The following is a 113347-nucleotide window of genomic DNA, read 5'->3' as shown; positions in this document are numbered from 1 at the left end:
CCTGATGTGTTTTGAAATTGGGGGCCGGCCGGCGTTTGGCAGCGGTACGAGGAGGCCACTATGTGCCAGCGCCGGCCGGCCGACCCCACGGACCCAGGAGATGCGGCGGACCTGAGCATCATGGGGTATTCTTCGGGTCGAACCGGCGATCTAGCCTCGTGCCGGTTACGTCTAAGGGCTGCACATTTGCGCACCAACTTATGAAAATCAACAGTTTCTTAACCAAGCCTCGCAAATCGCTTGGATTAAGGTAAATTCGTAACCTTGTCGCGTTGACTGGCTAATTGGTGTCCGGGCTATGCCGCCTTGGCGACGACGCGATTGCGGCCGCCGCTCTTGGCCTCGTAGAGCGCGAGGTCGGCGCGTTTCATCAGCGCAGCGACCGTATCCACCCCTTTCAGCACCGACGACACGCCGACGCTGACGGTGACTTCGATCGCTTTGCCCTCGCTGCCAACGGCAAACGGCAGTTGGGCGATTTCGGCGCGAATGCGCTCGGCTACCTTTTCGGCTACCGCGCCGTCCGTGTCCGGCATCACCACCACGAACTCCTCGCCACCGAAGCGGCAGGCCAGGTCGATGCCGCGCACATTCTTGCGCAGCCGCCGCGCGAATTCGCGCAGCACGTCGTCGCCGCCGTCATGGCCATGCGTATCGTTGATGGTCTTGAAGCGGTCCAGATCGGTGATCATCACCGACAGCGGCCGGCGCCGTGCCACGGCGCGGTCGAACAGCGTCTGCAGATGGCTGTCGAGATAGCGGCGGTTGTGCAGGCCGGTCAGGGCATCGGTCACCGCCATCTCGATGGTCTGGGTGACGCTGGCGCGAAGCTGGTCGTTGTAGCGCTTGCGGCGCACCTGCGTGCGCAGCCGCGCGGTCAGCTCCTGCTGGTCGATCGGCCGCATCAGATAGTCGTTGATGCCGAGTTCGAGGCCGCGGATGATGCGCCCCTCCTCGCCCTCGTCCGCCAGAAGGATGATTGGCAGGAAACGGGTGCGATCGAGCGAGCGCAATTGCGAGCAGAGCCTCAGCGGGTCGAAATCGGCGAAGGCCGTCGAAATCATCACGCATTCGTAGGGCAACTCGGCAGCCTGAAAGAAACCGGCATGCGGATCGGTGGCGACGTCGAGATCGGCACTGCCGCGCAGCATCTTCTGGATGCGCTCGAAGGAGGATTTGCGCTCGTCGACCAGCAGCACCTTTGGCACCGCATCGTCGGCCGCGAAGTTGCGGCTCAAAAGCTCCTCGATGCCGATATTGCGCGTCGTCGAGGCACGCAGCCGCAGCTCGTCGGTCAGCGACTTCAGCCTGACCAGGCTCTTGACGCGCGTCATCAGCTGCAGATCGTTGACCGGCTTGGTCAAAAAATCGTCGGCGCCGGCCTCGAGGCCTCGCACCCGGTCCGAAACCTGATCGAGCGCGGTGATCATCACGACCGGGATGTGCGATGTCGCCGGATCACCCTTCAGCCGCCGGCAAACCTCGAACCCGTCCACATCGGGCATCATCACGTCGAGCAGCACGACGTCGACCTTGCCGTTCTCGCAGATCTCGATCGCATCCGGCCCGTTGGTGGCGGTCAGAACCTCGAAATATTCGGCGAGCAGCCGAACCTCCAGCAGCCTGACATTTGCTGGGATGTCGTCGACGACGAGGATCCGCGCGGTCATTTCACAAAGCTCCGGCTCGGCTGGAAAGATACATCAGGCATCGCCCAGGTAGGATTTGATAGTTTCGATGAAACGCGGCACCGAGATCGGCTTGGAAATATATGCCTCGCAGCCGCCCTGGCGAATGCGCTCCTCGTCGCCCTTCATCGCGAAGGCGGTGACGGCGATGACCGGGATGACGTGGAGATCATCGTCCTCCTTCAACCATTTGGTCACCTCGAGGCCGGACACTTCGGGCAGCTGGATGTCCATCAGGATGAGGTCCGGCCTGTGCTGCCGCGCCAGATCCAGCGCTTCCAGGCCGTTGCGTGTACGCACCGTCTCGTAGCCGCTCGCTTCGATCAGGTCGCGAAAGAGCTTCATGTTGAGCTCGTTGTCCTCGACGATCATAACCTTTTTAGGCATCGATTTCCCGTCCCGGCTGGCCTTCCACTCGAAGGGTGCCGTCATGCGCCCCTTGTCGGCACGCACCAAACCTGTTCCCACTATACGGCAATATGATTGACGAAACGGAAACCGGCCGCCGGAAAAGCGTTCGGATTCCAGGTCGGCGAGCTTGCTGCCGGCAACACTTGCCACTACTGGGAAAACAGAACGATTCCGCCCACGAAGGAAAAGTAGCGATGGCAAACGCAGCGTCAATGCGCGAGGAAGCCGAAACCATTGCCGTAAAGGCGTTGGGCTTCGTCGCCGCCGATCCGGAACTTCTGCCCCGCTTCCTGGCGATCACCGGCATCGAGGCCCATTCCATCCGCCGGGCGGCCGGCGAGCCGGGTTTCCTGGCCGGCGTGCTGCAGTTCATCCTCGCCCACGAGCCGACGCTGATGCGTTTTTCGGAGGAAACCGGCACGCCGCCGGCCGCAGTGGGCAAGGCGTTGCGGGCACTGCCGCTCGGCGACGACAATCATGAGCATTCGACATAAGCCACGATGCCGAGACTGCGGGCAGATCGAAGAGCCTTCCGCAGACGATGGGCCACTGCTGGTGCTTTATGGCGTTGCCTCTTCCCCACTGTTGTCCGTCCCAACGGGGTCGGCCGGCTTCAGCATGGCGCCGTTGACCGTCACCGAACCGTCGGCTTTGGTGTTGATCACCCATTCAAGCCGGCCGTCCGGCAGCGTCTTGCCAAACCCTTTGATCGCCAGCGCGCCGGTAAAATACTGCGCGGCCTGCGGGTCCGTCTTCGCCGCCGTCTGCAAGGTCTCCACGATCTTGTCGTAGCCGGTGATGTCGATTGTCACGTCCGCACGCGGCTTCTTGCCGGGGAAGGTCATCTCGCCTTCCATCGCAATCTCGATGTTGCCGTTCTTGATCGTGCTGTGTCCGAGAATGGCCTTTGGCGTCTTGGCCAGGAAATCGGCGGAGATCTGGTTGCCGAAATCTGCCGGCAGCGGTGGATCCTTGCTGAAATCAAGGGTTTCGATGGTTTTCTTCGCCATGCTGTCCAGATCGATGTTGGCGCCGCCGAAGTTGAGGTCGATATCCGTCGGCAGCAACGCAACGCTCCAGCTGGGCAGCACCTGCTGCGGTATTGTCAGGCCGGAAACCTTGAACGCGTAGTTGATCTTGCCTTCCTTGGCGATGCCGTCCATGCCGACAGCGGTATTCAGTTGCGTCGCACCGAACTTGCCGACCGGACTCTCCACCACAAGGTCCTTGAAGCCGTAGGTGCCGTCGATCCGCTCCCACAACGGCAGTGCTGCCGTCAGAAGCGATTTGAACTCCGCCCCATCCGCCTTGAATTTGGCTGCATCATCAGTCGCCACGATGAAAGCAAGCAGGTCGAGCAGCGGCTTTGTCCGCAAACCCTTGCCGGCCGCATCCACAGAAAGTTCAGGCGCTTTTACAGCAGCCGGAAAACTCAACCCACTTTTGGGATCGTTGACTTTGATCGTTTCGGCGAAGTTCGTTATTTTTTCCGTCACCGTGAAATCGACGCCGCCGTTTGCGGATTTGGTCGAAACTATTACGGCAGTGCCAGGACCGACCGTGACATCCGCCTGCTGCTTGGGCTCTCGGGTGGTCATCGTCATGCCAGCCATCGAACCGGTTGCGCTCGCGAAAGCGGCCAGGTCGGGGTCATAAACTCCGGTGAACTTGTTGTCCGACACGGAGAAGTCGATGTGCTGCGCCCCCTCAGGGCCAACGAAATCGATAGACCCCTTCGGGGACACGTCCGCCGAAACGTCCCAGTGTCCATCTTTGCGCGGCTTGACCAAGATGAAGTAAGGCGTGATGTCGAACTTGAAGGCTTGCTGCTTTGCCATCAAATCCGTGACTGGCTTGAAGTCGAATGCGAGCTTGTAGGCTTCGCCGTCGACTGAAATTTTCACGAACCCGATATCGAACAGCTTCTTTCCGATATAGCGCGCCAGATCGTCGGAAAGCTGCTTCGCCCCTTGCCTGTCGACCGCTTGGCCGAAGGCCGGTCCGCTGCAGGCAAGCAGTAAAACAAGTGGCAAAACGCGCTTCATGTCGATCCTCACTTATTCGCGGCCGTCAAACCGTTTCTATCACTGGTAGGGAATTACCATCACAACCGCAAGGCGAGCCGGACGGATCGATGTCGCCCGCGGCATTGCCTAAAGCACCAGCCGCACCAGCGGCCGGCCCGGCTTGCGCTCGACCAATCGCTGGAACCCGGCCTTTTCGAAGACCCGCGACGAGCCGACGAACAGCCCGATCGAGCGCGAATCCTTCGATAGATCGATCGGGCAGGCCTCGATCAGCCGGGCACCATTTTCCCGTGCGAAGTCGATGCCGCCTGTGACCAGGCGGTGCGACAGGCCCCTGCCGCGTGCCTTGGCGCGGATGAAAAAGCAGGAGATCGCCCAGACGCCGGGATCGGTGGCATCGGCGGGGTCGAGCGGCGCCGACCCCCTGCCCTGGTTGTTCCATTCGGGCACGTCGGCGCGCGGGCCGATCTGCATCCAGCCGACTGCCCGGCCGTCCTCGAAGGCCAGCAGGCCGGGCGGCGGCCCGGCCTCGATCCGCGCCTTGATATGATCCTTGTTGCGCTCCCGGTCGCTCGCGCGGCGCGCTGCCGGCGACAGCCGGAAATGTGTGCACCAGCAGCCGTAGCAGGCGCCTTGCTTACCGAAAAGATCTTCGAAATCCGCCCAAAGCTCGGGCACTAGCGGCGCTATGGTCGTATTCATGAGCTCTCTCCCGGCCCACCGCCTTGTCGTGGCGTCCGTCCTGACGTACCATTGCATTTGTTCTCTTTATGTTCGCAGCGATGGCGGCCCCTGTCAACAATCCCGAACACGGTTTTTGCCGCGACTGCCTGAATTTTCAGCGCAGCGAGGCACGCCGTTGCGAGCGCTGCGGCAGTCCGCGGCTTGCGCGCCATCCCGAGCTTTACCGGCTGCGCCTTGCCCATATCGATTGCGACGCGTTCTACGCGGCGGTCGAAAAGCGCGACAACCCGGCATTGAAGGACCGGCCGTTGATCATCGGCGGCGGCAAGCGCGGCGTCGTCTCCACCGCCTGCTATATCGCCCGCATCCATGGCGTGCGCTCGGCAATGCCGATGTTCAAGGCGCTCGAAGCCTGCCCGGACGCGGTGGTCCTCCCGCCGGACATGGAAAAATACGTCCGCGTCGGCCGCGAGGTGCGCGCCATGATGCAGGCGCTGACGCCGCTGGTCGAGCCGCTCTCGATCGATGAGGCCTTCCTCGACCTCGCCGGCACCGAGCGCCTGCATGGCCTGCCGCCTGCGGTGGTGCTGGCGCGCTTCGCTCTCAGCGTCGAAAAGGAGATCGGCATCACCGTTTCGGCAGGCCTGTCCTATTGCAAGTTCCTGGCCAAGGTGGCCTCGGACTTCCGCAAGCCGCGCGGCTTTTCGGTGATCGGCGAGGCCGAGGCTATCGGCTTCCTGGCCGAGCAGCCGGTGACGCTGATCTGGGGCGTCGGCAAGGCCTTTGCCGCCACGCTCGAGCGCGACGGCATCCGCACCATCGGCCAGCTGCAGCGCATGGAACGCGGCGACCTGATGCGCCGCTATGGCGTCATGGGCGACCGGCTCTACCGGCTTTCGCGCGGCGAGGACGACCGCCGCGTCGTTCCCGACCAGGACGCGAAAAGCGTCTCGGCGGAAACCACTTTCGACACCGACATCGCCTCCGTCGAGGAACTGGTTTCGGTGCTGAGGGCGCTGGCGGAGAAAGTCTCGGCCCGGCTGAAAAAATCCGGCATTGCCGGACGCACCGTCGTCCTCAAGCTGAAGACCCAGGATTTCAAGATCCGCACGCGCAATCGCCAGCTCGGCGATCCGACCCGGCTGGCCGACCGCATCTTTCAGACCGGGCTCGAGCTGCTACGCAAGGAAGCGGATGGCACGAAATACCGGCTGCTCGGCATTGGCGTCAGCGATCTCTCCGACAGTGACCGGGCGGACCCGCCCGACCTGGTCGACGTCAAGTCACGCAAGCGCGCCATGGCCGAAGGCGCCATCGACACGCTGCGCGGCAAGTTCGGCCGCAGGGCGGTGGAAACCGGCTATACCTTCGGCAAGGGCCGTGATGCGCACCCGCCCGAACCGATCGAGGAGTGATAGTGCTAAGTGCGCCGCAGATCGATCCGGCTGGTAATCACGCGCTCGCCGGTTTTCGGGTCGACGTCGATAACGGTCAGCCGCATGCCGTCCTCGCCATTCTTCTCGACCGTCATTTGCGCCTTGCGATCGCCATTGACCTCCTTGGCCCAGCGGATGCCGAGATTGATTGCGTTGCCTTTTCGGCTGCCGCTCAATTGCGCCGGCCCGGTGCGCGATCCGACATAGGTGCCGCTGTATTTCGTCCCGCTGGACCTGAGGTCCGCGCTGATGTCGCGCGTCACCAAGATAAGACCGCGGCAGCTGCCGTCGAGCGACAATGAGTTCGACGTCGCGTCGGAATTGAAGTGACAGGAGACATTCACCGTCGGCGCATCGGTGGTGACCTTGACGATGCCCTTGCCGGCGAAATTCCCCTGGAATGAGCGAAGAAAATCCGGATCGTCGGCATGCGCTGCGCCGGCCCCGGCCGTCAGGCAGCCGGCAAGTACAAATCGTGCGAGTGATTTCATCGGACCGCTCCTCGTTGGTATCCAAAACACGGCACGCAAACACTGAGGGACCAACGCTTCCCTCAGCGGCGGGTTCCGGCTTCAACATCACTGTTTGCAACGCTTCACGGCTGGCCCAGTCGAATGCGTCGGCTAGCGGTTGCGATGAAAGCCCCGGCTTGCGACATAGCGCCCATGGCACCCGCACCCTCGATCCCCAAGGCCGCGTTCTGGATGGCGCTGTCGATCGCCTCGTTCCTGGCGATGTCGGTCGCCGGCCGGGCCACGACGGCAGAGCTCAACGTCTTCCAGGTGCTCGAGCTGCGCTCGGTGATCGGCTTTTTCATCCTGCTGCCGCTGGTCATGATGTCAGGCGGTTTTGCGGCGATGCGCACCGGGCGTCCGCTGGCCCATATCGCCCGCAACGTCGTCCACTATACCGGCCAGGCTGCCTGGCTTTACGCCTTGACGCTGATCCCGCTTGCGGTGCTGATCTCGATCGAATTCACCACGCCGATCTGGACCGCCCTGCTGGCGGTCGCTTTCCTCGGCGAAAGGCTCTCCCGGCCACGGCTTGCGGCAATCGTGCTGGGGCTGATCGGCGTGATGATCATCGTGCGCCCGGGCGTCGGTGCGGTCAATCCGGGGCATGTTATCGTGCTGGGAGCCGCAGTCTGCTTCGGCGTCTCGGTGGTTCTCGTCAAGTCGCTGACGCGGACGGACAGCGTCGTGCGCATCATCTTCTGGATGCTGATCATCCAGTCGGTGCTTGGCCTCGTCCCGGCGCTTTACGAATGGCAAAACCCGCCGCTTGAGCTCTGGCCGTGGATCCTGCTCATCGCCTTCACCGGCATGTCGTCGCATTTCTGCATGGCCCGCGCACTTGTCTATGCCGATGCGACGGTCATCTCGCCAATGGACTTTTTGCGCGTGCCGCTGTCGGCGGTGATCGGATGGCTGCTCTATCACGAGCAGATCGACGCCTTCACCGCCGGTGGCGCCCTGCTGATCCTCATGGGAAATCTGCTCAACCTGCAGCGGAGAGCACCGCAACCGGCGGAGATCGCCGCTTCATAAGCGTGCGCTAACTCTTAGACCAGTTCCACCTCGACCACGCCTGGCACCGCCCGCATCGCCGACGCGATCTGAGGCGATACGCGGTAGCGGTTGGGCAACTCGATCTCGACCTCGCCCTCGCCGCCTTCCTTGATGACGATGATGCTCACCTGACTGTCGCCACGCTGGCCAAGCTGCGATTGGATTGTCGATGCCGGTGCGTCATTTCTGACGAAGATGCGCAACGCTTTCTGGATACGGCTTGCCTCTTCCTCCAATGACTGCACGGTCTGGATGCGCAGATTGACGCCTTCAGGCCTGTCCTCGGCCGAAACGGTGATCACCACCGAGCGGCCGGGTTCGAGCAAGTCGCGGTATTGCGCCAGCCCCTCGGAAAACAGCACCGCTTCATACTGGCCCGACGTGTCGGAGAACTGCACGACGCCCATCTTGTTGCCGGTGCGCGTCTTGCGCTCCTGCTTGGTGGTCACCGTGCCGGCGAGCCGGCCGGCGGCAGCACCGCGTTTGACGGCGGCCGAAAACTCGCCCCAGGTCTGCACCCGCATTTTCTGCAGCGCCGCCTTGTATTCGTCGAGCGGATGCGCCGAGAGATAGAACCCGACCACCTGGAATTCACGGTGCAGGCGGTCGGCGGCGAGCCAGGGATCGGTCGCCGGCAAGTTGAGCGCCTGCGACTGTGCGCCCAGCGAGGCGCCAAAGATGTCATGCTGGCCGGTGACGGCATTCTGCTGCGCCAGCGACGCCAGCCCCATCATCCGCTCGACGCCGGCCATCATCGCCGCACGGTCATGACCGAAGCAGTCGAGCGCGCCGGCCATGATCAGGCTTTCGAAGACGCGCTTGCCGACGATCTTCGGATCGACCCTTTCACAGAAATCGGCGAGGCTCTTGAAGGGTTTTTCGCCGCGCGTCGCGACGATGTGCTCGACCGCCGCGTCGCCGACGCCCTTGAGCGCGGCCAGCGAATAGAAGATGCGGTTCTCGCCGACCTCGAAATCCCGGAACGACGTCATGACCGACGGCGCCACCACCTCGATGCAGAGGCGCAGCGCATCCTGGCGGAAATCGGCGAGCTTGTCCGTATTGCCCATGTCGAGCGTCATCGATGCCGCCAGGAATTCGACGGGGTAATGCGCCTTCAGATAGGCGGTCTGGTAGGAGACGACGGCATAGGCGGCGGCATGCGATTTGTTGAAACCGTAGTCGGCAAACTTTGCCAGCAGGTCGAAGATGAAGTCGGCTTGCGGCTTGCCGACGCCGCGCTCGACCGCGCCCGAAACAAAGCGCTCGCGCTGCTTGTCCATCTCGGCGCGGATCTTCTTGCCCATGGCGCGGCGCAGCAGATCGGCTTCGCCCAGCGAATAGCCGGAGAGCTCCTGCGCGATCTGCATCACCTGTTCCTGGTAGACGATGACGCCTTGCGTCTCCTTGACGAGATGGTCGATCTTCGGGTGGATCGACGCCATCTCCTCCTCGCCGTGCTTTCTGGCGTTGTAGGTCGGTATGTTCTCCATCGGCCCCGGCCGGTAGAGCGCGACCAGCGCGATAATGTCCTCGATACAGTCGGGCCGCATGCCGATCAGCGCCTTGCGCATGCCGGCACTTTCCACCTGGAACACGCCGACCACCTCGCCGCGCGACAGCATGGCGTAGGTTTCGGGGTCGTCGAGCGGAATGTGGGCAAGATCGATCTCGATGCCGCGGCGGCGGATCAGCTTGACGGCCCTGTCCAGCATCGTCAGCGTCTTCAGGCCAAGGAAGTCGAATTTCACCAGCCCGGCCTGCTCGACATATTTCATGTTGAACTGCGTGACCGGCATGTCCGAGCGCGGATCGCGGTACATCGGCACCAGCTCCGACAGCGGCCGGTCGCCGATGACGATGCCGGCGGCGTGCGTCGAGGCGTGCCGATAAAGACCTTCCAGTTTCTGCGCCGTATCGAGCAGCGTCTGCACGATCGGCTCACGCTCCGCCTCTTCGGCAAAGCGCGGCTCGTTGGCGATGGCGTCGGCGAGCTTGACCGGATTGGCCGGGTTCGACGGCACCATCTTGCTCAGCTTGTCGACCTGCCCGTAAGGCATCTGCAGCACGCGGCCGACGTCGCGCAGCACCGCGCGCGCCTGCAGCGTGCCGAAGGTGATGATCTGGCCAACCTGGTCGCGGCCGTATTTCTGTTGGACGTAGCGGATGACTTCCTCGCGCCGGTCCTGGCAGAAGTCGATGTCGAAGTCGGGCATCGACACGCGGTCGGGATTGAGGAAGCGCTCGAACAGCAGCGAAAAACGCAGTGGGTCGATGTCGGTGATGGTCGTGGCATAGGCGACCAGCGAGCCGGCGCCCGAACCGCGGCCCGGGCCGACCGGAATCCCTTGTGCCTTGGCCCATTTGATGAAGTCGGCAACGATCAGGAAATAGCCCGGATATTTCATCTTCTCGATGACGCCGAGCTCGAAATCCAGCCTTTCGCGATATTGCTCGACGGTATAGCCGGGCGTCGGCCCGTGCGCCGCCAGCCGCGCCTCTAGCCCTTCATGCGCCTGCCTGGCAAGCTCCTGCGCCTCCGCCTTGACCGCAGCATCGGCGTCGGCGACATCGCGGCCGGCAAAGCGCGGCAGAATCGGATTGCGGGTCTTCGGGTAATACGAGCAGCGCAGCGCGATCTCGACGGTGTTGTCGATTGCTTCCGGCAGGTCGGCGAACAGCCTCGCCATATCGGCCTGGCTTCTCAGGAAGTGGTCGGGCGAAAGGCGGCGGCGATTGTCGGCCGCAACCACGGAACCTTCGGCGATGGCGATCAGGGCGTCATGCGCCTCATAGTCTTCACGAGAGAAGAAAAACGCCTCGTTGGTGGCAACCAGCGGCAGATCGTGGCGGTAGGCGAGATCGACCGACGACTGCTCGATGGCGCGGTCGTAGCCGGACACGCGCTCAAGCTCGACATAGAGCCGGTCGCCGAACAGGCTCTTGAGCGCCGAGAGCCGGGTCTCGGCGAGTTCGCGGCGATCCTGTTTCAAGGCAGTGCCGATCGGACCGCGCGGCCCGCCCGTAAGGCAGATCAGACCGTCGGAATGGCCCTGCAGCATCTCGCTCGTCAGATGCACCGCTTCGCCGGGCGGTGTCTCGAGGTAGACGCGGCTGACCAGCCTGACCAGATTGCCGTAGCCGGCCTCGGTTGCGGCGATCAGGACGACCGGCCGCATCTCCGGTCCTTGCCGCCTGCGGTCGCGCTGGCTGTCGCTCGCCTCGCCGGAAAAGGCGAGGTCGATCTGGCAGCCGATGATCGGCTGGATGCCGTCCTTTACCGCCTTCTGGGCGAATTCCAGCGCGCCGAACAGATTGTTGGTGTCGGTGACGGCGATTGCCGGGCATTCGTCCTGCACCGCATGGCCGACGATCTTGCCGAGCTGCAACGCACCTTCGAGCAGCGAATAGGCCGAATGCACGCGAAGATGAATGAACCGACGCGCCGCCGCCTCCGCCCGCGACGCCTTTGCATAGGCCTCGCGCAGCAAGGGATCGCGTGGAAGTCTCTCATCCGCCATGGTTTTTTTCGCGCCGCCTCACAAGGACTCAGTCGATGAAGATGTATTGTCCGGCACCGGGTAACACGAGTCCAGCGGTAGTGATCAGGCCGAGAACCGATAAAACCGGAGTCCACCGAGATGGCTTGGGGAAAGCTGGCGTTGCCATGCGTTCCCAAGCTGCTTAGCCTATTCCGTGTTGTAAGGTAGCGCGCATGTCACTTTCGCGATTCGTTGAGAAGTGGACCACCCCTGCATATCCCCCTGACTCAGTCTCCGAGGAGGATTTGGGTGCTGCTGAGCAGCAGCTAGGCGTCCACTTTCCCGAAGACTATCGAAAGGCAGTACTTGACGTCGGGTTGCCTCGGCCCACGATCGCGCTTTTAAACGCGATCGTCGAGCGTAAACTGGATCTGCATGATCTTGCTAACTTCTATTCTCCGAAGGAGATAGTCGAGGAAACGCTTGGCTGGCGTGAAATCGGGATGCCTGACCGGCTTGTAGCTATCGCGAGCGATTCGTTAGGAAACAAGTTCTGCTTCAATGCAGACCAGCTTGGCGGTGAAAGCGCCGATATGCGGGCAATTTGGTTCTTCGATCACGACTTTGGAACCGTCGATGAGGTTGCGCCAAGTTTTCATGCCTGGATTGACGCCTTTTGCGAGGTTGAGCCGTGGCACGAGGAGCCGAGCTAAGTCCGCAGCAACCACCACGTCAGTCGAAGCCCGAAAACAAAAACCCACCACTGCGGGCGGGTCGCTGGAGCCAATTAGCACCATAGCCAAATTACTAGCATAGCTGCCGGCACAAAGCAAGAACAAAATACGTTGTGGCGGCAAAAAAGTGCGAATTCCTCACGGCCTCGCCTTGTCCCTCCTCAAGCGAGCATGCCCAACCAATTGCAAGGTCGCGTTCCTTCGCGCCCCCCTCTGTCCTGCCGGACATCTCCCCCTCTAGTGGGGAGATTGGCCATCATCTCGGCTTTCGCCAATTTCCAACGTTGCAGGAGCGAGCGAGGCGCCGAGGCTGCCAATCGCCCCCCTGGAGGGAGAGATGTCCGGCAGGACAGAGGGGGGCGCTGTCCCGCCAACTTCTGACGGGCGTCGAGGGCGGGGGTTTCGGCCTCATGCGAATTCCATGATCACCGCATCGACGGCAAGGCTGTCGCCTGGCCTGGCGTTGAGCTTCGAGACGATGAGATCGCGCTCGGCGCGCAGCACGTTTTCCATCTTCATCGCCTCGACCACGGCCAGCGTCTCGCCGGCCTTGACCTCCTGCCCCTCGGCAACGGCGATCGATACGACGAGGCCGGGCATCGGGCAAAGCAGCATCTTCGAGGTATCCGGCGCCACTTTCTCGGGCATCAGCCGTTCGAGCTCGGCGGTGCGCGGCAGCATGGCGCGCGCCGTCACCGAAATGCATTTCCAGGCAATGCGGAACCCGTTCAGCACCGGCCTGACTTGCGCCGCGACCTTGCGGCCGCCGACCGTGCCGCGCCAGATGAGATCGCCCGGCCGCCAGTCGGATGCCACCGTCAGCGGTTTGCCGCCGTCGATTGTGAGGTCGAGCTCCATCGGAATGGAAATCATGCCTTCGACGATGGCAACCGAAAGATAATCCCGACCGATCTTCACCACCCAATCGCGTTTCAAGGCGCCCGAATGCGGCGCCAGCCGCCCGCCCAGCCGGTCGAGCCGGTCGCGGCGCAGCAGTTCGACCGCGGTTGCGATCGCGGCCAGCACCGCGTTTTCTTCGCTGTTCGGCACAATGGGCGCGAAGCCGTCGGGATATTCCTCGGCGATGAACGCCGTCGATAGCCGCCCTTCCCGCCAGCGCGGATGCTGCATCAGCGCCGCCAGGAACGGTATGTTGTGCTCGATGCCGTCGACGACGAAACTGTCCAGCGCTTCCGACATCGCGTCGATCGCCGCCAGCCGTGTCGGCGCCCAGGTGCACAGCTTGGCGACCATCGGGTCGTAGAACATCGAGATTTCCGAGCCTTCGGTGACGCCGGTATCGTTGCGGATGACGATTTCGCCGAATTTTCCCTCTTCCGGCGGCCGGTATTTCGTCAGCCTGCCGATCGACGGCAGAAAGTTGCGATACGGATCTTCGGCATAGAGGCGGCTTTCCACCGCCCAGCCGTTCAGCTTGACATCGCTCTGCTTGATGGCGAGCTTTTCGCCGGCCGCCACGCGGATCATCTGCTCGACCAGGTCGATGCCGGTGACGAGTTCCGTCACCGGATGTTCGACCTGCAGCCGCGTGTTCATTTCCAGGAAATAGAAGTTTTTGTCGCTGTCGACGATGAACTCGACCGTGCCGGCGCTCTGGTAGTCGACGGCCTTGGCCAGCGCCACCGACTGCTCGCCCATGGCTTTGCGGGTCTTGGCGTCGAGGAACGGCGACGGCGCCTCCTCCACGACCTTCTGGTTGCGGCGCTGGATCGAGCATTCGCGCTCGCCGAGATAGAGCGTGTTGCCATGCGCGTCGGCGAGCACCTGGATTTCGATATGGCGCGGATCGACGATGAATTTTTCGATGAAGACGCGGTCATCGCCGAACGAGCTTTTGGCCTCCGACCGCGCCCGGTCGAAGCCGTCGCGCACCTCTGCCTTGCTCCAGGCGATGCGCATGCCCTTGCCGCCGCCGCCGGCCGAAGCCTTGATCATCACGGGATAGCCGATTTCGCCGGCTATTCTTTCGGCATGGGCGGCGCTTTCGACGACGCCGAGCCAGCCGGGCACCGTCGACACCTTGGCCGCGTTGGCGAACTTCTTCGATTCGATCTTGTCGCCCATCGCCTTGATGGCCTTGGGCTTCGGGCCGATGAAGACGATGCCTTCCTGCTCCACCGCTTCGCAGAAGGATGCCCGCTCGGACAGGAAACCGTAGCCGGGATGCACGGCCTCTGCTCCTGTGGCCTTGCAGGCGGCGATGATCTTTTCCGCGACCAGATAACTTTGCGCGGCCGGTGAAGGCCCGATATGCACCGCCTCGTCGGCCATTTCGACATGCACGGCGTCGCGGTCGGCGTCGGAATAGACCGCAACGGTGGCGATGCCCATCTTGCGCGCCGTCTTGATCGCGCGGCAGGCGATCTCGCCACGGTTGGCGACCAGGATCTTTGTGAACATGCAGGCCTCGTCCCTCGGCTGCCCTTCTTGTACGGGCTTCCCGTTTTATGGGCTTCAGGGGACCGGTCAAGGCAAAGTCGGAGCCTATCCCGCATGCAAATCGGCGGGCGCTGACGAAAATCCGGGGTCAGAACGTCGCTTCGTGCATAGCGCAGAGCTGAATGGTAAGTTAAATCTAACCTGGATTGCAGACTGCCTTGGGAGGATTGCCTGATGAAAACGCGCGCCGCTGTCGCCGTCGCCGCCGGAAAGCCGCTGCAGATCATGGAGGTCGACCTCGAAGGTCCGCGTGATGGCGAGGTGCTGGTCGAGATCAAGGCAACCGGCATCTGCCACACCGACGAGTTCACGCTGTCGGGCGCCGACCCGGAAGGCCTGTTTCCGGCGATCCTCGGCCATGAGGGCGCCGGCATCGTCGTCGACGTCGGCAAGGGCGTCTCCTCGGTCAGGAAGGGCGACCATGTCATCCCGCTCTATACGCCGGAATGCCGGCAGTGCCCGTCCTGCCTGTCGCGCAAGACCAATCTGTGCACCGCCATCCGCGCCACGCAGGGACAGGGCTTGATGCCCGACGGCACCTCGCGCTTCTCGATCGGCAAGGACAAGCTGTTCCACTATATGGGCTGCTCGACCTTCTCCAATTTCACCGTACTGCCCGAGATCGCGGTGGCCAAGGTCAATGCCGACGCCCCGTTCGACAGGATCTGCTACATCGGCTGCGGCGTCACCACCGGCATCGGCGCTGTGATCAACACGGCCAAGGTCGAGCAAGGCGCGACGGCGGTCGTGTTCGGCCTCGGCGGCATCGGCCTCAACGTCATCCAGGGCCTGCGCCTTGCCGGCGCCGACCTGATCATCGGCGTCGACCTGAACAACGACAAGAAGGCCTGGGGCGAGAAATTCGGCATGACGCATTTCGTCAATCCGAAGGAGATCGACGGCGACATCGTCCCGCATCTCGTCAACATGACCAAGCGCGGTGCCGACCAGATCGGCGGCGCCGACTACACATTCGACTGCACCGGCAACACCAAGGTGATGCGCCAGGCGCTGGAAGCCTCGCATCGCGGCTGGGGCAAGTCGGTCATCATCGGCGTCGCCGGCGCCGGCCAGGAGATTTCGACCAGACCCTTCCAATTGGTCACCGGCCGCACCTGGATGGGCACCGCCTTCGGCGGCGCGCGCGGCCGCACCGATGTGCCAAAAATCGTCGACTGGTACATGGACGGCAAGATCCAGATCGATCCGATGATCACCCATACGCTGAAGCTCGAGGACATCAACAAGGGGTTCGACCTCATGCACGAAGGCAAGTCGATCAGGAGCGTGGTAGTTTACTGAGGAGGAGGAGAAAGCCGCCGGCCAATCAGCCAGCGGCCGAAAATGCACATGTTCAACAAGGGAGGAGACAAAAATGCCGGAAAAACTGCATCCGAAAATCGACAATGGACTGCCCAGGGAAAAGGCCGACTTTGCCGGCGGGACGCTGGTCTGCGCCTGCACCAGCAATCCGGTCAAGGTGAAGGTCAAGGGCCAGATCGCCCACAACCATGCCTGCGGCTGCACCAAATGCTGGAAGCCGGAAGGCGCACTGTTCTCGGTCGTGGCGGTGGCCGGTACAACCGACGTGACGGTCACCGAAAACGGCGACAAGCTGAGGATCGTCGATCCGGGCGCGCTGATCCTGCGCCATGCCTGCACCGGCTGCGGCGTCCACATGCACGGCCCGGTCGAGCGCGACCACGCTTTCAAGGGGCTGTCCTTCATCCATCCGGAGCGCTTCCAGGAGGACGGCTGGTCGCCTCCGGGCTTCACCGCCTTCGTCTCGTCGATCATCGAATCCGGTGTCGATCCGAGCCGTATGGACGGCATAAGGTCACAGCTGAAGTCGATCGGGCTCGAGCCTTATGACTGCCTCAATCCTGGCTTGATGGACTATATCGCCACCTGGACGGCAAAGAGATCCGGCGCGTTGCCGGCCTAGTAGCCGCTCGACTATCATCGATCGAGCCGGGCGACGTCGCCCGGCTCTTTCACATTTGGAACAACGATGCCCGCACCCGCTATTCTCGTCGATGCCGATGCCTGCCCAGTGAAGGCCGAGGTCGAAAAGGTCGCCGAGCGGCACGGCATCGTCGTCACCTTCGTCTCCAATGGCGGCTTGCGTCCATCGCGCGATCCGATGATCCGCAATGTCGTCGTCTCCAAGGGTGCGGACGCCGCCGACGACTGGATTGTCGAAAATGCCCGGCCCAACGACATCGTGGTGACCGCCGACATCCCGCTTGCTGCCCGCGCGGTGGCGCTTGGCGCCCATGTACTCGGCCCGACGGGACGCCCGTTTACGCCTGAGACGATCGGCATGGCGGTGGCGATGCGCGACCTCAAGCAGCACCTGCGCGAGACCGGCGAAAGCAAGGGCTACAATTCGAGCTTCGCGCCGCAGGATCGCTCGCGGTTTCTCGGCGAGCTTGACCGCATCTTGCGGCGGGCGCTGAAATCCGCCTCAGCGGACTGAAACCATGACGACCGGTACCCCCACCAGGATGCCCATGCAACGCCACACGCCGTTCGCGCTGTCGGCCTGCATCGGCGTGGCAGCCTTCGCCGCAGCGCTGATCTGGCGTGCGCCGCTTGCCTATTCGATCGGCGCCAATGTGTTCTTTGCCGCCTATCTCTGTCTTGTCGTCGCTCACATGCCGCGGCTTACTGGCAGCTATCTGCGCAAGAATGCAGGCGACACGGACCTGCCGGTGCTGGCCATCTTCGCGGTCACGCTGGTTGTGGTCGCAATTGCCATCATCTCGTTGTTTCAATTGATCAACAGGGAGAAGAGCGCGGATCCCGTCGAGCTTACGGTGGCGTTGTTGTCTATCCCGCCTGGCTGGTTGACCATCCATGCGATGGCGGCACTTCACTACGCACATCTCTATTGGTTGGACGGCGACGCGATGGATGGCGACACCAAAAAGAAAATTCCGGTCGGCGGCCTCGACTTCCCGGGCGGCAAACGGCCGGAAGGCTCGGATTTCCTCTATTTTGCGACAGTGATCGGCATGACGGCGCAAACTGCCGACACCAACATCACAACCTCGCAAATGCGCCGTGTCGTGCTTGTGCATTCGATCCTGTCGTTCTTCTTCAACACGGTGATCGTGGCAGCCGCGGTCAACCTCGCAGTCAGCCTCGGCAGTCCGTAATAAATCCGGGATCGGGTGAAACATCGCTTAAGCTGGCGACGTATTGGGAGGAGAAGAGATCTGACAGGCCGCGGCGAACGTGCGGCCGGAGGGAACAACAGATGGAATCGCTTGCCAGAAACCAAGCCGCCGAAGCAGATACCGCCGCGCCGAGCGATGCGACGCTGATCTATCGGCAGTCGCGCTGGACGCGGCTGACGCATTGGCTGTGGGCGATCGCGCTGTTCTTCATGCTGCTTTCCGGTCTGCAAATATTTAACGCCCGCCCACAGCTCTACATCGGCAAGGAGTCGGGCTTTGGCTACAACAACACCATCTTCGCCATTGGCGCCGAAAACACGGTGACTGGCCCGCGCGGCTACACCGACATCTTCGGCAAGCGCTTCGATACCACCGGCGTGCTCGGCTGGTCGGGTCCGGCCGGCCAGGAGACCTCCCGCGCCTTCCCGTCCTGGGCGACGATCCCTTCCTACTACGATCTCGGCACCGCGCGCGTCGTTCATTTCTTCTTCGCCTGGGTGCTGACCACCACGCTGCTGGTCTGGCTGGTCGCCAGTCTGATCAACGGCCATTTGCGGCGCGATCTTGCCCCGCGCCTCGATGATTTCAGGCGGCTGCCGCGAGACATTGTCGACCATGCCAGGTTCAGGTTCCACCACAGGCGCGAATACAACACCTTGCAGAAGATGGCCTATGGCGGCGTGCTGTTCGTGCTGCTGCCGCTGATGATCATCACCGGCCTGGCCATGTCGCCGAGCATGAACTCGGTGCTGCCATTCCTGAACGACCTGCTCGGCGGCCGGCAGACGGCGCGCACCATTCATTTCACGGTGATGCTGCTGCTCGTCGCCTTCTTCGTCATCCACATCCTGATGATCCTGGCCGCCGGCCCGATCAACGAGCTGCGTTCGATTATCACCGGCTGGTATCGAACCGACCCGCCGGCGAATGGCGACAAAGCACCCGAGAGGAGCGCCTGACATGGCGAAATTCGAGATCAGCCCCAAGCTACAGATAAGCCGAAGAAAGTTCCTGACCTCGGCCAGCCTCGGCCTTTCCGGCATCATGCTTTCGGGCTGCGACGCCTTCGACAGCCAGCTTGGCGTCGGCGACGGCCTGCGCAGCTTCCTCGAAAGCGCCAATGGGCTGACCTGGCGGGCGCAGCGGCTGCTTGCCGGCCGTGACGCGCTGGCGCCGGAGTTCACCGAGGCCGACATTCGCCAGCCGCAGCGGCCGAACGGCGTCACCGCGCCCGACGACGATTTCTACAAGGGCCTGCTCGCCAACGATTTCGCCGACTGGCGGCTGGAGGTTTCCGGCCTCGTCGAAAAACCGCTGTCGCTGAGCCGCGAGCAGCTGATGAACATGCCGAGCCGCACCCAGATCACCCGCCACGACTGCGTCGAGGGCTGGAGCTGCATTGCCAAATGGACCGGCACGCCACTGTCGCTGGTGCTCGACCAGGCGGTGGTCAAGCCGCAGGCGCGCTACGTCATGTTCCACTGCCTCGATACGATCGACCGCAGCCTTGCCGGCGATATCAAATATTACGGCTCGATCGACCTGATCGATGCCCGTCATCCGCAGACGATCCTTGCCTATGGCCTCAACGGCAAGCCGTTGCCGGTCGAAAACGGCGCGCCGCTGCGCGTCCGCGTCGAGCGCCAGCTCGGCTACAAAATGCCGAAATACCTCACCAAGATCGAGCTGGTCGACGGCTTCGCCAATGTCGGCGGCGGCAGAGGCGGCTATTGGGAGGACAATGGCTACGACTGGTACGGCGGCATCTGACCGAAACCTGACTTAAGCCTCATCTAACTGTCGTCGTCGCTGTCGTCGCCGTCGCTGCGCAGGGCCGGATTCAGATCAGGATTGTCGTCAGGGGTAACAAGCTTCCCCAGCCCGTGCGGTCCTTGGTAGTTGCCGTGGGTATCGAAGTTGGGATTGCCCTGATTGTCGAATTGCGGCGTCGGATCGATCGATTGGTCGTAACGGCGCGGGCGCGGCTTCGGATAGTAATTGTCGGAATGATGGCGGTGCGAATTGCCGTTGTCGAGAATGGCGCCTACCACGCCGCCGACGATAATGGCTGCAGCGACGTCGCCAGCAGAGGGATTGCGGTTGGGGCCGGCGACTGCGAATTCGGCCGAGCAACCATTGTCGACCCAGATGCCGCCGCCGTCATAGCCCCAGCTTCTACCATATACGCAACGCGCCTTCGAAAGCCTGGAGGTCAACTGCACGCCACGTCGCGTATCGATCCCGCAATAGGAATAGCGGTAATCGGCGCTGGAGCAGACCATGCGTTTTGCCCCCGCAGCCTGCGCTGCCGCCGGCAGCAACGAAAGCTTCGCCGGGTTGCCCAGGATGCAAACCAGGAACATCATCGAACTGCTAACCGCCATCCGTGCCGACATCGCAACTCTCCATCAGGGTCCGCTATCGACAGAATGGCACCTCTGTGTAAATCTGACAACCGGACGGGCTCAGCGAGGTTATGTTAATGCGCGCTAAGATGATCGCCACAACTATACTTGCCCTTTCTGCCTGGTTGGCTTTGTCGCTGCTGCCAGCCCGGGCGGATGACAGCCTCAAGCGCATCATCGACCAGAAGACACTGACGGTCGGCGTGGCGCTCAACCCGCCATGGATCCTCAAGAAGGCCGACGGGAAGTTCGCCGGCTATGATGTCGACCTGACCAATGCGCTGGCGTCTGATCTCGGCGTCGACCTGAAGCTGGTCGAGGTGCATTGGAACGACCTCAAGACACGACTGCTCAAGGGTGATTTCGACATGATCGCGGCGGGCTACGCCAGCACGCCGGAACGCGCACGCGAGGTGGTGTTCTCCAACCAGACCGGTACCGCCGATATCCGCATGGTTGCGACGATCGCCAGCCTTGGGAAAAGGCCGGGAAAGGCAGTAGCGGCGCCGGGATACAAGATCGCCGTGTTGTCCAATTCCACCGATGAAGCCGCCGCGAAGGAAGCTTTTCCTAAGGCGACCATCCTGTCTTTCGACAATACCTCAGATGTTTTCGCCGCGATCATCGGCGGCGACGCACAGGCGATGGTCGCCACATCGCCAACGCCGCAAATGGCCGCCAGGCTCTATGACGCGAAATTGAAAATGGTGGGCGGTCCGCTGTTGCGGACGCCGGAGGCGTTTGCCATGCGGCCGGACGATGTCCGCCTCATCCAATACGTCAACAACTGGATCGGCGCGCGTACCGCTGACGGCACCATAGGCGGCGTGCGCCGCTACTGGTTCGGCAGCTTCAAATGGATGTCGCGGTTCGACACCGGCGCCAAGCCGGAACCTGCCAAGCAATAGGTTGGCGACCTGTTATGCGACCTTGTCGATCAGCGGCTTGAGCGCCGGGTGGATTTCCGGCGAGGCGTGCTTGATCAGCGTCAGCAACGCACGCTCGTTCTCCTGCAGCGGCCGGTCGCCGATGTGTTCAGCTAGCCATTTCGCCTCGCCGGCATCGACCGTCTCGGCGCGGCGGGCCAGAGCCTCGGCTGCGTTGTTCCTCGATTCCCATTCGGCCTCGACGTCGCCCGGTGAACGATAGGCCTCCATAATGCCGGACAGGCCACCCGACACCATGCGGCTGAAGAAACCGCCGATCTCCGGATCGGCCTGCTCGAAAAAAGCATCCCGGCGCAGCGCCACATCGCGCACCGGCGCTTCGTAGCCGGCCGAACACATGACGAAATTGGCGATCGCCTTGACGAACAGATCGTTCCACGACGGATCATTGTCGCCCGCCACTGTCCGCTCGTTGATCTTGAACAGCACCTCGGCCTCGGCGCGGCTGATGGCGATGTTGCCATCGCCGCCATAGGCGTAAAGGATGCGGCGCAACAGCTCGACCTCAGCCTTGGCTATCGACCCAGGGATAAGCCTGCCGCCGGTCGTCAGCGGCCCCTTGCCATCCACGACCGCATGAGCGACCTGCTCCAGCGCATAGCCGGAAAGCGTGCTCGGCGATGATTTGGCAACTTCCAGCACGTGCACTAGCAGCTCGAGTTCGGTTCGGCTGTCAACCATGCCGTCGCGCGAAATCGCCCGGATCAGCCAGTCGGCATTGTCCTGGGAAACATAGCCGGCCGGCTGTTCCTGGTGGACGATGAAGTCGGTGACGGCCTCGACGAAAAACTCGAGCCATTCCGCGCATTTGTCCCTCGCCGTCGCGTCGAGCGCAAACAGCGCCTCGGCCTCGCCGCGCGTTACCACGCCGTCGCCGAACACTTCGCCGCGCAGCATGACCACGTCTTCCGCCGTGATCCGATTTTTCGAGGTCAGCCCGGCCACTGGCGCGCTCATGATCAATTCGCCCATTTTGTTCCCCGCCCGCCGCCGGCAATTGCCGGCCCTTATCCGGCATATCAGCAAGGTCTTGAGAAACCGGCAAGCGGCGTGGTTAGCGAAGGCTTGCCTGTAAAGAAGGCCCGCAGAAGACTGCCAGTAAAAATGTCGCTGGCAGGTGACAAGGTGTCGTCCACGGGCTATGGATGACGAGTCGAGGGCTCTTAACCGAGTCCTACCTGTTTGCGGGAGAGAGCAGCGAGAGCTGCCGCCGAAGGGGAAATCGCCCGAAATCTCTCAGGCAAAAGAACCGTAGACGGGAAAGACACTCTGGAAAGTCGGGGCTTGCCCCCGCGCCGAAGGTGTAAGCGCTGCCGACAGAGTTACGGGGCGCGAGTCTCTCAGGCTTCAGACAGAGGGGCACGGACTGGTCGCCATTCGCGACCGCTTGCGTGCGACTCTGGAGATGACATGACGGGCGACGACACCAAACACCTTCCCCTCGAAGATCTGCACATGGCAGCCGGTGCGCGCTTCGGCGCCTTCGCCGGCTGGTCGATGCCGCTGACCTATCCGGCCGGCGTGATGAAGGAGCATCTTCACAGCCGCGAGCATGCCGGCCTGTTCGACATCTCGCACATGAAGCTGTTCGAAATCAGCGGCCCGGGCGCAGCAGCGCTTCTGAACCGCGCCTGCCCGTTCGATGCCGGCGCGCTTCAGGTTTCCCAGTCCAAATACACGTTCTTCCTCAATGAGGCCGCCGGAATACTCGACGATCTGATCGTCACCAGGCTCGGCGTCGAGCGCTTCATGATGGTCGCCAATGCCGGCAACGCCGCCGCCGACGAAAAGCATCTGCGTGAACTTGCCGAGGATTTCGACGTGAAGGTGGACGCGCTCGACCGCGTCTTCCTGGCCATCCAGGGCCCCGAGGCATGGGCTGCCCTTTCCCGCGCCGGCATCGAGACCGGTTCGCTGGTGTTCATGCACGGCATCGAGCCGCGCGAAAACTGGTTCATGAGCCGGTCGGGCTATACCGGCGAAGACGGTTTCGAGATCGGCCTGCCGGAAGCGGACGCGCGAACCCTCGTCACCAGGTTGCTCGAGGACGAGCGAGTGATGTGGATCGGCCTTGCCGCCCGCGACAGCCTGCGGCTCGAAGCAGGACTGTGCCTGCACGGGCTGGACGTCACGCCGGAGATCGATCCGGCCAGCGCCGGGCTGATGTGGGCCATCCCCAAGGAGGTTCGCGCCTCTGGCGCGTTCATCGGCGCCGATGCATTGCGCGCCATCCTGGAGCGCGGCCCGGCGCAAAAACGCGTCGGCCTGAAGCCGGACGGCCGCCAGCCGGTGCGCGCCGGTGCTGCCCTTTTCGACGCCGACGGCAACCCTGCCGGCCATGTCACCTCAGGCGGCTTCGGCCCCTCGGCCGGTCATCCGGTGGCAATGGGCTACGTCCGGACGCCGCTTGCCAAGCCCGGCACAAGACTGTTCGCCGATGTCCGCGGGACGAAAATCCCGGTCGACATCCACCCCTTGCCCTTCACGCCCCATCGCTACCGCAAAGGATGATTTCAATGGCAAAGACCTATTTCACCGAAGATCACGAATGGCTTCGCGTCGAGGGCGGCATCGCCACCGTCGGCATCACCGATTACGCGCAGCAGCAGCTCGGTGACCTCGTCTTCGTCGAACTGCCTGAGCCAGGGAAAAAGCTGGCCAAGGGCGATACGGCCGTGGTGGTCGAATCGGTCAAGGCGGCATCGGACGTCTACGCACCGGTCGACGGCGAGATCACCGAAGCCAACACCGCGCTGTCGGCCGATCCTTCGCTCGTCAATTCGGCGGCAACCGGCGACGGCTGGCTGTGGAAGATGAAGCTGGCCAATGAGAGCCAGCTCGACGGCCTCCTCGATGAAGCCGCTTACAAAGCCCATATTGGTTGATAGCAGGACCAGCAAGATGACCGCAGCACCCTACCCCTTCTCGGCTCGCCATATCGGCCCGGGCCTCCAAGACGTCAGAGCCATGCTGGCCACGATCGGCGTTCCCTCGGTCGAGACGCTGATCAGCCAGGCAGTGCCGAAGTCGATCCGGCTCGACCGTCCATTGGCCTTGCCCGCCGCTGCAAGCGAAGCGGAAGCGCTGACCGAGCTCGCGGCGACGATGGCAAAGAACACGGTGCTGAAGAGCTTCATCGGTACCGGCTATCATGGCGTCCACGTGCCGCCGGTGATCCAGCGCAACCTATTCGAGAACCCGGCCTGGTATACGGCTTACACGCCTTACCAAGCCGAGATCAGCCAGGGCCGGCTGGAAATGCTGTTCAACTTCCAGACGCTGGTCACCGAGCTGACCGGCTTGCCGGTGGCGTCGGCCTCGCTGCTCGACGAGGCGACGGCGGTGGCCGAAGCGGTCGGCATTGCGCTGCGCCATCATCGCGACAAGCGCACCGAGGTGGCACTGGCCGGCACGCCGCACCCGCAGACGCTGGACGTCGTTCGCACCCGCGCCGAACCGCTCGGCATCGAGGTCGACGGCGAGGTGATCGACGACAACACCGCCGCCCTGCTGGTCTCCTGGCCCGATACATTCGGCGTCTATGGCAATCACAAGGCAGCGATCGACAAGGCCCGCGCTGCCGGCGCGCTGGTCGTCTTCATTGCCGATCCGTTGGGCCTGACGCTGACCGACGCGCCAGCCAGGCTTGGCGCCGACATCGCCGTCGGCCCGATGCAGCGTTTTGGCGTGCCGATGGGCTTTGGCGGGCCGCACGCCGCCTATTGCGCCGTGTCCGACAGGCTGACGCGGCTGATGCCCGGCCGGCTCGTTGGCCAGTCGACGGACAGCAAGGGCCGTCCCGGATATCGCCTGGCCTTGCAGACACGCGAGCAGCATATCCGCCGCGACAAGGCGACCTCCAACATCTGCACCGCACAGGCGCTGCTCGCCAACATGGCGACGGCCTATGCGATCTGGCATGGCCCTGCCGGGCTGCAGGCGATTGCCGGCCGCGTCCACACGGTGGCCAACCGCCTGGCTGCCGGCCTCAAGGCAGCAGGCGTTTCGGTGCTCGGCGGAAGCCGCTTCGACACGGTGACCGTGGAAGTGAAGGGCAGAGCCGCCGCACTTGCCGCCGCCGCCGAGAAGACCGGCCGGCTGCTGCGTGTCATCGATGCCGACCATGTCGGCATCAGCTTTGACGAGACCTCCACCGAGGCCGATCTGGAGGCGATCGCAGCACTTTTCGGCGCCAAGGCCGGCGTTGCCGCCGGCAGTTCCATGCCAGGAAAACCGCGCGGCAAGGAGTTCCTCACCCAGCCCGTCTTCCGCGAAAACCACTCGGAAACCGACATGATGCGCTTCTTGCGCCGGCTGTCCGACAAGGACCTGGCGCTCGACCGCGCCATGATCCCGCTCGGCTCCTGCACCATGAAGCTCAACGCCGCCGCCGAAATGATGCCGGTAAGCTGGCCCGATGTCGCCAACCTGCATCCCTTTGCCCCGGCGAGCCATTCGGTAGGCTATCGCGCCATGATCGACGAGCTGGAAGGCTGGCTGGCGGAGATCACCGGCTTCGACGCGGTGACCCTGCAGCCCAATGCCGGCAGCCAGGGCGAATATGCAGGGCTGCTCGCCATTCGCGGCTATCATTTGTCGCGTGGCGAAGGCCATCGCACCGTCTGCCTGATCCCGTCCTCGGCGCATGGCACCAATCCGGCAAGTGCGGCCATGGCCGGCATGAGTGTCGTCGTCGTGCGCTGCACCGAGGACGGCAATATCGACATGGAAGACTTGCAGACCAAGGCGGCCGAGCATGCAAAAGACCTCGCGGCGCTGATGTTCACCTATCCTTCGACGCATGGTGTTTTCGAGGAAGGCGCGCGCGACCTCTGTGCGCTCGTCCACAGCCATGGCGGCCAGGTCTATTTCGACGGCGCCAATCTCAACGCTCTGGTCGGCCTCGCCCGTCCCGGCGATATCGGTGCCGATGTCTGCCACATGAACCTGCACAAGACCTTCTGCATTCCACATGGCGGCGGCGGCCCCGGCGTCGGCCCGATCGGCGTCAAGGCGCATCTGAAGCCATACCTGCCCGGCCACGTCACCGAAGGCTCGGCCCATGCCGTGGCGGCGGCACCGTTCGGCAGCGCCTCGATCCTGCCGATCACCTGGATGTATATCCGCATGATGGGCGCTTCCGGCCTGAAGCAGGCGACCGAGACGGCGATCATCTCCGCCAACTACGTGGCGACGCGGCTTGGCGAGCATTTCCCCCTGCTTTACAAGGGGCGCAACGGACGCGTTGCGCATGAATGCATCCTCGACACCCGCGTGCTCAAGGACAGCGCCGGCATCAGCGTCGACGATATCGCCAAGCGGCTGATCGACTATGGCTTCCACGCGCCGACCATGTCGTTCCCGGTGGCCGGCACGCTGATGGTCGAGCCGACCGAATCCGAGCCCAAGCGCGAGCTGGATCGTTTCTGCGAAGCCATGATCGCCATAGCCGGCGAGGCAGCCAAGGTGGCGAAGGGCGAATGGCCCTTGGCCGACAATCCTCTGGTCAATGCGCCACATACCGCCGCCGAGGCGTTGGCCGGCCAGTGGACCCATCCCTATTCGCGCCTGGAAGCGGCCTACCCCGCCGGCGATGCCGATACGGCGGCAAAATACTGGCCACCGGTGTCACGCATCGACAACGTCGCTGGCGACCGCAACCTGGTCTGCTCCTGCCCGCCGCTGTCGGAATATCTGGGTGCGGCGGAGTAGACCATGATCCCGAAGAATGGAATCCGGTTTTCGGACAAGATCATGGTCTAACAAGAAGATAGAAGCCTCAATCAGGCAGAACGCAAGGCCGGCCCGTCGGCCTTGCTCGCCCTGTCCCGGGCGATGACGCGATTTCGCCCGGCGCGCTTTGCCGCATAGAGCGCGGCGTCGGCTTCGGCCAGCACATCATCGAGACCGGTGCCGCTCGTCCCACCAAAGCCGATGCCGCCGCTGACTGTGCTTCGCAACGGACCAAGCTGGGTGGCCACGACTTCCGTACCGAAGGCGACGCTGATCTTGCTCGCAATGTCATAGGCTTTTTCTTCCGTCATCCGCGACATGACGAGCACGAATTCCTCGCCGCCCAGCCGGAAGGCGTCGACGCCGGTTCTGGCGTATTTCCTAATGACGGCGGCAAAGCGGCGCAGGACCTGGTCGCCGACCGGATGACCGAATACGTCGTTCGTCCTTTTGAAATGGTCGAGGTCGAACATGGCGACGGACATAAACGGACCGAAGACCCGCTCGCCGTAGAGTGCCGTTAACGCCCGCCGGTTCATCAGCCCGGTCAATGGATCGGTCATCGTCTCGGCCTTCAATTCGATCTGCGCCTGCAAATGGTGCAGGGAGAGCGTTAATGCGCCAAGCCCGGTCATGCAGGCGACGGCTACGACGGAATTCACCCGCTCGGCCCAATTGTCCGGTGCTACGCCGAGCACCCACTGGCCCTTGACCAGCAGGACCGCGCCGCAAAGTCCGAACGACAGCGCACAGACGCCGCTCAGGAACGATACGACCAGCAATATCCGGCGATCATGACCACCCTCAATCCAGAACATCGCCCCGATAAGCGAGAGTAGCGCCGTTACCGTCGCGTAGGTGACAATGAAGCCGACACCATCAAACCCGAGATACGTCGCGCCCGCGCAAACAGCCATCGCAGCCAAGGTCGGCAAGATGGCGCGCCTATAGTCGCGCATGCTGAGATATTGCATGGCCGACAGGCAGATAATCAGGAAGCCGAGGCTGAGAAGAGCAAGCACGATCTGGCAAAGCCAGGGGCTTGGATCTCTTGTGTAATGCCAAAACAAGACCACATGGGCGACGAGCACGAGAATGCCGCACGCCACCGTCAGCACAAAGCGTGCCTGTGGCGCGGTGAACCAGATCGCAAACATGGTGATGCTGAGGCACGTGCCCGACAGCGCCGCTGCGAGCAGGAGCGAACTGTAATCCAACATGCTTAAGCGACAGCCTCTTGAGGGTTTCGCTGCATTCTAGGTCAGCGACAGTCCGCGGATATCGTTTTTCAGCCAATCTTGCGGCGTAACCTTCGGACAAGGTTTACAAAGCGTCGATGCTCCAAGCTTCGACCCCATTTCCGCCGCTTGGTTGTCGAATGGTTTTGCAGTAAGAGGCTCTATCCTCGAACGTAACAGGAACCTCCGTCGCCTGCCCGCAAAAAGCGTGGCAGTATCGGGTGGTGATTCGCAGCATCGGAATCCAGGACCGGCATGGACGACAATAACGATCTTTTCGGCAATTTGGGCAAGCAGCCGCAACCGGCTCGCGCCGCGCGCCCGGCCGACCCGCTGGTGCAGGCGGCGAAGCGGCCGGCGCCCCGCGATGCCAGCGAGAGCTATAGTGCCGCCGATATCGAGGTGCTGGAGGGGCTGGAGCCGGTGCGCCGCCGCCCGGGCATGTACATTGGCGGCACCGACGACAAGGCGATGCACCATCTGTTCGCCGAGGTCATCGACAATTCGATGGACGAGGCGGTCGCCGGCCATGCTACCTTCATCGATGTCGAGCTTTCCGCCGACGGATACCTGTCTGTAACCGACAACGGCCGCGGCATTCCGGTCGATCCGCACCCGAAATTCAAGAAGCCGGCGCTCGAACTCATCATGACCACGCTGCATTCAGGCGGCAAGTTCGACAGCAAGGTCTACGAGACCTCGGGAGGCCTGCACGGTGTCGGCGTTTCCGTGGTCAACGCGCTGTCCGACCATCTCGAGGTCGAGGTTGCGATTGGGCGCAAGCTCTATCGCCAGCGCTTCTCGCGAGGCGTTCCGGTGACCGGCCTGGAGCAGCTCGGCGAGGTGCACAACCGGCGCGGCACGAAGATCCGCTTCCATCCAGACGAGCAGATTTTCGGCAAGGGTGCTGCGTTCGAGCCGGCGCGGCTCTACCGCATGGCGCGGTCAAAAGCCTATCTGTTCGGCGGTGTCGAAATCCGCTGGACCTGCGATCCCTCGCTGGTCAAGGAAAAGGACACGACGCCGGCCAAGGCAGAATTCCATTTTCCGGGCGGCCTCAAGGACTATCTGAAAGCCTCGCTCGGCGACGAATTCCAGGTGACCCGTGAAATGTTCGCCGGCAAGAGCGAGAAGCAGGGCGGTCACGGCTCGCTCGAATGGGCGGTGACCTGGTTCGGCGGCGACGGTTTTATAAATTCCTATTGCAACACCATTCCGACAGCTGAAGGCGGCACGCACGAGGCCGGCTTCCGCAACGTTCTGACGCGCGGCTTGCGCGCTTATGCCGATCTGGTCGGCAACAAGCGCGCTTCGATCGTCACATCCGAGGATGTGATGATCTCGGCGGCGGGCATGCTGTCGGTGTTCATCCGCGAACCGGAATTCGTCGGCCAGACCAAGGACAGGCTGGCGACGATCGAGGCGATCCGCATCGTCGAAAGCGCCATCCGCGACCCGTTCGACCATTGGCTGGCCGACAATCCGCAGGAAGCTTCGAAACTGCTCGAATGGGTGATCGCGCGTGCCGACGAGCGGGTGCGCCGCCGCCAGGAAAAGGAAGTGTCGCGCAAGAGCGCCGTGCGCAGGCTGCGCCTGCCCGGCAAGCTCGCCGATTGCACGCAGAATGCAGCGGCCGGCGCCGAGCTGTTCATCGTCGAGGGCGATTCGGCTGGCGGTTCGGCAAAGCAGGCGCGCGACCGCGCCAGCCAGGCGGTGCTGCCGCTCCGCGGCAAGATCCTCAACGTCGCCAGCGCCGGTAACGACAAGCTGGCCGGCAACCAGCAGATATCCGACCTGATCCAGGCCTTGGGCTGCGGTACGCGCTCGAGATACCGCGACGAGGACCTGCGTTACGACCGGGTCATCATCATGACCGACGCCGACGTCGATGGCGCCCATATCGCTTCGCTGCTGATCACCTTCTTCTACCAGGAGATGCCGAGCCTGGTCCGCGGCGGCCATCTCTATCTGGCGGTGCCGCCGCTCTACTCGATCCGGCAAGGCGGCAAGGTCGCCTATGCCCGCGACGATGCGCACAAAGACGAACTTCTGCGCACCGAATTCACCGGGCGCGGCAAAGTCGAAATCGGCCGCTTCAAGGGGCTGGGCGAAATGATGGCTGCCCAGCTCAAAGAAACCACCATGGACCCGAGAAAGCGCACGCTGCTCAGGGTGGACGTCATCGACGCCGAGGCGGCGACCAAGGATGCGGTCGACGCGTTGATGGGCACCAAGCCCGAGGCCCGCTTCCGCTTCATCCAGGAACGCGCGGAATTCGCCGCGACGGAAGTGCTGGATATCTGAGCGTCTTCTGCTAGGCGAGCCGCGGACGGCGGCTGTCACTGTGCGCGAGACTTTTCCGGATTTTTCGCGAAGGATGAGGCCTGGAACGGTTCAGCGTTTCACGGAAACGCCGAACCGCTCAGTTTTTTATTTTGACGCAAGTCGGAAAACCGTTTCACGCTTTTCCTGGAATTGCTTTAAGCAGCCGCGATCGCCAGCGCGTGCCCGCGTGCGTTCGCGCGCAGCGCATCGAGATGGATCGATTTGACCAGCCTGGCGAGATCGCCTTCGGCGGACTGTCCGCCCAATTCCTTCAGCATCAGCCAGCTGACTTCCTGGACGCCGGCGAGGCGTTTGCCATTGGCGACCTCACGCCAGACCTTCAGCGCGCGCAGGATGATGGCGTGGGTGGCGGCGGCAAGCCCGGCGCTGCGGAACAGTGCCTGCAACGCTATGTCATGCCCGCTGGCCAGCAGCGTCCTCACCCGTTGCTCGGGCTGCTGGCTGAGCGCGACCAGCGCCGAACCAAAGAAGTCGACCTTGCCGTGCGCGATGGTGCGGATGACGAAGCTTGCGGTCAGGTCGCCGCGCAGGCGCAGATGTTCGACAAGTGCGGTATGTTCCTCCGCCCGCGTGCCTTCGATCAGTGTCACCGAAGCCTTGACGCAAGCATCGCGCGTGATGCGCTCGGCCCTGGCGGCGCCCATCAGCGCCAGCACCAATGGCGACCCCTTGAGCATCTCCCCTAGCTTGACCAGCAGCATATGCCGGCAGTCGGCGGGCAGCCGGATGTCGGCGATCAGCGCCTCGCGCACCAGAGGCAGATGGCCGTGACGCTCGGCCATGCGGCGAAAGCTGACGGATGCGATGTCGGCGCCGCTATTGGCGAGCAGCGTGGTGCAGGCTTCCGGCTCACCGACCTCGGCGATCGCTGCCGCAACCGACATCGAGACGCGCGGCCGGTCGGCGATCACCTTCTGCGTCGCTTTCTGGCCGCCGGCAACCCGATCAATCAGGTCGGAATCGGTAAGCAGCGGCGAGCGCGCCAGTACCAAAGCGGCCACCTCGGGCTGGTCCGAAGCCAGCGCGCTGACGATCTGCGGCGGCGCATGATGGCTCATGGAAAGCGCGTCGGCGATCGCCAGCCGCACCTTCGACGATGCGTCATCGAGCAGCAACGTCAGCGCCGCCTCGGCAGCGCAGCGGTCCTCGAAAGGCAGGTCCGAGTCGACATAGGCGCGAGCCAGCGCGCTTGCCGCCGCAGCACGCTCCGACACCTTTGCCGTGTGGATCCATTTCAGGAAATGCGAAACGACCATGTCGCCTGCTTACGCCCTTTGCCAGAACGCTTCTGGCGCCTGTCGAGACCGTAGGCACAAATGGTTTACGAACGGTTCACCATGTTCGTTAACTGGCTTGCGAGCCCGGTATGCAACGCCTATCAACCCTTAAGCAGTGGAGGAGACAGACCATGGCCGGCCTTTACCTTGAGGAGTTCGTTGTCGGCCATGTGTTCAAGCACACGCTGCGCAAGACCGTGACCGAAAGCGACAACATGCTGTTTTCGGTGATGACGCTGAACCCGCAACCGCTGCACATCGATTTCGACTTCGCCGCCAAGAGCGAATGGGGCAAGCCCCTGGTCAATTCGCTGTTCACGCTTGGCCTGATGATCGGCATCTCGGTCAACGACATCACCGTCGGCACCACCATCGCTAATCTCGGCATGAAGGAGACGGTGTTTCCGCACCCCGTCTTCCATGGCGACACGATTCGCGTCGAGACCACGGTGGTTTCGGTGCGCGATTCCAGGTCGAAACAGGACCGCGGTATCGTCGAGTTCGAGCACCGCGCTTATAACCAGAACGACGTGCTGGTTGCCAGATGCACGAGGCAAGCCATGATGATGAAAAAGGCATAGCCGATGCGTTCCCTGCTCTTCGTTCCCGGCGATTCGGAAAAGAAGCTGGAGAAGGGCTTTGGCGCGGGCGCCGACATGGTCATCGTCGATCTCGAGGACTCGATTGCCTCGCAAAACAAGGGGCTGGCGCGCGACACAGCGGCGCGTTTCCTCGCCGGGCACAGGCACCGAACCAACTCCGCGATCTATGTGCGCGTCAATGACCTTTCGACCGGACTGACCGACGACGATCTGGCGGCGCTCGTGCCAGTGAAGCCCGACGGCATCATGCTGCCTAAGTCGAACAGCGGACTGGATGTCCAGCATCTCTCGGCCAAGCTCAGGGTGCACGAAGCTGAAAGCGGCCTGCCGGACGGCGCGATAAAGATCCTGCCGATCATCACAGAAACGGCCGCCGGCGTTCTGGCCGCCGTGACCTACGCCAAGGCAAGCGCGCGGCTTGTCGGCGTCACCTGGGGCGCGGAAGATCTGTCGGCGGCAATCGGCGCGCGCTCGACGCGCGACGCGAATGGCCGCTACACGGATGTATTCCGCTTCGCCCGCACCATGACCCTGCTTGCGGCGAATGCCGCGGAAGTCGCGGCGATCGACACCGTCTTTCCGGATTTTCGCGACATGGCCGGCTTCGAGGCCGAATGCGCCGAGGCCGAGAGCGACGGCTTCACCGGCAAGATGGCGATCCATCCGGCGCAGGTGCCGGTCATCAACGCCGCCTTCACGCCTTCGGCGCAAGCGGTGAAAAATTCGCTGGCGATCGTCGAGGCATTCAAGGCGGCGGGAAACCCCGGCGTCGTCGGCATCGACGGCAAGATGTACGACCGGCCGCATCTCAAGCTCGCCGAGCGGCTCCTGGCGCGAGCCAGGGCAGCGGGGCTTGACGCTTAGGGTCTGGTTCCGGGTCGAAAATTATCCCACCCACGGCCCCGAATAGTCGGCGTAGAGCTTTGCCGGATCGGGCCGTGGCCGCTCCGGCGCTGGCCCCTGATAGGAGCCGATATGGACAAAACCGACGACCCGCTCATGCGGCGCCAGACCGAGGATCGCCCTGCCCTCTGGCACGTCGGAATACCAGTTGCTGATCATGTTGGTACCGTAGCCCAGCGCATTGGCGGCAAGCAGCAGGTTCATCGCAGCCATGCCGCCGGACAAGAACATCTCCCATTGCGGGATCTTTGGATTTTCCCTGGGGATCGAGATCACGCCGATGACCAGAGGCGCCCGCGAAAAGCGTGCCAATTCCTGGTTGCGGCGGCCTTCCGGCAACGGCCCTTCGCGCTGTTCGGCAAGTGCTGCCAACTCCTTGCCGATCTCGACGCGAGCCTCGCCGCGATAGAGGATGAAACGCCAGGGCTCCAGCCGGCCATGATCCGGCACCCGCGAGGCGGCGGCGATCATGGTCGCGATCTCCGCATCGCCCGGTGCCGGCTCTTTCAAATCCGGGATCGGCGCGGAATTTCGGGTCAGCAGAAAATCGATGATCGGCGACGCCATGGGCGCAAGTCTCCTGGAATTTGAGCTGAAGCGCGCCATCGGGATATCGGGCGGCTCGGGGCATTGGCGCGACGCGCCGGACAAAGAGCCCTCTAGCAGGAAGCCGACCGGACTCTTAAGCCTTGAAATTGCCACCGCATTGGGCTTCAACGCAAGGCATGTTTGAGGGGACATTGCGTCTTTTCCTGATATGGCTCGCTGCCGCACTGTTGATGGTGCCGGTTTCGCTTGCCGCCGCCCAGAATGTAGACGGCCTCAGTGATCTGAAACTTCCCGGAATTTCGGGCTATGCGCCTCCGAAAAGCGAGACATCGCTGGCATTGGGCAGCAGCGGGGCGATCACGCTGTCGGCGCAATTGACCGACAAGGGTGCCGACATCACGCGCGGCATCGTCTGGCGCGTCTTCAAGCCCGAATCGGCCAGCGACGGCAAGCTGCCGATGGTCGCCTCCGCTCATGGCGGCACCGCCGTATTCCAGCTCGAGCCGGGTTCCTATCTGGTCCATGCCTCCTACGGGCGGGCCGGCGCCACCAAGCGCATCACCGTCGGCAAGGAAGCCAAGCGTGAGAGCCTCGTGCTCGATGCCGGCGGCCTCAAGCTTGATGCCGTGCTGTCGGGAGGGGTGCGCATACCGCCGAAGAAGCTGCGCTTCTCGATTTATGAGAGCCACGCCGCGGCCGACGGCGATCGCGCGCTGATCATACCCGATGTCGAGCCGAACAGCGTCGTGCGGCTCAATGCCGGCACCTACCACGTTGTTTCGACCTATGGCGCTGTGAACGCGGTCATCCGCTCCGACATCCGCGTCGAGGCCGGCAAGCTGACCGAAGCGACGGTCGAGCATCGTGCCGCCGAGATGACCATGAAGCTGGTGCGCGAGCCGGGCGGCGAGGCGATCGCCGACACCTCCTGGTCGCTGCTGAACGAGTCCGGCGACCCGATCAAGGAGACCGTCGGCGCCTTTGCCTCGATGGTGCTGGCCGAGGGCGACTACACCATCATCGCCAAAAACCGCGACCGCATCTACCAGAAGGATTTTACGGTGGTGGCCGGACACAATCAGGACATCGAAGTCCTGGCAACCGAAGCTTCGGCCATCGATTCCGAGGAAGGCGCCGACTAAGCCGCGCCCCCTCTAGGCTGCTTTGCGCATGCGTCGCGCCAGCAACGGCACGCGGCCAGTCGTCTCGGCCGGCGCCAGATCGAAGACGCCGCGCTGAAGGCGGTCGAGCAAGGCCTTGCGGTCTCGCAGCGGCTCCAGTTCGTCCCACCCCAGCACGTCGCCGACGCGCACGTCGATCGATTTGCCGGAGAGCCGCGCAAATTCACGGATGAGCAGCGATGTGCGCAGTGTCAGCGAGGCCTTGCCGACGAATTTCGCCACACGCCCGTCGCGTTCGGCCATGTTCATCGGTCCGCTGACCAGATGGAACAGCCGGCCGTTCTGGCCCGAAAAATGCAATGGGATGACCGACGCCTTTGCGTCCTGAACGAGACGGGCCGGAAACACCTTCCACGGCAGATCGCGTGCCCGGCCAAACCCCTTCGGCGCGGTGGCGACACCTCCCGCCGGAAAGACGACGATGGTGACGCCCTCCTTGAGCAGCCGCACCGCTTCATGGCGGACCGCCATGTTGTTCTTCAGCGCGTCCTTGGTCTCGGAAAAGTCGATCGGCAGCGAATAGGGCTCCATCTCGCGGATCTTGAGCAGATCCCTGTGGATCATGACGCGGAACGGTCGGCCGAGCTGCTCCGCCAGCGACAGCACGGCAATACCGTCGCCGATGCCGAACGGATGGTTGGCAACAATCACCAGCGGCGTGTCGGGCAGGTTTGCCGGCGGCCATTGACCGGCGGTCCGCACCCGGACGTCGATCAGCTCCAGCATGCGGCTGAACACGCGCTCTCCGTTCGGCACCACTTGCCGGCGCCAGAAATCATAGAGTGCGGCGAAGCGATCACGTCCCGACAGGCCTTCGACCGAGTGGATGAACCAGCGCGTCAGCGCCGGCTGATGCGGACCGGCATAGGAGAGCTCGGGAAACGGTCTTTCGCGCATCTTCAGCTTGAGCATGGGGCTCGCTACACAATTGGCGTGACAAGCATATGAAAATGGCGGTGGAGCGATCCACCGCCATTTCGTTGCTGATTGGCCGGCTCAGGCCGCGCGGCGCTTGCGGTCGGGTGTCACCGCCTCGTCGGAAAGCAGTTTCACGGCGGCCGCGAGGCCAAGCGATTCCTGGTCGCGCGACCCGAGACGGCGGACATTGACCGTTTCTTCCTCAGCCTCGCGCTTGCCGCAAACGACGATGACCGGCACCTTGGCAAGGCTGTGCTCGCGGACCTTGTAGTTGATCTTCTCGTTGCGCAGGTCGGTTTCGGCGATCAGCCCGGCCGCCTTCAGCTGCGCAACGACTTTTCGCGCGTAATCGTCGGCATCGGAAGTGATCGTCGCCACCACCACCTGCAGCGGCGCGAACCAGAGCGGGAAATGGCCGGAATAATTCTCGATCAGGATGCCGAGAAAACGCTCCATCGAACCGCAGATGGCGCGATGCACCATCACCGGCTGCTTCTTTTCCGAATCGGAGCCGATGTAGAAGGCGCCGAACCGTTCCGGCAGGTTGAAGTCGACCTGCGTGGTGCCGCATTGCCAGTCGCGGCCGATGGCGTCCTTCAGCACATATTCGAACTTCGGCCCGTAGAACGTGCCCTCGCCCGGATTTACGCCCGTCTTGATCCGGTTGCCCGACCGCGCCGCGATCTTGTCGAGCACGTCCTGCAGCACGCCCTCGGCGTGATCCCACATCGCGTCGGTGCCGACCCGTTTTTCGGGGCGGGTCGCCAGCTTGACCGTGATTTCGTCGAAGCCGAAATCGGCATAGGTCGACAGGATCAGGTCGTTGATCTTGATGCACTCGTCGGCGAGCTGTTCCTCGGTGCAGAAGATGTGGGCATCGTCCTGGGTAAAGCCGCGCACCCGCATCAGCCCGTGCAGTGCGCCGGACGGCTCATAGCGATGCACATTGCCGAATTCCGCAAGTTTTACCGGCAGATCGCGGTAGGACTTCAGCCCGTGTTTGAAGATTTGGACGTGGCCGGGGCAGTTCATCGGCTTCAGCGCAAACACCCGGTCGTCGTCGGTGTCGTCGCCGGCGACCGTCACCTTGAACATGTTGTCCCGGTACCAGCCCCAGTGGCCTGAGGTCTCCCACAGGCTCTTGTCGAGCACCTGCGGCGCGTTGACCTCCTGGTAGCCCTGCTCGTCCAGGCGGCGGCGCATGTAATTGACCAGGTTCTGGAACATCCTCCAGCCCTTGGCGTGCCAGAACACGACCCCGGGGCCCTCCTCCTGGAAATGGAACAGGTCCATCTCACGGCCGAGCTTCCTGTGGTCGCGCTTCTCGGCTTCCTCCAGCATCGTCTGATAGGCTTCGAGCTGCGCCTGGTCGGCCCAGGCCGTGCCGTAGATGCGCGTCAGCATCGGGTTGTTGCTATCGCCGCGCCAATAGGCGCCGGCGACCTTCATCAGCTTGAAGGCGTTGCCGATCTGGCCGGTCGAGGCCATGTGCGGACCGCGGCAAAGGTCGAACCAGTCGCCCTGCGCATAGATCTTGAGATCCTGATCCTCGGCGATGGCGTCGATCAGCTCGAGCTTGTAGCGCTCGCCCTTGTCGGCAAAGATCCTTTTCGCCTTTTCACGCGACCACACCTCTTTGGTGAACGGCTTGTTGCGCGCAATGATCTCGCGCATCTTCTTCTCGATCACCGGGAAATCGTCGGGCGTGAACGGCTCGTTGCGGGCGAAGTCGTAGTAGAATCCGTTCTCGATCACCGGCCCGATGGTCACCTGCGTTCCCGGCCAAAGTTCCTGCACGGCTTCGGCCAGCACGTGCGCGGCATCATGGCGGATGAGCTCCAGCGCACGCGGATCCTCGCGGGTGATGATTTCGAGCTTGCCTGATTTGCCGATCGGGTCGGAAAGGTCGCGCAACGTGCCGTCGATGCTGTAGGCAACGGCCTTCTTGGCCAGCGACTTCGAGATCGATTCCGCCAGGCCGGCGCCGGTCATCGCCGCGTCGTAGTCGCGGACGGAGCCATCGGGAAATGTCAGGGAAACGGAATTCAGCATTAAATTCTCCTATCCAGTCCCGCAAACGAGCGCGGGTGGTAAAATGCACGTCGCCCAAAACTGCGTAGCGATTTTGGGGTTGCGACTTACATCAAGTAAGAGCCGGATGCGTCCGGCGGCGAGCGGTCTTTTATGGGCAGTTTTCGGCGCCGTAAAGCCGGATTTAGGTCACCCGAGGAGATTCGACAGCTCTTTCAGGAACATCGCCCGCGTCTTGAGCCCCTTCGGCGTGTCGGAACGTTTCGTATCGACTACGAGGCAGGCAAAGACGATCTTGCGAGCATGCTTCTGCGCCCAGCCAACAAACCAGCCAAGCGAGCGCTTGTCGGCATCGTCGCCAAGCCTGGTCGTCCCGGTCTTGCCCTGCACCGTCCAGCCGCCCGCCCGGAAGGTCGGGACAATCGCATTGGTCATCGCATGGGCCTTGTCCGAGACCGGCAGATTCCGCGCCAGCAGCTTGCGCAGGAAATCGACCTGCTCGACCGGCGATATCTCGAGCGAAGAATTCACCCAGGAATGGGTGAGGCCGTCATTCTTGCCGGAATTGCCGGAGACGTCGGTGTTGCCATAGTCCAATCTGGACACATAGCCGGCAAACTGTTTGCTGCCGAGCCGGCGCGTGATCTCGCGTGAGAACCAAAGGACCGAATCCCTTTCCCAGATCGTCGGGTCGACGGTCTTGCGGTCCCGTTTCGGCGCGTTGAACTCCGCTTTGTACTCCCAATTCGGTGTATGCTCGTCGCCCAGGATTCCGGCGTCATAGCCGATCAGCGCCAGCGGAATCTTGAATGTCGAGGCGGGGCTGACGCGCTGATCGCAAACCCCTTGCCGGTACAGCGTCTCGCCGCTCGCGGCGTCGACGATCAGCGTGCATTCGACGTCCCCGAGAGGCGCCGATTGCGCACGGATCGGAAAGCCCAACAGCCACGCCAGGACATAGAGAACCACGGCGAAAACGAAGGGAAGACGATCTATCCGGCGCATTTGGCAATCTCTCCTGAAGGGTATCAGGAGCGGCTTAGCGAGGCGTCTTGTCTCGATTTTGTCTTAAATGCGCTATGTCCGCGCAAGCTGCGGTTAACCCTACCAGATCGTAAACAGCGGTGCGGTTGTGTAACGAACAGTTGCGGTCAACTGTCTAGGTCGCCACGTTTTTTCCCGATCCGCCAGTACCGCCACGGCGCAAACCAGACATAGCGCTCAGCCAGGGTTTCGGGCACGCGGTCGATGCCATGCGTCCCTAACGGCCCGCAGCGCAGCACGCGAAAGAATCCCATCCAGCCGCCGGCCCATAGTCCATGCCGGGCGATCGCTTCGTGCGCGTATTCGGAACAGGTCGGCAGATGCCGGCAGGAATTGCCCACAAAGCCGGACAGCGTCAGCTGGTAGAGCCGGACGAGCGACGTGCCGAAGACGCGGCCCGGCGTCTTGCGCCACGGGCCGGGCCAGTTGCGTCCTTGTCGAATCGGCCTGGCGCCGTGCGCATGCCGATGTTGGCCGACCACCACAGTCTCCGCGTCGCGTTTCCCTTCAGGATAGATGTGCGCATCGGGCCGGGAACGCAATGCCGTTCCGGCAATCCCGTCACTGCCTCGAACGGCGAACCGGGTACCGGTCGGGCGTCGGCTTCCGACATGCGGCGACGCTGGTCGGCGGCCTCCCCTCGCACCAGTCGCCATGCGGTTTCTCGTCATGCCATTGAAATGTCGCGATCCGCACGACATCGCTCAGGATGTTGAGAAACTGGATCATGGCAGCACTCCTTTGAGCACCGATTAGAGCGCCGCTGGCCTTGCTCTTCAAACGAGTATAACGTCGACGTCAGATAACTCTGAGTTATGCGAATGAAGCGCGGACGCCTCCCCCTGACGGCTCTTAGAAGCTTCGAAGCAGCCGGTCGTCACCTGAGCTTCAGCCGTGCGGCCGAGGAGCTTTATGTTTCGCAGGCGGCGATCAGCCGCCAGATCCGCGAGCTCGAAACATTCCTGCGCCAACCTTTGTTCTTCCGCCATCATCGCCGCGTCGAATTGACCGACACCGGCCGGCGGCTGCTCGACCAGTTGGTCAGAAGTTTCGGGGGCATCGACAGGCTGCTTTCGGAATTGACGGCGGCCCCGAAGCAGTCCGTGGTCCGTGTCAGCGTCGAGCCGTCGCTTGCATCCGTATGGCTGGTGCCGCGGCTCAACCGATTTCGCCAGTTGCGACCCGATATCGACGTTTCCCTTGAGGTCGACCCGAGGTTGATAGAGTTCCGCAGCGATCAGCCTGAACTTGCTCTACGCTTCAGTGCACACGCCACTTCATGGCCACGCAGCGAAGCCGAACAGCTTGCCTCGGTCGTCGATTCACCGGTTCTGTCGCCGGCGCTTCTTGCGTCCGGGCCAGCTCTGGAAAAACCGATCGACCTTGGTCGCTATACATTGCTGCACGAAGAAAACCGTCAGGCTTGGACGCGCTGGTTCGAAGCGGCCGGCGTGACCCCTGAAGCCGTGCCTGCGCGTGGACCGATGCTGGCGGATGCCTCGCTTTCGAAACAGGCAGCCTTGCTTGGACATGGTGTCGCACTGGGCGATCTTTTGCAGATCGGCGAAGAACTTGCGTCCGGCGCGCTGGTCAAGCCTTTCGACATCGACGTTGCGTCCGGCGCCTATTGGCTGGTGGCCAGAAGACTGAATGACCTTTCCGAGCCTGCCAGGGCTTTTGCCGACTGGGTCCGGGCGGAATTCGCCGAAAGCCGGCGTTTTCTTGCCGAGGTTTAGGCCGCCTGTTCCGCCCGCTTCTTCTCGATCTGGCCGATCGCATCGACCACCGCGTCGAAGGTCAGCATGGTCGAGGCGTGGCGCGCCTTGTAGTCGCGCACCGGTTCCAGGTATTTCAGGTCGGCGAAGCGGCCTTCGGGCGGCGGGCCATTTTCCTTCAGCATTTTTAGCATCGTCTCGCGCACGCTGCGCAGTTCTTCCGCGCTGGCGCCGACGACATGCTGCGCCATGATCGAAGACGACGCCTGGCCAAGCGCACAGGCCTTCACGTCATGCGCGAAATCGCTGACGACGCCGTCATCCATCTTCAGATCGACGGTCACTGTCGAGCCGCACAGCTTGGAATGTGCTCGTGCGGTTGCGTCGGGCCGGTCGAGCCGACCGATCCGTGCGATATTTCCGGCAAAACCCAGAATTTTCGCATTGTAGACATCGTCGATCATATTTTTCCAATCCGTCGCCGCCCAGCGAACAGCGATTGCCGCTCTGGCGTCTTCCTTTCGCTCGGCACGAACATATATAATGGTCGTAGTCGGGTATCGACAAGGCGACCGCAAGTCTCGTCCTGCCCAAATCTGTTCACGCCACTTACGGGCTGGAAACCGGGCGAGTTTCTAACACCCGAAAGGTCGTGGTCCGTTCAACTCGTTCCTCCTGAGAGAGGAACTACGGGAGACGCCTTTATGGACGCCGTTATCAAGAAACTCATGCCGCAGTCGGCCTATATGGAAAAGCCGGTCACCGACCGGCCGAGTGAGGCCGAAGTCGAAGCCGCGGTGCGCACCTTGTTGCGCTGGACCGGCGACAATCCTGAGCGCGAGGGCCTGATCGACACGCCGAAGCGCGTCACCAAGGCGTTCCGCGAAATGTTCAACGGCTACGATATGTGCCCGGCCGAGGAGCTTGGCCGCACCTTCGAGGAAGTCGCCGGCTATGACGACCTCGTCATAGTCAAGGACATCACGTTCCACTCGCATTGCGAGCATCACATGGTGCCGATCATCGGCAAGGCGCATGTCGGCTATCTGCCTGACGGCAAGGTTGTCGGCCTGTCCAAGATCGCGCGCGTCGTCGACATCTTTGCCCACCGCCTGCAGACCCAGGAAGCGATGACTGCGCAGATTGCCGGCGTCATCCAGGACGTGCTCAATCCGCGCGGCGTCGCCGTCATGCTCGAGGCCGAGCATATGTGCATGGCCATGCGCGGCATCCGCAAACAGGGCTCCACCACGCTGACCTCGACCTTCACCGGCGTCTTCAAGGATACACCTGAAGAGCAGGTCCGCTTCGTCACCATGGTGCGCGGCGGCGGAACTGATCAGACCCGCGCCGCCCTCGCTAAATAGGGACCGGCGAATGTCGGCATTGGAATTCCCGAAAGCTCCATCTGACAAGAAGGCACTCGAGGAAGGCACCGTCCTTTCACCGCGCTTCGATGCCGGCGGCCTCGTCACTGTCGTCGTCACCGATGCCGAAAACGGCATGCTGCTGATGGTCGCGCATATGAATGCCGAGGCGCTGGCGCTGACACTCGAGACCGGCATCGCGCACTACTGGTCGCGTTCGCGCAACGCGCTGTGGAAGAAGGGCGAAACCTCGGGCAATGTCCAGCAGGTCGTCGAGATGCTCACAGATTGTGACCAGGACGCGATATGGTTGCGCGTCAAAGTGCTGGGTCACGAAGCAACTTGTCACACCGGCCGACGTTCATGCTTTTATCGGACGGTGGGGCTGAGCGATGGCAAAGGGACGCTTGCCAACGACGGCAGCAAGCCGCTGTTCGATGCGGAAAAAACGTATCGAAAGCCCAAAACACCATCAGTATGAACCATTCGCAGCACTTCAGCCACGTATATTCATGATTTCGATACGGCCCGCCTGTAGGATGACCGTGGGACAAGGGAGATTGTGATGCTCGACTGGGCGTCATTGCGCAACAGACCTGACGTTCGGGAGGCCAATGGCCTCTCCTCGGCCGCAGGCGCATCCGAAACCAAATCTCCAGGTAAAACAGGGATCTCGCTGGCATTGGGCGGCGGCTGTGCGCGCGGCTGGGCGCATATCGGCGTGCTGCGGGCGCTTGACGAAGCCGGCATCGAAGTGTCGATGATCGCCGGCACCTCGATCGGCGCGCTGGTCGGCGGCTGCTATGTTGCCGGCAAACTTGACGAGCTGGAAGAATTCGCGCGCAGCCTGACCAGGCGGCGCATTTTTGGCCTTCTCGACCTCAATCTACGCGGCAGCGGCCTGTTCGGTGGCATGAAGCTCGATGCACGGCTGCGCGAGCACATAGCCGGCATCCGCTTCGAGGACCTGCCAAAACCGTTCGTCTGCGTCGCTGCCGAAATCCGCACCGGCCATGAAATCTGGCTGTCGAGCGGCTCGTTGAGTACCGCCATGCGCGCCTCCTACGCGCTGCCCGGCGTGTTCGAGCCGGTCGCCTGCAACGGGCGCGTGCTGGTCGACGGCGCACTGGTCAATCCGGTGCCGGTCTCGGTCTGCCGTGCCTACGAGCAGCCGCTCGTGGTTGCAGTGAACCTTCACTACGATCTGTTCGGCCGCGCCGCAGTGATCAAGCACAGCGCAGGCGAGCTGATCGTCGAGAGAGACGCGCCAAGGGGTGGCCACGCCGATCCCGAACGTCAGTCGCGCGAGACGCGGCTCGGCATCACCGGCGTCATGGTCGAAGCCTTCAACATCATCCAGGACCGCATTTCGCGCGCCAGGCTGGCCGGCGACCCGCCGGACATGTCGCTGCAGCCGAAGCTCAGCCATATCGGCCTGACCGAATTCCACCGCGCCGACGAAGCGATCCGTATCGGCTACCAGGCAACGATGGCGCAAATCGGCGAACTGACCCGGCTGCAGACCGTCCTCGCTTAGGCCGAGCGGTCAGCGAACTCTCAGGCAAGCGCCGCGTCGACGATACGAAACTGCACCGTGCGGTTGCCGTTCCAGTGATTGCCCGACAATGAGCCGGCGACGTGCACCGGTTTGCCCCTGTTCTTGAACAGGAATTCGCCAAGCGCAGTATCGACGGCGCGAAAGGCGATCGCCTGGATGCGGCCGCCGCTTTCCGACTGCAGGTCGGCGCGGATATGGTTGGTGCCGACCGCCCGCGCATCAACCAGCCGGTGACGCGGCAGCGCGAACACCGGCGCGACATGCCCGGCGCCGAACGGCCCTGCCCGCTCAAGCGCATCGAGCAGCGCAAGCGTCGCGCCCTCGGCGGCAAGCGCGCCGTCGATCGCCAGGCTCTCCTCGCCTTGCAGCCGGAACACATCCACCGCAGCGCGCTCTTCGAAAAAAGCCCGGAGCGCGCCGAGCTTCGCCCGCTCGACGGTGATGCCTGCCGCCATTCCGTGGCCGCCGCCCTTGACGATCAGCCCGGCATCGGCAGCCTCGCGCACCAGCCGGCCGAGGTCGAAGCCCGACACCGAACGGCCTGACCCCGTACCGACGCCATTGGCGTTGAAGGCGATGGCAAAAGCCGGCCGTCTTGCATGGTCCTTGAGCCGCGAGGCAAGCAGGCCGACAATGCCCGGATGCCAGTTGCTGCTGGCTGTGACCACGATGGCCGGACCATTGCCGCCGGCAAGCTCGGCGTCGGCCTCTGAGCGCGCCGCGGCCAGCATCTCCTGCTCCATCGACTGCCGCTCCTGGTTGAGCCGGTCGAGCGTCTCGGCGATGGTGCGGGCCTCGACCGGGTCGTCGGTTGCAAGCAGGCGGCTGCCAAGTGCTGCGTCGCCGATGCGCCCGCCGGCGTTGATGCGCGGACCGATCAGAAAGGCCAGATGGAAAGTGCTGATCGGCTCGCCGATACGCGAGACCCGCGCCAGTGCCGCCAGCCCTTCGTTCCTCTGCTGCCGCGCCACCTGTAGCCCCTTGACCACGAAGGCCCGGTTGATGCCGGTGAGCGGCACCACGTCGCAGACGGTGCCCAGCGCCACCAGGTCGAGCAGGCCAAGCAGGTCGGGCGCTGCGGCATCCGGCAGCCGGCTGCGCAGGATCTTCGCCGTCTGTACCAGGCATAGGAAGACGACGCCGGCGGCGCAAAGATGGCCTTGCCCGGAAAGATCGTCCTCGCGATTAGGATTGACGACCGCAGCCGCCGCCGGCAACGGCCCGCCGACCTGATGGTGATCGAGCACCACGACGTCGGCGCCGGCGGCCTTCGCCGCGTCGATGGAAGCAGCACTGTTGGTGCCGCAATCGACGGTGACGATCAGCGTCGCGCCGCGCGAGACGAGTTCGCGCATCGCTTCCGGATTGGGGCCGTAACCCTCGAAGATGCGGTCCGGTATGTAGATCTCCGACGGCACCGAGAAATGTGCGAAAAAGCGCTTGAGCAGCGCCGATGAGGCGGCGCCGTCGACATCGTAGTCGCCAAAGATCGCCACCTTTTCCCTTGCCGTCACCGCCTGGGCGATGCGAGAGGCCGCCTTGTCCATGTCGGTCAGCGATGCCGGGTCGGGCAGCAGGTTGCGGATGGTCGGATCCAGGAACCGCTCGGTCTGCTCGGCAGTGACGCCGCGCCCGGCCAGCACGCGTGCCACGATGTCGGGCACGCCATAACCTTGCGCGATGGCGAGCGCAGCCATGTCCTGACGCTCGGTCAGTCGGTGTTCCCAGGAAACGCCGGTGGCCGACTGCCTGACATCTAGGAAAAAGCGTCTTTCCCCCGTCACGTGACGCGCCGTCTGCAATTTGTCATTGCGCACAATATGCAACGGCTAACTGAGTCGAAATCAAAACTTTTCCAGATCCTGGTGCCTGGCCTTGATTTCGCGCACGGTTCGCGACGACGAGCGCAGCACGATCGTGTGCGTGGTGATGAAATTGCGGCCGAACTTGACGCCGGCCAGCATATTGCCGTCGGTGACGCCGGTCGCGGCAAACAGCACGTCGCCGCGTGCCATGTCTTGCGTGTGGTAGATCCGTTTCGGGTTGGAGATCCCCATCTTCGCCGCGCGCGCCAGCTTTTCCGGCGTGTCAAGGATCAGCCTGCCCTGCATCTGGCCGCCGGTGCAGCGCAAGGCCGCCGCCGCCAGCACGCCCTCCGGCGCACCGCCGGTGCCGAGATAGATGTCGATGCCGGTTTCGTCCGGGTCGGTGGTGTGGATGACGCCGGCGACATCACCGTCGCCGATCAGCCGGATCGCGGCGCCTGTCGCCCGCACGGCTTCGATCAAGGCGCCATGGCGCGGCCGGTCGAGGATACAGGCGGTGATCTCTGCCACCGGAACGCCCTTGGCCCTGGCCAGGCTGGCAATATTTTCGGCCGGCGAGGCATCGATGTCGATGATGCCATCGGCATAGCCCGGGCCGATGGCGATCTTGTCCATATAGACGTCCGGCGCGAACAGAAGGCTGCCTTTTTCGGCAATGGCGATGACGGCCAACGCATTGGGCAGGTTCTTGGCGCAGATCGTCGTGCCTTCGAGCGGATCGAGCGCGATGTCGACAGCCGGGCCTTTGCCTGTACCGACCTCCTCGCCGATATAGAGCATCGGCGCCTCGTCGCGCTCGCCCTCGCCGATCACCACCGTGCCGTTGATGGCGAGACGATTAAGCTCCTGGCGCATGGCGTCGACCGCGACCTGATCGGCGGCTTTCTCGTCGCCGCGTCCGCGCAATCTGGCGGCCGCGACCGCGGCGCGTTCGGTGACGCGCACCAATTCCATGGTCAGTATCCGGTCGAGGCCGGCGACAATGTTCTGGGCCACATTCATCGATGGATAATCCTCGTTGGCACTTTGTTTCTATGCATGTCGTTGTCCCAAAACCGCCGCACACTTTTGGGCGACATGCATTAGCCTCCCGCCAGAGACGCGCTTCTTGTGTCAAAGCCTCGTGACAACAGCAAGACCTGCGCTGGACCTTTTTGAAAGCGCAGCAATATCAATCGATTAAAGGCAAAACTTGAGACTGCTATCCGGCCCGCTCGATGCGGATGACTTGCGGCTTGTCGGTCAGAAGGCTGTCCCTGGTGATGCCGTCGACGGCCTTGCGCACCGCCGCCTCGGTCGTCTCGTGGGTGACCAGGATGACTGTCTTCTGTGCCTCGGTTTCCGGCCCTGCGGCATGTTGCACGATCGATTCCAGCGAAATGTCGTTGTCGGCCATGCGTTTGGCGATCGCGGCGAAAACGCCGAGGCGGTCGTGCACGGTCAGCCGGATGAAATAACCGCCGGCATGGCTGCGCATCTGCGCCTTTTTGTAGGGCTTCAATTCCTTCGCCGGCCGGCCGAAGACCGGGCCATGCTGGAAGCCAGGCCGGCTCTTGGCAATGTCGGCAATGTCGCCGATCACCGCCGAAGCGGTGGCGTTGCCGCCGGCACCGGGGCCGGAAAGCAGCAATTCGCCGAGGATGTCGGTTTCGATCGCGACCGCATTGGTGACACCGTGCACCTGCGCGATGACCGAGGCCGTCGGCACCATGGTCGGGTGAACGCGCTGCTCGATACCGCTTTCGGTGCGTTGGGCGACGCCAAGCAGCTTGATCCGGTAGCCGAGATCGCCGGCCGCGCGGATATCGGCCTGGCTGATGTTGGAGATGCCCTCCATGTAGATGTCATTGGCCGCAATCCTCGTGCCGAAGGCAAGGCTGGTCAGGATCGACAGCTTGTGCGCGGTGTCGTGGCCCTCGATGTCGAAGGTCGGGTCGGCTTCGGCATAGCCCAGCCGCTGGGCGTCCTTCAGGCAGGCATCAAAGGACAGGCCCTCGGCTTCCATGCGCGTCAAAATATAATTGCAGGTGCCGTTGAGGATGCCGAAGACGCGGGTCACCGAATTGCCGGCCATCGCCTCGCGCATCGTCTTGATGACCGGAATGCCGCCGGCCACCGCCGCTTCGTAGTTGAGCAGCACGCCCCTCTTTTCCGCGATCTCGGCCAGTGACACGCCGTGCTTGGCAAGCAGTGCCTTGTTGGCGGTGACGACATGGCGGCCGGCCTCGAGCGCCGCCTTCACCGAGGATCGTGCCGCGCCCTCGTCGCCGCCGATCAGTTCGACGAATACATCGATCTCGGCGGTCTGGGCCATCTTGACGGCGTCGTCGAACCACAGTGCTGTGCCAAAATCAACGCCGCGGTCGCGTTTGGGATCGCGGGCCGAGACCGCTGACACGACGATCTCGCGGCCGCACTGCCGCGTCAGTTCCGCCGCCTTGTCGCGCAGCACGCGAGCCACCGACGCACCGACGGTGCCGAGGCCGGCAATTCCAACACGCAACGCTTCAGCCATGTCCGGCGACGCCCCATTCGGTCGATTGATGTGTAGAAAACTCAGCGATGCGCGGCGAGCGGTACGACGTTATTCGGCTGCTTGGCGCTGGATGCGAGGAAGCGCTTGATGTTGCGCGCTGCCTGACGGATCCGGTGCTCGTTTTCGACCAGCGCGATGCGCACGTGATCGTCGCCATGCTCGCCGAAGCCGACGCCCGGCGCCACCGCGACGTCGGCGTGCTCGATCAGGAGCTTGGAGAATTCGAGCGAGCCGAGGTGCTTGAACGGCTCCGGGATCGGCGCCCAGGCGAACATCGACGCCGCCGGTGCGGGAATGGTCCAGCCGGCACGGCTGAAGGCGTCGACCATGACATCGCGGCGTTTGCGGTAGACGTCGCGCACTTCGGCGATATCGGCTCCGTCGCCGTTGAGTGCATGCGCGGCCGCCACCTGGATCGGCGTGAAGGCGCCGTAGTCGAGATAGGATTTCACCCGCGTCAGCGCCGAGATCAGCCTTTCATTGCCGACGGCAAAACCCATGCGCCAGCCCGGCATCGAAAAGGTCTTCGACATCGAGGTGAACTCGACTGCGACGTCGATGGCGCCCGGCACCTGCAGCACCGAAGGCGGCGGATTGCCGTCGAAATAGATCTCGGAATAGGCAAGGTCCGACAGGATGATGATGTCGTTCTTCCGGGCGAAAGCCACCACCTCCTTGTAGAAATCGAGCGAGGCGACCAGTGCCGTCGGGTTGGACGGATAATTGAGAATCAGCGCCAGCGGCTTCGGGATCGAATGGCGGATGCCGCGCTCCAGTGCCGGGATGAAACCGTCGTCCGGTTCGGCCTGCAGCGAGCGGATGACGCCGCCCGACATGATGAAGCCGAAGGCGTGGATCGGATAGGTCGGATTGGGGCACAGGATCACATCGCCGGGGGCGGTGATCGCCTGCGCCATATTGGCAAAACCCTCCTTCGAGCCGAGCGTCGCCACCACCTGGCTGTCCGGGTCGAGCTTCACGCCGAAACGGCGGGCATAATAATTGGCTTGGGCACGGCGCAGGCCCGGAATGCCGCGCGACGACGAATAGCGGTGCGTGCGCGGATCACGCACTACCTCGCAGAGTTTGTCGACGATGGCCTTGGGCGTCGGCAGGTCCGGATTGCCCATGCCAAGGTCGATGATGTCGGCGCCACGCGAGCGGGCACTGGCCTTCAGCCGGTTGACCTGTTCGAAGACATAGGGCGGAAGCCGGCGGACCTTGTGAAATTCTTCCATGGCAGTTCCAGACAGTGAGGTTGCGGTCGCGCGTATAAGCTTATTTGCAATTAGGGTCGAGAGCGGGGTCGCATTTGCCTTCGATCTGCTTCAGCGCCTCGGCGCCGTGTTTTTTTGCCAGCTGGTCCAGCGCAGCCTGGTCCGCGACCTTGACGCCGCCGCCCTTCGCGGCCTGGCCCTGCTCCTCGGCCTTCAGCTGGGCGAGCTTGGCGTTCTTTTCCTCGTCGGTGAATTGCTCGGCCGCCACCTGCGGCGGGATGTTCAGGTTCGGGTAGGAACCGGTGTCCTTCGCCCCGACAAGGCCGGTGGCGGGCGCTGCACCTTCTATGTTGCTGCTCGTGCAACCGGCCATCGCCAGCAGGACGAGCGCCATGCGGCAAAAACGACCAGTGCCGGAAAAAACGTTCGTGCCAATATTAATCGTCATATTGTTTTCCTGGCGGCCGGGTTAGAGCACGTTGGACCCTGTCCGATATCCCATGGTAATATGTCAACAAAACGCTTCGGGAGGAACCCCGCGAACCATGTCCAAAACACCCGATTCGGGCAAAGCGGAAGATGACCAACCTTCGACCGTCGAGCAATATCTGGTTAAGGACCCGGAAGGCTTCGCTCTGAACATGGCCCGCATGATCGAGCAGGCCGGCAAGGCCGCCTCGGCATGGGCCGAGCCGCGGGAAAAGGGCGAGGTGCGCGATCATGTCGCCGAGCCGGTCGTCGACATGGTGAAGACGTTCTCCAAACTCACCGAATACTGGCTCTCCGACCCGCAGCGCGCGCTGGAGGCACAGACACGATTGTTTTCCGGCTATATGGCCGTCTGGGCCAATGCCGTTCAGCGCATCGGCGCCGGTGCCGAGGAGACCGAGGATGCGGTCAAGCCCGAGCGCGGCGACAAGCGTTTCCAGGACCCGGAATGGGGCCGCAACGCCTTTTTCGATTTCCTCAAACAAGCCTATCTCGTCACCTCGCGCTGGGCGGCCGAACTGGTCGAGCACGCCGACGGTCTGGACGAGCACACCCGCCACAAGGCCAGCTTTTATGTCAGGCAGGTGTCCAACGCCATCTCGCCGTCGAATTTCATCCTGACCAATCCGGAATTGTTTCGCGAGACCGTCGCCTCGAACGGCGAAAATCTGGTGCGCGGCATGAAGATGCTGGCCGAGGACATTGCCGCAGGCAAGGGCGACCTGAAGCTGCGGCAGGCCGATTACTCACCCTTCGAGATCGGCAAGAATCTCGCCACCACCCCCGGCAAGGTGGTCGGCCGCAGCGACGTCGCTGAAATCCTGCAATACGAGCCGGCGACCGACACCGTGCTCAAGCGGCCGCTGCTGATCTGCCCGCCATGGATCAACAAATACTACATCCTCGACCTCAACCCGCAAAAATCCTTCATCCGCTGGGCGGTCGAGCAAGGCCACACGGTCTTCGTCATCTCCTGGATCAATCCGGACGAGCGGCACGGCACCAAGAGCTGGGAGGCCTATATCAGGGAGGGCCTGCAATACGGCCTCGACACGATTGAAAAGGCCACCGGCGAAAAGGACGTCAATGCCATCGGCTATTGCGTCGGCGGCACGCTGTTGGCGGCAGCGCTGGCCTTGATGGCGCAGGAAGGCGACCACCGCATCAAATCGGCGACCTTCTTCACCACGCAGGTCGATTTCACCTATGCCGGCGACTTGAAAGTGTTCGTCGATGAGGAGCAAGTCGCGGCCGTTGAAAAGGCAATGAGCGAAAAAGGCTATCTCGACGGCACGAGGATGGCGACCGCCTTCAACATGCTGCGCTCGGGCGACCTGATCTGGCCCTATGTCGTCAACAATTACATGCGCGGCAAGGATCCCCTGCCCTTCGACCTGCTCTACTGGAACGCCGATTCGACCCGCATGGGCGCTGCCAACCATTCCTTCTATTTGCGCAATTGCTATCTTGAGAACAGGCTTTCGCAAGGCATGATGGAGTTGGCGGGCCGCACGGTTTCGCTGAAGGACGTCACCATCCCGGTCTACAACCTCGCCTCGAAGGAGGATCACATCGCGCCGGCGCTGTCGGTGTTCCTCGGCTCGAAATATTTCGGCGGCAAGGTCGACTACGTCGTGGCCGGCTCCGGCCACATCGCCGGCGTCGTCAATCCGCCGGCGGCGCAGAAATACCACTACTGGACCGGCGGCAAGCCGGCTGGCGACTTCGACCAGTGGTTCGCCGGGGCCACTGACCATCCCGGCTCCTGGTGGCCGCACTGGCAGCGCTGGATCGAAGCCAGGGACAATACCCGCGTACTGGCCCGCAAACCGGGCGAGCATATGCAAGTTCTAGGCGAAGCCCCCGGCACCTATGTCAAGGTGCGTGTGTAACCATCTGTAATGTGTGGTGAGTTGACGCGCCGCCAAAAGCGGGCGAAATGGTGTCGTCAACCCTGAGCAGCCTTGATTCATCCTCTAGCCGCCAAATTACTTTGAGGCTTGCAGATTTGACACAGGTCTCGTTTCCGGTTCGGGGAACAAGGGTCATTCGACGAGACGTTTCGACGCCGCGCCAATGACGAACCGGTCGGATATCGAGGGGGAATTTTGTTTTGAGATCAGCAGGATCGCGCCTCGCGAAGGGAGAAAGCCGCGCCATTGTGGGGGCGCTTTTCTCGGTGCTTCTGGCGTCCTGCACCTCTGCCGGCGACCCGACCATGTCGGTCGGCATGCCAGGCTATAATGCCTCGGCCACCGAAATCAGCACGGCCGCCGGTGCGCCCCAGGCCAGCACGGCCGCCTCATCGTCGCAGATGACAACCGCACAAATGACGATGAATGCAGAGGGCGACGCCAACCTTCCCGAGCAGGTCGCCTATGTGCCAATGGCTAAGCCAGGGGCCAAGTCCGATGCCGGCTTCCCGATCGCCGTTCCCACGTCGGCCGAGACGATCGCGGGACATTCGCCGCAAGCGCTGCAACCAAACGCCGAGGCGGCTGAACAGGCCAACGCTGTTGCGCAGAACAGTGCCGCCGCCGATGCCGGCGCATCGAAGCCCGATGCCAAGGCCGCCGCGCCGGCGATGAACAACCCGGTCTATGTGACCGCCGGCGAGATGCCGCAGCCACAGGCCTATGCACCGAAGAAAAACTTCCTGGCCTCGCTGTTCAGCGCTACGCCTGCTTCGGCGGCATCGCCGGCCAACAGCAGATCGGGCGGGCAGCCAGCGGTCTTGCAGGCCAAGGCGACGCCCGCGGCAAAGCCCACCGTCACCCTGGCCTCGGCCAACCCGGCTGAAAAGCCGGTGCAGTTGGCATCGGCCGGCGATACTAGCCACTTCACGGCCGATGCGCTGCCCGGCGTGCGCCAGACGGCACTGTTCGAGATCAAGCGCAAATCCGGCCTCGACGATGAGAGCGACGTCGACCTCAACGAGGACGAAGGTTCGGGTGGCGCCTACCAGGTCGCCTCCGCCGCCGGCCTCGCCCGGCTGGCACCCAACGGTCTCCTGAAACAGAACGAAAGCGTCGATGTCGCCTGCTTGAAGCCGTCGCTGGTTCGCGTGCTGAAGACGATCGAAGGCCACTACGGCCGCAAGATGACGGTTACCTCCGGCTATCGCGATCCGGCCCGCAATCGTCGCGCCAACGGTGCCAAGAACTCGCTGCACATGTACTGCGCCGCCGCCGACATCCAGGTTCCCGGCGTCTCAAAATGGGAACTGGCGAGCTATATCCGCACCATGCCGGGCCGCGGCGGCGTCGGCACCTACTGCCACACCGAATCCGTCCACGTCGATGTCGGACCGGAGCGCGACTGGAACTGGCGCTGCCGCAGGCGCGGCTAGGGCGAGGTTCTTCCGCCACTGAAGGCCCTTCGGCGGCGTTGCATCATGCCGCAAAAACCAGCTTGGCTGTCGGAAAGACGCGGTTTGGAGCCAAAGGAAAAAAGTTGTCGCAGCCGGCAGCAGACGGGTTGCCGGTTTGTCGCGACGCAACTATAAGCGCTCACATCTGAGCGCGCCCATCGTCTAGCGGTCAGGACACCGCCCTTTCACGGCGGTAACAGGGGTTCGATTCCCCTTGGGCGTACCAGAGACCTCAAGTACTTAGCACATGCCATCGCTAACGCGCTGCGTAACCTTGCCGGACCACCACTCTGATGAGGATGTCGGCAAAGGCTGCCAGACAAATTGAAGATTATGTCGACGGCTCCCTACGCCCGCAGTCCCCTCGCCTCGCCGCCGCGCTTGCGCGGAACCATCATGTCCCTGGCCAGCAGGCCGCTCACCCGGCAAAAGGCCATGAAGGCCCGCCATGCGTCTTCGGTCTCGACGATGTCCACCGTGGCGCCGAAACAGGCGTTGAACGCGGCCTGGTAGGTTGGCCCCTTCCGGCGGACCGGCCACGTTTGCAGGAAATCGAGCGCCTGCTCGACACTGTAGATTTCCTCGACCGGCTGGCCGGGCACAGGCGCGATCCGCACCGGCACCTCGAATTGCAGTCTGTCCATTCGATCTCTCCCGAACCGACGCCCCCGCCGCAACGCCGTTCGTCGCAAAAAGTTGCCGTGACGGCTAATGCTTGGGCCGACTTCTCGCCTGGAAATGTGTCGTCACTGCGGTAGCCAAATGAACCCGGCGGAAGCACGGGCCGCTGCAGGCAAGGAGAATGCCCCTGGGCGTGAATATCGCCGGTCTTCGGCCTCCGTAGGCAGTTCGTCCTTGAACCTTGCGCTTTCCAGTGCCAAATCTGGGGGAATTTCTCTCGCGGGGCTCAGCCAGGCCTCGCATCCCTGCAAGACGGATAAAAATGGTCACCTATCTCGACGCCGCCACGGCACCGCTCAGAAACACCGGCCAGATCCGTCTTTACGACGAGGAAGGCTTTATCGGCATGCGCAAGGCTTGCGATCTCACCGCGCGTTGCCTCGACGAACTGGTGCCGATGGTGGCGCCCGGCGTCACCACTGAGGCGATCGATCGTTTCGTTTTCGAATTTGGCATGGACCATGGCGCGCTTCCGGCGACGCTCAACTACCGCGGCTACACGAAATCATCCTGCACCTCGATCAACCACGTCGTCTGTCACGGCATACCCGATAACAAGCCGTTGAAGGACGGCGACATCGTCAACATCGACGTCACCTATATCCTCGACGGCTGGCATGGCGACTCCTCGCGCATGTATCCAGTGGGCACGATCAAGCGTGCCGCGGAGCGGCTGCTCGAAGTCACGTATGAGTGCCTGATGCGCGGCATCGCGGCAATCAAGCCGGGCGCCCGCACCGGCGCCATCGGCGCCGCCATCCAGACCTACGCCGAAGCCGAGCGTTGCTCGGTGGTGCGCGATTTCTGCGGCCATGGGGTCGGCCGGCTGTTTCACGACGCGCCGAATATCCTGCATTACGGCAGCGCCAGCGAAGGCGTCGAGATGCGGCCGGGCATGATCTTCACCGTCGAGCCGATGATCAATCTCGGCCGGCCGCATGTGAAAGTGCTGTCGGACGGCTGGACCGCGGTGACGCGCGATCGTTCGCTGTCGGCGCAGTACGAGCACACGATCGGCGTCACCGAAACCGGCTGCGAGATCTTCACGCTATCGCCAAAAAACCTCGACCGCCCCGGCCTGCGGGCCTAGTGTCTGGCAGATCGGGCGTTACCTTGCCCGGCAAATGCTGGGTGGGGCAGCCATGAACGGTGACGACGACGAGCGGGCCTTCTTTCCCGAAAGGCCGGTGCGATCGCCCGCGAAGGCGGTGGCCGCCGACAAGCCGCATTATCTCGGCCATCGCGACCGCCTGCGCGAACGCTTTGCTGCCGGCCCCAACACCCTCCCCGACTACGAACTGCTCGAGCTTCTATTGTTTCGGCTGATCCCGCGCGCCGACACCAAGCCGGTCGCCAAGGCATTGCTGGCACGCTTCGGTACATTGGCCGAGGTCCTCGGCGCGCCCGTCGAGCGCCTGCAGGAGGTGAAGGGCATCGGCCCGGCGGTGGCGCTCGACCTGAAGGTGGTTGCTGCAACGGCGCAGCGCATGGCGCGCGGCGAGATCGCCGGCCGCGAGCTTTTGTCAACCTGGACGCAGGTTCTCGAATACTGCCGGTCGGTCATGGCCTTCGAGGAGCGGGAGCAGTTCCGCATCCTGTTCCTCGACAAGAAGAACGCACTGATCGCCGACGAGGTGCAGCAGGTCGGCACCGTTGACCACACGCCGGTCTATCCGCGCGAGGTGGTCAGGCGCGCCTTGGAGCTCTCGGCGACGGCGATTATTCTGGCTCACAATCATCCATCGGGCGATCCGACGCCGTCGCGCGCCGACATCGAGATGACCAAGCTGATCATCGAGACGGCCAAACCGCTTGGCATTGCCGTTCACGATCACATCATCATCGGCAGGAAAGGCCACTCCAGCATGAAGGGCCTGCTGCTTATTTGAGGCTTATTGTTACCGGCCTGGCCTGCCACGCGCATATTGATGCGACGCTCAACGCCGATCGCGCCGGTAAATGCGGGGACTGGCGCTCAGCTGGCTGTGCGCAGCCGCCGGGATCGAACAAAGGCCTTTAGTCCGTCGGAATCGAGCGCGTAGCCGAAGGCATAACCCTGCAACATGTCGCAGCCCAGGCCTTTGAGTATCCGTGCGTGCTGCATCGTCTCGACACCTTCCGCCACGACCTCGATACCCAAGGACTTGCCGATGTCAATGATTGACGAGACAACCTGCCTTCTTTGCGGCGATTTGGCGATTGGGGTGACCAGCTGCCGATCTATCTTTAGCCGGCGAGGCTGCAACTTGAGCAAACTGACTATCGAAGCGTAACCAGTACCAAAATCGTCTATTTCGATGTCAATCCCGAGTTCTTTTATCTGCTCGATATTCCAGGTGACAAGGTCGTCGTTCTCGTCCAGGAAAATTGACTCAACAAGCTCGAATGAAACTGTCCCTTTTTCGATATTTTGTTCTCGCAAGCTCTTGATGAGCTCCTCATCTTGAAGGCGTCGCGCCGAAACATTGACCGATACCCGCGGAATGTGGAGTCCCGCAGCGGACCATTCTTTGAAGTCCAAAAGCGACTGCTTCAATATGGCTTGGTCGATGATCGAGACCACATTCAGTTCTTCCGCAATTCTCAGGAAGACATCGGGCGCCAAAATACCCTTTTCTGGATGTCTCCACCTCGCCAGCGCCTCAACCCCCACGATTTCGAGCGTCTTTGCGTCAAATTGGGGCTGGTAGAAGGGGATGAACTCGTTGCGCTCAAGGCCGCCGAGAATTTCGTCGGCAATCCGCTTTGTATCGACGATTTCGCTTTGCATCGCGTCGGTGAAGAATTCGTATCGATTGCGCCCACGCCTCTTTGCTCGGTAAAGCGCGATATCGGCGTTTACCAGCAGGTGTTTGGCTTCGATATTTTTTCCGTTGTCGACTGCGATTCCCACGCTGACACCAAAACGGCATCGATGGCCCTGGTAGTAGACCGGTTCGCGCATCTGGCTGATGACGCGGTCAGCGAGCAGCGCCAGTTGCTTGGTATCGTCGCGCACCACGCACAGAACGATGAATTCGTCTCCCCCGATGCGGGCGACGAATCCCTCGTCGCCGACCTTCGATCTGAGGACTGTTGACGCGTGAACCAACATTGCGTCACCGGCGGCGTGGCCCAGCGTATCATTGATGTGCTTGAACCGATCCAGATCGATGTGAAGCAGTGCCGCATGCCCGCCTGAGCGCCTGGCGTTTGCCGCGTAATCTTCCAGTACCTGGTCGAGGTAACGCCGGTTGGGCAAGCCGGTCAACGAGTCATGAAGCGCGATGTGCTCTATGCGCGCTTTGGCCGACTCGAGTTCTGCATTTTTCGACTCGGACAGCTGTTTTGCTCGAACCAGATCCTGGTTCAGCAGGACATCGGCTGTAACGTCCCATTCCGCGCCTATCATTTTTGGAGTGTTGTTTGCGACCCGGTAAACGATCGCCTTGGACCGGACATGACGGACCTCGCCATCCGGACGCACAATCCGGTACTCCGACAAATAGGGTCGTCCGCTGGCCACCGCGCTGTCGAAATCTGCGTTGGCGGTAGCCAAATCATCTGGGTGGATTGCACCCGCCCAGTCTATGTAGCCCCGGTGCTCCCCGGTTGATTTGCCATATATTTCATTTACGCGATCATCCCACGTAAGCTCGTTGGTCGCGAGATCGTGTTCCCAAACCCCAATAGCCGAGGCTTCCAGAGCGAGTTCCAGGCGTCGTGACAATCGACGCAATTCCGCATAATTGCGCTGTCTTTCGCCGATCAGGCGACCTGTGACCAGGAAGGGGAACACAACCAAGGCCCCGGCCGTCGCCATGATCGCGCGCAACAACCATGCGTTACTTGGCGTCGAAGGCCAGCCATTTTTGGGAATGGCCGCGATCTGCCACGAACCGGACGGGAGCAAAACGTCGGCCGTCACCGGATCGCTTTTGCCGATCCGCTCATTGCCGTAGAATTGGTCTCCATTTTGGCCGAGAGCGTCCCTGCCGATCAGCGCTATGTCAATCCCGAGATCGTCGTCAAGCAGCCCGCTCGCCCGATAGAGACGCTGCACGTCGACAACGGCGGAAATGATGCCCCAGAACCTTTCCGTATTGCCCGCGCTCCGCACGAAAACCGGAAAGCGACCGATAAAGCCTTGTCCTCCCTGCTTCAGATCGACGGGACCGGCAAGCACCAGCTTGCGTTCGTCTCGCGCCCTTAGCGCAGCCGCACGCTGCCGCTCGTTCTTGCGGTAATCGAGGCCCATCGCCTGCTCGTTACCCTCCATCGGGTACATCAGGGAAACGACCAGATCGGGCGCCCCGGCAATATTGTTCAATTGCGAGTTCGCGCCAAACAGATTACTCGCCAGCGAAGCGAAGCGTTGCTGTCCCATATAGGGCTCGGTTACGACCGCAGCGACCAGTCCATGCACGAGTTGAAGGTTTCCGTTGATATTGCCTTCGAGCTTGGCGCGGATGAGGTTGACCTTGGTCAGCACGTCCGCACGGACGGCCTGGTCCGAGACGATCTTGTTCTGGTGCTCCGCGAACGCTGCGCTGATAAGGATGACGACAAACGCGATCGCCGCCGGAATATTTGCCGACGAAAAGACGGCCTCCTTGATGCCGCCGAACCTAGCGCGGAAAAAAGCCAATAGGCGATTCCTCAATTGCCATTTCAGGTTCTCGGGTCGACCCGATGAGGAATATTAGCGTTCAATGTTTAATTTGACCTTCACACTCCTGAAAAATTTCGGATTTTCCGATGGCTGACGCCGGCTGTTATGTCGACATCGACACCACCGCCCGCGCGATGTTGAAGGCAGGCTGCATGAAGCGGACCAACATGAAACGAGATCAGCCTTGCTCGGAAGACCGCAGACACGAGCGCCATTGCACACCTCGATGCTCCGACCCGAGTACGTCAAGAGCGTTGACCTTGGGCTAGTGGCCCTCGATCGACTTGTGAGACACAAGATATGGTATCTTGCCGACGCTCCGCTTCGTCGCGCCAATGGAATAGGCCATCGGTATCTTGGGAGAGTTCTCTGGCAGGCCGTACATATCCTTGCCGGCCCGCACTGCAAATGAAAAGTGCTGCCACGAAACCGTGTCATGCTCATTGAGAAAATCGAGCGTCAGACCAGCTGAAATCAGCGCGTTCACCACGTCACTGATCGGGTGGATCCACTCATAATAGCGAGGATGCTTCAAGATGCGGTCATCGCCGGTGTAGGTCAGTTCCTCGTTCCAGGCGAGCGGCCGAGCTATCGGCGTTCGCCAGTCGTGCTTCAACTCCAGAGCCGCGGCCTTTCGATTGCACTGAAACATCAATGGATGGCCCTCTGCCATGTAGAGCCGGCCGCCGGGTCGCAGGAGATCGGCAACCACCCGCGCCCAACGGAACACGTCGTCCAGCCAGTTTACCGAACCCCAGGTAACGTAAGCGATGTCAAAGGTCCGGCCCAGGGCTTCGACCGCCTCGAACAGTGGCGCTTCCACGAAACGCACGTCGGTGCCTGCCTTCGCAGCGAAATCCCGCGCCGCCGCGATCGCCGCGGGTGAAAAGTCGAGGCCGGTCACGCTGCCCGCACCAAGATTCTTCAAGCTGATTGTGTCAAGGCCGATGTGACACTGCAGGTGGACGATATCCTTGCCGGCAATATCGCCGACCTCGCGCGTTTCCAGCTCATAGAGATTGGATCCGCCTGCCAGCACATTCTCGATGTGGTAGCTGCCCGTTGTGTCGGTCGAGTGCAGTTCGGCCCGATCATCCCAATTAAGGCGGTTCGCACCCAGAAACGGTTCCAAATTCCCCCCAACCCTGACTGACGCATGGTAAACAAGTCGTTAAGATACCTTTGCAGCGAAAGTATCGCGCGTCAATCCGGACCGGTCGCCTCTCAAACAAGCTTCGGCGGCAATCAAGACGAGCAAGAGCGTCTCGTCTTCAAGAACTGCGATCCACGACCAATGTTTTCACCGGATCGAGAAAAGAATGAGCCTGTCCGCGCCGCTGGCACGTCGCCGCTGACCATGTCCACTGCGGCTTTGGATCGCTCGATCACCATCAAGTGATCCAGGCGTGCCGGTGCCGAATGGAACATAAAGCCCGGAATTCAGTTAGATAGCCGGATTTGGCTGGAGTACCGCCAGATGCGGAACTCCGGCCGGGCAAGGGCACTGCCGTAACACGGAGTGAGCGGCTTCGGGCGCATCTCGCCGGACTCAGGCACCACCTTGCCGAACTCGGGAGCCATAAACGCTCCCTATGGAGGATGCCATGAACCAGTGGACAAACGCCAGGCTCTGTGACGTAGCCAACCTGTTCCTTGGGGCAATTCTGTTCTTCTCTCCCTGGATCTTCGCCTTTGCGGCAGGCCCGCAGACGCAGAACGCCCTCGGCAGCGGAATCTTGATTGTCGTGCTTTCGATTGCCGCTCTCGCGGCATTTGCCGTCTGGGAAGAGTGGGTGAACCTGGTCGTCGGACTGTGGGTTCTCGTATCGCCCTGGGTGCTTGGATTCCAGGCGACCACGGCGATGACCGTGCATGTCGTGATCGGCATTCTGGTTGCCGTCCTGGCCGCGATCGAGCTCTGGATGATGTACCAGAACCCGCCGACCCAGTCCGCCGCCTAACAGGCGCAGCCAGCCAGCGCCCTTTTGGGCCTGACGGATCGATGGTTCGTCTGCCGGCCTCTCGGCAACAGCCGCCCAGAGGCCGGATGCCAGTTTGTTTGGACGAGATCTGAGAAGGATTGCGCATTATGGTCGGTGACAATCCGCGTTCGACGGCCAGGATTGCGGGACATCCCATTCATCCGATGCTCGTGCCGTTTCCGATCGCCTGCTTCGTCGGCACCTTGCTGACGGATCTGGCCTATTGGCGAACAGCGGAAATGATGTGGGCGGACTTCTCTGCTTGGCTGGTTACCGTCGGCGTGATCATGGGCTGCCTTGCAGCGATCGTGGGGTTGATCGATTTTCTGGCTAATCCGCTGATAAGGGCACAGCCCCCTGCCTGGCCGCACGTGCTCGGTAATCTGCTGGCGCTGGTGTTGTCCGTGATCAACATGCTCGTGCACACCCGCGATGCATGGACCTCCATCGTTCCCACCGGCTTGATCCTCTCGGCGGTTGTCGTGCTCATCCTCATCTTCACTGGTTGGCTGGGCTGGTCCATGGTGTACCGGCATCACGTCGGAGTGGCGGATTGATGCGCGTAGCAAGCTCCATCAGACAGGCCGGGCGCATCGCGGCGTCCATCCTTACTTGCACTGCGGCGATCACTCTTGCAGCGTGCAGCGGCAACGACCCGGATCCCAGCAGTCAGATAGGGCCGAATCCAAACCTGCCGGAGCCGATCCAATATTTCTTCCCGCCCATGCATCTCGCTTCCGTGGTAGGATGGAAGAACGACGAAAAGCCGACAGTCGCGCAGGGGCTGCAGATCCAGGCTTTTGCCAACGGCTTGCAGCATCCGCGCTCACTTTATGTGCTGCCCAATGGCGACGTCCTGGTGGTCGAGTCCAAGGCGCCGGGCGGCGAACCGATCAAACGGCCCAAGGATTTGGTGATGGGCTGGATCGAATCGTGGGTCACTTCGGGCGGCGACAGCGGCCCAAGCAACCGCATCACCTTGCTGCGCGACGCCGATGGCGATGGCAAGCCCGAGCTGACCAGCGTCTTCCTCGACCACCTGAGCTCGCCCTTCGGCGTGGCGCTGGTGGGAAGCGATCTCTACGTTGCCAACACTGATTCCATTGTTCGCTATCCCTACACCACCGGCGACACCAAGATCACCGCGCCCGGAACGCCGCTCACCGCCCTGCCCGGCGGCCCGATCGACCACCATTGGACGAAGAGCCTGGTGGCAAGCCCGGACGGCTCGCTGCTCTATGTCGGCATCGGCTCGAACAGCAACGTGGCCGAGAACGGCATCGAGGCGGAGAAGGACCGCGCCGCGATCTGGCAGGTGGACAGGGCTACCGGCAGGTCGCGCATTTTCGCCAGCGGTTTGCGCAATCCGAATGGCCTGAGCTGGGAGCCGCAGACCGGGGCGCTCTGGGCCGTGATCAATGAGCGCGACGAGCTCGGCCCCAATCTCGTGCCGGATTATCTGACGTCGGTAAAGGACGGCGGCTTCTACGGGTGGCCATACAGCTATTACGGCCAGCATCTCGATCCCCGAGTCATGCCCCAGCGTCCGGACCTGGTCGCGAAAGCGATCGTTCCGGATTATGCGCTGAGCTCCCACGTCGCCCCTCTGGGATTGGCCTTCTACACGGCAACCAGCCTCCCCCAGGCGTATCGCGCCGGCGCCTTCGTTGGCGAGCACGGGAGCTGGAACCGCACGCGCTTCAATGGCTACAAGGTGGTGTTCGTACCATTCAGCCGCGGCCATCCGAGTGGCGCCGCACAGGACGTGGTGACTGACTTCTTGGACAAGGACAACAAGGCGCGCGGCCGGCCTGTCGGCCTGGCCGTCGACAAAACCGGGGCCCTGCTCATCGCCGACGACGTCGGCAACACAGTTTGGCGGGTGACATCTGCCGGCCAATAAAGGGGCTCCACTCCCTTCGTCGAGCTGTCGGTCGAGCAGGGGATCGAACCCTGCGCGCGACGATCCCCGACGATCGCCGTTCCGGGCACATTCGGCATGCTCGCCATTGCCGTTTACTCGACGCTGACGATGTTTGCCGCGCGCTACCGCTGATCACCGCCGAACCGAAGGACCGCCAGCACCGAGAAATGGTATTTTTGCCCTTCCCACCGCCGGCTCTAGAATTTTCATCGCAAATCAAGTTATGATGCACTTGGTATTTCCCGGGACGGCTTTGCGCCGCTTGGAATACCGGGAGGAACCGGGACATGGCCGTTGCGCTTGTACTCGTTCTGATCGTCGTGGGCTCGGTGTTGTTCCACTTCCTGAGCCCATGGTGGTGGACGCCGATTGCCTCGAACTGGGACTATATCGACAACACCATCATCATAACTTTCTGGATCACCGGCGTCGTCTTCGCCGCCGTGGTTCTTTTCATGGCCTATTGCGTCTTCCGCTTCCGTCATCGGGAAGGCAATCAGGCGGCATATGAACCTGAGAACAGGCGGCTCGAATCCTGGCTGACGGTCGTCACTGCCGTCGGTGTCACGGCTTTGCTGGTTCCCGGCCTGTTCGTCTGGAGCCGCTTCGTCAACGTCCCAAGCGACGCAACCGAGGTCGAAGTCGTCGGCCAGCAATGGCAATGGAGTTTCCGCCTGCCCGGCAAGGACGGCAAGCTCGGCACATCCGACACTCGCGACGTCAACGCTGAAAATCCGCTCGGCGTCATCGCCGCTGATGCCAACGGCCAGGACGACGTCGTGGTCGAAGCGGCCGACCTGCATCTGCCGGTTGGCAAACCGGTCAAGATGCTGCTCCGCTCGATCGATGTGCTGCACGATTTCTACGTGCCGGAATTCCGCGCCAAGATGGACATGATCCCGGGCTCAGTCACCTATTTCTGGTTCACTCCGACCAAGACCGGAACCTTCCAGGTCCTGTGTGCCGAACTCTGCGGCCAAGGGCATCCGATGATGCATGGCGTGGTCATGGTCGATACGCAGGAAGATTATCTGGCGTGGCTTGGCCAGCAGCAGACTTTTGCGCAGCTGTCCGCGCCCCAACAGATGGGCTCGGCAGAGTAGACGCCGGAACGACGGCGCGCCGTCGGCATTGAAAAGATTGCGGCAGGCCCGAACTGTCGGGCATGGCCGAAAAGGGCACGGAGGTGTTCCTATGGTCGATATCACACCTGCAGATGCGGTACCGCCGGCCGAAGTCGCGGAAATGGAACTTTACCATCCGCACAGCTGGTGGACGAAATACGTTTTCTCGCAGGATGCCAAGGTCATCGCCATCCAGTATTCGGCGACCGCGACGGCGATCGGCATGGTGGCGCTGGTGTTGTCCTGGCTGATGCGGCTGCAGCTCGGCTTCCCCGGCACGTTCGACTTCATCACCCCGGAAGCCTACTACCAGTTCATCACCATGCACGGCATGATCATGGTGATCTACCTGCTCACCGCACTCTTCCTGGGCGGCTTCGGCAACTATCTGATCCCGCTGATGGTTGGCGCTCGCGACATGGTCTTTCCCTATGTCAACATGCTGAGCTACTGGATCTATCTCCTGGCCGTGCTGGTCCTCGTGTCGAGCTTCTTTGCCCCCGGCGGACCGACAGGTGCCGGCTGGACGCTCTATCCGCCGCAGGCGATCATGACCGGTACGCCAGGCGGCCAGGACTGGGGCATCATCCTGATGCTCGTCTCGCTGATCCTGTTCATCATCGGCTTCACCATGGGCGGCTTGAACTATGTCGTGACGGTGCTACAGGGCCGCACGCGCGGCATGACACTGATGCGCCTTCCGCTCACCGTCTGGGGTATTTTCACCGCCACCGTCATGGCGCTGCTCGCCTTCCCGGCACTGTTCGTCGCCTGCGTGATGATGCTGCTCGACCGGGCGCTCGGCACCAGCTTCTTCATGCCGGCGATCGTCGAGATGGGCGAACAATTGCAGCATGGCGGCGGCAGCCCGATCCTGTTCCAGCATCTGTTCTGGTTCTTCGGCCACCCTGAGGTCTACATCGTGGCGCTTCCGGCCTTCGGCATCGTCTCCGACCTGATCAGCACCCATGCGCGCAAGAACATCTTCGGCTACCGCATGATGGTCTGGGCCATCGTCGGCATTGGCGCACTGAGCTTCGTGGTCTGGGCGCACCACATGTATGTCAGCGGCATGCATCCCTATTTCGGCTTTTTCTTCGCCACCACGACATTGATCATCGCGGTTCCGACAGCCATCAAGGTCTACAACTGGGTGCTGACGCTGTGGCGTGGCGACATCCACCTCACCATACCGATGCTTTTTGCCCTGGCCTTCATCGTCACCTTCGTCAATGGCGGGTTGACTGGGCTATTCCTCGGCAATGTCGTCGTCGACGTTCCGCTGTCGGACACGATGTTCGTCGTCGCCCATTTCCATATGGTCATGGGGGTCGCCCCGATCATCGTAATCTTCGGCGCGATCTATCACTGGTATCCGAAGGTCACCGGTCGGATGCTGAACGAGACGCTGGGCCGGTTCCATTTCTGGGTCACCTTCCTTGGCGCCTATCTGATCTTCTTTCCCATGCACTATCTCGGCTTGATGGGCGTGCCGCGGCGCTACAACGAATTGACCGATATGACGGTGATGACGGAATCGGCCCACCACCTCAACTCGTTTATCAGCATCATGGCTTTTATCGTCGGTTTTGCCCAGATCGTGTTTCTGTTCAATCTCATCTGGAGCATCCGCCATGGCCGTGAGGCTGGTGGCAATCCGTGGCGGGCAACGACGCTCGAGTGGCAGACGGCCGAAACACCGCCGGGCCATGGCAATTTCGGCAAGGATCTGCCGATCGTCTATCGCTGGGCCTATGACTACAGCGTACCGGGCGCCAAGGAGGACTTCATACCGCAAAACGTTCCGGGCTCCTTCGGACCTTCCAGGGAGCCGGCATGAGCGTCATTCTGGTTTTCCTGCTCGTGATCGCCGGCATTGCTGGGTGGTGGCTCTCGCATCAGCGGCTAATGACGAGGCCGTGGCTCGAGCAAGGTTTGGTCGGGGATTTTGTCGCCCTGGACCGATCGGCGCTTCCGACCGCAAAGATCGGTCTCGGCGTCTTCCTTGCCGTCGTCGGCTGCCTGTTCGCGCTGTTCACCAGTGCTTACTTCATGCGCATGGCGCTGTCGGATTGGCAGCCGCTGCCCATCCCGCCTCTGCTCTGGCTTAATACCGGCGTACTGGTCTTGAGCAGCATTGCCATGCAGTGCGCTTCGCTCGCGGCGCGCAAGGGTCAAGTGGACATGGTCAGGCTCGGCCTCGCCACCGCTGGACTCACGGCGCTCGCCTTCCTGGTTGGACAGCTTATGGCATGGCGGGAACTGAGCGCGGATGGCTATTTTCTGGCGTCCAATCCGGCCAACAGCTTCTTCTACCTGCTAACGGGAATGCATGGGCTGCATATCCTGGGAGGGCTGGTCGGCCTGGGCAGAACGACCGTCGGTGCCTGGAACGGTGCGCGGCCGCAGCGGCTTCGCCTGAGCGTCGAGCTGTGCGCCATGTACTGGCATTTCCTGCTTTTCGTCTGGCTCGCCATCTTCGCTCTTCTGGCCGGCTGGGCTTCGACTTTAATCGACATTTGCCGAGGGTTGCTGACCTAGGAGGAACGGGCGGATGGCTGAGACGACACTGACCCACATCGGCCGAACGGGGCCGCGGCCCGCAGGCTGGCAAGGCATCGCCGCCGACTGGTCCTCGGATCAGCGGGCGTTCAAAAACGTGTCTTGGGGCAAGGCCATGATGTGGATCTTCCTGCTCAGCGACACGTTCATCTTCGGCTGCTTCCTGCTCTCCTACATGACCGACCGTATCTCCACACGCGTGCCGTGGCCCAATCCGAGCGAGGTCTTTGCCCTGCGCATCGGCGGCTCCGACATTCCATTGATCCTTATCGCCATCATGACCTTCGTCCTGATCTCGAGCAGCGGAACGATGGCCATGGCGGTGAATTTCGGCTACCGCCGCGACCGCCGCAAGACGGCAGTCCTGATGCTTTTGACCGCGGCACTCGGCGCGACCTTCGTCGGCATGCAAGCCTTCGAATGGACCAAGCTGATCACCGAGGGCGTGCGGCCTTGGGGCAATCCGTGGGGCGCTGCACAGTTCGGCGCATCCTTTTTCATGATCACCGGCTTCCACGGCACACATGTGTCGATCGGGGTGATTTTCCTGATCATCGTGGCGCGAAAGGTCTGGCGCGGGGACTACGACGTCGGACGGCCCGGCTTCTTCACCAGCCGGAGGGGCCGCTACGAAAACGTCGAAATCATGGGGCTCTACTGGCATTTCGTCGACCTGGTCTGGGTGTTCATTTTCGCATTTTTCTATCTTTGGTGAGAGGCAGGACATGGCTGAAGCAACCGCAAATGGCCTTGGACAACACACGCTCGACAGCGCCCGTACGCATGATGCGACGGCGACCAGCGTTACCCCTACGGAGGTTCATCAGGAGCACCCGATCAAGCTCTACCTGGTGGTCTGGGCGTGGCTGTTCATCCTCAGCACCTGCTCCTATCTGGTCGACTATTTCGGGCTCCACGGCTATCTCAGATGGTCGCTGATCCTGATCTTCATGATCCTCAAGGCAGGGCTGATCGTCGCCATCTTCATGCACATGGCCTGGGAACGGCTGGCGCTGACATATGCAATCATCCTGCCGCCGGTGCTGGTGCTGGTATTCGTGACGCTGATGGTCTTCGAAGCGGACTACACCCTTCTCACCCGAATGGCGTTTTTCGGGGCCGGGCCCTGACATGCAATTCGGATCCAGGCCGTCCTGTTCTGGAGCCTTCGCCTTGAAACAATCTACGGCTGGACCATTTCTGTTGGTATCGGAAACGACAGGCGATGCCGGCGTTTCCACATGCGTCGCGAACACCAGCAAGGGGCGCCCAAGATGACCATCGCAAACAGACTGAAGGACTTCATCGATAAGAAAGGCATTTCCTACGACACCGTCGAGCATCACCGCACGGCGACAAGCAGACAATCCGCCATTGCGGCACATGTGCCTGGCAGCATAATGGCCAAATCGGTGGTCGTTCACCACGACCGTGGCTACGCGCTGGCCGTGGTTCCAAGCACGCACAGGATAGAACTCGCGACATTGCAGGATGTTATGGACAAGCCTCTTGGACTTGCCTCCGAAGACGAGGTGGTCTCGTTGTTCGGCGATTGCGATGTCGGCGCTGTGCCGCCGATCGGCGCTGCCTATGATGTGCCGGTGGTCCTCGATGAAAGCCTCGGCGACGCTCCCGAAATCTATTTCGAGGGCGGTGACCATAGGACGCTGGTGCATGTGAGCGGCAAGGATTTCCGCGACCTGACAAAAGACGCGCGCCAGGCCCGTTTCAGCCACCCGGCCTATTGAAAGCTCTGCCCCACCCTCCCCGCACCGGCGCTCGGTGCGGAGGACAGGTTTTTCAGCTCACGGTCTGGTAGCCGGCGGCGATTCGACAACTTTCCGATAGACATGCCAGGTGGCATGACCAAGGATCGGCAGCACGACCGCCAACCCGGCGAACACTGGCAGCGAGCCGATGATCAAGGCGACGGCGACAATAAGGCCCCACACTGCCATCACGATCGGGTTGGCCAGGACAACGCGCACCGAGGTGTGGATGGCTTCGTAGGCGCCGACATCGCGGTCGAGCAACAACGGGAATGCGACGACCGTGGTGCACAACACAACCGCGGCGAACACAAAGCCGATGGCGTGACCCAGGATGATGAGTGTCCAGCCGCGTCCCGTGGCGAATATATCACTGATGAAGCTGGACAGCGATTGCGGCGGCGCCGGGCCGAACACGGTCTGGTAAAATATCTGGGCCGTCAAAAGCCAGGCGATGAATATCGCAAGCAGCATGATGCCGACCGCCGCAATAGCCGGCAGCGCCGGAGAACTTCTGACCTCAAAGGCGTGCCTCCACGAGGCATCGAGCCCGGCTTCCCGTCGCCGGCTGATCTCATAGAGGCCGATCGCCGCGAACGGACCAATTAGCGCAAAGCCGGACACAAGCGGAAACAACAATGGCAGCGTGTTGTTGCCTGATGTCCAGACGGCAAGCACGACCCCCGCAAGCGGGTAGATCAGGCAGAGAAAAACGATGTGCGACGGCTTGACCATGAAATCATCGACGCCACGCCTGAGCGCATCAAAAAGATCGGAGACACCGATTTTTCGAATTCTGGTGTGTTCCAGCGTCTCGTTGGCGCCTGCTATCACGTGAAAACTTGCCATGACCATTCCTCCAGACCGGGTCCGGTAAGGTCGCGTTTTACGGTGCTGCCGTTCTGCGTGATTGGCCACGCAAACCGCGACCTGCACCATGATCAATATACTCTCATGCGGGGGACTTGTCGCGCTTTGTACGAAGGCCCCCGGGGGGTAAGAGGTCCCGGGTAGCCCGACTAGCTCTGGACACCTTTCTTCGATATGCTCTTCTAGACGAAGGTGAAGGTCATGGATGGAAGGACAGTTCTCATACTCGGCCTTGGCATCGTTATTCTGCTGTTGCTGGGATTTTGTGCTCTGCCAACGTGATGTTTTTAGCCGGGCTCAATAGCCGGCTGACGCGACCACTCGCATTACAATGGTGTCGGCAAGCAGCGCCGCGAAGATCGCGAAAAGATAGACAATCGAATACGCAAACAACGCCTTTGCCGGCTTCATCTCCTTGTCGGCGACGAGGACCTTCCAGGCGTGCCAAATGAACCCTGCGCCCAACGCTGCTGAAGCAGTGCCGTAGTATCCGCTGGCGAAGCCGAAGGCCCAAGGAAGCACGCCGATTGGCGCCAAGACCAGCGAATAGGCGAAGATTTGTTTTCTGGTCGAGTGCTGGCCGGCCACATTCGGCATCATCGGGATGCCCGCCGCGGCATAGTCGCCGACCTTGAAAAGGGCCAGCGCCCAGAAATGAGGCGGCGTCCAGAGGAAAATGATCAGAAACAGAATGACACTTTCGATGCCGATTGCGCCGGTTGCAGCCGCCCACCCGATCACCGGAGGAAGGGCGCCTGCCGCGCCGCCTATGACGATATTCTGTGGCGTCGAGCGTTTCAGCCACATCGTGTAGATAACGACATAGAAAAAGATGGTGAACGCCAACAGCGATGCGGCAAGCCATCCCACCAGCACGCCGAGCGTCATGACCGACAGTGCGGAAAGCACCAAGCCGAAGCCGAGAGCTTCGCCAGGCGTGACGCGGCCTGACGGAATTGGTCGCTTGGACGTGCGAGACATCAAGGCGTCTATGTCTGCGTCGTACCACATATTGAGCGCGCCGGCCGCCCCTGCTCCAACCGCAATTGCGCCGATGGCGATTACGGCGATAACTGGATTCATTACGCCGGGCGCCATCATCAGGCCGACGAACGCAGTAAACACGGCAAGCGCCATGACCCGTGGTTTCAAAAGCGCAAGGAAATCACCCGCCGTCGCCTCCGAGAGGCGGATGCCGGTATCCTTGAGACGGCTTTCTTCAGTCGACATTCAGACGACCACCGATGGGAACGGCAGCCTAGCCGGCCAATGTCTTTTTTGCAACAAGCCGCCCTCCCCACCGACACTGCCGGCAGATTGCGGCCGAGGCTATGCCTCGACCTGTTTGCGATACCAAGATCCGGCGGAAGAGCCGCGTTATTTGGAGAATTGCTTCAGATAGGCAATGACATTGACGATGTCCTCGTCTTTCTTGAGGCCGGGAAACGCCATCTTCGTTCCTTTGACCATCGCCTTGGGATCGCGAAGGTAGCTCGTCAGCGTGGCCTCATCCCATTTGACGCCGGACTTGCCGGCCTCGGTCATCGCCTTGGAATAGCTGAACCCCGGATGCGTGCCGGCCGTTCGGCCGATGACGCCGTTCAACGACGGACCGACCTTGTTCTGATCCTTGTCCGCGACGTGGCAGACCTTGCATTTGGCGAAGACCTTCTCACCCGCCGCGGCATCCTGAGCCCACGAGGGGCCGGCGATGACGGTCGCGACCGACATGATGATAAAAAACACAATGGCACGCATGGCATTTCCTCCCTGATCGCCAATTTGCCCTGGCTGACCTGCACAGGCCGACATCTAGTCCGCTGGCATGCGCTCTTGAATGGCAGAACGGATATCCACTGCCTGGAGTTGCGGCACCTACATACCACGGAACCCGGCCGGCAGGTAGAGTTCGGCCATGCAAAGGTTTCATGCGGACAATCTGCTCAAGGCAATTTGGTGTTGCAGGTGGTGGCGATCCGGCCGACCGCCTCTTCAACTCCGGCGAGGTCAAACTCGGCTTTGCCGCGCCCCGACAGCAGCCCGAACCGCCAGGACAGCAGCAGCCGGTCCGCGGAAATCAGTCGCCTGATGCCGTCGGCACCGTCGCGCACCAGCATCCTGCTGCGCGGGCCGACCGACCAGCTTTCGTTGAGCTTGCCGGATTGGTCGACAGTCACCGACATGGCGATGGTTCGGCTGGCGGAAACAGTATCGCTCAGCTGCAGCCATTCGCTCCAACGCGGTTCGCCGGCGGTCCGGCAGGCAATCGTCAATACCGGGCTGTAGCTCAATGCGCCGCCGCCGGTGATGAGCTTGTTGGTAGCGTAAAGCGAGGCGGTGACAAGACCGTCGCTGGTCTTGTCGAACCGCCAGTTGTCGAGAACCGTGTCAGCCTGGGCGATGCCGTAGACCGACGCAAGCAGGAACGCCGCCGCGACCACGCTTCCGATACCGAAGAACTGTCTCAACGATGCCTCCAACAACCGCTGCGATCCGCAACCCAGCGCAGATAATCATCAAAGCTTCGTATCGCCACCTCGACCGCCAGATGCGTGAAATCCGTTGCGCCTGCGCCACAACGAAAAAGGCCGCCTCGAGAAGGCGGCCTTTTGGAATTCAGCAGGGACGTTATTCAGCGTCCTTGGCGGCCTTTTTCTTCGGCGCAGCCTTCTTCTTGGGCTCTTCAGCGTCGTCGTCGGCCTTCTTGGTGTCGGCTTTTTTCGCAGCCGCCTTCTTCGCCGGCTTGGCCTTGGTCGTCTCCGTATCCTCGTCGTCGGCCAGCAGCTCTTCCTTGCTGACCTTGACGTCGGTGACCGAGATCTGGCCAAGCAGATGGTCGACCACCTTCTCTTCGAACATCGGCGCGCGCAACGTATTCAGCGCTTCGGGATTGTTGCGATAGAATTCGAAGGCCTCCTGCTGCTGGTTGGCCGGATAGCGACGCACCTGCTCGAACAGGCCGCGCTGCAATTCCTCGTCCGTCACCGTGACGCCCGCCTTCTCGCCGATTTCGGCGAGAACCAGGCCGAGACGCACGCGGCGCTCGGCAAGCCGCATATATTCGGCACGCGCTTCCTCTTCCGTCGTCTCTTCGTCGGCAAAGGTGCGCCCGGCGGCTTCGAGATCGCGGTTGACCTGGTTCCAGATGTTGTTGAACTCGGCCTCGACGAGCTTGGACGGCGCCTCGAACGAGTAGGCGGCGTCGAGCTGGTCGAGCAACTGGCGCTTGACCTTCTGGCGCGTCATCGAGCCGAACTGATTTTCGATCTGACCGCGCACCACCTCGCGCAGGCGCTCCAGCGACTCCAGGCCGAGGTTTTTGGCCATCTCGTCGTTGATCTCAAGTTCGCCGGGCTTCGACACTTCCTTGACGGTCACGTCGAAAGTGGCTTCCTTGCCGGCCAGATGCGCCGCCTGGTAGTTTTCCGGGAAGGTAACCGTGACCTGCTTCTCGTCGCCGGCCTTGCTGCCGACCAGCTGGTCCTCGAAGCCAGGGATGAATTCCTTCGAGCCGAGCACCAGCGGCTGATCGGTGCCGGCGCCGCCGCCGAAGGCTTCGCCGTCGATCTTGCCGACATAATCGAGGGTCACGCGGTCGCCCTCGGCGGCCTTGCCGGTCTTCGGCTCATAAGTGCGCGCCGACTCGGCGACACGCTTGACCTGTTCATCGATCTCCTCATCAGGCACTTCGAATACCTGACGCGTCACCTTGATGTCGGAGAAATCCTTGATCTCGATCGGCGGAATGACCTCGTAGTTCAGGCGGAACTCGAAATCTGCGCCACCAGCCAGGATCTTCTCGGCTTCCTTCTCGTCCTCGGTCATGATCACTTCGGGCTGCATGGCAGCCTTTTCGCCGCGCCCGGTGATGATCGAACGGGTCGAGTCGTTGAGGATCTCGTTGACCACTTCGGCCATGAACGATTTGCCATAGACTTTGCGCAGATGCTGCACCGGCACCTTGCCGGGGCGGAAGCCGTTGATGCGGACCTTGTTCCTGGCGTCGGAAAGCCGCGCCATCAGCTTGGCTTCCATGTCACCGGCCGGCACGGTGATCTTGATCTCGCGCTTGAGACCGGAGTTGAGCGTTTCGGTGACCTGCATCATAAAACCTTTGTTTCCACCAATGAGGCCGTCAAACGGCCCCTGCCGTTCACAGCCTGCCGGTATGATCTTGCCGGGAATGGCTTTTGGTGCGGGACTTGGCGATTTGTCCGCCCAACGCGGCACAAATCCTCCAGAAATACGCTCCAAAATGTGAATAAGTCTTTGTTTTTCCTACTTCTTATCACATTCTGCAGAAGCGGATCGTCGCGTCCCGTCACATTCGACACGCCTTTTGTCACAGGCGACGCTGATTTTCAACCATCTTTGCATTCCGGCCAATGATGCCGATGTGGGCTCTGACATTGACAGAATGATGGCTACATGGGATTGGCCGGGCAATGCGGATGTGGCGGAATTGGTAGACGCCCTGGATTTAGGTTCCAGTGCCGAAAGGCGTGGGGGTTCGAGTCCCTTCATCCGCACCACCCTTCGCTCTTCGAGCTTCGGGTGGCAGGCCGCTCGAAGCTCGTTAGACGAAGGAGTGCCCTCCGAAGCCTTGGCGGAGGAGGACAGGCGCCACTATGGCGCACCATTTCGATCCCCCGAGCGCCGACACCTAGATTCTTCCACGCTTCAATAGAGCGGCTCCTCGAACAGCGTCTTGTCGCCGTCCACCAGCGCCTTGATCTGCGCCGTGCCGTTGGCCGCGATCGCGACGCGGATGCCGAACGGCCGCACCCGCATGTCGTTCTGGATCGCCATCCCCTCGCCTTCCGGCAAATAGAAGCGCTCGATGCCGTAATCCGGCGCGATCGTCGTGGCTGCGCTGAGATCCGAGCCCTCGGAGACGTGTCCGACGATATCGGCTTCACCGGATGCTGCCGGCACCGGCGCTTGCCCGAACCAAGCCGCGGTCGGACCCCAATAGCCGTCGGCGCCCGGCTTCAGCCTGACCACGATCGGCGTGTCGTCACTCGCCAGCTTGCCGGCTGGAATGTTGCCGATCAGCTTCACCGGTATGCGCGAAATCTCGTAGCCAAGCGAAATATAGTCACCGCGCAGGAGATCGCGCGGATCGATCGGCTCAACCCTGAGCAGTACGTGCTTGCCGTCGCGCAGGATCGCCGCGCGTCCGGCGATGATCCAGCTCAGGAAGCCGATCTGGACAAGCGCCAGGACCAGCGCCGAGATGATCAGTCTTTTGCCGGTCATCATGCTGCCGCTCCTGTCATGTCCGGGGCGTTCATGCGCTTTTCTATGCGGATGATAATGAAAGCAAGAACGGCGAGAAGCACCGCCGCCGCAAGAAAGAAGCCTGCCGTGTCGAGCATTGATTGCAGCATCACCACATAGATGATGGCGAGTTCGAAGGCGAAGCCCGCATAGGCAACCCAGCGCAGTCCCCGGCTCTCCCGGCCGCCCAGCACGATCGCCGCGACGATGCCGGCCAGCGCAACAGCCGAGGCAATGGCGAAGCCGCTGCTGTAGCTGCTTTCATCCGCCAGTTCGAACTGGATCATCGCCAGGCCGGTGAGAAAGCCGATCAGCGCGTGCAGGGGCAGCCTGCCACCCAGTTGCAAGATCCTGTCGACCGGCCCGGCAGCAAAGATCGCGGCGATAAAAAGCAGCACCGACGCGACAACGAGCGGAATGGCGACTTGCAGCGTGTCGTACCGCGTCACCAGGAGCACGAGATAGAACAGCACCGACAGGATGATCAGGTGGCGCGCGGCCTGGCTGCGCGTCCAGAACGAAACGGCAAACAGCACCAGCGCCATGACGACGAAGAGATGCGGGAATTCCGCGCGATACTCGAAGCCTTTCAGGAACAGCCAGGCATCGGCGATGCCGACGGCAGCGACGGTCAGCGGGTTCGAGCGCAGTGCCACCGCCGCCAGCGCCGTGCCGGCGCCCCAGGTGACCACGGCGGAGGCCTCGTCGCCCGACAAGTGGTACATCTGGCCGATCAGCGCGATCGATCCGCCGAACGCTGCTGCCGCGACGATCCACAGCGCTTCGCCGATCGCCGCATGGTCACGCATTTTCAGCACCGCGCCGCCGACATAGCCGGCAAGGATAACGGCAAAGAGTGCCGCCACCCGCACCAGCCTCGGAATGACTTCCCAGTTGGCGGCGATGAAGATCAGGATAGCCGCGCCGAACAACAGCGCCGCCATCATCGCCAGGATCGAGCCGAAGCTCAGCGATTTGCGTTCGTTGGCCTCGACGTCGCGCGTCAGCACGTCGGCTGTCGGCGCGTCGATCAGGCCGGCCTGCTGCCATCGTGCGATATCCAACCTGACCCGTGACGAATAGCTCGCCATGCCCCTCCCCCTTTGTTTAGCCCTTTTAGCTCGTCCGCCCAAGCGTTTGACCTAACGGCATTTTCCGATCTGGGCAGAAAGCTGGACGCGCGTTAATGCTGCAATGCACAATTTGCATTGCTGCCATGCACCAATAGCGCTTTTAAATCGATATGACCCCTCTTATCTTCACGGTGCACACAAAGACGGAATGATCCGAAAGAAAGACGAAACGAGAATACCATGAACCTGATCCGCAACTATCGCAACTGGCGCCGCTACCGGGACACCGTTTCTGAGCTGAGCCGCCTGAGCACCCGTGAACTGACCGACCTCGGCATCAGCCGCGGCGACATCCACTACGTCGCCCGCAAGGCGGTCTAATCCTTTCGGACCGCAAATGGTCCGAACCAGTTTTGAAAGAGAACGACAATGAACCTGATCCGCAACTATCGTAACTGGCGCGTCTACCGCGAGACGGTTACCGAGCTGGGTCGCCTGTCAAACCGCCAGCTCAATGATCTCGGCATCGTCCGCGACGAGATCAAGATGGTCGCTCGCAGGGCGATCTAACCAGCAGAATTTCGCCAGGGTCGACCTCCTCCCCGACCCTGACGGATACGGTCAGCCTTCACCTCCTCCCGAGGGTTGACCACAAAAACGGCGCCCGCCGGACCTCCTCCCCCGGCGGGCGTTGTTTCTAAGAAGGGTTTCGCGCCCTTTCAAATGGCGAAAGGAATTTCGTCAAAGCCGACCTCCTCCCCGGCGATGACGAATACGGTCGATCTTCACCTCCTCCCGAGGATCGGCCAACAAAACGACACCCGCCGGACCTCCTCCCCCGGCGGGTGTTGTTGTTTTCAGGCTCGAAACGCCCCGGGAGCCGTTTTTGGTGGGACGTCCCCGTCGTCAGTCCAGCGCGCCGCTCTTCAGCACGCCTCGCTTCTTCCACTGGCTCAGCGGAAAAATATCCGGCGCGCCGCCCATCGGCGCATACCAGGAATCCACCACCCATTCTGTACCGCCGCGGTCGCTGATCACCGCCGTCCAATGCGGATAGCGCCCGTCGACAAACAGGCCTCGCGAGGCCTTGTCCTCGACCTTATGAAACCTGAGCAGTTTTCGCTCGGCAAGATAGACCAGCAACGCATGCGTATTGGTCGATTCGTCGACACAATCCATCTGGCCCCTGACGCGCGATGCACCGAATTTCGACTGCGGCTGGTCGCGGACGCCGATGGCCTGGAAAATGCGCTGTTCGAAATAGCGGACGGCCTTCGAAATAGCGGAGCGCTCGGCCTGGGGCGAACCCGCGCCCGCACGCAGGATAGAGCGGAAACGCGCACCGTCACTGGGGCCAAGCGCCAGCGTCGTGCGATAGTTGCAACCGTAACCATGGCATATGGGGATCCGCTTGGAAGCCGTCGCGGCCAGTTCGCCGGCCGCTGCTGATCCGCCCACGGCGATCACGACTGTCAGAAATGTCGCTCTGGCAAAGACCCCGAGACTCCCACCCATTCGCAATAGTAGACGATTGCAGCTCGTGGCGGCAACAGCGCGGCTGATTCGTGTAATTGCAATCGCCGCGCCAAGGGATTATTTCGGCGCTCATGAACACAAATCCCATTCACGTCATCGGTGGCGGTCTCGCCGGCTCCGAAGCTGCTTGGCAGGCGGCCGAAGCCGGCATTCCGGTTATCCTGCATGAAATGCGTCCCGTCCGCGGCACCGATGCGCACAAGACCGACGGGCTGGCCGAGCTCGTCTGTTCCAATTCCTTCCGCTCCGACGATGCGCAAGCCAATGCCGTCGGCCTGCTGCATGCCGAAATGCGGCTCGCCGGTTCGCTGATCATGAGCGCCGGCGACGCGCACCAGGTGCCGGCCGGCGGTGCGCTGGCCGTCGACCGCGACGGATTTTCCGAAGCGGTCACCAGAAAGCTCGAAGCGCACCCACTCATCACCATCCGGCGCGAGGAAGTGCCTGGCCTGCCGCCGGCGGACTGGGACCAGGCGATCGTCGCCACCGGCCCGCTGACCGCCCCTTCGCTCGCCCAGTCGATCGCGGAAGCAACCGGCGCCGACGCGCTCGCCTTCTTCGACGCCATCGCGCCGATCGTCCATTTCGACACGATCGACATGGATATCTGCTGGTTCCAGTCGCGCTACGACAAGGTCGGCCCCGGCGGCACCGGCAAGGATTACATCAACTGCCCGATGGACAAGGAGCAGTACCTTGCCTTCGTGCAGGCGCTGGTCGACGGCCAGAAAACCGAATTCAAGCAATGGGAAGGCACGCCCTATTTCGACGGCTGCCTGCCGATCGAGGTGATGGCCGAGCGTGGCATCGAGACATTGCGTTACGGGCCGATGAAGCCGATGGGGCTGACCAATGCACACAATCCGTCTGTAAAGGCCTATGCCGTCGTCCAGCTTCGCCAGGACAACGCACTGGGCACGCTCTACAACATGGTCGGCTTCCAGACCAAGCTGAAGCACGCCGAGCAGGTGCGCATTTTCCGCACCATTCCTGGGCTGGAAAACGCCGAATTCGCCCGCCTCGGCGGCCTGCACCGCAACACCTACATCAATTCGCCGACGCTGCTCGACGCTTCGCTGCAGTTGAAGTCGCGGCCCGGCCTGCGTTTTGCCGGCCAGATCACCGGCTGTGAGGGCTATGTCGAGAGTGCCGCCATCGGCCTGCTCGCCGGGCGTTTCGCCGCCGCCGAAAGGCTTGGCCATGCGCCGTCGCTGCCGCCGTTGACCACCGCTTTCGGCGCGCTGCTCAACCACATCACCGGCGGCCATATTGTCTCCGACGACGAGCCGGGAAAGCGCTCTTTCCAGCCGATGAACGTCAATTTCGGCCTGTTCCCGCCCGTGGACGCGCCAAAGATCGAAGGCAAGCGGCTGCGCGGCAAGGACAAGACGGTCGCCAAGCGGCACGCGGTGACATCGCGCGCGCTGGCCGATTGCCGCGAATGGCTGGGGCTGCCCGCGAGAGCCGAAGCTGCGGAATAGTTCCGATGTCCGTTCTTGCGCGTTGCGCGGCGCGGAAGTAGGATACTATCCTACTTCCTTTGTCGCGAGGCCAAATCCCATGGAATCCGCCGAGAAACTGTCCGTCACCGTAACGCCCGCCATGGCCCGTATGATCCGCGAAAAGGTCGAGGACGGCTCCTACGGATCGGCGAGCGAGGTCATCCGCGCGGCACTTCGCGCCTTCCAGCGCGAAGAGGAAGAACATGCCGAGCGCATGGCCTCGATCAGGGCGCGCGTGAAGGCTTCGATTGAGGACACAAGGCCTGACGTTCCGCTGGACCAGGCAATCACGAGAGTGAAGAGCAGGATTTCGGAGTTGGCGAAGGGGAAAGATGATCCAGCGTCTCGCCGTAGTTCTTAGCGAAGGCTCGATCACGGATTTGGCATCGATTGCCGGCTATATCGTCAACCGCGGTGCGAGCGAAGCGGCTGCGAACAATTTCGTCGACAGGATCAAGCTGCGTTGCGAAAACATCGGCAATTCACCGCGTGGCGGCCGGCCGCGCGACGACATTGCGCCAGGATTGCGAACGGTGCCGTTCGAGCACTCCGCTCTTATCGCCTATGTTGTCAGCGACGATCTCATTCGCATCGTCAACATCTTCTATGGCGGTCGCGATTATGAAACGCTGATGTGCGATGGCGGATCGAGCGAACCATCCTAACGGACGCTGGTTCAAGGTACCGAGGTTGCGCCAGCAGCCTTCACACAGCCGGCCAGCCTTGCGTCGCGCGCCGAAACAAGAGCCAATGCCGTCGCAGGCCTGAGAGCCGGGCCACATCGTTGAGGGGCAAGCGTCGAGTCTCCATCTTGCCGAGATAGGCGCCCGTCAGCGCCAGCGGCAGAAACGCCGGACGCAGTGAAACCGGCAGGGCGGACGCCCCCTGCTCGAAAGCGGAAAGATGCTCGCGTGCCAGCGCGATCATCGCGGCAACGGCGCGTTCCGCGCCCGGCCCGCCGTCACCTGTAACGAACTCTTGCGGCGACGATCCCGCCGCAGCCAGAATGTCGGCCGGGACGAAGCACTGTCCCCGCTTGCGATGCAGCGGCAGCAGAAGCAGGAGACCGGTCATCGCCTGCGCACAACCTGCCCTGCCGGCAAGTTCGGCAAAGCGCGGTGCTTCGACCGGATCGAGCACCATCGCCGCGAGTTGGATGAGCGCGGCGGCAGTCTCGCCGCAATAGCCTTCGAGATCGGTGCGCGACGGCATCGGGTCGTCGTAGAGATCGAAGACGCGCGCTTCGAGCATATTGTCGAAGGCCGCCTTCGGCAGACGGTGGGCGGAAATCGTCGCCTTCAATGCGTCCGCCACGGGATGGCCGACCTCAGCCCCATCCTCTTCGGCTGTGATGATATCGCGCCACCATTGCAGCCGGACTTCGCCCGGCAGTGCTTCGTGGATGCGGTCACGTATGCCGGCGATTTCGGCGTTGAAGGCGTAGAGAGAAAACAGCGCGTCGCGCTTGTCCTCGGGCGCATAGAGCGCGCTGAGATAGCGGTCATGATCGGCGGCGCGCACCGTCTCCATGACGACTTTGGTGTTTTCGGCCACGTCAGTCGACGGCGATGAGTGCTGCGGCCACGGCGCGGTCTTCAGCCAGCAGCACGTTATAGGTCCGCACCGCCGCCCCGGTCGACATCGGATCGGCGGAAATGCCGGCATCCTTCAGCGCGGCACGCAGCGCGGCAGGCAATGGCCTCAGATCCTTGCCGCTGCCGACCAGCAGGATCTCGACCTTGTCGGCCTCGTTGAACAGCTTGGCGAAATCCGCTGCCGTCAGCGCCAGCGGATCGGCCGGCTCCCAGCCATAGATGCCAGAAGGCAGGCACAGCAGCGAGCCGCGATGCGACATGTCGGCAAAGCGGAAGCCGCCATTGCCATAAGCCTCGATCGGCGCGCGGCCGGGGAAATGCGCCTCGCGGATGACGATGCCCTTGGCCACTTTGCGGCAAGCCGTCAGGTGGCTATGGCTTTGCCGCCGCCCACCGGCTTTTCCTCATCGGATGCTGTGGCCTGCGGCCGCAGCTTGAACAAGATAAGCAGTGGCGCGGCGATAAAGATCGACGAATAGGTGCCGAACACGACGCCGAACAGCATGGCCATGGTGAACGAGCGGATCACCTCGCCGCCGAACAGCACCAGCGCCAGCAGCGCCAGGATCGTCGTCACCGAGGTCAGCGTCGTCCTCGACAGCGTCTCGTTGATGGCGTTGTTCAGCAATTGCGGCAGCGGCATTCGCTTGTATTTTCGCAGATCCTCGCGAACACGGTCATAGACGACGATCGTATCGTTGAGCGAATAACCGATGATGGTGAGGATCGCCGCCAGCGACGACTGGTTGAATTCCAGGCCGGTAATGACGAAGAAGCCGATCGTCATGACCACGTCATGCACGGTCGCAACGATGGCGCCGACCGCGAACTGCCATTCGAAGCGGAACCAGACATAGATCAGGATGCCGAGCAGCGCGACAAGCATGGCGATGGTGCCTTGCTTGGCAAGCTCGCCCGAGACCGTCGGCCCCACCACTTCGACGCGGCGGAAATCGTACTGGTCTTGCAGTTCGCCGCGCACCTTGTCGATGACGGTCTGCTCGGCATTCTCGCCGCCCTCCTGCGTACCGACGCGGATCAGCACGTCGTTCGGCTCGCCGAACTGCTGAACCTGCACCTCACCGATATTGAGTTCCGTCAGCCTGCCGCGGATGTCGGCCAGATCGGCATTGCCGGTCTTGGACTGCACCTCGATCAGCGAGCCGCCCTTGAAATCGATGCCGTAATTGATGTCGATGGTCATGAACCCGACGACCGACAGGACTGAAAGCACGCTGGACAGCGTGAACGTCCAGCGGCGGATGCCCATAAACGGAATTTTCGTTCCGGGCGGAACGAAAGTCACAGGCGCCCGCGGCAACTCCTTCGGACGGGCCCGGCGAAGCCAGATCGACACCAGCAGGCGGGTGAAGGTGAAGGCGGTGAAGACCGTGGTCAGGATGCCGATGGCATAGGTGACGGCAAAGCCCTTCACCGGCCCGGTGCCGAGATAGAACAGCACCACGGTCGCGATCAGCGAGGTGACGTTGGAATCGACGATTGTGGCCAGCGCCTTGCTGAAACCGGTATCGATCGCCTGGATGACCGAGCGGCCGGCACGTCGCTCCTCGCGGATGCGTTCATAGATCAGCACGTTGGAATCGACCGCCATGCCGATGGTCAGCACGATACCGGCGATACCGGGCAAGGTCAGCGTCGCTCCAAGCAGCGACAGCAGCCCGACGATCATCGCCACATGCACCGCCAGTGCGATGTTGGCGAGGAAGCCGAAGAAGCCGTAGGCGACGAACATGAACGCCACAACCAGGATCGAACCGATGATGCCGGCGACTTTGCCGGCATGAATGGAATCCTGTCCGAGGCCAGGGCCCACCGTGCGCTCCTCGATCACCGTCAGCGTCGCCGGCAAGGCGCCGGCGCGCAGCAGCACGGCGAGGTCGTTGGCGCTCTCAGCGGTGAAATTCCCCGATATCTGGCCGGTGCCGCCAGGGATCGGTTCGCGGATCTGCGGTGCCGAAATCACCTGATTGTCGAGGATGATGGCAAACAGCTTGCCGACGTTCTGTGATGTCGCTTGGCCGAACCGCTGCGCCCCTTTCGAATCGAAGCGAAACGAAACAACCGGCTCGTTGTTCTGGGAGTTGAACGTCGCCTGGGCATCGACGAGGTTTTCACCCGAAACGATGACGCGGTTCTCGATCAGATACGGAACCGGCGGGTCGTCCTGCGAATACAGCACCGAGGATCCCGGCGGCGGACGGCCGTTCAGCGCGTCCTGCACCGGCATCGATTGGTCGACCATCTGGAAGGTCAGCTTGGCGGTCTGGCCAAGAATTTCCTTCAGCCGTTGCGGGTCTTGGAGACCCGGCACCTGCACCAGGATGCGGTCGTCACCTTGCCGCTGCACGATCGGCTCGGTCGTGCCGAGTTCATTGACGCGGCGGCCGACGACCTCGATCGACTGCGTCAGCGCTGCCGAAGTACGATATTTGATGCCCGCATCGGTGACGGTGAACTTGAGCAGGCCGGGCTCGGAATCATCCAGCGTCATCTCCTGGATCGAGCCGCCGCTGAACAAGCCGGCCGCCACCGGATCGGTCAACGTCTTCAACGCCTTCTTGGCAGCCTCGATCTGTGCGGGATCGGTGATGCGGACCTGCACCGTGCGGCCCGTTCCGGCAAGGCCGGTATAGCCGATCTTGGCATCGCGCAGCAGCGTCCTGATTTCGTCGCGCGTCGTCTCCAGCCGATCTTTGATCAGATCGTTCGGATCCATCCTGAGCAGGATATGCGAGCCGCCCTGCAGGTCGAGGCCAAGCGTCATCTGCCGCTTCGGCACCCAGTCGGGCAGCTTGGCCAGCGTGCTGGCGGAAAAAAGGTTGGGCGCAGCGAGGACCACTGTGGCGGCCACGGCCAGCCAGATCAGGATCATCTTGAAGCGCGAAAAATAAAGCATATGGCGTCGTCCGTCAGGGCGTACTGGCGGATCGTTCCGCCGACAATTCGGTTATTTCTTGGCGTTCTGGTTCGCCACCGGCTCGCCCTTGACGCGCACGTCGGCAAGCGTCGAGCGCAGCGCCGTCACCTTGGTGCCGCCGCCAAGGTCGATCTCGAGCTCGTTGTCGTCGATCACCTTGGTAACCTTGCCGACCAAGCCGCCGCCGGTGACGACGGTGTCGCCGCGGCGAACCGCCGCCAGCATCTCGCCGCGCTTCTTCAGCTGCGTGCGCTGCGGCCGGATGATCAGAAAATACATGATCACGAAAATCAGAGCAAACGGCACGATCTGGATAAACATTGCGGACGAGTCCCCGCCGATGCCTTGGGCGTATGCCGGTGTCACGAACATCGAGGTACTCCTGAACTTTGAAAAACAGCCGCAAAGCGGCCCCGCCAAATTTGGCCGGAATATAGTCGGTAACGTTGCCAATGCAACTGCGCGGCCGGGCAAATCGGCTGCTTTTCCGGCCTGGTGAGCCGTGTTAGAGGGTGATCACGAAAAGCGATGCTCTGTTTTCGCAAAAGATCATGCCCGAACAAATGCTTGGGACGAGTTTCGAAACCCCTGAAATCAGGTAGGTTACCCTCCCGCGCCGTCCTGAACGCGAAACAAAACGCGAAACAAAAAGACAAGAGATGACCGACAGCCCTATCGATATCCTGCACCAGAAGCTCGACCGCCTGATCGAGGCGGTCGCCCGCCTAGCCCCGCCGCCGGTGCCGCAAACCGACCTCGGCGAGGCCGATTGCTTCGTCTGGCAGGCCGATCCCGGCTATCTGGAACCGGTGCGCAAGGTCAACCGCGTCGATATCGGCCTGATCCGCGGCGTCGACCGCGTCCGCGACATATTGGTCGACAACACCGAGCGCTTCGCCTCCGGCTACGCTGCCAACAACGTGCTGTTATGGGGCGCGCGCGGCATGGGCAAATCGTCGCTGGTCAAGGCGGTACACGCCTCGGTCAACGCTTCGGCGAAGCCCGACGTGCCGCTCAAGCTTATCGAGATCCACCGCGAAGACATCGACACGCTGCCGAAGCTGATGGGCCTGCTGAAGGCAGCGCCGTTTCGCTTCATCTTGTTTTGCGACGACCTGTCATTCGACCATGACGACACATCCTACAAATCGCTGAAGGCAGCACTTGAAGGCGGCGTCGAAGGCCGCCCGGCCAATGTCATTTTCTATGCCACCTCGAACCGGCGGCATCTGTTGCCGCGCGACATGATCGACAATGAGCGCTCGACCGCGATCAACCCGTCGGAAGCGGTCGAGGAGAAGGTTTCGCTGTCGGACCGCTTCGGCCTGTGGCTTGGCTTCCACAAATGTTCGCAGGACGAATATCTCGACATGATCGATGGCTATGTCCGCCATCATGATCTCGCCATCGATCCCGAGACGCTGCGCGCCGAGGCGCTGGAATGGGCGACGACGCGCGGCAGCCGTTCGGGCCGCGTCGCCTGGCAGTTCACCCAGGATCTGGCAGGCCGGCTCGGAAAATCGCTCAAGGACTAGACCATGATCCCGAACCGAAGGTCAGCGTAGCAAAAAAGGAGCCCGGTTTCGGACTCGATCATGGTCCAGAAAAGCAACAGAAGAAGCCCGCACCTTGCGGAGCGGACTTCTTCGGCGGGCTGAAGGTCAGGCGGCCCGCAAGTCGCTTTTTCCCTATTCGAGATAGCCTGACGGATCGACCGGCGCCGAGTTCTTGCGCACTTCGAAATGCAGTTTCGGCGAGTCGGTGGTGCCGCTCATGCCGGACAGGGCGATTTCCTGGCCGCGCTTGACCTTTTGGCCGCGCTGCACCTCGATCGAGCTGGCATGGCCGTAGACGGTGACCAGACCGTTTTCGTGACGCACCAGCACTGTATTGCCGAATTCCTTGAGGCCATCGCCGGCATAGATGACGACGCCATTTTCGGCTGCCTTGACCGGCGTCCCCTCAGGCACGGCGATGTCGACGCCGTCCTTGCCGCCGCCGAAGCTTGAAATCACGCGGCCGCGCACCGGCCAGCGCATCTTGCCGATGCCGGTTGCATCCGGCGCCACCGCATCGTCGTCCTCGGCCTGCTGGATGACTTTCGCATCCTTCTTTGGCGGCGTGTAGGAGGCGAGCGTCTGCGTCGGCGTTGTCTTGGCCGGTGGCTGAGTGGTGGCCGTCGTCACCGGATCGACCTTTGCCGGCTTCGCGCCGGCGACAACAGCGGTTCCGCCGGCCGGCACTTTCAGGGTCTGGCCGATCTTGAGCAGCCCGTCCTGCATGCCGTTCGCCTGTTTCAGCGCAACGACGCCGACGCCGGTCTTTCTGGCGATGGCGGACAGCGTATCACCTTGCTGTACCGTGTAAGTGCCGCCGGCACCGGCCGGCTTGGCCATCGCCGAGGCTGTTTTGAGCGCAGTCTTTCCATCCTTCGGCTGGCTTGCGGCGGCCGAGGCATCCACCTGCGCGGCAGACTTGCCTTCCCTGAGCTTCGGCTGCTGCGGCAGCACGGCCACCTTCTCCGGCGCGTCGGCCGGCTGGTCGTGCCTGGTGCCGTTCGTGGGCTTGGCGTCGGCGACTTTCGGCGCGGCGCCGTTGCTCGAGTAAGCATAGGCCGGGATGACGAGCTTCTGGCCGGTCTTCAGCCCTTTGGTCGCGCTCAGCCCGTTGACTTTCATGATGGCATCGGCCGGCACGCCGTAGCGCCGCGACAGGCCGGAAATGGTCTCGCCATCCTTGACGACGATCTCGGTTGCATGCGGTGCGCCGGCGGCCGTCGCCATGCGCGGCGCGTCGGGCTCGGCGTTCTTGAACGGCCTTGCCGCCGGAGCAACGGTGCCGGTTGCCGTCCTGTCGACACGAGGAGCGGCAGGCGCCAGGGCCGGCGCGGCAGCGGTACGCACCGGGCGGGCGGCAGGGGCCAGGGCGGGAGCCGGCGGCGGCAGTTGCTGTGCCGTAACCGGTTCGAGGCTTGAGCGGCTGACCGACTGGGTGTGGCTGCCGTCGATCGGGGCGGCCGCAACATCGCCCGGATAGGGCTGGGCAGCATCCTGCTTGTCGATGATGGCGCGCTGGTTGTTGGTCGAGGCGGTGAACACGTCGTCGACGCTGTTGAACCGCGCCACCTGGGAACTACACCCCGTCGCAGCGCCTGCGATCATGAGGACGGCGCAGCCACGCGCCAGATTGCGTCCGTTTGCCTTCAAAACACTGAATTGCATCGCACTAACCCGCACAGACCCGGTACAACTGAGCCTGATTAAAGCGCGTTAATGTTACCGGTCGGTTAAACCTGTAGAATCAGACGCAAATTTTCTTAAAAATGTTTCGAGGATCGAGCGCTGGGTGTGTTGAGATTCAGGTCAGGCCGAGCCGAAAATGGTGGATTCCGAGAACCGGAGCGGAGCGTACATTTGGGTACGTGAGCACCGGAAGCGGAGGAAGCCGCAATTTGCAGGCCGGCCTCACCTGAATATCGACACACCCTAGATGACCGCCGCGACACTGCGCAGGATCGGCTGCAGACGCACCAGGCCGATATCCTCGCGTTCGAAGCGGCTGCCGACCTTGGTCAGCTTGGCCAGCACCTGCTCGCCCTCGTCGGGTCCGATGGGCGCAATGACGATGCCACCGCTCGACAATTGGTCGAGCAGGAAACGCGGCAGGCTGTCGAAGGCCGCCCAGGCGACGATGCGGTCGAACGGCGCTTCGTTGGCCAGCCCGTTGGAACCGTCCGCCTGGCGCACGATGACGTTGCCGATGGCGAGTGCCTCGAGACGCTGCCGGGCCTGTTCGGCCAGCGTCTTGTAACGGTCGATGGTGACGATCCGCGCGGCAAGCCGCGACATCACCGCCGCCGTGTAGCCGGACCCGGTGCCGATCTCGAGCACGCGGTTGCCCGGTTCGATGGCAAGTGCCGCGATCACCGCCGCCTGCAGGTCGGCGCCTTCGATGGCCTCGCCGCATTCGATTGGCAGCATACGGTCGGACCAGGCAATCGAGTGGAAATGCGGAGACAGGAAGCCGCGCCGCGGCGTCGCCTCGAAGGCGGCGATCAGCGCCTTCGGCACCGTGCCCCTGCCGCGCAGGCGAAGCAGGAAGGCAGCGAAACCTTCGCGTTCGTCGAACGTTGCAGCGTGATTCAAGTTCATGCGAGCGCCTTGGCCAGTTGATCGCGGATTTCATGCGCGGTGAGATCGAGCTGCAGCGGCGTCACCGACACCAGCCGATTGCGCAAGGCATGGAGGTCGCTGCCTTGCTTGCCCTCGACCGGCTCGCGGCCGAAGCGCAGCCAGTAGTAAGGCAGGCCGCGCCCGTCGCGCCGCTCGTCGACCCACAGGCTGTGGACCAGCTTGCCCTGCGAAGTGACCACAGTTCCGGCGATCTCTTCCGGCGCACAATTCGGAAAATTGACGTTGAGCAGCACGCCGTCCGGCAACGGCATGGCGACGAGCTTTTGGAGCAGCGCCGGCGCCAGCGCCTCGGTTGTCTCATAGGGAACGACGCGATCCTCGCCGACATAGAAATAGGCCTGGCTGATGGCGATCGATCGCACGCCGAGCAGCGCGCCTTCCATGGCACCGGCGACCGTGCCCGAATAGGTGACGTCGTCGGCGATGTTGGCGCCGGAATTGACGCCGGACAGGATCAGGTCAGGCGCTTCGGGCAGGATCTTTTTCACGCCCATGATGACGCAGTCGGTCGGCGTGCCGCGCACCGCAAAGTGCTTTTCGCCGATTTTCCTGAGGCGAAGCGGCTCCGAGATCGACAGCGAATGCGCATAGCCGGACTGGTCCTGTTCCGGCGCCACCACCCAGACGTCGTCCGAGAGCGTGCGGGCGATGCGTTCGAGCGATGCAAGGCCCTCGGCATGGATGCCGTCGTCGTTGGTCAGAAGGACGCGCATTATTTCGATTCGATCTTTTCCAGACCGCCCATGTAAGGCCGAAGCGCTTCAGGAATGGTTACGCTGCCGTCTTCATTCTGGTAATTTTCGATGAGGGCAATGAGAGCGCGGCCGACGGCGGTGCCCGAACCGTTCAGCGTGTGGACGAAGCGATTGCCCTTGCCGTCCTTGTCCTTGTAGCGGGCGTCCATGCGCCGCGCCTGGAAATCGCCGCATACCGAGCACGACGAGATCTCGCGATAGGCATTCTGGCCGGGCAGCCAGACCTCGATATCGTAGGTCTTGCGCGCGCCAAAGCCCATGTCGCCGGTGCACAGCGTCATGGTGCGGAACGGCAGGCCGAGCCGCTTCAGCACCTCCTCGGCGCATTGCGTCATGCGCTCGTGCTCGGCGACTGACGAGTCCTGATCGGTTATCGACACCAGCTCGACCTTGTAGAACTGGTGCTGCCGCAGCATGCCGCGCGTGTCGCGCCCGGCCGAGCCCGCCTCCGAGCGGAAGCAAGGCGTCAGCGCGGTATAGCGCAGCGGAAGTTTTTCGTGCGGCGTGATCTCATCGCGAACGAGATTGGTGAGCGGCACTTCGGCGGTTGGGATTAGGCCAAGCCTGCCGTCCCCAGGCCGAACGAAGAATAAATCCTCCTCGAATTTCGGCAGCTGCCCAGTCCCGAAAAGCGCCTCGTCGCGCACCATCAGCGGCGGCTGGATCTCCACATAGCCGTGCTCGGTCGTATGCAGGTCGAGCATGAACTGGCCGAGTGCGCGCTCCATCCGCGCCAGTCCGCCTTTCAGCACCGTGAAGCGCGAGCCGGAAAGCTTGGCCGCACGCTCGAAATCCATCATGCCGAGCGCTTCGCCGATCTCGAAATGCTCCTTCACCCAGTTCGGCCGCGTCGGCACCTCACCGACGACGCGCTTGACGACATTGTCGCGCTCGTCCTTGCCGACCGGCACATCGTCGAACGGCACGTTGGGCAGCACCGCCAATGCGTCGTTCAGCGCCTTGTCGAGCTCGCGTTCGCGCGCCTCGCCGTTCTGGATGAAGGCCTTGATCTCGCCGACCTCAGCCTTCAGCCGTTCGGCAAGGGCGGCATCGCCCGAGCGCATGGCATTGCCGATCTCCTTCGATGCGGCGTTGCGGCGTTCCTGCCTGGTCTGCAGCTCGGTCAGATGCTCGCGCCGCGCCTCATCCGCGGCGATCAGATCGTCGACCGTGGACTGCGCCTCCCCGGCCGACCACGAGCGCTTCTGAAGCGCCTCGACAAGGGTCTTCGGGTTGTCGCGAATCCATTTGATGTCAAGCATGGTCTGTTCGTCCTCGGCGCAGCGGTTTCGGGACAACGAAATGCCCAAAACAAAGACCAGAGGGCGTAAACCGCATCCCTGATCGATGCAAGATATGAAGCCTGGCGTTTCTTCACGCCCCCCTCTGTCCTGCCGGACATCTCCCCCACGAGTGGGGAGATTGGCCGTCATAGCGGCTTTCGCCAATCTCCGGCGCTGAAAAAGCAAGCCGTCGCCCAAGCTGCCGATCTCCCCCCAAGTGGGGGAGATGTCCGGCAGGACAGAGGGGGGGCGCTGTCCCGCCGACCTCAGGTAGGCAGCACTCGCAACATTTGGTCGAAAGGAACCTGAAACAAAAACCCGCCTCAGAGGGCGGGTCGTCGGCGCCGAATCAGCACTATACCCAGATTAGTAGCATAGCTGCCGGCACAAAGCAAGAACAAAGTTGCTGCGGCCGGAAGAAAGATGCCAGCCGGTAACCCCACCTACGTCGACGACGCGTCCGCCGGCTTTTCGGCCACCTCTTCCGTGGCGTCCTGCTTTTCGCGGGCGACACGGTCGCGCTCCTTGCTGCGCTCGATCAAGCGAGCCGACCAGATCGAGACCTCGTAGAGCAGGATCGTCGGAATTGCGAGGCCGATCTGGCTCATCGGGTCGGGCGGCGTCAGCACCGCCGCCACGACGAAGGCGATGACGATCGCCCATTTGCGCTTCTCGGCCAACCCTTGCGACGACAGCATGCCGACCCGCGTCATCAGGCTTGTCACCACCGGCAACTGGAACACCAGGCCGAAGGAGAAGATCAGCGTCATGATCAGGCTGAGATATTCGGACACTTTCGGCAGCAGCGAAATCTGCACCTGGTCGTTGGTGCCGGTCTGCTGCATGGCGAGGAAGAACCACATCACCATCGGCGTAAAGAAGAAATAGACCAGCGACGCGCCCATCAGAAACAGGATCGGCGAGGCGATCAGGAACGGCAGGAAGGCATTGCGCTCGTTCTTGTAGAGGCCGGGCGCGATGAATTTGTAGATCTGCGTGGCGATCAACGGAAAAGCGATGACCATACCGCCGAACATGGCGAGCTTGACCTGGGTAAAGAAGAACTCCTGCGGCGCCGTATAGATCAGCTCGACCTTGTGCGGATCGAGCCCGGCCCATTGGGTCGCCCATCTGAACGGGATCACCAACAGGTTGAACAGCTTCTTGGCGAAGAAGAAGCACACAAGAAAAGCAACGAAAAAACCGCCGATCGACCACATCAGCCGCCGGCGCAACTCGATCAGGTGCTCCATCAGCGGAGCCGACGATTTTTCGATCTCGTCCTTTTCCGTGTCCGAAGTGCTCACTTGGCGGCTCCCGCCGTTTTCGTGGCGGCCGGCTTCTTCGTTGCTGCCGCAGGCTTCTTCGCTGCTGCCGCCGGCTTCTTCGCTGCTGATGACTGCGCTTTCGGCTCAGCTTTTGTGGCGACCTTTGGCGCAGCGGCCTTTGCCGGCTTGGCCGGCACGGCAGCCGCGGCTTTCGCGGGCGCCGGCTTCTTCTTTGCCGCCGGCGCTTTTTGCGGCACGGCCGCTGCAGTCGTTTGCGCCTCTACTGCCGGCGCCACGACGGACTCGTCCGTCATCGCCGGAAAGATCGGCGTGGCCGGCGTCGGCTCCGGCGGGCTGACGCCCGGCATCGTCGTCGCGCCGTTCTTCAGCGGCTCGGCTGCCTGCTCTGTCGAGGCGGCCTCGACCGCCGGCTTGGGTTTCATCACGGCATCGACGCCGGAACGGACGTCGGCGGCGGCCTGCTCGAATGGATTGAGCTGCTTCCTAATCTCGGCTGCCGGATTGAGGCTTCTTAGCGAATCGACCGACTTCTTGACGTCGTCGAGTTCGGCTTCCTTCAGTGCGTCGTTGAACTGCCGCTGGAAATCCGACGCCATGGCGCGCAGCTTCGCCGTTGTGCGGCCGAAGGTGCGCAGCATGTTGGGCAAATCCTTGGGCCCGACGACCACGATCATGACGATCGCGATCACCAGCATCTCGGTCCAGCCGACTTCGAACATGGCTATACGTTCCGACTCAAGTTTCAGGCCGACTCAAGTTTTGGCCAACCAAAGTTTTGGGCTCAGCTTTTGCTGGCCTTTTCCTTCGGTACCGACACGGTCTCGTCGGAACGGTGTTCGACGGTGCGCTTGTCCTCGGCAGTCTCGTCGTCGGCCATGCCCTTCTTGAAGCTCTTGATGCCCTTGGCCATGTCGCCCATCAGCTCGGGGATCTTGCCGCGGCCGAAGACCAGCAGCACGATCACCAGAACGATCATCCAGTGCCAAATCGAAAATGAACCCATAGCAAATCTCTCTCGAACGGTTTCCCAGACGCTGATCTATGCGCTTTCGGGTTCGGATTCAAACAGAACTGCGACAGAGTTCATGAATGAGTGGCCGAAGTCACGCACTTTCGGCACGGCGGCCCGCTACCAATCGGCGCAGTTCCATCCTGGCTGTGGCTTAAAGATGGCGCTCGGCTCAATCGTCCGTGACGCGCGGCGTCAAAAGGCCGAGTTCCTCGAGGTCGATGTCGGTCAGCGGATCCTCGTCGTCGGTGAGCGCATCGGGGTCGGCCGGCGGCAGCGGCACCGAGAAATTCGACGGCATGCGGCCGGACAGCAATCCTGCACCCTTCAATTCCTCCATGCCGGGGAGATCGCGGATCTCCTCCAGTGCGAAATGGTCGAGAAAAATGTCCGTCGTGCCGTAGGTGACGGGACGGCCGGGCGTGCGGCGCCGGCCGCGCATTCTCACCCATTCCGTCTCCATCAGCGTGTCGAGCGTCCCCTTTGACGTCTCGACGCCGCGGATGTCCTCGATCTCGGCGCGCGTCACCGGCTGGTGGTAGGCGATGATCGCCAGCACTTCGAGGGCAGCGCGGGACAGCTTGCGCTGCTGCACCGTGTCGCGGCTCATCAGGAAGGCGAGGTCGCCGGCGGTGCGGAAGGCCCAGGCATCGCCGACGCGCACCAGATTGACGCCGCGCCGCGCATAGATCTGCTGCAGTTCGGCCATCGCCGCGGCAATGTTGATGCCGTCGGGCAGCCGCGAAGTGAGCTGTTTTTCGCTGACCGGCTCGGCGCTGGCGAATACGATCGCCTCGGCCATCCGTACGGCCTCCGCCATATGCAGCCGCTCGCCGGGATTCTGCGACAAATTCTGCCCCTGGTTTTGTGCCGGGTTCTCGGCAACCGCGCCTTGCTCGGCGTCGTCCTCGACCTTGAACGGAATGACCGAAGCGTTGGCGCGTTCGCTCATGGTGTCACCTCGACTATCTTGATGGCTTGAGCGCGGCCGCGCAGATAAAGCGGCGCGAACACCTGGTCCTGCCGCATCTCCATCTTGCCTTCGCGCACCAGTTCCAGCGTTGCGGCAAACGAGCTGGCGACAGCGGTGCGCCGCTCTTCCGGGCCGGCCAGATATTCGACCAGGAAACTGTCGAGCGCCGTCCAGTCGCGCAGCGACCCGATCAGCCTGATCAGCACGTCACGCGCATCCTTGAGCGACCACACGCCGCGCCTGGCGATCGTCACATTGGTGACCGCCTGCTTTTGGCGCTGCTGGGCATAGGCGGTCAACAAATCGTAGAGCGAGGCCGAATAGGCATTTCGCTTCTCGACGATGACCATTTCCGGCATGCCGCGCGCAAACACGTCGCGTCCGAGCCGGTTGCGGTTGACCAGCCGTGCCGCCGCGTCGCGCATCGCCTCCAGCCGCTTCAGCCGGAACTGCAGCACTGCCGCCAGTTCCTCGCCGCTTTCGCCTTCGTCGCCGGGCTGCTTGGGGATCAGGAGCTTCGACTTGAGGAAGGCCAGCCATGCCGCCATCACCAGATAGTCGGCGGCAAGCTCCAGCCGCAGCGCCCTCACCTTCTCGACGAAGGCCAGATATTGCTCGGCCAGCGCCAGGATCGAGATGCGCGACAGGTCGACCTTCTGGTTGCGGGCAAGATGCAGCAGAAGATCGAGCGGACCCTCGAAACCGGCCACGTCGACGACCAAAGCGGGATCGCCGGTCAGCCGGGAATCATCGTTCTCGGCCCACAGACGGTCCATCGGTGCGGCCTTGCCGGCCTTCAGGTCCAATGTTTCCGCCACTTCGCTTCCTTTGATGCTAGGCCACCGCGTCGAAATAACTGGCAAATTCGGCCCGAATCTCGGTCTCGTCCGCTACGTCACAGTTCCTGATATAGGTCAGCGCCCGCTCCGCGCGCTCAAACGACTTGCCTTCAAGTCCGGTCGTTCGCGATGCAATGCCGGCCATCTCCTCAAACACGCCGTTGCAGTGAAGGACCAGATCGCAGCCCGCCGCAAGGATAGCGGCCGCCTTTGACGGGAAATCCCCAGAAAGTGCCTTCATCGAGGTGTCGTCGCTCATCAACAGGCCGTCGAAGCCGATTTCGCCGCGGATGATCTTTTCGATGACCTTGCCGGATGTCGTGGCCGGGTTCTTCGGGTCGATCGCGCTATAGACGACATGCGCCGTCATCGCCATCGGCAAATGGTTGAGCTCCCTGAACGGGGCAAAATCATGCCGCTGCAGGTCGCCGATCGAGGCGTCGACGGTCGGCAGTTCGAAATGCGTGTCGGCGAAGGCCCTTCCATGGCCGGGAATATGCTTCATCACCGGCAGCACGCCGCCCGCCATCAGGCCTTCCGCCGCGGCGCGACCCAATTCGATGACGGCGCGCGGCTCCTTGCCATAGGCGCGTGCGCCGATGACGTCGCTGGCGCCCTCGATCGGCACGTCGAGCACCGGCAGGCAATCCGCCGTGATGCCGTAGCGCAGCAGATCGAAGGCATGCAGCCGCGCCATCAGCCAGGCGGCACGGGTGCCGGCGTCATGGTCGTCGCGCCATAAGGCGCCGAGTGCGCCGGCAGCCGGATAGTTCGGCGCCAGCGGCGGCCGCAGGCGCTGCACACGGCCGCCCTCCTGGTCGATGAACACCGGCGCGTCCGCACGCCCGACGCAGTCGCGCATAGCGGCGACCAGATCGCGGATCTGCTCGGTCTCGCCGATATTGCGCGCAAACAGGATGAAACCCCACGGGCATTCGTTGCGGTAGAAACGGATCTCGTCGCGGGTCAGTGATTTCCCGGCGCAGCCGAGGATCATGGATTTTGATTCGGTCATGCGGAACAGTTTAGAGCTTCGCGCCGACAAAGGGAATCGCCCGCAATTGCCTCCAGGGATTTCCGTTCACGCAAAAAAGCCGGCGCGAGCGCCGGCTTTTCGAGAGGTTTTTGGTGCCGCTAGTGGGACACGAAGCAATTGCCGCCGGCAGCCTTGTAGCTGGTGCACAGTTTGATCGCCTCGTTGCGCGACTGCGCTGGAACGCGGACGCGGTAGAAGGTGCCCTTGCCGGCAATTTCGGCCTTGACGATGTTGGCGGTGCGGCCGGAAAGCACGCTGCCGTAGCGGCGCTGCAGATCCTGATAAGTCGACTGGGCGCTTTCGACTGTCGGCTGCGAAGCGATCTGTATCGACCACGAACCAGCGCCGGCCGCGGCCGGATCGATGGAAGCAACCTGATCGGGCTTGACTTCGCCGACTACGTCGACCGGCTGGTCGGACGGACGCTGCGGCGCCACTGGGACCGTGGCCGGGGTGTTGGCGGACTGCTTGCTGGCTGAGGGCTGGGCCTTGGCTTCGGCCTTGGTGTCGGGCTTGGGCGCCGGCTGCAGCTTGGTGGTTTCGGCCTGATCGCCACTCGCCTGATCGCCACTCGGCTGGTCACCAATCTTCTGATCGCCAATCTTCGGATCACTTGTCATCTGCTCGATCAGGGGCACGGTGCCAGTCTGCGCGGCGGCGTCGGCCTGGGCCGACGGAGCCACGTGCTGCGGCGCCGGATCTGCCGGCTCGGCAGCAGCCATCTGCGGGGCGGCAGGCGCCGGATCCTCGCGCGCCACCAGCGAGCCGTCAGGTTTCACGACCATGGTCCGTACCTTGCGCGGCGCAACGGCGACGATCTCGGGGTTGGCACCCTTCTCGGCCTCCTGCAGAACCTGCGCGATGCGATCCTCGGACTTGGGCGCCGGTGCGGCGGCAGTTTCGGTACCGCCAGCGGCATTGGCGCCAAGCGCATCGGTGTCAGGCGCGTTGGTATCAGGCGCGTTGATACCAGAGGCGTTGGTGTCGGACGCCACTGTGCCGGGCGCGTCGAGATCGTCCGCGGCGTCGGGGTCATTGGGCGAAAGATCGACGACGCGGCTCTCCGGTTCGTTGGCTTTCAGGTCCACAGGCTCTTCGGTGTTGGTGACCAGCTTCTGCTGAACGGGCTCGGCGGGCTTGGCGCCCTTGACCACAGCGTCATAGACCTTGTTGTCCTGGTTCGGCACGACGGCGCCGCCTGGATTTTCCGGCTTGATCTTGATCGGCCTGTTGTCGGCCTTGACGATAACCGGCGCATCGCCGTCGCTCTTGCCGCCGAGGGTCAACGCAAAGGCGCCAAGGCCTCCGGCGATCGCCACCGCGCCGACTATCGCTCCTATCAGCAGCCCGCGCCTGCGCGGCCGCCTTTCGGCCTCGCGTTCGGCGAGGCCCGGGACCGACATCTCGTCGTCCAGTTCGGGATCGTAGTCGAGCTCATCGAAGGTGAAATCGTCGGCTTGCGAAACCGGCTGGCCACCGGGCAATGGGCCCAGATCGAAACCGTCCGCTGCATCGGCATAGGAAGCGGCCGCCGCGCTGACGGGGGCTTCCGCAGGCTTGGCGCCATAGGCGCGCGTCTCGCCACGATCTTGCTTATAACCAGACGCAAAGCCCGCATCGTATTCATCGTCATAGCCAGCACTGCGCACCGGGGCAGGCGCTATATCCGTGGCATTCATTTCGGTGAGAAGGCTGGCAAAATCGGCATCAAGATCGTCGTAGGCGGGCGCCACCGGCTCGTCATCGTCGAAGTTGAGCGCCGGAATGTCGAGATCGTCCGCCAGCGCCACGACGCGCTCGGGCACGTCGACCGTCTCGACATCGGGCATCTCGTCATACGCGGAAGGCTGTTGATGCGAGGTTGGTGCAGCTTCCGTGTAGGCGGGCCGATCTTCATAGGACGGCCTCTCTTCACGGGATGCCTGGCCTTCATAGGACGGCGCCTCTTCGACCGGTGCGGCCCGATAGGACGGCGCCGCAGCCGGCTGCGGCGGTGGTGCCGGACGCGCCGAAGCCACCGGCTGGCCTGCAAAAGCGGGCTGAGGCTGTGCGACCGGCGTCACGCGGCTCCACGAGCGGGCCGGCTCGGGCGGCGTGGCGCGTGTCGTCAGCCAGTTCAGCGCATCGAGCGGATCTTCTTCGGAAGCAGCTGCGGCACTCTTGTCGGCCGAGTCATGATCCAGGCCGATATTCCTGGCGAAATCGGCATCGAGCGCATCATTGTCCAAATCATCCGCAGGTCCGGCAGCGGCTTCAACACCGAAATCCTCGCCTTCAAGCTCATCGAAGAGGACACTGCCAAGATCGGCATCATCGGCGGCACTGGACTGCTGCGGCTCAGCGGGCTCGTGCTCGTCGAGTTCCCAATCCAGCTCGTCGACAGGATGCACCGGTTCGTTGGTGACGTCTTCAGCCGCCACCATGGGCTGTTCAGCAGCCACTGCTGGCTCCTGAATTGCGGGCGCCACGGGCTGCTGAGCAGCAGCCATCACAGGCTTCTGGGCAGGCTGCTGGCTTGTCTGAGGTTCGTTGGCCGCTTGTGCCGGCCGTGTGCTCATTGCACCCAGCAGCGCGTTCAACTCGTCTTCCAGGCTGCGTTCCTCAGCCACTGGGGCTGTCGGGACGACAGCGGCCGGCGCCACTGGTTCGGCCGCAACCTGCGCCACGGGCTCTTCGACGTCCTCCGCAAGCGCATCGTCGAGGCTCAGATCGAAATGGTCGTCGAACGCCGCTTCAGCAGCCGTGCCGGAAAGCTCGACGGCCTCTGGTTCTTCGATTTCGGCAGGCTCGTTCGGGCGAACGTCTAAGTCCATGTCGACGTCGGCCATGGCATCATCGAAATGGCCGGCAAAATTCTCATCGTCCGAAACCGCCTCAACCGGCGATGCCGGGGCGGCGACGGTTTCCGCCGGCTCATGCTCGTCGACCATCAGCTCGTCTTCGAGCGAGCTTGCAACGGCATCGTCGAACTCGTCATCGAACGCAGGCTCGGCGGCTTGCGCCGCGGGTTCAACGGCGACGGCCTGCTCCATCGGCTCATGCTCTTCGAGCATCAGCTCGTCTTCGAGCGAGTTGGCCACGGCGTTGTCGAACTCATTGTCGAAGGCAGGCTCGTCGTCGAAGGCGGGCTCGTCGACCGGCGCGTATGCATCGGCTGCGGCCCTAGGTCCGTCCTCGCCCGTCGCCCCGATCTTGCCCGTCACATCGTCGTCGAGCCGAAAATCCTGGTCGACAGGGCCGGCAAGTTCGTCGTCACTCGACAAGTCGTCCTCGAACGGCGACACGTCTTCGAGCGAGCCGGCGACGGCGTTATCGAACTCGTCGTCGAACTCCGGCTCGACAGCGGGAGCGAACGACCTTTCGGGGCCGGAGGCAATTTCGTCGGCGGCAACAGGAGCGGCCGCAACAGGAGCAGCATCATCCACCGCACTGTCGTCGAACGCGAAATCCTGTTCGAACGAGGCGGCAAGCGCGTCCTCCATCCCATCCGTGGTAGCCGGTTCGGATGCCGGCTCGCGAAGCTCGACAGGGGAAGCATTGTCATTGGCGTCGGCGCCGAACTCGCCCATCAACTCCTTCTCGAGATCGATGTCGAAATCGGCCTCGCCCTCCGGCGGCCCGGCGGCAGCGGCTTTCGGCTGGGCCGGCGTTTGCGGTTTGACCGGTTGGCGCGGGTCGAACCCCATGATCCTGGTCAGTTCCGCGAACGGATCATCGTTGGCGATGTCGTTGTGGTCGGCTGCTCTCAGCTGGGTTCTGTCTGCCATTATTGTTCCCGAACTCGCACTCATTCGGACGCCATGGACGTCGCGTAGGGTTGGCCCTTACCAGCGCAATGTGGGCAAAAGGTGACAGGTTTTTTACTCAAACCTAACGCATTTCGGTGGGCGCATTGGCTCCGATCAGCGTCAGGCCGGACGTCAAAACGTCCGAAACAGCCTGCACCAGCCCTAGTCTGGCATGCGTCAATTGTCGGTCGTTAACCTTAACAAAACGTAAGTCAGGATTATCGGTGCCGCGGTTCCAGTGTCCGTGGAAGCTGGAAGCGAGTTCGTAGAGGTAGAATGCCAGCCGGTGGGGCTCAAGCGCGAGCGCCGCGGCTTCGATCAGCCGCGGATATTCGGCAAGCTTTCTGATCAGGCCGATCTCACCCTCGTCGGTCAGCAAAGCCACTTCGGCGGCCAGCTGGTTGCGGTCGAACATGGCCTCGCCCAATTGCTCGCTTGCCTGCCGGAACACCGAATGGCAGCGCGCCGAGGCATACTGCACGTAGAACACGGGATTGTCCTTCGACTGCTCGGTCACCTTGGCGAAGTCGAAATCGAGCGGCGCGTCGTTCTTGCGGTAGAGCATCATGAAGCGGATCGGGTCGCGGCCGACCTCCTCGACCACTTCACGCAAGGTCACGAACTCGCCCGACCGCTTCGACATGCGCACCGGCTCACCGGCGCGAAACAGCCTCACCAGCTGGCAAAGCAGCACGGTAAGCTTGACCTCGTCGCCGGCAATCGCCCGGGCAAGCGCTTCCAGCCGTTTCACATAGCCGCCATGATCGGCGCCAAGCACATAGATCAGGTCAACGAAGCCGCGATTGACCTTGTCCTTGAGGTAAGCGACATCGGCAGCGAAATAGGTGAAGGTACCGTCCGACTTGACCAGCGCCCGGTCCATGTCGTCGCCGACCGCGGTCGAGCGGAACAGCGTCTGCTCGCGGTCCTCCCACTCGTCCGGCTTCTCGCCCTTGGGCGGCGGCAGCTTGCCCTTGTAGATGTGGCCCTTCAGCGTCAGGTCGCTGATCGCCGAGCGGATCTTCTTCGCATTGTTGGCATGCAGCGTCCGCTCGGAAAAGAAGACGTCGTGATGCACGTTGAGCAGCGCCAGATCCTCGCGGATCATCGCCATCATCGCGTCGATCGTCCTGTCCTTGACGATGGCAAGTGCCTCCTCGTCCGGCATCTGCAGTAGGGAGCGGCCGAATTCGCTGGCCAACGCCTGACCAACGGGGATCAGATAGTCGCCTGGATAAAGCCCGGCCGGAATCTCGCCGATCTCATCGCCAAGCGCCTCGCGGTAGCGCAGGATGACCGAGCGTCCGAGCACGTCGATCTGCGAACCGGCATCGTTGATGACATATTCCTTGGTCACGTCGTAACCGGCGAAGGCCATCAGGTTGGCGAGCGCGTCGCCGACCACGGCACCCCGGCAATGGCCGACATGCATCGGCCCGGTCGGGTTGGCCGAGACATACTCGACATTGGTTTTCTTGCCGCCGCCGACTGTCGAGCGGCCGTAATTGCGGCCCTCGCCGAGCAGCGCCGTCAGATGTGCCTGCCAGAAGTCGTCCTTGAGCTTGAGATTGACGAAGCCCGGGCCGGCGATCTCGGCGGCCGCGATATCCTCGTCGGCGCGCAGCGCCTCGGCCAGCCTTTCGGCCAGCGCGCGCGGGTTCTGGCCGGTCGGCTTGGCCAACACCATGGCAGCGTTGGTGGCGAGATCGCCATGGCTGGCATCGCGCGGCGGCTCGACGGCGATGCGCGACAGATCCGGCGGCACGCCATCCTTGTCTTTCAAATCAAGCGCTTCGACGGCCTTTATGATTCGCGCGTTGAAATCGGCGAAGATGTTCATTGCTATGGCTCTGACGGTTTTGCAGGGATCCGGCTCGTTGGCCGGCAAAATCGCGCCCGCCCTAGCTCAAATCCGGCGTATGGTCAAACAAACGCCTGTGTTCCTTGAGTGCATAAGTGTCCGTCATGCCAGCCAGGAAATCGGCAACACTGCGCGCCTTGACGCGATCCTCCGCCCGATCGAGCCCTTCGCGCCAGCCATCCGGCATGGCGCGCGGATCGGCGAAATAGACGTCGAACAGGTCCCTGACGATCTGGTCGGCGTCGGCGCGCACCCGCATGACCTCCGCGTGCCGATAGAGATGCTTGTAGAGAAAGGCCTTCAGCTCCTTTTCCGATACGGCCGTCTCGGCGGAGAAGCTCACCATCGTCTCGCCGGCCGCCCTTACCGCCTCGGCGCTGTCGGGCTTGATGCGCGCCAGATTGGCCGTCGTCGAGACGATCACGTCCTCGACCATGATAGTGATCTGCCGGCGCATCAGCTCGTGGCCGGTGCGTACGTCATCGAGCGCCGGATAGCGCTCACGCACCCCCTTGAGGATCGACCCCGGCAGCGAGAGGTCCTCCAGCATGTCCAGCGTCAGCAGCCCTGCCCTCAGCCCGTCGTCGATGTCATGGGTGTTGTAGGCGATGTCGTCGGCAATCGCCGCGCACTGCGCCTCGATACCGGCGAAGCGGTCGAGCTCGAGGTCGTGCAGTTCGGAATAGTCGCGGATCGCCTGCGGCACCGGCCCCTTCAGCCCTTTGCCCTTGGCATCGGTCAGTGGGCCATTGTGCTTGACCAGCCCCTCCAGCGTTTCCCAGGTGAGGTTCAGCCCATCGAACTCGGCATAGCGCCGCTCCAGCCGCGTCACCACGCGCAGCGATTGCGCATTGTGGTCGAAGCCGCCCCAGGCGGCCATCTTCTCGTTCAGCGCGTCCTCGCCGGTATGGCCGAAGGGTGTGTGGCCGAAGTCGTGCACCAGGGCCACCGCCTCGGCCAGGTCCTCGTCGCCGCGCAGTGCCCGCGCCAGAGCGCGTGCAATTTGCGCCACCTCGATCGAATGCGTCAGCCTTGTGCGGTAATGGTCGCCTTCGTGTGCGACGAACACTTGCGTCTTGTGCTTCAGCCGGCGGAACGCCGTCGAATGGATGATGCGGTCGCGGTCGCGCTGGAACGGCGTGCGCGTCGGGCTTTCCACCTCGTCGAACAGCCGGCCGCGCGACTTCGCCGGGTCGCTGGCATAGGCCGCGCGCGGCCGATAGCCGAATCCGATGTCGCCCAACTCGTTGGTCATAGCGTATGCCGCAGTTGACTTGCCCCGTCGCGCTTCATACCTATCATACGAAACCGAAAGCAAGGTGACGCCCATGGGCGCTGATGCCAAGACCGCCATGAAAGTCGAGATGACCGACGCCGCCGCCAAGCGGATCGCCAAGATCGTGGCGAGCGAAGCCGGCAAGACGGCCCTGCGCGTCTCGGTCGAGGGCGGCGGCTGTTCCGGCTTCTCCTACAAGTTCGATCTGGTCGATAGGCGCAATGATGACGACGTCGCCATCGAGAAGGACGGCGCAACCGTGCTGATCGACGACCTGTCGCTGGTCTATATGGGCGGCTCGGTGATCGATTTTGTCGACGATCTGATGGGCCAGTCGTTCCAGATCAGGAACCCCAATGCGGTCGCCTCCTGCGGCTGCGGCACCAGCTTCTCGATCTAGAAATGCCCGACATCGGCGCGGTCCGTCAGATCGCGCTTTCCGCCGGACGCGACCTCGACGCAACGCTGGCCTTCTGGCGCGAGGTGCTCGGCATGAGTCTGCATGCGCGTTTCGATCCTCCAGGCATCGCCTTCATCATGGCAGGTGACGTGCGCCTGCTTTTCACCGACGGCCTGCCGGCCGGCACCGTCTATCTCGACATATCGGACCTCGAAGAGTTCCACGCTTCGGCAAGGGCCGCCGGTGTTCCCTTCACCGCGCCGCCGGCGCTCGTCCATCGCGACACCGAAGGCCTGTTCGGCCAGGCGGGGGAAAGCGAGTGGATGGCCTTCCTAAAGGACCCGGCAGGCAATACGATCGGCCTTGTCGAACGTCACCCGCCGGATCGCTAGTCTCCGGACCACCAGCCTATCGAGGACGTCATGAAAATCGTCACCTGGAACATCAACGGCGTCCGCGCCCGCATCGGCAATTTGACCCATTGGCTGACGGAAAGCGCGCCCGACATCGCCTGCCTGCAGGAGATCAAGACGGTCGACGAGCAATTTCCTCGCGCCGAGATCGAGGCGCTCGGCTACAATGTCGAGACCTACGGCCAAAAAGGCTTCAACGGCGTCGCCATCCTGTCGAAGCTGCGTTTCGACGAGGTCAATCGCGGCTTGCCGGGCGACGATGCCGACGAGCAGGCGCGTTTCATCGAAGGCGTGTTCTCGACCGACAAGGGCGCCTTGCGGGTTGCCTCTATCTATCTGCCGAACGGCAACCCAATCGACGACGAGAAGAAGTTCTCCTACAAGCTTTCCTGGATGACGCGGCTGGAGCGCTGGGCCGAGGAGCGGCTTGCACTGGAAGAGCCGCTGGTCCTGGCCGGCGACTACAATGTCATTCCTGAGCCGGCCGATGCGAAATATCCGGAAAACTGGCTAAGCGACGCGCTGTTCCAGCCCGCAACGCGGCAGGCGTTCCGGCGGCTGAAGAATCTCGGCTTCACCGAAGCCGTGCGTGCCGTCACCGACGCCCCCGACGTCTTTACGTTCTGGGACTATCAGGCCGGCGCCTGGCAGAAGAACAACGGCATCCGCATCGACCACCTGCTTCTGTCGCCCGAAGCCGCCAATTGGTTTTCCTCGGCTTCGATCGAAAAACAGGTGCGCGCCTGGGAAAAACCCTCCGACCATGTGCCGGTGGCGATCGATCTGGCGCTGCGGCCGGCCTGATCGGAGCTGCTGTCCGGCGGCACATTGAGAAGTTGACCTCTTATCGCCACAAATCGCGCGCTTGATGAGAAATCATCATGGTGGCTGGGGTTCCCATGACTATCCGACTTGCACTTTGCACGTGTGCCGCGGCGCTCGCTTTTGGCGCGATGCCGGCCGTTGCCGCTCCGCTATGCCTTGCCAATGGCAAATCGTTCCAGATCGGTCAAATGGCCTGCCTGACACTTGCCGGACAAAGCCACCTCGCCCGCTGCGAGATGGTGCTCAACAACACGTCCTGGACAAAGCAGCGGGACGGCTGCCCGGAGAACACACTGGCCCCGCATCTGCAAGGCACGCCGATATCAACACCGGCGCCCGGCGGCGTGCCGGCGAAACCGACCGAGAACTGATTTAAATCGACCAATCCCGCCGGCCTACTGGTCGCCGCCACCCTTGGTCAGGATGTCGTCGGCCAGCGAAATCGCGGTGCGACGGTCGGCTTCGCCGGCGGCGGCAAACGCTTCTTCCTGCATGCCGCGGATCCATGGCTGGTCGGCGGGTGAGGCTCGTTCGAGTGCCGCGGTCATCATCGCCAGCCCGCGGACGATCTTGCCGCTTTGGAAAAGCAGGTTGCCGAGCGTCGCCTGCGCGCCCGCATGGCCCTTTTCGGCCGCCAGCTGGAACCAGCGTCCGGCCTGCTTGACGCTGGCCTTGACGCCGCCCTCGCCCTTGAGGAACATCTGGCCCATCTCGAACTGGGCGTTCGGATTGCGGTAGTTGGCGGCGGCACGCATGTAATATTCCTGGGCCGCCACCTCGTTCTCCTCGACGGGGCTGCCGGGAATGCCTTTCCTCAGATAGTCGCCAAGCGCCACCAGCGCGTCCGAAACATAGCTTTCCTCGGGCGAACCGGGCTCGACGTCCTGGTCGACGATCTCGCTGAAGAACTTGAATGCCGCGTAGTCGTCTCGCGCCACGCCATCGCCTTCGGCATACATGCGCGCAAGCTTCCAGGTGGCGCCGATCTGGCCGTTCTCGGCGGCATATTTGTAGGCTTCCGCGGCCTGCTCCTTATGGCCGTTCTTGTAAGCGGAAAAGCCGAACTGGAACACCGCCCACGGGCTCGACTGCGGCTTCACGCCGGTCTTGTCGTCGAACACCTTGTCGTCGAAGGCCATGGCCTGGCCGACGGCGCCTAAGGTCGCGCCAAACGTGGCGAGCGCAACCAGTGCCGAAAGGACAGACGACCTCAACAACTCAGATGTCCGCATAGCAGTGTGTTTCTTTGGCACCGCCCGGATGGGTGACCGCGCCGTCGCGGGCAGATCCGACCGTCTGTGCGTATTTCCAGATCGCGCCCGACTGATAGTCGGTCGTGCGCGCCTTCCATGCTTTTGCCCTCGCCGCCAGTTCGGCTTTGGACAATGCAACCTCGATCGTGCCGTTCACCGCATCGATCGAGATCAAGTCGCCGTCTTTCAGAAGCCCGATCGGGCCACCGACGGCCGCTTCCGGCCCGACATGGCCGATGCAGAAACCGCGCGTCGCGCCAGAAAAACGCCCGTCGGTGATGAGCGCCACCTTGCCGCCCATGCCCTGGCCGTAGAGAGCCGCCGTCGTCGACAGCATTTCGCGCATGCCCGGGCCGCCGCGCGGACCCTCGTAACGGATGACGAGAACCTCGCCTTCGCTATAGTTACGGCGCGTAACCGCCTCGAAACATTCCTCTTCCGAATCGAAGCAGCGCGCCGGACCCGAGAATTTGAGTTCCGCCATGCCTGCGACCTTCACGATCGCGCCTTCGGGGGCAAGGTTACCCTTCAAGCCCACGACCCCGCCGGTCTGGGTAATCGGCTTGTTGGCGGGACGGACCACATCCTGGCTGTCATTCCAGGAAACATGTTCCATATTTTCGGCCAAAGTGCGGCCGGTCACCGTCAGGCAATCGCCATGAAGATAGCCATGGTCGAGCAGCGTCTTCATCAAGAGCGGAATGCCGCCGGCCTCGAACATGTCCTTGGCGACGTATTTGCCGCCCGGCTTGAGGTCGGCGATGTAGGGTGTCTTTTCGAATATCCTGGCCACGTCGAAAAGGTCGAACTTTATCCCGGCTTCGTGCGCGATCGCCGGCAGATGCAGCGCCGCGTTGGTCGAGCCGCCGGTGGCCGAGACCACGGTCGCGGCATTTTCCAACGCTTTCATAGTAACGATGCCGCGAGGGCGGATGTTCCTTGCGATCAACTCCATGATCTTTTCGCCGGAAGCGAAATTGAAGCGGTCGCGCATCTCGTAGGGTGCCGGCGCGCCGCAGGAATAGGGCAGCGCCAGGCCGATCGCCTCAGCGACGGTGGCCATGGTGTTGGCGGTGAACTGGGCGCCGCAGGAGCCGGCCGACGGACACGCGGCTTGCTCGATTTCTAGCAGTTCGGCGTCGCCGATGGTGCCGACCGAATGCTGGCCGACCGCCTCGAATACGTCCTGCACGGTGATCTGCCGGCCACGGTAGCTGCCGGGCAGGATCGAGCCGCCATAGATGAAGATCGACGGCACGTTGAGGCGCACCATAGCCATCATCATGCCGGGCAGCGACTTGTCGCAACCGGCCAGGCCGACCAGCGCATCGTAGCAATGGCCGCGCATGGTAAGCTCGACTGAATCGGCGATGACCTCGCGTGACACCAGCGACGACTTCATGCCCTGGTGGCCCATGGCGATGCCGTCGGTGACGGTGATGGTGCAGAATTCGCGCGGCGTGCCTTTGGCGGCCGCCACGCCCTTCTTGACCACTTGCGCCTGGCGCATCAGTGAGATGTTGCAAGGTGCGGCCTCGTTCCAGCAGCTGGCGACACCAACCAGCGGCTGCGCGATCTCGGCCGCCGACAGCCCCATCGCATAGAGGTAGGAGCGATGCGGCGCCCGCTCGGGACCAACGGTCACGTGACGGCTTGGCAGCTTGGCCTTGGAGATCGCTCTGGCGTCCATACTCGTCCTTGCCGCGGGCGGTGCGGCCTGTCTCTTCGCCTAGCCTTTTGGCGCGTGTCCCGAGACAAGTTCGAGGTGCGCCGGGTTTATGGCGGGAAATGGGCAATGTTCCCAGGCGGCCGGGTGGCGCGAGGGTTGTTCAGAAACTGTTGCCGAAACGTCACAATTATCGGAGCGAACATCATGGGGGCAATTGTTGCGCTGGCCGAATGACGGATGACGCACCGACGAAACGACCGGGCAGTGCCCGGCCGTTTTGTCGTTTAAAAATTTGTAGTTAGAACTTGATCTTGACGGAAGCCGAACCGGCGAGAAGCAGGTCGTTGCCGTAGGTATAGGTGACGGCATTTGCCACGTCGCCGACACCGCTGAAAGTCGATGACCCGCTCGTCAGCACACCGATCGAGCCGCCGAGCCTGACCTCGACCTGGTCGTTCGGCGAATAGGAGACGCCGCTGGCCACGGCCCAGGTATCCGACTGATAGCCGGAGGTCGTCGAGGTGCCGCGATCCCAGGTCAGCGAAACCACGCCCGACAATTGGTCGGTGAACTTGTGACCGATACCGCCCGTGATCGTCCAGCCGTCGCGATAAAGCAGGTCGAATGAAACGGGCGAGGGAGCACCGGTTACCGGACTGCGCACGCCATTGATGGCAATGACGCCAAGCTTGCTCCACTCCTGCCAGCGGATGGAACCAAAGGCCAGCCAGCCAGGAGCTATACCGCTCTGCAGCTTGAATTCCAGAGCCTGAGGTATCTCGGCCGACGCCGAGACTGGGTACACGCCGGTAGAGCCAGGAACCAGATCCGCTGGAAAGGCGCCCCTGAAGCCGGTCGTGTCGACCGTTCCCGACAGCCCGTCATATTTATAGCTGGAAGAGTACATCAGGCTGGCGCGCAGAGCGATCTCGGGGATCTCATAGGCTGCGCCCGCACGCCAACCCCATGCCTCGTCGGACAGCTTGAAGACGCCGAGGCCGGTATTGCCGAAGGCGAGCAGTGTCTGGCGGGACAGAAACGCGTCGACCTGCTGGTAGGAGACACCGCCAATGAATCGTATGGCGCCCTTGCCGACGTTCACCTTGTAAGAGCAGGTGAGACCGAAATCGTCTGTGTCGACGGAGTATTTGACCGCTGTCGGCGAATAGGCGTTGTTCATGCCGAAATTTGCGTCCGCACCATACGGTCTGGTATAGGTGGCAAGACAGTCTACGGGCTCAAAGATGTTGGCCTTGATGCCGACATGCGGCACCGCATAGTCGCCACCAACATCCACCGCCGACGTCGACAGCCCCGAGCCGTCCAGACGCTGCACATTTTTGAGCGTGCGTTGGGGCGAAACATAGGTGACGCCTGCATCGAACGAATATGGCGCCGCGTCGAACAGCTGGTCGATGTTGACGCCGCCCCGGTCAAAGCCTCCGGAGTGCGCCGTCCCGACCAAAGCCAGCGAAAAGGCCGCTGCGCCCAGCAGCGCTTTCAGACGCGAATAACACATGAATCTCCTCCCCGAATGTCATTCCATCAAGCTAGAACCAATTCAGGTTAATGGCGCAACAACGAATTCGCCGTGCGTACATGTACACCCTGGCCGAACGCATTTCCGACAAGGTGTCGGCCTTCTCGACAAGGCGGGAAAATGGCTGGCTCGGTACAAATCAATGAGAAAAATCGGGAAAATCGCCTAAATCACGACAAAACTGGGCATTTCGCGTGCGCAGCCACCCATTGTTACATTATGGCAACAATGGGGCAAAAACATTCAGTTTGCCTCAAGATTTACGCTGCGGAATGCCTGTTTTCGTGGCAGGAAGCCCATCTGGAAAGCAGATTCGTGACCCGGCGAATCTGCTCGATCAGCCGGCCCAATTTGCTCTATCAGCCGGCCCAATTTGTTCGATCAGCCGGCATCGCGCACCCGCGTCAATGCCACCGAAAGCTTCTCTTGCGCCTCGCGATATTCGGCGAGTTTTTCGCGCTCGGCCTCCACCACCTCGTCCGGTGCGTTGGCGACGAATTTCTCGTTGGACAGCTTCTTGTAAAGCCGCGCAATTTCCTCGGTCACCTTGGCAAGTTCCTTCTGCAGGCGCGCTGCCTCGGCTGTAACGTCGATCAGGCTGCCGAGCGGCAGGCAGATGGTCGCCTCGTTGACGACGATCTGGGCGGAGCCCTTGGGCGCCGCATCGACCAGCGAGATGTCGCCGACCCGCGCCAGCCGCTTGATGGCCGATGCCTGGCGCTCAAGCCTTTGGTGGGTCGTTTCATTGGCACCGATCACCATCAGGGGCGCGATCGCTGCCGGCGGCACGTTCATTTCCGAACGCACCGAGCGGATGCCGGAGACGAGATCGACCAGCCAGTTGATATCGGCGGCGGCCTCCTCGTCCTCGAAGTCGGGCGACGGCCAAGCCGCATGACAAAGCAGCGACGGCCGTTGCCTGCCTTCGCCGGCGGTTTCGGCCCACAGTTCCTCGGTCATGAACGGCATCATCGGATGCAGCAGCTTGTAGATCTCGTCCAGCACGAAGGCGACGCATGCCCTGCTCTCGGCCTTGGCGGCCTCGTCGGTGCCCATGAACACCGGCTTCAGCAGTTCCAGGTACCAGTCGCAGAACTGGTTCCAGACGAACCGGTAGGCAGCACCCGCCGCCTCGTTGAAGCGGTACGAGGTGATGCCGTCGGTTATGTCGCGCGCGGCTCGCGTCAGCTCCGTCAGGATCCAGCGGTTGACCGCCAGCTTGGCGTCCTGCAGCCAGAAATCGTCGTCGCGCGCCACTTCGTTCATCTCGGCGAAGCGCGTCGCGTTCCACAGCTTGGTGCCGAAATTGCGATAGCCGGCAATGCGGGCCGGATCGAGCTTAACGTCGCGCCCTTGCGCTGCCATCACCGTCAAGGTGAAGCGCAGCGCATCGGCGCCATATTCGTCGATGAGGTCGAGCGGATCGATGACGTTGCCTTTCGACTTCGACATCTTCTGTCCATTCTTGTCGCGAACCAGCGCATGCACATAAACGGTATGAAACGGCTCCTGGTCCATGAAATGCAGGCCCATCATCATCATGCGGGCGACCCAGAAGAAGATGATGTCGAAACCGGTGACCAGCACGTCGGTCGGGTAATAGGTCTCCAGCTCCGGCGTCTGGTCCGGCCAGCCGAGCGTCGAGAACGGCCACAGCGCCGACGAGAACCATGTGTCGAGCACGTCCTCGTCGCGGGTCAGGATCTCGCCAGGCTGGAAATTCTCGAGTTTGTCCTCGACCCAGGCCTTCCACGGCCCTTCCAGCGCCAGATAATATTCGACGGCGGCACCGAGCGCTTCTTCCTCGGTCTTTTCGACAAAGACATGCCCGTCCGGCCCGTACCAGGCAGGGATCTGGTGGCCCCACCAGAGCTGGCGCGAAATGCACCAGGGCTGGATGTTCTCCATCCAGTCGAAATAGGTCTTTTCCCAGTTTTTGGGCACGAAATTGGTGCGGCCCTCGCGCACCGAGGCGATCGCCGGCTTGGCCAGTTCCGCCGCATTGACATACCACTGGTCGGTCAGAAACGGCTCGATCGGCACGCCGCCGCGGTCGCCGTGCGGCACCGCATGGCGATGCGGCTCGACCTTTTCGAGAAAGCCGCCCGCCTCCATCAGCTCGACGATCTTCTTGCGCGCATCGAAACGGTCCAGGCCATCGAGGCCGTCCCAGACGGCCTGGCGCTCCGGCGTCACTTCCAGTCCGGCCAGAAAGTCCTCATTGTCCTTGAGGCTCACCGCCGCATTGACGGTGAGGATGTTGACCGCCGGCAGCCGGTGGCGCTTGCCGACCTCGAAATCGTTGAAGTCATGCGCCGGTGTGATCTTGACCGCACCGCTGCCTTTTTCGGGATCGGAATACTCGTCCGCCACCACCGGGATCTTGCGGCCGACGATCGGCAGGATGAGGTTCTTGCCGACGAGATGCCGGAAACGCTCGTCGTCGGGGTGGACTGCGACAGCCGTATCGCCCAGCATCGTCTCGGGGCGGGTCGTCGCAACGGTGATGAAGGTCTTCGGATTTTCCGGATCGAAGGTCATGCCTTCGATCGGATAGCGGAAGTGCCAGAGGTTGCCGTTGACCTCCTGCTGCTCGACCTCGAGATCCGAGATGGCGGTCAACAGCTTCGGGTCCCAGTTCACAAGGCGCTTGTCCTTGTAGATCAGCCCTTCCTTGTAGAGCGTCACGAACACTTCGAGCACTGCCTTCGACAGGCCCTCGTCCATGGTGAAGCGCTCGCGGCTCCAGTCGGCCGAGGCCCCGAGCCGCTTCAGCTGGTTGAGGATGGCGCCACCGGACTCGGCCTTCCACTCCCACACCTTGTCGATGAACTCATCGCGCGTCAGGTCGCGGCGATGGATCTGCTTTTCCATCAGCTGGCGCTCGACCACCATCTGCGTGGCGATGCCGGCATGATCCATGCCCGGCTGCCACAAGACGTTCTTGCCGCGCATGCGCTCGAAGCGCACCAGAATGTCCTGCAGCGTGTTGTTGAGCGCATGGCCCATATGCAGCGAGCCGGTGACGTTCGGCGGCGGGATGACGATGGTGAAGGCTTCAGCCCCCTCCTCGGCGCCGGCACCGGCCCGAAACGCGTCGGCCTCTTCCCATATCCTGGCAATCTTCGGCTCGACGGCTTTGGCGTCGTAGGTCTTTTCGAGCATGGGAAAACGGTCCGCGCTGTCCGGAATTTGTGGTCCGGTGTAAATCGGAAGGTTGTTGCCAAGTCAACCGCAAGGGCGGCATGGCCAAATAGATAGCGCTGGGATGGTTAGGTGCAACTCGCGGAAGTGATCGTTGCAAGGCAAATCGCTTCAGGTTGCACTGCCCCTCATTGCCCTGCCTTGCAGCATTGGTGGTTGGCGAAAGCCAAAGCGTCATCCGATCTCCCTTCTTGCGGGGGAGATGTCCGGCAGGACAGAGGGGGGTGGGAAGGATCGCCACCTTCGACGTCTGTCTTCCCCAATCTCGGAAATTCAATTGCCTGCAGGCGTAGCTGCGATCGTTGAGAGGCCGGAGGGACAGCACCCCCCTCTGCCCTGCCGGGCATCTCCCCCGCAACGGGGAAGATTGGATGCTTCGCCGATGGCGCCTGTCGGCAGGGCGGATGAGGGGCAGCGGCGATTTCGACACCGGAGGGGTGGCGTCCAAACTCAATAAAGACGCCGCCTGGAGACAGCCTTTGGTCCTGGTTTCTGAACTTACTGCGCGCCGCGCGCGACGCGCTCGATTTCCTCGCGCACCAGCCGCTCGACCAGCGTCGGCAGGTTGTTGTCTAGCCAGTCCTGCAGCATCGGCCGCAGCATCTCCTCGGCCATCTCGTCGAAGGTCTTCTTGCTGCGGCTGGCAAATGCGTCTGAAAGCTCGCCGAAGGCGGCGGCAACCTGCCGCCCCGTATGTTCCGAAAGGATCGCCGGCCGAGAGTACGGCGCCTCGCTGGCCGCCGAACTCGCCAATCCCATTTTCGAAGGTCCCGGGCCGATTTTCGAAGGTTCCAGGCCGCTTTCCGAAGACTGCGGCCCATTTTCAGAAGGCTCCGGCGCAGGTCCAGCAGTCGCCTCGTCTTCGAAAACCTCGGCTTTTGGCCCGGCGTCCGGCGTCCGGGGTGGCTCGGCCCGGTCCGGCTTGGCCATCGCGTCGCCGACCGCTGCGATCTCGCGCCGCCAATCGGCAATGATGGTGTCCGTCGTCTCGGCAGCCTTGGCCGTCGCAGGCCGATCCGGCTTTGCGGGCGGTTCGGGAGCGGTGTTCACCTCAGCCAGAGTGACCGGCGCTTTTGCCGGGCCGGGACGCACTTCCGTATACGCATTGACGGGCGCGGATGATGGCTGCACCTCGGCCCGCGTGGCCGGCTTGGCGATCTCCAGTCCGCCGCGCAGTTCGGAACGGAACGCATCGCCCTCCGCTGCCCGTCCGGCTGCCGGCGCCGGTTGCAGATCCTGGCGCAGCTCGTCCGCGTCGCCCGGCTGCTTGCGGCCGGTATCGCTGTCCTCGATGATCCTTCTGATGGAAGCCAGTATCTCTTCCATGGAAGGTTCGCGCTGTACGCTGCTTGCCGTCGCCATCGTCACATCCGCCGCCCTTGTGACTCGTTCTCAGATTTCCTGTCCGGCAATGCCGGATTCGAATCATGGCGACAGCGTAACCGACGGAACGCCCTGCGAGAATCCCCAATCTGGCGACATCTCGGATTTCAACAGATTAGGGTCGGGAGTGGAAGCCCGCGCGTCGTTCGAGCGCGGGCTGAAACCACGGCCTGGCGATCAGCGGCCGTCCGGCGTGCGCAGGCCGATCCACTTGTCTTTGACGGCGTTGTAATGCTCTTCCGGCCTGTACTTCGTCACATTGAGCGCAAGGCGGTCTGCCGACAAATGGCCAACCGCAGAGAGGATGGCATAGCTTGCCACCACCACGTCGCGTTCGGCACTGGCAAGATTGATCTTGGCAGTGATGACGGTCGCCTGCGCATTGAGAACGTCGAGCGTGGTACGCTGGCCGACATTGCGCTCCTCGATGACGCCGTTCAAGGCAAGCTGCGCGGCGGCGACCACCTGCCGGTTGGCCGTGACGCTTTGCTGCGCGGCGGTATATTGCGTCCATGCCGATGTCACGGCCTGGCGCACCTGGTCGCGACTCACGTCGACTTCGATCCGCGCCTGGCTGAGCGATTCCTTGTTCTGGCGCACGGTCGCCGAGGTCCGTCCGCCGGAATAGATCGGCACGGTCAGTGTCGCGCCGATGTTCGCCGACGTCCTTGTACCATCCTGCGATGCCCCAAGGACGCCCGGAACCGTGTTGCGATAGTCGCCGGAAACGCCGGCGCTAGCCGAAAGCTGCGGCAGCAGCGCGCCTTCGGCCGATTTAACCGAAAACGCCGCCGCGTCGACCAGATGCTCGGTGGCGAGGATGGCCGGATGTTCGGCCGATGCGATCGCAATCGCTGCATCGAGACTCGACGGCAACAGCTTTGACAGCGGCGAAGCCGGCCTGAGCCTGCCCGGCTCGTCGCCGACGATCTGGCGATAGGTCGCAGCACTTGCCAGCGCTGTCGCGCGGGCGGCGCTCAACTGCGCCACCGCGGAGGCGCGCGAAGCATCGGCTTGCGCGACGTCGGTGCGCGTGCCTTCGCCGACCTCGAAGCGCGAACGCGCCGCACGCGCCTGCTCGGTCAGGAATTGCAGATTCTGTTCGGTCAGCACCGCGATCTGGCGGTCGCGGATGACGTCCATATAGGCACTTGCCGCGTTGAACAGGGTGTTTTCTTCGGTGTTGCGCAGGCTCTCGACCGAGGCGCTGACCCGCGCTTCAGCGGCCGCGACATTGTTCCTGGTCTGAAAGCCGTCGAACAGGGTTTGATTGATCTGGACGCCAAAGTTGCCGGTAGTTATGCGTGCGGTTCGACTGGTACCATTGACGTGGGTGCTGGTGTAGTCGATGTCCGCGGAACCGGTGATGGTCGGGCGCCAGCCGGACTTGGCGATTGCAACGCCCTCGTCGGTGACGCGGACGCCGGCGCGTGTCGAATTGAGCGAGGAATTGTTTTGGTAGGCCTTTGAAAGGGCCCCGATGATCGTTTCGGCCGAGGCGACCATTGGAGAAAGCGCGGTCGCCGAAACGAGGACAGCGGTAAAAAGCAACTTGCGTACAGACGGCACGTTATATTCCCTCATTCGTTTTGCACGGGAACTGCGCCACGCTGGCTTCTCCTCTGATCAGCCGGCGCCGCGTTTTTTATCGTTCCCCCGCTGAAAGCCCCCAAGAAACACCCGGTTATGCAGATCAGCAACGATTGTTCAAACGCAAGCGATCATGACAACGCCTTCGCTGCAAGGCAAAATCACTCAGAATTCGAAGGCGGGAATGCGTTCAAATCCAGGTAGTGGCTTAATTGCCGCATTAAATGCGCGTCTTCCCGTTACAACCCCTCCAGTCTTAAAAAAAAGCCGGGCTACGCCCGAATTGCCCTGCCCCTCCACGGCGACGAGTCGGCCGCCTTCGGCAAGCTGGTCGAACAGCGCCGCCGGCACCTCCCC

The 113347-nt window shown here is 62.5% G+C and carries 104 protein-coding genes, 2 tRNA genes, 1 pseudogene and 1 riboswitch; of the genes and pseudogenes, 49 read left to right on the top strand and 58 right to left on the bottom strand.

Features of this window, described 5'->3' with window-relative positions:
• Positions 1 to 296 precede the first annotated feature (296 nt).
• Together NKH05_RS05405 and NKH05_RS05400 are read right to left on the bottom strand one after the other, a co-directional pair.
• Positions 297 to 1670 carry a PleD family two-component system response regulator gene (locus NKH05_RS05405; RefSeq protein ID WP_353025116.1) on the bottom strand — a complete coding sequence of 458 codons (1374 nt, stop codon included), beginning with the start codon at positions 1668 to 1670 and terminating at the stop codon, positions 297 to 299.
• A gap of 33 nt (positions 1671 to 1703) precedes the next feature.
• On the bottom strand, positions 1704 to 2120 hold the full coding sequence (locus NKH05_RS05400) for a response regulator (protein ID WP_348625950.1): 417 nt from the start codon (positions 2118 to 2120) through the stop codon (positions 1704 to 1706).
• Positions 2121 to 2293: 173 nt separating this feature from the next.
• On the opposite strand from NKH05_RS05400, the gene NKH05_RS05395 reads away from it, so the two are divergent.
• Positions 2294 to 2593: a DUF3572 domain-containing protein gene (locus tag NKH05_RS05395; RefSeq protein ID WP_023720115.1), complete on the top strand. Its 300-nt coding sequence runs from the start codon at positions 2294 to 2296 to the stop codon at positions 2591 to 2593.
• Between the two features lie 66 nt (positions 2594 to 2659).
• On the opposite strand, the gene NKH05_RS05390 is transcribed toward NKH05_RS05395, so the two are convergent.
• Both NKH05_RS05390 and NKH05_RS05385 read right to left on the bottom strand, forming a co-directional pair.
• Positions 2660 to 4144, bottom strand: coding sequence for a hypothetical protein (locus tag NKH05_RS05390; RefSeq protein ID WP_353025114.1), 1485 nt, complete (start codon positions 4142 to 4144; stop codon positions 2660 to 2662).
• A 108-nt stretch (positions 4145 to 4252) separates the two neighbouring features.
• The gene (locus tag NKH05_RS05385; protein ID WP_352855391.1) at positions 4253 to 4828 is read right to left on the bottom strand and encodes a GNAT family N-acetyltransferase; all 576 of its coding nucleotides are present in this window, start codon (positions 4826 to 4828) and stop codon (positions 4253 to 4255) included.
• A 68-nt stretch (positions 4829 to 4896) separates the two neighbouring features.
• On the opposite strand from NKH05_RS05385, the gene NKH05_RS05380 reads away from it, so the two are divergent.
• Positions 4897 to 6225 carry a DNA polymerase IV gene (locus NKH05_RS05380; protein WP_353025112.1) on the top strand — a complete coding sequence of 443 codons (1329 nt, stop codon included), beginning with the start codon at positions 4897 to 4899 and terminating at the stop codon, positions 6223 to 6225.
• A gap of 5 nt (positions 6226 to 6230) precedes the next feature.
• Here NKH05_RS05380 and NKH05_RS05375 read toward each other — a convergent pair whose 3' ends face one another.
• Positions 6231 to 6737: a hypothetical protein gene (locus NKH05_RS05375; RefSeq protein WP_352495357.1), complete on the bottom strand. Its 507-nt coding sequence runs from the start codon at positions 6735 to 6737 to the stop codon at positions 6231 to 6233.
• 174 nt (positions 6738 to 6911) lie between these two features.
• On the opposite strand from NKH05_RS05375, the gene NKH05_RS05370 reads away from it, so the two are divergent.
• On the top strand, positions 6912 to 7793 hold the full coding sequence (locus tag NKH05_RS05370; protein WP_353025111.1) for a DMT family transporter: 882 nt from the start codon (positions 6912 to 6914) through the stop codon (positions 7791 to 7793).
• 14 nt (positions 7794 to 7807) lie between these two features.
• On the opposite strand, the gene dnaE is transcribed toward NKH05_RS05370, so the two are convergent.
• Positions 7808 to 11335, bottom strand: coding sequence for a DNA polymerase III subunit alpha (dnaE, locus tag NKH05_RS05365; RefSeq protein WP_352855394.1), 3528 nt, complete (start codon positions 11333 to 11335; stop codon positions 7808 to 7810).
• A 194-nt stretch (positions 11336 to 11529) separates the two neighbouring features.
• Between dnaE and NKH05_RS05360 the strand changes: the two genes are divergently transcribed.
• Positions 11530 to 12009 carry an SMI1/KNR4 family protein gene (locus NKH05_RS05360; RefSeq protein ID WP_352855395.1) on the top strand — a complete coding sequence of 160 codons (480 nt, stop codon included), beginning with the start codon at positions 11530 to 11532 and terminating at the stop codon, positions 12007 to 12009.
• Positions 12010 to 12438: 429 nt separating this feature from the next.
• Here NKH05_RS05360 and NKH05_RS05355 read toward each other — a convergent pair whose 3' ends face one another.
• Positions 12439 to 14451 (bottom strand): acetyl-CoA carboxylase biotin carboxylase subunit, encoded by a 2013-nt coding sequence (locus NKH05_RS05355; protein WP_353025109.1) that lies wholly within the window; start codon positions 14449 to 14451, stop codon positions 12439 to 12441.
• Positions 14452 to 14664: 213 nt separating this feature from the next.
• Here NKH05_RS05355 and NKH05_RS05350 point away from each other — a divergent pair, with 213 nt between their 5' ends.
• The 6 genes from NKH05_RS05350 (at position 14665) to NKH05_RS05325 (ending at position 19442) form a co-directional block, all read left to right on the top strand.
• Entirely contained in the window at positions 14665 to 15792 is a 1128-nt protein-coding gene (locus tag NKH05_RS05350) for an S-(hydroxymethyl)glutathione dehydrogenase/class III alcohol dehydrogenase (protein WP_352855397.1), read from the top strand.
• Positions 15793 to 15865: 73 nt separating this feature from the next.
• A complete protein-coding gene (gfa, locus tag NKH05_RS05345) occupies positions 15866 to 16435 on the top strand; it encodes an S-(hydroxymethyl)glutathione synthase (protein WP_352482184.1) in 570 nt (189 codons plus the stop codon).
• Between the two features lie 66 nt (positions 16436 to 16501).
• The gene (locus tag NKH05_RS05340) at positions 16502 to 16969 is read left to right on the top strand and encodes a YaiI/YqxD family protein (protein ID WP_352482183.1); all 468 of its coding nucleotides are present in this window, start codon (positions 16502 to 16504) and stop codon (positions 16967 to 16969) included.
• Between the two features lie 4 nt (positions 16970 to 16973).
• Positions 16974 to 17651 carry a DUF1345 domain-containing protein gene (locus tag NKH05_RS05335; RefSeq protein WP_353025107.1) on the top strand — a complete coding sequence of 226 codons (678 nt, stop codon included), beginning with the start codon at positions 16974 to 16976 and terminating at the stop codon, positions 17649 to 17651.
• 101 nt (positions 17652 to 17752) lie between these two features.
• Positions 17753 to 18631 (top strand): cytochrome b/b6 domain-containing protein, encoded by an 879-nt coding sequence (locus tag NKH05_RS05330; protein ID WP_353025105.1) that lies wholly within the window; start codon positions 17753 to 17755, stop codon positions 18629 to 18631.
• A 1-nt stretch (position 18632) separates the two neighbouring features.
• Entirely contained in the window at positions 18633 to 19442 is an 810-nt protein-coding gene (locus NKH05_RS05325) for a molybdopterin-binding protein (protein ID WP_353025103.1), read from the top strand.
• 23 nt (positions 19443 to 19465) lie between these two features.
• Here the strand turns inward: NKH05_RS05325 and NKH05_RS05320 are convergent, their stop codons facing one another.
• On the bottom strand, positions 19466 to 20068 hold the full coding sequence (locus NKH05_RS05320; RefSeq protein WP_352495364.1) for a DUF3011 domain-containing protein: 603 nt from the start codon (positions 20066 to 20068) through the stop codon (positions 19466 to 19468).
• A 98-nt stretch (positions 20069 to 20166) separates the two neighbouring features.
• On the opposite strand from NKH05_RS05320, the gene NKH05_RS05315 reads away from it, so the two are divergent.
• Positions 20167 to 20985, top strand: coding sequence for a transporter substrate-binding domain-containing protein (locus tag NKH05_RS05315; RefSeq protein WP_352586979.1), 819 nt, complete (start codon positions 20167 to 20169; stop codon positions 20983 to 20985).
• Between the two features lie 12 nt (positions 20986 to 20997).
• Here the strand turns inward: NKH05_RS05315 and NKH05_RS05310 are convergent, their stop codons facing one another.
• Complete coding sequence (locus NKH05_RS05310; RefSeq protein ID WP_352547341.1) at positions 20998 to 21996, bottom strand: hypothetical protein; 999 nt, start codon at positions 21994 to 21996, stop codon at positions 20998 to 21000.
• 203 nt (positions 21997 to 22199) lie between these two features.
• Positions 22200 to 22286, top strand: a riboswitch (glycine riboswitch).
• Positions 22287 to 22434: 148 nt separating this feature from the next.
• Here NKH05_RS05310 and gcvT point away from each other — a divergent pair.
• Genes gcvT through gcvP form a run of 3 tightly spaced genes read left to right on the top strand, consistent with a single transcriptional unit; the run spans position 22435 to position 26736 of the window.
• A complete protein-coding gene (gcvT, locus tag NKH05_RS05305; RefSeq protein WP_023720130.1) occupies positions 22435 to 23535 on the top strand; it encodes a glycine cleavage system aminomethyltransferase GcvT in 1101 nt (366 codons plus the stop codon).
• A gap of 5 nt (positions 23536 to 23540) precedes the next feature.
• A complete protein-coding gene (gene gcvH, locus NKH05_RS05300) occupies positions 23541 to 23909 on the top strand; it encodes a glycine cleavage system protein GcvH (protein WP_352482176.1) in 369 nt (122 codons plus the stop codon).
• Between the two features lie 16 nt (positions 23910 to 23925).
• Positions 23926 to 26736 carry an aminomethyl-transferring glycine dehydrogenase gene (gcvP, locus tag NKH05_RS05295; protein WP_353025101.1) on the top strand — a complete coding sequence of 937 codons (2811 nt, stop codon included), beginning with the start codon at positions 23926 to 23928 and terminating at the stop codon, positions 26734 to 26736.
• 71 nt (positions 26737 to 26807) lie between these two features.
• Here gcvP and NKH05_RS05290 read toward each other — a convergent pair whose 3' ends face one another.
• Entirely contained in the window at positions 26808 to 27977 is a 1170-nt protein-coding gene (locus tag NKH05_RS05290) for a GGDEF domain-containing protein (protein WP_023720133.1), read from the bottom strand.
• 273 nt (positions 27978 to 28250) lie between these two features.
• On the opposite strand from NKH05_RS05290, the gene parE reads away from it, so the two are divergent.
• The gene (gene parE / locus NKH05_RS05285) at positions 28251 to 30299 is read left to right on the top strand and encodes a DNA topoisomerase IV subunit B (protein ID WP_353025099.1); all 2049 of its coding nucleotides are present in this window, start codon (positions 28251 to 28253) and stop codon (positions 30297 to 30299) included.
• Between the two features lie 176 nt (positions 30300 to 30475).
• On the opposite strand, the gene NKH05_RS05280 is transcribed toward parE, so the two are convergent.
• Positions 30476 to 31597 carry a DUF2336 domain-containing protein gene (locus NKH05_RS05280; protein WP_353025098.1) on the bottom strand — a complete coding sequence of 374 codons (1122 nt, stop codon included), beginning with the start codon at positions 31595 to 31597 and terminating at the stop codon, positions 30476 to 30478.
• Between the two features lie 152 nt (positions 31598 to 31749).
• Here NKH05_RS05280 and NKH05_RS05275 point away from each other — a divergent pair, with 152 nt between their 5' ends.
• Both NKH05_RS05275 and NKH05_RS05270 read left to right on the top strand, forming a co-directional pair.
• On the top strand, positions 31750 to 32199 hold the full coding sequence (locus NKH05_RS05275) for a MaoC family dehydratase (protein WP_352482171.1): 450 nt from the start codon (positions 31750 to 31752) through the stop codon (positions 32197 to 32199).
• Positions 32200 to 32202: 3 nt separating this feature from the next.
• Positions 32203 to 33084 carry an HpcH/HpaI aldolase/citrate lyase family protein gene (locus tag NKH05_RS05270; RefSeq protein WP_352855410.1) on the top strand — a complete coding sequence of 294 codons (882 nt, stop codon included), beginning with the start codon at positions 32203 to 32205 and terminating at the stop codon, positions 33082 to 33084.
• 21 nt (positions 33085 to 33105) lie between these two features.
• On the opposite strand, the gene NKH05_RS05265 is transcribed toward NKH05_RS05270, so the two are convergent.
• Positions 33106 to 33690, bottom strand: coding sequence for a nitroreductase family protein (locus tag NKH05_RS05265; RefSeq protein ID WP_352495372.1), 585 nt, complete (start codon positions 33688 to 33690; stop codon positions 33106 to 33108).
• Between NKH05_RS05265 and NKH05_RS05260 the strand changes: the two genes are divergently transcribed.
• Complete coding sequence (locus NKH05_RS05260; RefSeq protein WP_352495373.1) at positions 33674 to 33856, top strand: hypothetical protein; 183 nt, start codon at positions 33674 to 33676, stop codon at positions 33854 to 33856. The two genes, NKH05_RS05265 and NKH05_RS05260, sit on opposite strands and share 17 nt — an antisense overlap.
• Positions 33849 to 34814 (top strand): RgsD C-terminal domain-containing protein, encoded by a 966-nt coding sequence (locus tag NKH05_RS05255; RefSeq protein ID WP_023720140.1) that lies wholly within the window; start codon positions 33849 to 33851, stop codon positions 34812 to 34814. The genes NKH05_RS05260 and NKH05_RS05255 overlap by 8 nt, the downstream gene beginning before the upstream one ends.
• A gap of 12 nt (positions 34815 to 34826) precedes the next feature.
• Here the strand turns inward: NKH05_RS05255 and NKH05_RS05250 are convergent, their stop codons facing one another.
• The 5 genes from NKH05_RS05250 to NKH05_RS05230 form a co-directional block, all read right to left on the bottom strand.
• Positions 34827 to 35765 carry a lysophospholipid acyltransferase family protein gene (locus NKH05_RS05250; RefSeq protein WP_352482168.1) on the bottom strand — a complete coding sequence of 313 codons (939 nt, stop codon included), beginning with the start codon at positions 35763 to 35765 and terminating at the stop codon, positions 34827 to 34829.
• 84 nt (positions 35766 to 35849) lie between these two features.
• Entirely contained in the window at positions 35850 to 37823 is a 1974-nt protein-coding gene (gene thrS / locus NKH05_RS05245) for a threonine--tRNA ligase (RefSeq protein WP_023720142.1), read from the bottom strand.
• 168 nt (positions 37824 to 37991) lie between these two features.
• Entirely contained in the window at positions 37992 to 38807 is an 816-nt protein-coding gene (gene blaOXA, locus NKH05_RS05240; RefSeq protein ID WP_352640621.1) for a class D beta-lactamase, read from the bottom strand.
• A 146-nt stretch (positions 38808 to 38953) separates the two neighbouring features.
• Positions 38954 to 39328 (bottom strand): membrane protein insertion efficiency factor YidD, encoded by a 375-nt coding sequence (yidD, locus tag NKH05_RS05235; protein WP_031194332.1) that lies wholly within the window; start codon positions 39326 to 39328, stop codon positions 38954 to 38956.
• A gap of 79 nt (positions 39329 to 39407) precedes the next feature.
• On the bottom strand, positions 39408 to 39575 hold the full coding sequence (locus NKH05_RS05230; RefSeq protein ID WP_352482166.1) for a hypothetical protein: 168 nt from the start codon (positions 39573 to 39575) through the stop codon (positions 39408 to 39410).
• Positions 39576 to 39667: 92 nt separating this feature from the next.
• Between NKH05_RS05230 and NKH05_RS05225 the strand changes: the two genes are divergently transcribed.
• Entirely contained in the window at positions 39668 to 40582 is a 915-nt protein-coding gene (locus NKH05_RS05225) for a LysR substrate-binding domain-containing protein (RefSeq protein ID WP_352855411.1), read from the top strand.
• Here the strand turns inward: NKH05_RS05225 and NKH05_RS05220 are convergent.
• Complete coding sequence (locus NKH05_RS05220; RefSeq protein ID WP_023720146.1) at positions 40579 to 41025, bottom strand: iron-sulfur cluster assembly scaffold protein; 447 nt, start codon at positions 41023 to 41025, stop codon at positions 40579 to 40581. The two genes, NKH05_RS05225 and NKH05_RS05220, sit on opposite strands and share 4 nt — an antisense overlap.
• Positions 41026 to 41265: 240 nt before the next feature.
• Here NKH05_RS05220 and folE point away from each other — a divergent pair, with 240 nt between their 5' ends.
• From folE to NKH05_RS05205, 3 genes are all read left to right on the top strand, one after another.
• The gene (gene folE, locus NKH05_RS05215) at positions 41266 to 41928 is read left to right on the top strand and encodes a GTP cyclohydrolase I FolE (protein WP_352482163.1); all 663 of its coding nucleotides are present in this window, start codon (positions 41266 to 41268) and stop codon (positions 41926 to 41928) included.
• A gap of 10 nt (positions 41929 to 41938) precedes the next feature.
• On the top strand, positions 41939 to 42409 hold the full coding sequence (gene hisI / locus NKH05_RS05210) for a phosphoribosyl-AMP cyclohydrolase (protein ID WP_352482161.1): 471 nt from the start codon (positions 41939 to 41941) through the stop codon (positions 42407 to 42409).
• A gap of 84 nt (positions 42410 to 42493) precedes the next feature.
• A complete protein-coding gene (locus tag NKH05_RS05205; RefSeq protein ID WP_352482159.1) occupies positions 42494 to 43465 on the top strand; it encodes a patatin family protein in 972 nt (323 codons plus the stop codon).
• Positions 43466 to 43485: 20 nt separating this feature from the next.
• Here the strand turns inward: NKH05_RS05205 and recJ are convergent, their stop codons facing one another.
• The 5 genes from recJ to NKH05_RS05180 form a co-directional block, all read right to left on the bottom strand.
• Positions 43486 to 45270: a single-stranded-DNA-specific exonuclease RecJ gene (gene recJ, locus NKH05_RS05200; RefSeq protein ID WP_352482157.1), complete on the bottom strand. Its 1785-nt coding sequence runs from the start codon at positions 45268 to 45270 to the stop codon at positions 43486 to 43488.
• Between the two features lie 60 nt (positions 45271 to 45330).
• Complete coding sequence (gene glpX, locus NKH05_RS05195) at positions 45331 to 46314, bottom strand: class II fructose-bisphosphatase (protein ID WP_023720150.1); 984 nt, start codon at positions 46312 to 46314, stop codon at positions 45331 to 45333.
• A gap of 199 nt (positions 46315 to 46513) precedes the next feature.
• Positions 46514 to 47827: a homoserine dehydrogenase gene (locus tag NKH05_RS05190; RefSeq protein ID WP_352482155.1), complete on the bottom strand. Its 1314-nt coding sequence runs from the start codon at positions 47825 to 47827 to the stop codon at positions 46514 to 46516.
• A 41-nt stretch (positions 47828 to 47868) separates the two neighbouring features.
• On the bottom strand, positions 47869 to 49086 hold the full coding sequence (locus NKH05_RS05185) for an LL-diaminopimelate aminotransferase (protein WP_352466981.1): 1218 nt from the start codon (positions 49084 to 49086) through the stop codon (positions 47869 to 47871).
• Positions 49087 to 49126: 40 nt separating this feature from the next.
• A complete protein-coding gene (locus NKH05_RS05180) occupies positions 49127 to 49459 on the bottom strand; it encodes a hypothetical protein (protein WP_352482154.1) in 333 nt (110 codons plus the stop codon).
• 151 nt (positions 49460 to 49610) lie between these two features.
• On the opposite strand from NKH05_RS05180, the gene NKH05_RS05175 reads away from it, so the two are divergent.
• The 3 genes from NKH05_RS05175 (at position 49611) to NKH05_RS05165 (ending at position 53150) form a co-directional block, all read left to right on the top strand.
• Complete coding sequence (locus NKH05_RS05175) at positions 49611 to 51446, top strand: PHA/PHB synthase family protein (protein ID WP_353025095.1); 1836 nt, start codon at positions 49611 to 49613, stop codon at positions 51444 to 51446.
• 326 nt (positions 51447 to 51772) lie between these two features.
• On the top strand, positions 51773 to 52903 hold the full coding sequence (locus NKH05_RS05170; protein ID WP_352495410.1) for a YcbK family protein: 1131 nt from the start codon (positions 51773 to 51775) through the stop codon (positions 52901 to 52903).
• Between the two features lie 172 nt (positions 52904 to 53075).
• Positions 53076 to 53150 (top strand) — tRNA-Glu (locus tag NKH05_RS05165).
• A 121-nt stretch (positions 53151 to 53271) separates the two neighbouring features.
• Here NKH05_RS05165 and NKH05_RS05160 read toward each other — a convergent pair.
• On the bottom strand, positions 53272 to 53568 hold the full coding sequence (locus NKH05_RS05160; protein ID WP_023678889.1) for a DUF982 domain-containing protein: 297 nt from the start codon (positions 53566 to 53568) through the stop codon (positions 53272 to 53274).
• Positions 53569 to 53867: 299 nt separating this feature from the next.
• On the opposite strand from NKH05_RS05160, the gene map reads away from it, so the two are divergent.
• Complete coding sequence (map, locus tag NKH05_RS05155) at positions 53868 to 54695, top strand: type I methionyl aminopeptidase (protein ID WP_352495376.1); 828 nt, start codon at positions 53868 to 53870, stop codon at positions 54693 to 54695.
• A 52-nt stretch (positions 54696 to 54747) separates the two neighbouring features.
• Positions 54748 to 55494 carry a RadC family protein gene (gene radC, locus NKH05_RS05150; RefSeq protein WP_023720155.1) on the top strand — a complete coding sequence of 249 codons (747 nt, stop codon included), beginning with the start codon at positions 54748 to 54750 and terminating at the stop codon, positions 55492 to 55494.
• A gap of 86 nt (positions 55495 to 55580) precedes the next feature.
• On the opposite strand, the gene NKH05_RS05145 is transcribed toward radC, so the two are convergent.
• Entirely contained in the window at positions 55581 to 58160 is a 2580-nt protein-coding gene (locus tag NKH05_RS05145; protein WP_036245080.1) for a bifunctional diguanylate cyclase/phosphodiesterase, read from the bottom strand.
• Positions 58161 to 58521: 361 nt separating this feature from the next.
• Positions 58522 to 59388 (bottom strand): class I SAM-dependent methyltransferase, encoded by an 867-nt coding sequence (locus tag NKH05_RS05140; RefSeq protein ID WP_352495377.1) that lies wholly within the window; start codon positions 59386 to 59388, stop codon positions 58522 to 58524.
• Between the two features lie 24 nt (positions 59389 to 59412).
• On the opposite strand from NKH05_RS05140, the gene NKH05_RS05135 reads away from it, so the two are divergent.
• The 10 genes from NKH05_RS05135 to NKH05_RS05090 all read left to right on the top strand — a co-directional run bounded on the left by NKH05_RS05135 (position 59413) and on the right by NKH05_RS05090 (position 67596).
• Positions 59413 to 59655, top strand: a complete 243-nt coding sequence (locus tag NKH05_RS05135) for a hypothetical protein (RefSeq protein WP_156948109.1) — start codon at positions 59413 to 59415, stop codon at positions 59653 to 59655.
• A 205-nt stretch (positions 59656 to 59860) separates the two neighbouring features.
• The gene (locus tag NKH05_RS05130) at positions 59861 to 60217 is read left to right on the top strand and encodes an SPW repeat protein (RefSeq protein WP_353025093.1); all 357 of its coding nucleotides are present in this window, start codon (positions 59861 to 59863) and stop codon (positions 60215 to 60217) included.
• Positions 60218 to 60345: 128 nt separating this feature from the next.
• Positions 60346 to 60795, top strand: coding sequence for a DUF2231 domain-containing protein (locus NKH05_RS05125; RefSeq protein ID WP_023720160.1), 450 nt, complete (start codon positions 60346 to 60348; stop codon positions 60793 to 60795).
• Positions 60795 to 62141, top strand: coding sequence for a PQQ-dependent sugar dehydrogenase (locus NKH05_RS05120; protein WP_352495411.1), 1347 nt, complete (start codon positions 60795 to 60797; stop codon positions 62139 to 62141). The genes NKH05_RS05125 and NKH05_RS05120 overlap by 1 nt, the downstream gene beginning before the upstream one ends.
• A gap of 308 nt (positions 62142 to 62449) precedes the next feature.
• On the top strand, positions 62450 to 63265 hold the full coding sequence (coxB, locus tag NKH05_RS05115; RefSeq protein ID WP_023720162.1) for a cytochrome c oxidase subunit II: 816 nt from the start codon (positions 62450 to 62452) through the stop codon (positions 63263 to 63265).
• Between the two features lie 91 nt (positions 63266 to 63356).
• A complete protein-coding gene (gene ctaD / locus NKH05_RS05110; RefSeq protein WP_023720163.1) occupies positions 63357 to 65126 on the top strand; it encodes a cytochrome c oxidase subunit I in 1770 nt (589 codons plus the stop codon).
• The gene (locus NKH05_RS05105; protein WP_352482148.1) at positions 65123 to 65827 is read left to right on the top strand and encodes a cytochrome c oxidase subunit 3; all 705 of its coding nucleotides are present in this window, start codon (positions 65123 to 65125) and stop codon (positions 65825 to 65827) included. Before ctaD ends, NKH05_RS05105 begins: the two co-directional genes overlap by 4 nt.
• A 13-nt stretch (positions 65828 to 65840) precedes the next feature.
• Positions 65841 to 66563, top strand: coding sequence for a heme-copper oxidase subunit III family protein (locus tag NKH05_RS05100; protein WP_352482147.1), 723 nt, complete (start codon positions 65841 to 65843; stop codon positions 66561 to 66563).
• Between the two features lie 10 nt (positions 66564 to 66573).
• Positions 66574 to 66978, top strand: coding sequence for a cytochrome C oxidase subunit IV family protein (locus tag NKH05_RS05095; protein ID WP_023720165.1), 405 nt, complete (start codon positions 66574 to 66576; stop codon positions 66976 to 66978).
• Positions 66979 to 67122: 144 nt separating this feature from the next.
• Positions 67123 to 67596, top strand: coding sequence for an aminoacyl-tRNA deacylase (locus NKH05_RS05090; protein ID WP_023720166.1), 474 nt, complete (start codon positions 67123 to 67125; stop codon positions 67594 to 67596).
• Between the two features lie 57 nt (positions 67597 to 67653).
• Here the strand turns inward: NKH05_RS05090 and NKH05_RS05085 are convergent, their stop codons facing one another.
• The 5 genes from NKH05_RS05085 to tig form a co-directional block, all read right to left on the bottom strand.
• On the bottom strand, positions 67654 to 68466 hold the full coding sequence (locus NKH05_RS05085; RefSeq protein ID WP_352482145.1) for a DUF2189 domain-containing protein: 813 nt from the start codon (positions 68464 to 68466) through the stop codon (positions 67654 to 67656).
• A gap of 318 nt (positions 68467 to 68784) precedes the next feature.
• Positions 68785 to 69717 (bottom strand): heme o synthase, encoded by a 933-nt coding sequence (locus NKH05_RS05080; protein ID WP_352495382.1) that lies wholly within the window; start codon positions 69715 to 69717, stop codon positions 68785 to 68787.
• A 147-nt stretch (positions 69718 to 69864) separates the two neighbouring features.
• Positions 69865 to 70218 carry a c-type cytochrome gene (locus NKH05_RS05075; protein WP_502896297.1) on the bottom strand — a complete coding sequence of 118 codons (354 nt, stop codon included), beginning with the start codon at positions 70216 to 70218 and terminating at the stop codon, positions 69865 to 69867.
• 212 nt (positions 70219 to 70430) lie between these two features.
• Complete coding sequence (locus tag NKH05_RS05070) at positions 70431 to 70955, bottom strand: hypothetical protein (protein WP_352482143.1); 525 nt, start codon at positions 70953 to 70955, stop codon at positions 70431 to 70433.
• Positions 70956 to 71115: 160 nt separating this feature from the next.
• Positions 71116 to 72591: a trigger factor gene (tig, locus tag NKH05_RS05065; RefSeq protein WP_352482299.1), complete on the bottom strand. Its 1476-nt coding sequence runs from the start codon at positions 72589 to 72591 to the stop codon at positions 71116 to 71118.
• Between the two features lie 343 nt (positions 72592 to 72934).
• On the opposite strand from tig, the gene NKH05_RS05060 reads away from it, so the two are divergent.
• Positions 72935 to 73019 (top strand) — tRNA-Leu (locus NKH05_RS05060).
• A gap of 148 nt (positions 73020 to 73167) precedes the next feature.
• Here the strand turns inward: NKH05_RS05060 and NKH05_RS05055 are convergent.
• The gene (locus tag NKH05_RS05055; RefSeq protein WP_353025092.1) at positions 73168 to 73749 is read right to left on the bottom strand and encodes a GDYXXLXY domain-containing protein; all 582 of its coding nucleotides are present in this window, start codon (positions 73747 to 73749) and stop codon (positions 73168 to 73170) included.
• Positions 73746 to 74858: a DUF2157 domain-containing protein gene (locus NKH05_RS05050; protein WP_352790524.1), complete on the bottom strand. Its 1113-nt coding sequence runs from the start codon at positions 74856 to 74858 to the stop codon at positions 73746 to 73748. The genes NKH05_RS05055 and NKH05_RS05050 overlap by 4 nt, the downstream gene beginning before the upstream one ends.
• 222 nt (positions 74859 to 75080) lie before the next feature.
• On the opposite strand from NKH05_RS05050, the gene NKH05_RS05045 reads away from it, so the two are divergent.
• The gene (locus NKH05_RS05045) at positions 75081 to 75221 is read left to right on the top strand and encodes a DUF1127 domain-containing protein (RefSeq protein WP_023720174.1); all 141 of its coding nucleotides are present in this window, start codon (positions 75081 to 75083) and stop codon (positions 75219 to 75221) included.
• A 48-nt stretch (positions 75222 to 75269) separates the two neighbouring features.
• Entirely contained in the window at positions 75270 to 75410 is a 141-nt protein-coding gene (locus NKH05_RS05040) for a DUF1127 domain-containing protein (protein ID WP_023678914.1), read from the top strand.
• 336 nt (positions 75411 to 75746) lie between these two features.
• Here NKH05_RS05040 and NKH05_RS05035 read toward each other — a convergent pair whose 3' ends face one another.
• Complete coding sequence (locus NKH05_RS05035) at positions 75747 to 76298, bottom strand: hypothetical protein (protein WP_353025090.1); 552 nt, start codon at positions 76296 to 76298, stop codon at positions 75747 to 75749.
• Between the two features lie 149 nt (positions 76299 to 76447).
• On the opposite strand from NKH05_RS05035, the gene trmFO reads away from it, so the two are divergent.
• From trmFO to NKH05_RS05020, 3 genes are all read left to right on the top strand, one after another.
• The gene (gene trmFO / locus NKH05_RS05030) at positions 76448 to 77857 is read left to right on the top strand and encodes a methylenetetrahydrofolate--tRNA-(uracil(54)-C(5))-methyltransferase (FADH(2)-oxidizing) TrmFO (RefSeq protein WP_353025088.1); all 1410 of its coding nucleotides are present in this window, start codon (positions 76448 to 76450) and stop codon (positions 77855 to 77857) included.
• 79 nt (positions 77858 to 77936) lie between these two features.
• Positions 77937 to 78239, top strand: a complete 303-nt coding sequence (locus NKH05_RS05025) for a type II toxin-antitoxin system ParD family antitoxin (RefSeq protein WP_353025087.1) — start codon at positions 77937 to 77939, stop codon at positions 78237 to 78239.
• The gene (locus NKH05_RS05020; RefSeq protein WP_353025086.1) at positions 78211 to 78543 is read left to right on the top strand and encodes a type II toxin-antitoxin system RelE/ParE family toxin; all 333 of its coding nucleotides are present in this window, start codon (positions 78211 to 78213) and stop codon (positions 78541 to 78543) included. The genes NKH05_RS05025 and NKH05_RS05020 overlap by 29 nt, the downstream gene beginning before the upstream one ends.
• A gap of 40 nt (positions 78544 to 78583) precedes the next feature.
• Here the strand turns inward: NKH05_RS05020 and NKH05_RS05015 are convergent, their stop codons facing one another.
• The 4 genes from NKH05_RS05015 to yajC are packed head-to-tail and all read right to left on the bottom strand — an operon-like array spanning position 78584 to position 82783.
• Complete coding sequence (locus NKH05_RS05015; protein ID WP_502913233.1) at positions 78584 to 79408, bottom strand: phytoene/squalene synthase family protein; 825 nt, start codon at positions 79406 to 79408, stop codon at positions 78584 to 78586.
• A 25-nt stretch (positions 79409 to 79433) separates the two neighbouring features.
• A complete protein-coding gene (locus NKH05_RS05010) occupies positions 79434 to 79823 on the bottom strand; it encodes an Mth938-like domain-containing protein (protein WP_352500864.1) in 390 nt (129 codons plus the stop codon).
• 14 nt (positions 79824 to 79837) lie between these two features.
• Positions 79838 to 82390: a protein translocase subunit SecDF gene (gene secDF / locus NKH05_RS05005; RefSeq protein WP_352586940.1), complete on the bottom strand. Its 2553-nt coding sequence runs from the start codon at positions 82388 to 82390 to the stop codon at positions 79838 to 79840.
• Between the two features lie 51 nt (positions 82391 to 82441).
• Entirely contained in the window at positions 82442 to 82783 is a 342-nt protein-coding gene (gene yajC / locus NKH05_RS05000; RefSeq protein WP_023678921.1) for a preprotein translocase subunit YajC, read from the bottom strand.
• Between the two features lie 287 nt (positions 82784 to 83070).
• Between yajC and NKH05_RS04995 the strand changes: the two genes are divergently transcribed.
• A complete protein-coding gene (locus NKH05_RS04995; protein WP_352586937.1) occupies positions 83071 to 83946 on the top strand; it encodes an ATP-binding protein in 876 nt (291 codons plus the stop codon).
• A gap of 153 nt (positions 83947 to 84099) precedes the next feature.
• On the opposite strand, the gene NKH05_RS04990 is transcribed toward NKH05_RS04995, so the two are convergent.
• The 13 genes from NKH05_RS04990 to NKH05_RS04930 form a co-directional block, all read right to left on the bottom strand.
• Positions 84100 to 85632: a peptidoglycan DD-metalloendopeptidase family protein gene (locus NKH05_RS04990; protein ID WP_352586934.1), complete on the bottom strand. Its 1533-nt coding sequence runs from the start codon at positions 85630 to 85632 to the stop codon at positions 84100 to 84102.
• Positions 85633 to 85896: 264 nt separating this feature from the next.
• Complete coding sequence (locus NKH05_RS04985; RefSeq protein WP_031194310.1) at positions 85897 to 86562, bottom strand: protein-L-isoaspartate(D-aspartate) O-methyltransferase; 666 nt, start codon at positions 86560 to 86562, stop codon at positions 85897 to 85899.
• Positions 86559 to 87317 (bottom strand): 5'/3'-nucleotidase SurE, encoded by a 759-nt coding sequence (gene surE, locus NKH05_RS04980; protein ID WP_352855419.1) that lies wholly within the window; start codon positions 87315 to 87317, stop codon positions 86559 to 86561. The genes NKH05_RS04985 and surE overlap by 4 nt, the downstream gene beginning before the upstream one ends.
• Positions 87317 to 88621, bottom strand: a complete 1305-nt coding sequence (serS, locus tag NKH05_RS04975) for a serine--tRNA ligase (RefSeq protein WP_023720062.1) — start codon at positions 88619 to 88621, stop codon at positions 87317 to 87319. The genes surE and serS overlap by 1 nt, the downstream gene beginning before the upstream one ends.
• Positions 88622 to 89085: 464 nt before the next feature.
• A complete protein-coding gene (gene tatC, locus NKH05_RS04970) occupies positions 89086 to 89949 on the bottom strand; it encodes a twin-arginine translocase subunit TatC (protein ID WP_023720061.1) in 864 nt (287 codons plus the stop codon).
• Positions 89946 to 90650, bottom strand: a complete 705-nt coding sequence (tatB, locus tag NKH05_RS04965) for a Sec-independent protein translocase protein TatB (protein ID WP_023720060.1) — start codon at positions 90648 to 90650, stop codon at positions 89946 to 89948. Before tatB ends, tatC begins: the two co-directional genes overlap by 4 nt.
• Before the next feature lie 62 nt (positions 90651 to 90712).
• Positions 90713 to 90934 (bottom strand): twin-arginine translocase TatA/TatE family subunit, encoded by a 222-nt coding sequence (locus NKH05_RS04960; protein WP_023678929.1) that lies wholly within the window; start codon positions 90932 to 90934, stop codon positions 90713 to 90715.
• 178 nt (positions 90935 to 91112) lie between these two features.
• The gene (gene scpB / locus NKH05_RS04955; RefSeq protein ID WP_023720059.1) at positions 91113 to 91892 is read right to left on the bottom strand and encodes an SMC-Scp complex subunit ScpB; all 780 of its coding nucleotides are present in this window, start codon (positions 91890 to 91892) and stop codon (positions 91113 to 91115) included.
• A complete protein-coding gene (locus tag NKH05_RS04950) occupies positions 91889 to 92689 on the bottom strand; it encodes a segregation and condensation protein A (RefSeq protein WP_352640662.1) in 801 nt (266 codons plus the stop codon). The genes scpB and NKH05_RS04950 overlap by 4 nt, the downstream gene beginning before the upstream one ends.
• A 58-nt stretch (positions 92690 to 92747) precedes the next feature.
• Entirely contained in the window at positions 92748 to 93767 is a 1020-nt protein-coding gene (gene nagZ / locus NKH05_RS04945) for a beta-N-acetylhexosaminidase (RefSeq protein WP_352482125.1), read from the bottom strand.
• 119 nt (positions 93768 to 93886) lie between these two features.
• On the bottom strand, positions 93887 to 97555 hold the full coding sequence (locus NKH05_RS04940; protein ID WP_353025084.1) for an SPOR domain-containing protein: 3669 nt from the start codon (positions 97553 to 97555) through the stop codon (positions 93887 to 93889).
• Positions 97556 to 97658: 103 nt separating this feature from the next.
• Positions 97659 to 99416 (bottom strand): arginine--tRNA ligase, encoded by a 1758-nt coding sequence (gene argS, locus NKH05_RS04935; protein WP_352857556.1) that lies wholly within the window; start codon positions 99414 to 99416, stop codon positions 97659 to 97661.
• 61 nt (positions 99417 to 99477) lie between these two features.
• Entirely contained in the window at positions 99478 to 100692 is a 1215-nt protein-coding gene (locus NKH05_RS04930) for a deoxyguanosinetriphosphate triphosphohydrolase (protein ID WP_352495390.1), read from the bottom strand.
• Between the two features lie 73 nt (positions 100693 to 100765).
• Here NKH05_RS04930 and erpA point away from each other — a divergent pair, with 73 nt between their 5' ends.
• The 4 genes from erpA to NKH05_RS04910 all read left to right on the top strand — a co-directional run bounded on the left by erpA (position 100766) and on the right by NKH05_RS04910 (position 102722).
• Positions 100766 to 101113: an iron-sulfur cluster insertion protein ErpA gene (gene erpA, locus NKH05_RS04925; protein ID WP_352467016.1), complete on the top strand. Its 348-nt coding sequence runs from the start codon at positions 100766 to 100768 to the stop codon at positions 101111 to 101113.
• Between the two features lie 2 nt (positions 101114 to 101115).
• Entirely contained in the window at positions 101116 to 101505 is a 390-nt protein-coding gene (locus NKH05_RS04920) for a VOC family protein (RefSeq protein WP_352495391.1), read from the top strand.
• Positions 101506 to 101535: 30 nt separating this feature from the next.
• On the top strand, positions 101536 to 102330 hold the full coding sequence (xth, locus tag NKH05_RS04915; protein WP_023720052.1) for an exodeoxyribonuclease III: 795 nt from the start codon (positions 101536 to 101538) through the stop codon (positions 102328 to 102330).
• Positions 102331 to 102407: 77 nt separating this feature from the next.
• Positions 102408 to 102722, top strand: coding sequence for a hypothetical protein (locus NKH05_RS04910; RefSeq protein ID WP_023720051.1), 315 nt, complete (start codon positions 102408 to 102410; stop codon positions 102720 to 102722).
• 24 nt (positions 102723 to 102746) lie between these two features.
• Here the strand turns inward: NKH05_RS04910 and NKH05_RS04905 are convergent, their stop codons facing one another.
• The 7 genes and pseudogenes from NKH05_RS04905 to NKH05_RS04875 form a co-directional block, all read right to left on the bottom strand.
• Positions 102747 to 103583: a tetratricopeptide repeat protein gene (locus tag NKH05_RS04905; RefSeq protein WP_023678939.1), complete on the bottom strand. Its 837-nt coding sequence runs from the start codon at positions 103581 to 103583 to the stop codon at positions 102747 to 102749.
• Positions 103570 to 105294 (bottom strand): dihydroxy-acid dehydratase, encoded by a 1725-nt coding sequence (ilvD, locus tag NKH05_RS04900; protein WP_352495392.1) that lies wholly within the window; start codon positions 105292 to 105294, stop codon positions 103570 to 103572. The genes NKH05_RS04905 and ilvD overlap by 14 nt, the downstream gene beginning before the upstream one ends.
• A 277-nt stretch (positions 105295 to 105571) precedes the next feature.
• Positions 105572 to 106792 carry an OmpP1/FadL family transporter gene (locus NKH05_RS04895; protein WP_352482115.1) on the bottom strand — a complete coding sequence of 407 codons (1221 nt, stop codon included), beginning with the start codon at positions 106790 to 106792 and terminating at the stop codon, positions 105572 to 105574.
• Positions 106793 to 107194: 402 nt separating this feature from the next.
• Positions 107195 to 109978, bottom strand: coding sequence for a valine--tRNA ligase (locus NKH05_RS04890; protein WP_352857558.1), 2784 nt, complete (start codon positions 109976 to 109978; stop codon positions 107195 to 107197).
• A 537-nt stretch (positions 109979 to 110515) separates the two neighbouring features.
• The gene (locus NKH05_RS04885) at positions 110516 to 111379 is read right to left on the bottom strand and encodes a DUF2497 domain-containing protein (protein WP_352495394.1); all 864 of its coding nucleotides are present in this window, start codon (positions 111377 to 111379) and stop codon (positions 110516 to 110518) included.
• Between the two features lie 198 nt (positions 111380 to 111577).
• Positions 111578 to 112969, bottom strand: a complete 1392-nt coding sequence (locus NKH05_RS04880; RefSeq protein WP_023720047.1) for a TolC family outer membrane protein — start codon at positions 112967 to 112969, stop codon at positions 111578 to 111580.
• Positions 112970 to 113155: 186 nt separating this feature from the next.
• Positions 113156 to 113347 (bottom strand): annotated as a pseudogene (locus NKH05_RS04875) (protein-L-isoaspartate O-methyltransferase); the annotation flags it as partial.

The sequence above is a fragment of the Mesorhizobium sp. M1399 genome (assembly GCF_040317735.1).
GTDB lineage: Bacteria > Pseudomonadota > Alphaproteobacteria > Rhizobiales > Rhizobiaceae > Mesorhizobium.
The sequence above is the reverse complement of the archived record's forward strand: the minus strand, read 5'-3'. Positions and strand labels throughout refer to the sequence as shown.

What these genes read in the sequence shown, in the direction of transcription:
- NKH05_RS04885 (WP_352495394.1), bottom strand. Translation starts at nt 111,379, where the DNA reads ATGGCGACGGCAAGCAGCGTACAGCGCGAACCTTCCATGGAAGAGATA.
- serS (WP_023720062.1), bottom strand. Translation starts at nt 88,621, where the DNA reads ATGCTTGACATCAAATGGATTCGCGACAACCCGAAGACCCTTGTCGAG.
- NKH05_RS05080 (WP_352495382.1), bottom strand. Translation starts at nt 69,717, where the DNA reads ATGTCGACTGAAGAAAGCCGTCTCAAGGATACCGGCATCCGCCTCTCG.
- NKH05_RS05185 (WP_352466981.1), bottom strand. Translation starts at nt 49,086, where the DNA reads ATGGAAGAATTTCACAAGGTCCGCCGGCTTCCGCCCTATGTCTTCGAA.
- gcvH (WP_352482176.1), top strand. Translation starts at nt 23,541, where the DNA reads ATGGCAAAGACCTATTTCACCGAAGATCACGAATGGCTTCGCGTCGAG.
- NKH05_RS05020 (WP_353025086.1), top strand. Translation starts at nt 78,211, where the DNA reads ATGATCCAGCGTCTCGCCGTAGTTCTTAGCGAAGGCTCGATCACGGAT.
- secDF (WP_352586940.1), bottom strand. Translation starts at nt 82,390, where the DNA reads ATGCTTTATTTTTCGCGCTTCAAGATGATCCTGATCTGGCTGGCCGTG.
- NKH05_RS05355 (WP_353025109.1), bottom strand. Translation starts at nt 14,451, where the DNA reads ATGTTCACAAAGATCCTGGTCGCCAACCGTGGCGAGATCGCCTGCCGC.
- NKH05_RS05290 (WP_023720133.1), bottom strand. Translation starts at nt 27,977, where the DNA reads ATGTTGGATTACAGTTCGCTCCTGCTCGCAGCGGCGCTGTCGGGCACG.
- NKH05_RS04985 (WP_031194310.1), bottom strand. Translation starts at nt 86,562, where the DNA reads ATGAACTTGAATCACGCTGCAACGTTCGACGAACGCGAAGGTTTCGCT.
- NKH05_RS05100 (WP_352482147.1), top strand. Translation starts at nt 65,841, where the DNA reads ATGGCTGAGACGACACTGACCCACATCGGCCGAACGGGGCCGCGGCCC.
- NKH05_RS05120 (WP_352495411.1), top strand. Translation starts at nt 60,795, where the DNA reads ATGCGCGTAGCAAGCTCCATCAGACAGGCCGGGCGCATCGCGGCGTCC.
- NKH05_RS05400 (WP_348625950.1), bottom strand. Translation starts at nt 2,120, where the DNA reads ATGACGGCACCCTTCGAGTGGAAGGCCAGCCGGGACGGGAAATCGATG.
- dnaE (WP_352855394.1), bottom strand. Translation starts at nt 11,335, where the DNA reads ATGGCGGATGAGAGACTTCCACGCGATCCCTTGCTGCGCGAGGCCTAT.
- NKH05_RS05335 (WP_353025107.1), top strand. Translation starts at nt 16,974, where the DNA reads ATGACGACCGGTACCCCCACCAGGATGCCCATGCAACGCCACACGCCG.
- NKH05_RS05230 (WP_352482166.1), bottom strand. Translation starts at nt 39,575, where the DNA reads ATGATCCAGTTTCTCAACATCCTGAGCGATGTCGTGCGGATCGCGACA.
- NKH05_RS05390 (WP_353025114.1), bottom strand. Translation starts at nt 4,144, where the DNA reads ATGAAGCGCGTTTTGCCACTTGTTTTACTGCTTGCCTGCAGCGGACCG.
- NKH05_RS05125 (WP_023720160.1), top strand. Translation starts at nt 60,346, where the DNA reads ATGGTCGGTGACAATCCGCGTTCGACGGCCAGGATTGCGGGACATCCC.
- NKH05_RS05015 (WP_502913233.1), bottom strand. Translation starts at nt 79,408, where the DNA reads ATGGAGACGGTGCGCGCCGCCGATCATGACCGCTATCTCAGCGCGCTC.
- NKH05_RS05105 (WP_352482148.1), top strand. Translation starts at nt 65,123, where the DNA reads ATGAGCGTCATTCTGGTTTTCCTGCTCGTGATCGCCGGCATTGCTGGG.
- hisI (WP_352482161.1), top strand. Translation starts at nt 41,939, where the DNA reads ATGTCGGCATTGGAATTCCCGAAAGCTCCATCTGACAAGAAGGCACTC.
- NKH05_RS04910 (WP_023720051.1), top strand. Translation starts at nt 102,408, where the DNA reads ATGGTGGCTGGGGTTCCCATGACTATCCGACTTGCACTTTGCACGTGT.
- NKH05_RS05095 (WP_023720165.1), top strand. Translation starts at nt 66,574, where the DNA reads ATGGCTGAAGCAACCGCAAATGGCCTTGGACAACACACGCTCGACAGC.
- NKH05_RS05045 (WP_023720174.1), top strand. Translation starts at nt 75,081, where the DNA reads ATGAACCTGATCCGCAACTATCGCAACTGGCGCCGCTACCGGGACACC.
- argS (WP_352857556.1), bottom strand. Translation starts at nt 99,416, where the DNA reads ATGAACATCTTCGCCGATTTCAACGCGCGAATCATAAAGGCCGTCGAA.
- NKH05_RS05050 (WP_352790524.1), bottom strand. Translation starts at nt 74,858, where the DNA reads ATGGCGAGCTATTCGTCACGGGTCAGGTTGGATATCGCACGATGGCAG.
- NKH05_RS05310 (WP_352547341.1), bottom strand. Translation starts at nt 21,996, where the DNA reads ATGGGCGAATTGATCATGAGCGCGCCAGTGGCCGGGCTGACCTCGAAA.
- surE (WP_352855419.1), bottom strand. Translation starts at nt 87,317, where the DNA reads ATGCGCGTCCTTCTGACCAACGACGACGGCATCCATGCCGAGGGCCTT.
- NKH05_RS05055 (WP_353025092.1), bottom strand. Translation starts at nt 73,749, where the DNA reads ATGATGACCGGCAAAAGACTGATCATCTCGGCGCTGGTCCTGGCGCTT.
- nagZ (WP_352482125.1), bottom strand. Translation starts at nt 93,767, where the DNA reads ATGACCGAATCAAAATCCATGATCCTCGGCTGCGCCGGGAAATCACTG.
- NKH05_RS05270 (WP_352855410.1), top strand. Translation starts at nt 32,203, where the DNA reads ATGCGTTCCCTGCTCTTCGTTCCCGGCGATTCGGAAAAGAAGCTGGAG.
- NKH05_RS05265 (WP_352495372.1), bottom strand. Translation starts at nt 33,690, where the DNA reads ATGGCGTCGCCGATCATCGATTTTCTGCTGACCCGAAATTCCGCGCCG.
- NKH05_RS05170 (WP_352495410.1), top strand. Translation starts at nt 51,773, where the DNA reads ATGTCGGTCGGCATGCCAGGCTATAATGCCTCGGCCACCGAAATCAGC.
- NKH05_RS04950 (WP_352640662.1), bottom strand. Translation starts at nt 92,689, where the DNA reads ATGGACCGTCTGTGGGCCGAGAACGATGATTCCCGGCTGACCGGCGAT.
- NKH05_RS04905 (WP_023678939.1), bottom strand. Translation starts at nt 103,583, where the DNA reads ATGCGGACATCTGAGTTGTTGAGGTCGTCTGTCCTTTCGGCACTGGTT.
- NKH05_RS05090 (WP_023720166.1), top strand. Translation starts at nt 67,123, where the DNA reads ATGACCATCGCAAACAGACTGAAGGACTTCATCGATAAGAAAGGCATT.
- NKH05_RS05325 (WP_353025103.1), top strand. Translation starts at nt 18,633, where the DNA reads ATGGCGAAATTCGAGATCAGCCCCAAGCTACAGATAAGCCGAAGAAAG.
- gcvP (WP_353025101.1), top strand. Translation starts at nt 23,926, where the DNA reads ATGACCGCAGCACCCTACCCCTTCTCGGCTCGCCATATCGGCCCGGGC.
- gfa (WP_352482184.1), top strand. Translation starts at nt 15,866, where the DNA reads ATGCCGGAAAAACTGCATCCGAAAATCGACAATGGACTGCCCAGGGAA.
- NKH05_RS05190 (WP_352482155.1), bottom strand. Translation starts at nt 47,827, where the DNA reads ATGGCTGAAGCGTTGCGTGTTGGAATTGCCGGCCTCGGCACCGTCGGT.
- erpA (WP_352467016.1), top strand. Translation starts at nt 100,766, where the DNA reads ATGGGCGCTGATGCCAAGACCGCCATGAAAGTCGAGATGACCGACGCC.
- NKH05_RS04895 (WP_352482115.1), bottom strand. Translation starts at nt 106,792, where the DNA reads ATGTGTTATTCGCGTCTGAAAGCGCTGCTGGGCGCAGCGGCCTTTTCG.
- NKH05_RS05330 (WP_353025105.1), top strand. Translation starts at nt 17,753, where the DNA reads ATGGAATCGCTTGCCAGAAACCAAGCCGCCGAAGCAGATACCGCCGCG.
- gcvT (WP_023720130.1), top strand. Translation starts at nt 22,435, where the DNA reads ATGACGGGCGACGACACCAAACACCTTCCCCTCGAAGATCTGCACATG.
- NKH05_RS05175 (WP_353025095.1), top strand. Translation starts at nt 49,611, where the DNA reads ATGTCCAAAACACCCGATTCGGGCAAAGCGGAAGATGACCAACCTTCG.
- parE (WP_353025099.1), top strand. Translation starts at nt 28,251, where the DNA reads ATGGACGACAATAACGATCTTTTCGGCAATTTGGGCAAGCAGCCGCAA.
- NKH05_RS05275 (WP_352482171.1), top strand. Translation starts at nt 31,750, where the DNA reads ATGGCCGGCCTTTACCTTGAGGAGTTCGTTGTCGGCCATGTGTTCAAG.
- ctaD (WP_023720163.1), top strand. Translation starts at nt 63,357, where the DNA reads ATGGTCGATATCACACCTGCAGATGCGGTACCGCCGGCCGAAGTCGCG.
- NKH05_RS05255 (WP_023720140.1), top strand. Translation starts at nt 33,849, where the DNA reads ATGTTTGAGGGGACATTGCGTCTTTTCCTGATATGGCTCGCTGCCGCA.
- NKH05_RS05025 (WP_353025087.1), top strand. Translation starts at nt 77,937, where the DNA reads ATGGAATCCGCCGAGAAACTGTCCGTCACCGTAACGCCCGCCATGGCC.
- tig (WP_352482299.1), bottom strand. Translation starts at nt 72,591, where the DNA reads ATGCAGGTCACCGAAACGCTCAACTCCGGTCTCAAGCGCGAGATCAAG.
- NKH05_RS04920 (WP_352495391.1), top strand. Translation starts at nt 101,116, where the DNA reads ATGCCCGACATCGGCGCGGTCCGTCAGATCGCGCTTTCCGCCGGACGC.
- NKH05_RS05375 (WP_352495357.1), bottom strand. Translation starts at nt 6,737, where the DNA reads ATGAAATCACTCGCACGATTTGTACTTGCCGGCTGCCTGACGGCCGGG.
- tatB (WP_023720060.1), bottom strand. Translation starts at nt 90,650, where the DNA reads ATGTTCGAAGTCGGCTGGACCGAGATGCTGGTGATCGCGATCGTCATG.
- NKH05_RS05135 (WP_156948109.1), top strand. Translation starts at nt 59,413, where the DNA reads ATGGTAAACAAGTCGTTAAGATACCTTTGCAGCGAAAGTATCGCGCGT.
- trmFO (WP_353025088.1), top strand. Translation starts at nt 76,448, where the DNA reads ATGAACACAAATCCCATTCACGTCATCGGTGGCGGTCTCGCCGGCTCC.
- NKH05_RS05395 (WP_023720115.1), top strand. Translation starts at nt 2,294, where the DNA reads ATGGCAAACGCAGCGTCAATGCGCGAGGAAGCCGAAACCATTGCCGTA.
- xth (WP_023720052.1), top strand. Translation starts at nt 101,536, where the DNA reads ATGAAAATCGTCACCTGGAACATCAACGGCGTCCGCGCCCGCATCGGC.
- NKH05_RS05260 (WP_352495373.1), top strand. Translation starts at nt 33,674, where the DNA reads ATGATCGGCGACGCCATGGGCGCAAGTCTCCTGGAATTTGAGCTGAAG.
- NKH05_RS05380 (WP_353025112.1), top strand. Translation starts at nt 4,897, where the DNA reads ATGTTCGCAGCGATGGCGGCCCCTGTCAACAATCCCGAACACGGTTTT.
- NKH05_RS05040 (WP_023678914.1), top strand. Translation starts at nt 75,270, where the DNA reads ATGAACCTGATCCGCAACTATCGTAACTGGCGCGTCTACCGCGAGACG.
- NKH05_RS04960 (WP_023678929.1), bottom strand. Translation starts at nt 90,934, where the DNA reads ATGGGTTCATTTTCGATTTGGCACTGGATGATCGTTCTGGTGATCGTG.
- NKH05_RS05360 (WP_352855395.1), top strand. Translation starts at nt 11,530, where the DNA reads ATGTCACTTTCGCGATTCGTTGAGAAGTGGACCACCCCTGCATATCCC.
- NKH05_RS05160 (WP_023678889.1), bottom strand. Translation starts at nt 53,568, where the DNA reads ATGGACAGACTGCAATTCGAGGTGCCGGTGCGGATCGCGCCTGTGCCC.
- ilvD (WP_352495392.1), bottom strand. Translation starts at nt 105,294, where the DNA reads ATGGACGCCAGAGCGATCTCCAAGGCCAAGCTGCCAAGCCGTCACGTG.
- yajC (WP_023678921.1), bottom strand. Translation starts at nt 82,783, where the DNA reads ATGTTCGTGACACCGGCATACGCCCAAGGCATCGGCGGGGACTCGTCC.
- map (WP_352495376.1), top strand. Translation starts at nt 53,868, where the DNA reads ATGGTCACCTATCTCGACGCCGCCACGGCACCGCTCAGAAACACCGGC.
- scpB (WP_023720059.1), bottom strand. Translation starts at nt 91,892, where the DNA reads ATGAGCGAACGCGCCAACGCTTCGGTCATTCCGTTCAAGGTCGAGGAC.
- NKH05_RS05250 (WP_352482168.1), bottom strand. Translation starts at nt 35,765, where the DNA reads ATGCTCAAGCTGAAGATGCGCGAAAGACCGTTTCCCGAGCTCTCCTAT.
- NKH05_RS04890 (WP_352857558.1), bottom strand. Translation starts at nt 109,978, where the DNA reads ATGCTCGAAAAGACCTACGACGCCAAAGCCGTCGAGCCGAAGATTGCC.
- NKH05_RS05280 (WP_353025098.1), bottom strand. Translation starts at nt 31,597, where the DNA reads ATGGTCGTTTCGCATTTCCTGAAATGGATCCACACGGCAAAGGTGTCG.
- NKH05_RS05340 (WP_352482183.1), top strand. Translation starts at nt 16,502, where the DNA reads ATGCCCGCACCCGCTATTCTCGTCGATGCCGATGCCTGCCCAGTGAAG.
- NKH05_RS04990 (WP_352586934.1), bottom strand. Translation starts at nt 85,632, where the DNA reads ATGCAATTCAGTGTTTTGAAGGCAAACGGACGCAATCTGGCGCGTGGC.
- NKH05_RS05220 (WP_023720146.1), bottom strand. Translation starts at nt 41,025, where the DNA reads ATGATCGACGATGTCTACAATGCGAAAATTCTGGGTTTTGCCGGAAAT.
- NKH05_RS05385 (WP_352855391.1), bottom strand. Translation starts at nt 4,828, where the DNA reads ATGAATACGACCATAGCGCCGCTAGTGCCCGAGCTTTGGGCGGATTTC.
- NKH05_RS04940 (WP_353025084.1), bottom strand. Translation starts at nt 97,555, where the DNA reads ATGGCAGACAGAACCCAGCTGAGAGCAGCCGACCACAACGACATCGCC.
- radC (WP_023720155.1), top strand. Translation starts at nt 54,748, where the DNA reads ATGAACGGTGACGACGACGAGCGGGCCTTCTTTCCCGAAAGGCCGGTG.
- NKH05_RS05405 (WP_353025116.1), bottom strand. Translation starts at nt 1,670, where the DNA reads ATGACCGCGCGGATCCTCGTCGTCGACGACATCCCAGCAAATGTCAGG.
- NKH05_RS05225 (WP_352855411.1), top strand. Translation starts at nt 39,668, where the DNA reads ATGAAGCGCGGACGCCTCCCCCTGACGGCTCTTAGAAGCTTCGAAGCA.
- NKH05_RS05315 (WP_352586979.1), top strand. Translation starts at nt 20,167, where the DNA reads ATGATCGCCACAACTATACTTGCCCTTTCTGCCTGGTTGGCTTTGTCG.
- NKH05_RS05075 (WP_502896297.1), bottom strand. Translation starts at nt 70,218, where the DNA reads ATGTCGGTCGCGACCGTCATCGCCGGCCCCTCGTGGGCTCAGGATGCC.
- NKH05_RS05130 (WP_353025093.1), top strand. Translation starts at nt 59,861, where the DNA reads ATGAACCAGTGGACAAACGCCAGGCTCTGTGACGTAGCCAACCTGTTC.
- NKH05_RS04930 (WP_352495390.1), bottom strand. Translation starts at nt 100,692, where the DNA reads ATGACCAACGAGTTGGGCGACATCGGATTCGGCTATCGGCCGCGCGCG.
- thrS (WP_023720142.1), bottom strand. Translation starts at nt 37,823, where the DNA reads ATGCTGAATTCCGTTTCCCTGACATTTCCCGATGGCTCCGTCCGCGAC.
- coxB (WP_023720162.1), top strand. Translation starts at nt 62,450, where the DNA reads ATGGCCGTTGCGCTTGTACTCGTTCTGATCGTCGTGGGCTCGGTGTTG.
- blaOXA (WP_352640621.1), bottom strand. Translation starts at nt 38,807, where the DNA reads ATGCGCCGGATAGATCGTCTTCCCTTCGTTTTCGCCGTGGTTCTCTAT.
- NKH05_RS04995 (WP_352586937.1), top strand. Translation starts at nt 83,071, where the DNA reads ATGACCGACAGCCCTATCGATATCCTGCACCAGAAGCTCGACCGCCTG.
- NKH05_RS05320 (WP_352495364.1), bottom strand. Translation starts at nt 20,068, where the DNA reads ATGTCGGCACGGATGGCGGTTAGCAGTTCGATGATGTTCCTGGTTTGC.
- NKH05_RS05085 (WP_352482145.1), bottom strand. Translation starts at nt 68,466, where the DNA reads ATGGCAAGTTTTCACGTGATAGCAGGCGCCAACGAGACGCTGGAACAC.
- NKH05_RS05205 (WP_352482159.1), top strand. Translation starts at nt 42,494, where the DNA reads ATGCTCGACTGGGCGTCATTGCGCAACAGACCTGACGTTCGGGAGGCC.
- folE (WP_352482163.1), top strand. Translation starts at nt 41,266, where the DNA reads ATGGACGCCGTTATCAAGAAACTCATGCCGCAGTCGGCCTATATGGAA.
- NKH05_RS05180 (WP_352482154.1), bottom strand. Translation starts at nt 49,459, where the DNA reads ATGGCGCTCGTCCTGCTGGCGATGGCCGGTTGCACGAGCAGCAACATA.
- NKH05_RS05370 (WP_353025111.1), top strand. Translation starts at nt 6,912, where the DNA reads ATGGCACCCGCACCCTCGATCCCCAAGGCCGCGTTCTGGATGGCGCTG.
- glpX (WP_023720150.1), bottom strand. Translation starts at nt 46,314, where the DNA reads ATGAATGTGGCCCAGAACATTGTCGCCGGCCTCGACCGGATACTGACC.
- NKH05_RS05350 (WP_352855397.1), top strand. Translation starts at nt 14,665, where the DNA reads ATGAAAACGCGCGCCGCTGTCGCCGTCGCCGCCGGAAAGCCGCTGCAG.